Raw genomic sequence first — 108886 nt, 5'->3', positions numbered from 1 at the left:
TGCGCTCACCCGGCTATTTGTTACTGCTACGCCTGCCCAGCCTCTCACCTGGCTTACCTTCCAGTTCCCTGAACTACTCCAGCCAGCACCTCCCATTTGGTCGTAGATTTTAACCAGCGCTGTCGAGTCAGACGTTAGCTCATCCGACTTTAGTGTCTTCACTTCCAGCGTGTCCGAATAGTTCGTCTCAACAGTACCGGTGAATGCCTTTACTCTCAGAAAGTAGCTCGTGGCATGGTAAAGCCCCGTTATCACCACCGTCGTGTCTGTCGTTTCCAGTGGATTATATCCAGTTAATGGTATGGCAAACAAGCCATCTGTTGCTACTTCCAATCGGTAAGCGTCTACCCCAGCCAAGGAAGACCAGTTGGCCGTAAAGCTGTACGTGGTCACATTGCTGGCTGGAAGCACTGCTGGCCTTGGGTTTAAGGTCTGAACTACAATGCTACCTGCCAGGGGGCTCACCACATTGTAGTTGATTGTAGCGCCGGTTCCGTTGTAAGAAAACACGTCATAAAATAGCTCTTCCCCTATAGCCACACTCACTGTATCGCTAAAACTAAGTCCTCCGCCAGACTGAACCACAAACTGCTGGCTGTATACTTCGTTATAGGCATAGGCAGTCCCATCCAACGGCGCCGTGCCGGCTACGCCTGTTAACCGCCTCAATACAAGGTAGCCTGAGGCATCTGCGGACACTGTAAATGCACCGCTTATTACATTGGCGCTACTTTGTGTCAGTACCAGCCCTGTGGCCTGCTCTACAGGAGTGGTTGCGTAGGTTAGAATACTCGATGTGACAGGATTGACACTATACACCGTTTCGGCTCCGCTTCCATTATAAGCGTATACTTCGTAGGTATAGTCAGTCTCCGTTAACAACCCGGTATCAGTGAAGCTTGTGCCAGCTCCTGCCAGAACCACTATATTGTCAGCAGACGGGGCTGACCCCTGGATTAACGGTGTTCCCGCAACAGGTGTATAAGAACCTGCGCTGCTTAGCTTTCTGAGCACTACATACCCAGCCGCTCCTGACCCTGCAAAAGATCCTGTCACTGCATTGGCCTTATCTTTCGACACAACAAGCCCGCTCACCGCCGACGGCACATTGGGATAGGTTAGAATACTTGACGTTGCAGAGGTAAGGCTGTAAATTGTGTTGACACCACTTCCATTGTAGGCGTACACCTCGTACGTGTAATCAGTTGCGGTGGCCAGGCCCGTATCTGTGAAGGAAAACAGAGCGCTTACCTGCACAATAAAGTTGCCTGCGGCAGGAATTGTTCCCTGTGTCAAGGCAATTCCATTCTGAGGCAAATAGGCAGCAGAAGATGTCAATCTTCGAATAACGACATAGCCTTCAGCTCCTGACGTTGGAAAATTACCGGTGACATCATTTGTCGAATTTTTTGCCAATGTGAGACCGGTTGGTGCTGTTGGTGTAACCACAGTTGTCACTACCAGTGGATCACTTATCACGCTGATGCCTGTAACCAGGCCGAACGCCACGGAGAGACTCGCATCGTCCATCGAAAATGTCAGCGGAGTACCAGTTCCGGTAGCATCAGCTCTCGAATCGGCTATAAAAAAGAAGTATTTTCCTGCTGCGTACAGGGGCTCATTGGTGAGATCAAACGAAGCATTGCCGGCTGTCACTTGAGCTGGCGAAATATTCACATTATCTCCGGTAGTAGTGAGGCTGTTGTCGGTTGAAATAACCAGTTTAAAGTTTTCCAGATTCGCCTGTGGGTCTTCCGAAAAATTGTAGGTAATCGCAGTCAGCTCTGCATACTGATTGGCCGCAATAAGCGCTTCCAGCAATACAATATCAAGGGAGCCAATTCCTACAGTAACATTCGATCCGGTATTGTTCTGGATAGTTGCGCTGAAGATGGGGCCAGCTTTAAACGTTATCGTAGGGCCACTGTAGGTAAACGGATCTAATGTTCCTGTTGAAAAATCAAGCCCGAGTTCGGACGAGCCGAAGCTAATACCCGGTTGGGTAGGGTTAGCTTCTATCTTTGTATCTGCTACCAGGAAAAGGTAATGATCGGCGACGATTAGTACCTGGCCAAACGACTGAAACTCAATATCTGTAATCGACAAAAATGGACTACTGCTCAACAACACATTGTCGCCCGATGTGGAGAAAAACTCATCCACAGAGTGATACAACCTGTAGTTTTGAAAGCTTTTACTTAGATCTACATTGGAAGTAAAAGCTGCTCTTGTCAACGTGGTTCCAGTTGTGATATTAACTGCCAAACCGCCCAGGACGACATCAGAAGTACCATTGTTCACCGCCGCCAGGGGTATTTCGCCATTATTGGCAGTTACTACAAAAGGGCCTGGTCCCACCTGAATTTCATAGGCACCAGCGTCGACCTGAGCATTTGAAATACGGGGATTGCCCGCCAAATCCAAAGGCAACACTTCAACAGTATTCGCATCGTTGTCGACGTCAAGGTCGTCAAGCGGAAGGAAAGAGATATCGCCGAAATCCTGTGCTGAAGACCCACTTTGGATGGAGAGGTCTCCCGTGCCCGGCGAGGTGAAAAGGGGATCCGCCACCGATATATTGGCAGCGTTAATTGTTCCTGCAAAGCCCGAATAATCTCCTATGTTCCAAGAATCCACAACCGAGTTGGAAATGTCAAGATTGGAGCCGTCGTCAATAATATTGATCTGACTACCTGCATTAGCCCAAAGAATACTGTTGCTAATGACAGCGCTGGAAACAAAGCCGCCGGAAGAAACAACTGCTACTCCATCGCTACTGGATGAAGTGGTAAATGTTGTTTGAGTTAAGATCACACTGTGATCAGATGAAGCCGATTTAAAATAAATCCCAGCACCCGGATTCCCAGAGTTATTGTAGAATCTCCCATTTGTGAGGGAAATGTCTGAATCGAGGGATCCAATGGCTCCCCCATTCAGGCCAAACGCACTATTCGTATCGAAATCGACACTGACAGCCAGTAGAGAAGATCCGTTCGAAAGATAAATACCGCCGGCTTCCCACGCTGTGTTGTTGTTAAAATAGCTATTCGAAATCTTAATGATAGCATTGTCGGCATAAATAGCCCCTCCTGTTCCAAAATTGGTCACCGAGTTAGAAAGAAATGCCGAATTTTCAATAGTGACCGAGCTATTAGCTGCATACAAGCCGGCACCGAAATCGTTCTGATTCAGTTGAATGATGAGGTTGGCCAAAATTGGATCGGCCCCTCCTTCGATCTTAATGCCTCCGCCATAGTTATCGGTTCCAAACTCCCCACTACCGCCTCTAACAGTAAAACCGTCAAGCCATGCATTGTTGCCAGAGCCTCCAATATAAACGACAAGGTAACTGTTCAGAAAATTAGGGGAGTCTCCATCAAGAATGGTAATATTAGCTTCCGGGTCTCTTTGTGAAAGACTCGACTCTGTTCCATTGAAACCACCATAAACAGACGTCCCCGAAGGTATCACGAATGAAACTGAGGGGTCGTCGCCACTAGGATAATAAGTGCCTGCGGCTACCCAAATCTGAGAGCCATCAACAGCAGCAGCCAGTGCGCTTTGCAAATCGGTGAAGGCGTCTGCCCAGGTGCTTCCATCGTTATTTCCCACCGCATTCACATCTACATAGGAGAACAACAAGGGATCGGGGTTGCCCTGGTGTTCAAAAGCACCCAAATCTACTGTAAAGTTGTAGTATCTGGGGCTCTTTCCTAAATCGTATGGTGCATACTCCAAAAAGTCTGCATTCTGGTCCTCATCAAATATGTCGATATAGAAAGGTTGTTCAAGAACAAAATTATCGCCGGCATCGATAGCTGGTGATGCCAGCAAAAGGTGATAGTCCTGATTGGCCGAATTGATAAACAGGGGATCGGTGAGGTAAATGTTGCTTTCAGTCTCAGCGGCATAAGCCGTATTATCCCAATCCTCCACTATGGAGTTTTGGATCGTAAACGCTCCGCCGTCATTAAAGTTTTTCAAACTACCTGCCTGTGCTACCGAAGTATTCCCCCAAAAAATTGAGTTGTCAACTTGGACAGTTGCTCCTACGAAGAAGTTCAGAGCGCCTGACCCGTCATTCGAAGCATTGTCAGCAATGGTAGAATTGACCACGATAGAGGTAGACAGGGCATCGACGACAATTGCCCCACCGTAGTCATAGGCAAAGTTACCCGCAAATAGATTCTGAAAAGCTTCAAAATAGCTTTCCTGAAGATATATACCCCCGCCAGTTGTAGCTGTTGTTCCATTGTTGAGGAACTTATTATAGTAGCTTACAGAGTTGTCAACGAGGTTCGATCCATTCATATAGAGCCCACCACCTGAAACAGCCTCATTGTATTGAAAAACGCTGCGGTAGATGAACGGCTCCGAGTTGAGCAAATAAGCACCTCCTCCAGTGGTGGCCTGGTTGTTCTGGAAATGACTATTAAGTACTGTTACACTAGTGCCCGTGATATAAGCACCACCGCCACTTGTTCCGGCATAATTATACTCAACAAACACATTATTAATACTAAATTCAGCCGTTGATGAGTAGATTCCGCCACCATCGCCGGCCGCATTACCCCCGCTTATTGTCAGACCATCTAGGTAAACCCCAGTCACGTTGCTGACGATAACGACGTTATTTGAGTTGTCAGAAATAAAAGAAAAGTTGAAGTCATCGTCGCCGTTGAGGTCACCACTTAAAACCGTCTGCGACGGATCTGCGTACCTCTCACCAAGGCTGCCTTCAGTGCCATCAAAACCACCAAAAATACTCAGATCGTTTTGAGTGATCACGAACGAAAGAGAGGTGTTGCCCGCATTGATCCCATCAGGCCTGTATACACCGTTGGCCACCCATATCTGGTCACCGTCTACAGCAACTGAGAGAGCGTCCTGCAAGTCTGTGTAAGCGTCGATCCAGGAAGTTCCGTTATTCAATCCGGATGCATTGTTGTTTACATAAATGGTTTTGGGGGGACAAAGCTGTCCTGCATCCGAAATAGACCATCCGTAGCCGGAAGTAAGGGTCATGTAGGCAGAGGTTGCCTCGCAGTAAGTTAAACCATTCGCTCCCAGAGTTACGAATGACATTGGAGTCTGCGCCGCCCAACCAGTCAATGTCGCATCGAAATTAGCTGTAGAAATCGCTGTGTTATCCAGCATATTGGCCATACTAGCCACACTTGAAATGTTCCAGTTACCAATATCTCCATTGAAAGAAGTAGCTCCACTGAACATATTGTCCAAACTTGTAACATTCGTCAAATCGGGAGCGTCAGTTGCGTTGTAGGTGAGGTTGGTACAATTAAGAAAAGCGGACTCCATGCTAGTCCACACAATATCTCCCCACTGCTCAATCGTCGTGATTTTATCCTTTTCGGCCCCTGAATTAAAATAAATTCTAGGGAAATCTCCCGTAATCTCAATCTGATAGGTATCCCCATTGGTCAACCCTGTTATCTGGTAATCGCCTGTTTGCCCTGTTATCAAACCATCACCCTGAAATGCCGTAGTAAGGTTGGCCCAAGTGATGTCATAGTTGTAGCCCGAGCCGGTCGTGGGTACAGTAATGGTACCATCACTGGTTACCCATGTAGTTACAAATGGCTTTTGGCCTGCATAAGAGGTCACCCATTCCGTGCCTGCCATATTATTCAGGTCGCCATTCAAGCCATTGCCCGACAAATCTGGCAACACTAGCCCCGTGGTTTCATCAAAACGGTAGTAAACCAGCAGGCCCGTCTCAGCTCCGGTCAACTTTGCGTAGCAGAAGTCGTTGATCTCCGTTAGTGTGCGTTCATCGTCCCAAATTCTCACTTCGTCGATGCTTCCTTCGATATTGAATGTGCCGCCAAATCTGCGGTCACCGATGTTTAAACGACCAAATGCGTAAGCTGGTATGCCTAAGGTATTAGACCCCGTGTCAGTATCGTCGATGCCATCCACATAGATGGTGCCATCGTTGCTGCCACGATAGACAACTGCCACCTGGTGCCACCTACCATCGTTGTAGGATCCATTGGTTTTCATAGTGCCACCATTAACAATGAGTCCAATTTGGTTGGTGGTTACTAATTGTTGGATGGAATATTGTAACTCAGAAGTTCCCCTTTCAATAAAGACCCTATTCCCGGTGGCATTTGTTTTGAACCAGAATTCAATTGTGAAGTCCCCTGCCGGTGCCGATATAAGGTTGTCGAAGGTTTCGACATATTGGGTCCCGGTAAAAGTCAAGGCATTTCCCTGCTTTACCATAAACCCATTGGAAACATAGTAAGTGCTCTCAGTCCCTCCTCCAAAATCTGTCTTTGCCCGATAAAAATATTGCGTGCCTGGTGTGAGCGTGACGGCGATATCAACCCCGCCTAATATACCTACACTGATATCCTGTCCAGAAGGCAAAAATGAGCCAAATGCCGGATCTGTGGATACGTCAACAAGGAGATCTACTGCGCCTGGCGGTGCGACTAAGTTAGGCGTAAATCCCGCAGCAGTGACGTTTGTGGCGTTGTAGATAGCTGGTGGAGCTATTGTGTTCATATACAAGGCAATCCTTCCTCCATTGAAGTCATCCGTTCCCGTCATCAAAAGGTCGAGGTCACCGTCGTTGTCATAATCACCCCAATCAGCAGTACTATAAAGATAGTTATCAACTTTTATCCCGGAATTCACATAAGTTCCAGAATTGTTGATGTAGATAGTTGTTGTTGGGTCATTGGTTTCGCCAGATCCATTGATAACAAGGTCAAGATCTCCGTCGCCATCATAATCACCCCAGGCAAATTCTCCTTCTGCATTCTCCAGCAGCCCTGCATTACTGTCCACAAAAGAACCAGCATCATTTCTATAGATAATTGGGGCGTTGTCGACGCCGGATCCAGAAACAATCAGGTCGAGGTCTCCATCATTATCATAATCACCCCAGGCCACTTTACCAAAGGACTTTCCTTCAAGTCCTGCCACGATATCTGTGAATACGCCACCATCATTTCGATAAATTGTGGTAATTGAAGGCCCGCTATCTGGATTACCACTACTTACAAGGTCAAGATCTCCATCGTTATCATAATCTCCCCAAGCCACGCCACCCTGGTCTACAGCCGTTAAACCTGCGTTATGATTAACGAAAGTTCCCGCATCGTTTCTGTACAAATTCGTGGAGTTAACTCCTCCATTCGAATTTAGTCCTTGGACAATAAGATCCAAATCGCCATCATTGTCAAAGTCACCCCAATCGGCTTCGGAGTTGTATACACCTTGAAACGGGCCACTTACCACTTCAAATGTTCCGGAATTGTTATTATAAAGAATGGCAATAGGAACTCCTTCTGTATCGCCATAGCCGGTTAGAAATAAATCCAAGTCACCATCATTGTCATAATCTCCCCAATCGACACTACCCTCATAAGCCGCGCTAAGTGATGCCCCTATATCTTCAAAATTGCTTCCGGAGTTACTAAAAATCTTTGTGATTACTGCACCATATTCAAAATCCCAACCACTCACCACCACATCAAAATCACCATCTCCATCATAGTCCGCCCAACTTGCCGATCCGTCTACAACACCTTCTAAGTTCGTTGATTGTTTGATGAATGCTCCTTCGAAGGGGCCCGTCTCAATTGTGAAAGACAGTGTATATGGAACTGCCGCTTGGGTAGAAAGGGCAAGTACACCATCTGTTATGGTCACCGTTACTTTCTCTCCAGCAAAAAAATCAACGTCAGGATTTATCGTAAGACTTGTTGTGCCTCCGCCAGAGTACACCGCAGAATGAAGACCGGACCTGCTTCCCATGACCCGGATATTGGTAGCGTTTAGTGTTGTACCATCTAGAGTTGCATCAAAAATCAGAATGATATCATCACTCGCTACAATATTTGTTTCGTTAACAAATGGCGTTGTGGTTGAAACTGACATCTGCGAAAAAGCCTGCGAAAAAGGCAGTAAAATGACACACGCTACCAACAGTATCCTGGTAGCAGGAAAAAGGCGCTTCTGAATAGGCATAATAAACCCAGTAGAAATAGTGAAAAACTAAAAAGAATGAAGTTGGCCCGACGCTCGATTTAAGCATCTTCGAAAAAAGAATTGCATATTATAGCTGGAGGGTATCATAATATAATTGCTTCAAGGACAATTATCTCTGAAGCTTTCAAGTTTAAACTTAACTTCAAAAGTTGACATAAACTATTCCGGTCATTGGGTTTCATAGTAAATATTTTTTGCGATTAGCATCATTCTACTGCCAAATTGTCCCGTTTTTGCACGTCTCCAAATCCGCTAAACGACAAATGTCTCTCTGTGCCTGTTTTTCAGGCTTGTCGAATTAGAGAAATCCTATTTTTTTTTGAGATTTTTATATTTCTATGTTGTAACTTGTTCGGTTAAAGCAATCAACCTAAATCTGACGGTTCATGAAGACCCACATTTTGATTTTTAAAGGCTTTCTGATTTTTTTTATGGCGTTGGCATTTCTGCCTGCATCAGCCCAGTATAAGTTTGACAGTAAGCCATTCAAAAAAACTTTCGAAAAGGCGAAAAAAGCGTACGATGATTATGACTACCCTACTATTCTTGATCTCGAAGCCGATCTTCTGAAGTTCTCCGAGCCTAAAAAAGACACCCTTACGGCCCTGGTTTACTCGTTTTTGGGTGAGTCCTACGATGTGGAGGGCGACCCCATGAAGGCCTATGATTACTACAAAAAGGAATATGCCCTACGACAATCCATTCAGGATAAGTCAGAATACAATTATGGCGGTTTGTTGTTCAACCTGGCTTTCTATGCCATGGGGCTTGGCGACTATCAGGAGTCTGAAAGGCTGTTTTTGGAGCTGGCAGAGGAAGACAAAAAGACCTACGGCAATAAAAGCGAGGAATACGCAAGGACTGTGAAAAACCTCGCTGACCTCTACAAGAGCATGGGGCGCTTCAAAGACAGCGAAACCACGCTTAGAAAACTAATGAGAGAAATTGATCGTGACAATCCCAATTATCCTTCAGTAGTCACCAATCTCGCCATTTTATACACCGCCACCGGAGAATATTCAAAATCGGAGAGGACTTTCGAGCAAGCGCTGGAGTTGCTGGAAAATAGTGTTGGAAGCGCCTCGCTTGATTATGTTGTTGCATTAAGTAGCTTAAGTTATCTCTATCAGTCAGCAGGCCGCTATTCAGAAGCTGAAGAAACGCTTACAACGGCCAACTCAATTCTAAACAGGCTCCAGGGAGAAAACGAGCAGGTAAAGAGCCTGATTTATAATTACACGGGAACCGTTAAATTCAGAATGGGCCTTTACGATGAAGCCGTTAACTACTTCACACAAGCGCTAAAAATAGATTCAACACTGTATGGGACGGAGTCTCCTTTGTATGCCTATTCTCTTGATGCCCTTGGGTCTGTCTACAATTATATGGGGAATCACGGCCAGTCCATCGAAGCATATGAAAAGGCAATGCAAATTATAGGCGATGTTATGGGTGCTGAAAGCTTCGACTACTCCTACACTCAGGCCAACCTGGCACTTGCGTATATCAACGATGGCCAGTTGGAAAAGGCTCTCAGCACAATGACTGAAGTACTGGCCACTGATAAAGCCGTATTAGGAGAAGGTCACCCAGACTACGCCAATAGTGTACACAACATGGGTAATCTTCAGTTCAAACGAGAAAACTATAGCGAGGCCGATAAGTATTACAGCGAATCTTTAAGAATAAGGAAGAGAGCTTTGGGTGCCACTCACCCAAAATACGCAGAAACGACGAATAAGCTAGCCATCCTCAAGTGGGCTCAAAAAGACTCAAAAGGTGCTGAAGCCTTCTACAAAGAGACATTTGATAACTTCTTCACCCAGATCAACGCTTATTTCCCCATCCTTAGCGAAGACGAAAAAGCTACGTTCTACTATACCAAGTTAAGAACTGCCTTTGAAGAGTTTAATTCTTTTGCCATTGACAGGTTCAAAGACAATCCCGCTCTTATTGGCGATATGTACAATATTCAGCTGGCTACGAAAGGCTTGATTTTATACGCCACCAACAAAGTGCGTGAAAGCATCCTTAACAGCGGTGACACGGTGATCATCAACAAATACCAGGATTGGATAAGCCAAAAGGAAAAGATTGCCAAATTATACTCTTCCAATGATGAGGAGCTAGACATCAGAAATCGAAAAATTGACTCCCTGTCCAGCATTGCTAACGCCCTGGAAAGGGAATTAAGTACAGCTTCGGCTGCCTTCTCCAATACCTTTGTGAAAAAAGACTACACCTGGCAAAATGTACGAGACAAGCTTAAACCTGGAGAAGCGGCCGTAGAAATTATCCGTTTTAGAGAATTCAAGCCCGATTCAAGTGGCGTTTTTACTGACAATATATACTATGCGGCGTTAGTTGTTCGCAACGACACAAAGGACAACCCTGATTTGGTAATCATAAGAAACGGCAACCAAATGGAAGACCGCTACCTGGCCAACTATAGAAACGCCATTCGCTACAAAATTGAAGAAGACTTTTCATACGGGCTATTCTGGAAGCCCATCGCTAACAAACTAGAAGGTGTCAAAAAGGTGTATTTGTCTCCTGATGGAGCCTTTAATCAAATCAGCATCTACACCTTGCGAAACCCTGACACTGGCAATTACACTCTCGACGAAATAGAGATTCAGGTAGTAACCAATACCAAAGACCTGGTGGAGGAAAGAAAAGTCTCAGCCTTTCAAACTAAGGACGGCAAAGCGGTGCTCATAGGGTACCCCAACTACAACAAAGGTGCCTTCGAAGACATCAAAGCTGAAGAAGCCATTGCTTCCAGCGTCGTTGCGGATGCCGCTGAAGGCGGTGCAGATAGTAGGGGTGTGCGGGGAACCAGAGGTACTCGTGGAACACGGGGGTCGAGAGGCACAGATGGCGAAGAAGCTGTTAGCCGTGGTCTAACAAGAGGAGCCTCCAGAGGCCTGCCACGAGGAATCCGGGGTAATCTCAATCGCTACATAAACAGTGACGACCTGCTTGCGCTTCTCCCGGGAACAAAAGTGGAGGTGGAAAAAATCAACGCCCTTTACACGTCGAGCAAAACTTCTTCGGAAATTGTTCTGGGAGACAATGCTATCGAGACATCACTTAAGAATGTTAGATATCCCCGTACTTTGCATGTAGCCACGCACGGGTTTTTTCTTGAGGATCCCAAGCCTGAAGAAGCTATTGATACTAAGTATATTGAGAACCCACTTCTTAAGTCAGGTCTCGTGTTTGCGGGCGCCAACAGTTTTCTGGCGACCGGCGAAATGACTGACGACGACGGAATTTTAACCGCCTACGAAGCGATGAACCTCAACCTTGATGGTACTGAGTTGGTGGTGCTGTCTGCGTGCGAAACGGGGTTGGGCGAGGTGCAAAATGGAGAAGGCGTCTACGGCCTCCAGAGGGCTTTTAGAGTGGCGGGTGCCAAAAGTATGATCATGTCGATGTGGACGGTGGATGACGACGCCACGCAAGAGCTCATGACTCACTTTTATGAAAATTGGCTAAAGACAGGAGATAAACATGCCTCCTTTATTAATGCGCAAAAGTCGCTGAAGGAAAAATATCCAGAGCCTTATTTCTGGGGTGCCTTTATAATGGTGGGCGAATAAAACAGTTCTAAAAGAGCTTAAGCACCCTTCGGCCTCATACCGAAGGGTTTTTTATTTGAACACAGACGGATGCTGAAGGTGAAAATCCGTCAACCCCTGAATTTCTGACCCAAAGGCAACCAGCTTGTCCTCTTCAAATAAATGACCAACCAGGGTAAGGCTTGTCGGTCTCTTCTTGTCATCGAAGCCAGTTGGAAAAGCCAACGCCGGGTGCCCGGTAAGATTTGTTATCAGCAACTGGCGGCTGAACGTGGGTGCGATGAGTATGTCAACGTCAGCGAGAACCTCGTCCATCTTGTCCATCAACACCTGCCTGTGCCTATTCGCCTGAAGGTATTCCACGGCTGGTATAAACCTTGATTGTCTCAGTGAGTTAGCTCTGGAGCCGCCCGCCTGTTCCACCATCTTATCAACATCATGGCTTCTCACCAGCTCGTCAAAAAAAGCGCCAGCCTCCGCCCTAAGAATCACGTCAAAAGAGCTGTAGGGAATTGAATCCTCAGCAGGCAATTCAATCTCCTGCATTTCATAACCTGCCTCCATTAGTCTATTGAGTATGGCAATCGCATTTTTTCCCAGCTCTGTGCTGTCGTTCTCCATCATGCCCTTCAAATAACCCACTCGCAGCGATTTGGCCGAGAGCACCGCCGGATGCTGCAGCCGGACATCCTCGACAGTAAGATCGAGGTTGTCAGGTCCCATAATGGCCTCTAACACAATGGCGCAATCCATGGCTGTTTTGGCAATTGGCCCCGGCTTGTCCATACTCCAGCTCAGGCTCATGCAGCCGAATCGGCTCACCCTTCCAAAAGTGGGGCGCAACCCGGTCACACCACAACGGGACGATGGGCTAACAATGGAACCGAGCGTTTCCGTACCAATACCAAATGCCACCAGCCCCGCAGCCACGGCCGATCCCACTCCGGCCGAGGAGCCACTGGCTCCCTGCGTGGTATCCCAGGGGTTTTTCGTTTGCCCGCCAAACCAAACGTCGCCACGGGCAAGAGCGCCTGATGTGAGCTTTGCCACCAGCACAGCCCCAGCCTCGTCAAGCTTTGCTACGACGGTAGCATTGTAATCCAGCTCCTGATGCTCGTACGGTTTTGAACCCCAGGTGGTGGGGTAGCCCTGCACAGCAAACAAATCCTTGATGCCGTAGGGTATGCCATGCAATGGGCCCCGGTATTTACCTTCGGCAAGCTCTTCATCCATTTTTCGAGCCTGAGCCAAAGCAAGCTCCTCGGTTACGGTTATCACTGCCAGCAGTGTCGGGTCGTATTGCTTAATCCTATCGAGAAACAACTGAGTCAGCTCAACTGAAGAAACCTTTTTTGCTTTGATTAGCGCAGCCAGTTGCTCGACACTTAAAAAAGCCAGCTCTTCATTAGAAACTGCGTTTGGGTTGGTTTCTACAGACCAATCTATTTTTTTGTGCTGTTCTTTCGAGTCCACCCGATAATTGGTGGTAAAAAGCAGGGGCGGCACAACTGTCTCGGGCAACCGAAGATTTCTCATCAATTCATAACCTGTCAGGTTCCTTTCCAGATAGCTGAACATAGTGTCCACATCGCCCTTGCCAAATTGCAAACCGATAAGCTTTTGTGCGGAGCCTATGTCCTTCCTGGAAAAAGGGTGCTTCGAAGCGACAAAAAATCCGCTTCCAAAACTTAAAACCAGCAGCAGCAGCAAAACGACTCTTCTCTTCATGCAATATTTTTTGAGAAGCTATAGAAGTATCTCAACGGCACCAACAAATTTTTTAGGAATGGAATCCCACACACCATTTTCTTCGGGTTCTATTTATATAGTTATATTTGTTTCGCTGTCAACTCAGTAGCTGTTAATGATTTCAAAGAAAACCAAGTATGCACTTAATGCGCTGGTTCACCTGGCCAAAAAATTCGAGCAGGGCCCGGTACTAATTAGTCATATCTCCGAGCAGGAAAACATACCTCAAAAGTTTCTTGAGGCTATTCTTCTTGACCTGAAAAATGCCGGTATATTGGCTAGCAAGAAAGGCAAGGGCGGCGGATACTACCTGATTAAACCCCCTGAAGAAGTGAACGTAGCTGATGTTATGCGTTTGCTTGATGGTCCTATTGCGTTACTTCCATGCGTTACTTACAAATATTATGAACGCTGCGAGGAGTGTAAAGACGAGGAAACTTGTGGTATCCGGGATGTATTTATGGCTGTTAGAAATGAGACCGTTCACATCCTGAAGCAAAACACCCTGGCTTCCATTATCGAAAAGGAGTCGGTTCAAAAGTGATTTTTTTCTTTGTCCTAAAGTCTACTAATTTGGTATAGTTTATAGATTTTATAATATTTGCCCGCTTATTCGGAAAATATGGGGCTAGATGCATGGTTGGTATTGGGCGTGATAGTAGTGGCAGTGCTGCTATTCGTCACTGAGTTCTTCTCAATCGACGTTGTTGCGCTACTCATATTGTCTTCACTGGTTCTTCTGGGTATTATCAGCCCTGAAGAAGGGGTGGCTGGCTTTGCCAACCCTGCCACCATTACCGTGGCTTTCATGTTTGTTCTCAGTGCCGCTCTGCTCAAGACAGGTGCGCTTCAGCTAATGACACCCAAGCTTGCCGGCCTGTTCAAATCAAATTACCTTTTTGGGATGATCAGCCTCGTGCTCTTTGTCGGGTTCACTTCGGCTTTTGTAAACAATACGCCAGTTGTGGCAGTATTTATCCCCGTTGCCGTGCAGATCGCCCACACCAGCAACATAAGTCCCTCCAAGCTGCTCATTCCAATCTCCTTCGCTTCCATCTTTGGGGGTGTTTGCTCTCTAATAGGTACGTCTACCAATATTGTCGTATCAGGTGTGGCGATGAAAAACGGACTGCCCGAGTTTGGTATGTTCGAAATGTCTCCCCTTGGTCTGATCTTTCTCGTGATTGGCACATTGTATATCGCCTTCATTGGAATAAAACTTCTTCCCGACCGATCGGTGGCCGAAGGATTCAAAAGCAGTGTTTCTTTCCGGGACTTCCTTACTGAAATAGAGTTAAAAGAAGATGGGGCTTTCACTGGCCAGCGTATCATGGATAGTCCAATAGTAAAAGAGCTTGAAATGGACATCCTTGAGGTGCGGCGCAATGGGCAAAAATATGGGCTGCCCCCCGGCGATATGGTTTTGCTGTCGGGCGATGTGCTAAAGGTGCGGTGCAATGTTGAGAAGATCAAAGGGCTGAAAGACCTGGTAAAGATTCAATCGCAATCTGCCGTAAGTATTGGTGAAGAAGCGCTCAACAACCAGGGTATGACGCTGGTGGAGTTGGTCATCACTTCTCAATCCAGTTTTGAGGGAAAAACTCTCAGAGAGATCGACTTTCGCAGGAGCTACCGGGCGGTTCCCCTGGCCATTCGCCACCGTGAAGAGGTGCTCCACGAACACCTGCATGAGGTAGCATTAAAAGCTGGAGACGTTATCCTTGCGGAAATAAAAACCCACCACCTGACTGAGCTCAAAAAGCAGGAAACTCACCACGAAAGCCCTTTCCTTATCCTTTCAGAAGAGGGTGTGATGGACTTTAAAAAGAAACGATTCCTTTTTGTGCTGACAATTATTGGCGCCATTGTGTTTCTGGCAGCTTTTAATCTCGTTAATATAATGATTGGAGCTATTGCAGGTACGGCGATACTTGTGGTGTCTAAATCAATCACGATGAAGGAGGTATACCAGGCCATTGAATGGAAAGTGGTCTTTCTGCTGGCTGGTGCCCTCAGCCTCGGTGTGGCGATGCAAAAAAGCGGCCTCGCTGCCGTCATTGCAGGGTCGCTGATTGATTCGCTGGGGGAATTTGGGCCAATTGCCATCGTGTCGGGTCTTTATCTGGTTACCGCTCTATTGACCGAAATGATGTCCAACAATGCCACAGCAGCTCTTTTGGCCCCAATTGCCATCGTAACAGCGCAATCGCTAGGGTTAAGTCCTACACCTTTTTTGATGGCTGTCACGTTTGCTGCATCGGCCAGCTTCATGACTCCGGTGGGCTACCAAACCAATACCATGGTGTACAGTGCAGGTGGCTACAAGTTTACCGACTACTTTAAGGTAGGCTGGCCACTATCTCTGGTGTTCTGGATAGTAGCCAGCATCCTGATCCCCATTATTTTTCCCTTCTGAAAAGCTACTTTTTCAGATTTTTCTCGAATAGCTCGTAAATTCTCCGATACTCGTCGGCCCAGCTAGAAGCCTCCACAAAGCCGTGATTCTCCACCGGATACAACGCCATTTCCCAATCCCTTTTACCCAACTCAATCAATCTTTGCGACAGTCGAACGACATCCTGAAAGTGAACGTTGGTGTCGACCATGCCATGGGCAATGAGCAAAGGCTTTTTCAGGTTTTCCGCATAATAAATCGGTGAGGATTTGCGATAAGCGATGCTATCCAGCACGGGGGTGTTCAGGATATTAGAAGTGTAACCGTGGTTATAATGAGCCCAGTCGGTAACAGAACGCAGACCGGCACCAGCAGCAAAAACATCGGGCTCGGTAAACAGCGCCATCAGCGTAATAAAGCCACCATAAGAGCCGCCATAAACGCCGATCTTGTCTTTGCTCACGTTGTGCTTCTCCACCAGGAACTTGGCTCCATCCACATTGTCGGACAAGTCCCAACCCCCCATAAACCGATAGATAGCAGTTCGCCAATCACGGCCGTAGCCTGCACTGGCCCTGTAGTCAATGTCGAGCACTGTGTATCCATTGTCTACCAGAAAGTTGTGGAACATATACTCACGGTAATAGCTGCTCCACCATTTGTGCGCATTCTGTAGGTAGCCTGCTCCATGCACAAAAACTACCGCCGGGCCATTGGCTGTTGGGTTAGCTGGCTTATAAAGCCTCGCCGGCACTTCAGTGCCATCCCTGGCTGTGAAAGTAGTGAACTCGGGAGTTCTCCAGTTATATGCGTCGAATTCAGGCGTAGTTGACGAGGTAATTTTCTTCATCGCTGCCCCAGGTTTGTTCGGCATCAAGTACAACTCCCAGGGCTTATTGGCTGTTGAAAACAACATGGCCAGGTTCTTCTCGTCTGGTGACAGTGTGACATCGTTGCTTCCCACCTGTGATGTAATTTTCACGGCCTTACCTCCCTCCAACGGCAATTTGTAAAAGTGCCTTTGTCCGAAGTCTCCCTCATTGCTGCTGAAATACCACGACTTCTTGTCTTTGGATAAGCTTACATCGTACACCTCATATTCTCCAGCCGTTAAAGCCTTTTTGCTTTTGCTATCTACATCCAATACGTACAAATGTGAGAACCCAGTTTCTTCCGACTGAAACCAAATCCTTTTGTTGTCAGGCAACCAGCCAATGTCACCAGGAGAATACATTGACCAACCCACGCCGGGGCCGCCTACCCAGGCCTCATCCCTTTGCCTATCCAGTAATGTATTCGATCCGTCTTCAGGGTTCAGCAAAGTGATCCACCTGTCTTTGTTGTCGACCGACCGATACACCATCATTGCCTTCGACCCGTCGTCAGACCAGAAAGGGCCAAAGCCGAACACTTCTCTTTCGAAAGCCTTCATCGTGTCAAGCTTTGGATAGTCGGCGTAAAAATCGGGCTTGTCTTTGATCCCCGGTAAATCATTGGTTTTCACCTGCATCACCTTTCCTGTGGCAGGCATAAACATCCAAACTTCCCTTTTCGATAACTCGGAGCCCACTTTTGTTCTCGTATTGATTGGTTCCGTGTAGCCTGATTCAGCTACAAACTCAGGCACCATGGTATTGTGGGTATTGTCCGCCGATTTAAAAAGAACATAAGAAATGACTTTGCCATCGGGACTCATTTGAATACCTGACACACTTTTGCCCTCAAGGTAAATTTCCTTTGGTCTGCCTGCTTGATCTGCCTTTCGGATTTCCTTTTCCAGTTCATCTTCCTCATGGCGCTGCTTCACAATCTGCGAAAGCCCCAGCTGATCATTTTTTAGCCATTCATCTTGTTCCGATAGTTTTTTGGGCTTCTTTGCAGAGCCCTCTTTAAAGTTGGTAAGTTGGGTGATAACGCCCGTTGAAATGTCCCAGGAGAGCAGGTTGTTATCGAAGGTAAAATGGATGGTCTTTTCATCCGGGCCAAAATAAGCATCCGACTCCCTACCTGCTGTATTAGTCACCTGAGTAGTTGCTCCACTCTTCAGATCCAGAACAAATATGTCCCCACCTTTTTCGTACAGCTTTTTGGTCATTGCCTTATTGTACGTGCCTCGTCTGGACGGAAGAGCCCGTCTCTCCTTCGGAGTTACCTTCACGGGTCCATTGGAGCCTACGACGTACTTATATAGTGAATCGCTCGGGTTCTTATCAGGATTCCAGTCGAAGTAAATTGTCTTACCGTCTTCTGACCACCATAGGCTGGACGGCCAGTAGCCCGTGAAATCTTGGCCCTGCATGATCTGCGGAATGGAAAGGGAAGACTGGGCGGTGGCTGCTGACGACAGAGCCAGCAAAAGGACAACAGTGTAGATTGGTCTCATTGGGTCAATATTATTTTGAACAATTTTCACCTTATTCAAAACTTTTGAAAGCAGCCTTACACAAAAGGCGCAGCCAGGGTAAAATAAAACAAAGTCGGCTGCCATGCAGTCGACTTTGTGATCTTCAGAATAAATTTAATGTAAATGCTGAATCGGTTGGTTTGAGTTAACCAACAATCCTCATGTGTTAGATGCCACCTACGAACGTTCCACTTCGTCCGTCAGAATCGGTCCATGAGCCAGCGATATCCCCACCTTCGATGGTGCCGGTGACAGTCACCACATCCCCGTCGCCCTGGTTGATGCCCAGATAAATGTCGCCATCCTCGTTGGCAAAGCCATTAATCGCCGATGAATCATCGCTGCCATTATAAATGCCCATCGCTTTGCCGCCCGCAATATTCAAAGTCCAGGTACCAATAACGACACCGCCGCCTTGTGCCGTTCCTTCATAGTCATTGTCAAAAGCTCCAGTGGCAATAGCACCAAGGGCTGTACCCGTTTCTTGTGTTGTATCGAACCAAATTACCGTGACGTTGCCATCCGCAATACTGCCCTGCGCAGTCAGCACAGTTCCTGTGGCAAAGGCAGAGCCGATTGATAATTTTCCCTCGCTATCAACATATCCAGATATCAGGCCATTGCCGTCTCCTCCGCTGTAAGCACCTGTCGCCTTTCCCTTGCTGATTGTCAGCGACCAGGAAGCGGAATACATATCGTCAGAAAAAGCAATCCCGTTGTAGCTGCCGTCAAAGCTTGTCACCTCTATTGCTCCGGAAAGTTCCCCAAACTCCACATCGGAGTTTGCCCAGGTTCCCGATACTGCACCGTCCTCTTTAATAGTGATGACCGTCTCTGTGGTAGATCCGTCGTCGTAAGTGATGTTTACTTCAAGCTTGCCCCCTTCGTAAACAGTGCCTGTGTAAGTTGTACTTCCCGTGATATAATCGAAAGAGCCGCTGGCCTGCCCCTTGTTGACCAGCATAGTCCAGGTGCCAATTTGAACCCCTTGCATGGAAAAAATCCCATTATAGCTTCCATCAAACTCCAGGGACGCTAATGGGGCATCGTCCTTATCGCCACAACTGATAATGGCAAGAATAAACGCCAGGGAAAGCGCAAGTTGGGCAGTTGCAATAAGTTTTCTCATAATCGCTCAGGTTAGAAATAATGTTACTAAAACTCATAGGTGATAACCGAAGTCTTCAAAAAAACCAGCGTTGCACTTTCGATTTCATCCAGCATCTAAGATACTCCTAAATTTTCAATAAAATAAAAAGGCCCGCTGCTAAGCAACGGGCCTTTCTTCATGTGTTTTTGTAAGTGCTACATGGGGACACTCATTCCTTTGTATTTAAACGACCCGCCATGGCGCTCCACATCTCCCGAAAAGGCAAGACTTCTTCCCCAGGGCCCATAAAATCGGGCCACGGCGTTTTCCTTGCCCCGAATAGATATAAATATGGTGCCGTTACCATAGCCAACTGAGCTTGTTTGAATGGTGACGAATAAGTTGTTGCCATTTTTACTCTCGTTGACCTTATAGTCTAGTATTCGACCAACAACCGTAACGCCACCAATGCCGTTGTAGCCTATGCCGTAGGGAGAGGCAGTTTGCATAATAACTCGGTCTCCCTCAATGGAAACAAAATTATTGGCCGTGGCCATATACTGTCGGCTTTGTCTGTCAAGGAGGAAATCGGCGTCTATGAGGAACGACCGCTCATTCACTACTTCTTTGAGCTCAGTCATTTCCTGATCCCTCTCTAACTGTTTAAGTTCTTTTCTATCAGCCTTGGAAAGTTTCTCATTGTCATCAGCCGTTTGGCTATAAGCCGGTACTACTAAGATCAACAATCCAAGCACCGCTAAATTCTTCAACTTCTTCATAGCTTCTAATTGTTTAGTACAACCTTATAACAATCAAAAGCGATGCCACTCGTACCTTTTTAGCAATTTTTAACATTTGTGGGAGGAATCACATCCACCTCCAGTTCTTTGCAGTTCGCCACAAAGGCGAACCACAAAGATTGATGGTGATCAAAAAACGAGGATCAGTCTCAGCGGAGGTAATAGCTAACAACAGAAGCATTACGCCCAGCTGACGGTTTAGACTCAAATGAGGTTAAAAAGCAAACCATCCCTACAACCAGTCCCAATAAAATCAAAAAATATCTTCGTTTTCTCATAACACCATCAATGACACAATTGGAAATAAAAGGTTGGTGCCGTCTTAAAAAAAATTTTAGGCGGAGCTAAGCTGCATACTTTCTCGAATGGAAACTCCATTTTTTCTACCTTTACCATTATGAGCAAACCCGAGAAAAAACTTTTCCTGCTTGACGCAATGGCCCTTATCTACAGGGCCCATTTTGCCTTTAGCAAAAACCCAAGAATAAACTCAAAAGGCATGAGCACAGGAGCCATTCTTGGCTTCACTAATTCGCTGCTCGAAATCTTAACTAAGGAAAAGCCTTCTCATATTGCCATCTGCTTCGATACTGCTGCCCCAACCTTCAGGCATGTGCAGTACGAGCCATACAAAGCTCACCGGGAAGCTCAGCCGGAAGACATTTCTATAGCCATTCCATGGGTAAAACGAATGGCCGAGGCCTATCGGATTCCTGTTTTGGAGCTGGATGGCTTCGAGGCCGACGATATTGTTGGAACATTTGCCAAAAAAGCCGGGCATATGGGATTTGAAGTCTTCATGATGACGCCCGATAAGGATTACGCTCAGCTTGTGCAGGAGCATGTTTACTTATACAAGCCAGCTTTCCTGGGTAATTCAGTGGAAATTCTGGGTATCCCTGAAGTGCTGGCCAAATTCGACATTGACAATGTGGATCAGGTGCGTGATTTGCTCGGCTTACAAGGCGACTCCGTTGACAATATACCCGGCATACCTGGTGTGGGCGCCAAAACAGCCTCCAAGCTTTTAAAAGAATTCGGCACTGTAGAAAACCTCATCGCCAATACTGATAAACTTAAAGGCAAGCTTCAGGAAAATGTGATCCAGTTTGCTCAACAAGGTGTTTTGAGCAAAGAATTGGCTACCATCCACTGTGAAGTGCCTATCGAGTTTGATGAGGAGCTGTTGCGTTTTAAAGGGCCTGATGAGGAAAAACTGAAGGGAATATTCAATGAGTTGGAATTCCGAACCCTCACCAAACGTATCTTCGGCGAGCCTAAAAAGCAGGAAACGGGATCGCAAATGGATCTTTTCGGTGCTCCGGCCCCGGTAATCAGCAACGAGAGTTTCGAAGACGAGGAGCCTGCTGAAAAGAAAACGGCTTTTACGGAAGTGCACGACTATCACCTCATAGACACTCCCGAGTTAAGGAAAAGTCTCCTCAAATATCTGCTTTTGCAAAAAGAGGTCTGCTTCGACACCGAAACCACCAATATTGACTCATTTGAGGCGGAGCTAGTGGGCATCTCCTTTGCCTATGTAGTTGGCGAAGCCTACTACATCCCCGTGCCGGAAAAGTTTGAGGACGCCAAGAAAATAGCCGAGGAGTTCAGGGAGGTTTTTGAAAGCGAAACCATTACCAAGATTGGCCAGAACATCAAATACGATATGACGGTGCTCAAGAAGTATGGCGTTGAAGTGGCGGGGCCATTGTTTGATACCATGCTGGCTCACTACCTGGTCGATCCCGACACCCGTCACAACATGGATGTGCTCGCCGAAAACTACCTGAACTACAGCCCAATTTCTATCGAAACCCTTATTGGGAAAAAAGGCGTGAAGCAGGGCACCATGAGGGATGCAGATTTGGCAGCCATCAAGGAATATGCCGCTGAAGATGCCGACATCACCTTGCAACTAAAGGAAAAGCTTGAGCCTGAGGTAGAAAAATACGGCATGAAAAAACTGCTGGACGAAGTAGAAGGTCCGTTGGTGAAAGTGCTGTCATACATGGAGTACGAAGGCGTCAAAATTGATACCGATGCTTTAAGCCAAATGTCGGGTGAGCTGGAGAAGGCCAGTAAAATAGTAGAAAAAGAAATCTATGAAATTGCTGGAGAAACATTCAACATTGCTTCTCCCAAGCAGCTGGGTGAGATACTTTTTGACAAACTCAAGCTGATCGACAGTCCCAAAAAGACAAAGACCGGCCAATATGCTACTGGGGAAGATATCCTTTCAAAGCTGGCGAACGAACACCCCATCGCCAACAAGATCCTGGAATTCCGGGAGTATCAAAAGCTGAAGTCTACCTATGTAGATGCCTTGCCGCTGATGATCAGCAAAATAGACGGAAGGGTACATACCGACTACCGCCAGGCGGTGGCGGCCACAGGGCGACTGAGCTCAAACAATCCAAACCTGCAAAACATCCCGATAAGAACCGAAAAGGGTCGGGAGATAAGGAAGGCCTTTATTCCACGAGAAGCAGGCTACAAAATATTTTCTGCGGATTATTCCCAAATCGAGCTGCGCATTATTGCCGCTTTTGCCAAAGACGAAAGTATGATTGAGGCCTTTAAAAACGGCAGGGATATTCACTCAACCACTGCTGCCAAAATCTTCAAAAAGCCATTGGAAGAAGTGGACTCCGACATGAGGCGCATTGCCAAGTCGGCTAACTTTGGTATCATCTACGGAATTTCGGCTTTTGGTCTGGCGGAAAACCTAAGTATTTCCCGTACCGAGTCGAAAGAGATTATTGATGCATATTTCACTGAGTTTCCAGCAGTAAAACGCTACATGGATCATATTGTGAACGTGGCACGTGAACAGGAATACGTAACAACCATACTGGGGAGACGTCGCTACCTGAGAGACATCAACTCCCGAAACATCACCATTCGTGGTTTTGCCGAACGAAACGCCATCAATGCACCTATCCAGGGGAGTGCCGCCGATATTATAAAAATCGCCATGATACGCATACATGACTGGCTTATCAAGGAAAAAATGAAGACTAAGATGATCATGCAAGTGCATGATGAATTGGTTTTCGATGTGCATGAAAGTGAGCTGGATGTAGTCAAAGAAAAAGTGGTGCATTTTATGGAAAATGCCATTTCCCTTGAAGTACCTTTGGAGGTCGGCACCGGCGTAGGCAACAACTGGCTGGAGGCACATTAAGACCTTGCGAGGTCGTCCGTGACCGGTTAGTTGAATGCTGGATATCGATCACCTTTTACAAAAAAATAACAACCTAGAAATACCATAAAACATGGAATTGACCATTCCCTCTATGAGCGATATCAAGCGGGCCCACACCCGAATCGCTCGCCACATCCTGCAAACTCCTGTACTCACTTCGCATAGCATTGACGAAATGGTTGGTGCCAGTGTTTATTTCAAATGCGAAAACTTCCAGAAGGTTGGGGCTTTCAAAATGAGAGGGGCCGTAAATGCCATCTTTTCCATCGTTCCTGAACACCGGACCAAGGGGTTTGCCACACACTCATCAGGAAACCACGCACAAGCTGTTGCGCTTGCTTCTAAAATGGCTGGCGTAAAAGCCTATATCGTTATGCCCAGCAATTCGGCCGAGGTGAAGAAAAACGCTGCTATCGGCTACGGTGCTGAAGTCATTTTTTGCGAGCCCACTCTGAAGTCAAGAGAGGACACATTAAAGAAAGTAATAGCTGAAACAGGAGCAACATTCATCCCTCCTTACGACGACCAGGCTATCATCGCCGGCCAGGCTACTGCCGCCAAAGAGCTGATGGAAGAGGTCGTGGATTTGAATGTAGTAATGGCCCCTGTAGGTGGCGGTGGCTTGCTAAGCGGCACCGCCCTCGCTTGCCATTACCTCTCGCCGAAAACTGCGGTTATTGGGGCCGAACCTGAGTTAGCAGACGATGCCTATCAGTCGGTGAAGAAAGGCATGCTGATGCCTGCTAAGCCGCCCGTGACAATTGCCGATGGCCTGCGAACAAGCCTGAGCCCGCTTACCTTTGAGATCATCAGAAATCACGTTAAGGAAATCGTCACCGTTTCGGAAACTGAAATTGTCGACGCCATGCGCATCATTTGGGAGCGTATGAAAATCATCATCGAACCTTCATGCGCCGTACCCTTTGCCGCTTTGTTGAAAAGAAAAGAGGAATTCAAGGGGCAAAAAATAGGCATTATACTCACCGGTGGCAATGTTGATTTGGAAGATTTGCCGTTCGGTAAGTCGTTCGCCAAATAATTTCGTCACTACCTGATCTGTTCGTGTTTGGTTTTGTTGAATACCCAGAAAATAATTGGGAATACGAGCAGTGTTAGAACGGTCGCTGTAATCAGGCCGCCAATAATCACCACAGCCAGTGGTTTTTGCGATTCAGAGCCGATTCCAGTTGACGTTGCAGCCGGGATCAGGCCTATTGACGCCATAAGCGCAGTCATCACTACTGGCCTTGTTCTGACTTTCACACCTTCTATGATCGACTCATTGAGTGACAGTTTTGCCTTAATGTTTTTGTGAAATTCGGAGATAAGAATTACCCCATTTTGGATACAAATGCCAAATAGGGCAATAAAGCCGACGCCGGCAGAAATTCCGAAATTGATGCCTGTCATGTGAAGGGCCAAAATACCTCCGATGAGGGCAAAAGGCACATTGGCTAGCACAAGGAGCGAATCCTTTACATTGCCAAACATGATAAACAAAAGCACAAAAATACCGATGATGCTGATGGGCACCACCTCTCCCAGTCTTTTCGTCGCTCTCACCTGATTTTCAAACTCGCCGGTCCACCCTACGCTATATCCAACCGGCAAATTGATATTGGCTGATACCTTTTTCTGCGCCTCCTCAATAGTACTGCCGAGGTCTCTTTCACGCACCGAAAACTTCACGCCAATAAAGCGTTTGGTATTGTCCCGATAAATAAAGGCTGGGCCTGAAATGGTTTCAATCGAGCAAATTTCCTTCAGTGCGATTTTGGCCCCGTGAATGGTGGGTACCTTCAGGTTAGCAATGTCCCTCTCGTCTTTCCTGTAATCTTTATCATACCTGATGCGCACATCAAATTTCTTTTCTCCCTCATATTTCTGAGTCACTGTTTTGCCACCAAAAGCCATTTCCAGTACAGCTTGTGCATCGGCGATGGTCACTCCATAGGCAGCCATCCTCTCCCTGTCAAGAACTACACTGATTTCCGGTTGCCCAAGGTTCCTCAATATGCCCACGTCCTTAATGCCAGGCACGTCCTTTATTTGTTCAATAACCTGGCCAGCTATTTCATCAAGGTCGTCGAGGTCATCGCCGTAAATTTTTATCGCATTGGATGCGTTGATGCCCGCCACGGACTCGGCAACGTTGTCAATAATTGGCTGAGAGTAGTTGTAAACGATGCCCTGATAGTTCCTGAGCTTTTCATCCATTTCCTCTACCAATTCGTCCAGTGAGATTTTTCGCTTCCACTCCTCCTTTGGCTTCAGGTTCACTTGCATCTGCACATAATAAAACCCACTTGGGTCAGTACCGTCGTTGCTTCTTCCGGTTTGGGAAAGGACGCCGTTTACCTCCTCAAAACTCTGAAGCTCTTTTCTAAGCGTGGCTACAGTCTTCACAGTTTCGTTCAGGCTGGAGCTCATCGGCAGCTTGGCCTCCACCCAAAGTGCCCCCTCATTCAACTGAGGTAAAAACTCGGTACCCAAAAACTTTGATGAAAAGAGCGTAACCGCCAGCAAAATAAGTGCTGTAATCAATGATATTTTCTTGTTCCTGAATGTCCACAAAAACCCCTTCTCAACCATTCGATTCCAGATGTTTACAAACGGATTGTAGGTCTCCTTTACGTTCTTGTTAAGCAGCAGGTGTGAAAGAACAGGCACCAATGTAAGCGTGAAGATCAAAGCGCCAATCAGCGCAAAGCCCAGTGTGTAGGCGAGGGGGGAAAACATCTTACCTTCCACCTTCTGAAAGGCAAAAATTGGCAGCAGGGCGGTAATGATAATCAGCTTGGAAAAGAATATGGCCTTGCCGAGTTCTGTACCTGTTTTCTTGATCATTCCAGCCTTCGCCAGCTTGTTAAAGTTGACCTTTCCTCTGTGCCGGGCCATGTGGTCGAGCGATACGAAGAGTCCTTCCACCATCACCACTGCGCCGTCAATAATAATCCCAAAGTCGACAGCTCCCAGCGAAAGCAAATTAGCACTCATGCCCTTCATCCGAAGGCAGAGGAAAGCGAAGAGTAGCGAAAGAGGAATGATGATAGAAACGATCAGCGTGGTTCGCCAATCGGCCATGAAAAGGAATACAATAACAGTCACAAACACAATTCCTTCAAAAAGATTGTGCATAACGGTATTGGTGGTGTAAGTCATCAGGTTGTCCCTGTCGTAGAAGGTTTCCATTTTCACATCTGACGGTAGCACCCGGGTATTGAGCTCTTCTATTTTGGCTTTCACTCTCTCCAGTACCTCCTTAGGGTTCTCACCCTTCCTCATCACAACAATGCCTTCGACTACATCGTCGTTGTCGTTCAGACCTACCTGGCCCACCCGTGGCATTGAGCTTTCTATTACCTCGGCCAGGTTCTTCACAAGCACCGGGTTACCGTTTGCATCATCGACGATAATATTCTCAATGTCCTCCGGGCTTTGCAGCAATCCAATACCCCTGACAACATAGGCCTGACCATTCTTTTCTATCACATCTCCGCCAACATTGAGGTTACTCTTTGCCACGGCTTCATACACCTCAAGGGGTGTGACGTCGAATTGTGCCAACCTGTTGGGGTCAATACTTATCTCATAAACTTTCTCCTGACCACCAAACGCCACCAGGTCGGCCACGCCAGGGATAGAGCGCAGTTGTCTGTCGATCACCCAGTTTTGAATGGTAAGCAACTCCCTGGTGTCTCTGTTTTTACTTTTCAGCGTATACCGGAAAACCTCTCCAGTCGGGCCGTAGGGTGGTTGCACATCAGGCTCCACGCTTTCGGGCAGCGACACGTTTCTGAGCTGATTATTGACCTGTTGGCGGGCAAAGAAGTCTTCCACATCATCGTCAAATATGATTTTAATCACGGAAAGACCAAACATGGTAATGCTGCGAACGCTGGTCTTCTTCTGGACAGAGTTCATAGCGATTTCTATAGGCGTAGTAACGAATCGCTCAATTTCTTCTGCGCTTCGGCCGTTCCACTCGGTTACGATGATGATTTGGGTATTGGTAACGTCTGGAAATGCCTCGATGGGCATGTTTTTGAAACTGATAAAGCCAGCAATCACGAGCATACCGACCCAAAAGAACGTGAAGGCCCGGTTCTTGAGCGAAAAGGCAATAATGCTTCTAATGAACTTATTCATGAACTTTAGTCAGTTAGGGCGTCGTAAATGAGCAGCTGATTGTGGGTAACTACCCTGTCTCCTTCTTTCAATCCGGCGGCGATATAGGTGATGTCACCCAGCTGCCTGAAAGTCTCAACTTGTCTCACTTCCAGGTCAAAACGATCGTTGAAAACGACCACAAAGTTTTTACTCTTGTCAAAGATTACGGCGTTGGAAGGAACAGCCAGCATTTGCATGTCTTCAGTGTAGCTGACACGAATCGAGGCTCTCATTTCCGGTTTCAGCATATAATCATTGTTGGCCAGTTTAATACGAACTTTCATTGCTTTTGTGGCGGGGTCAATGATGTTGAATATCTTGTCCACCTTGCCATGAAATACTTTGTCCTTATAGCTGAGTGTTGTTACAAAAGCATCAACCCCAAGCTTCACTTCATTGATATCGCTCTCGTTAACGTTGGCAATCGCCCACACATCATCTATCTGGGCGATGTCGAAAATGTTGTCCGTCCGGTCGCTCCTGAGTTGCATGTCCTGATTGATGTTTTTCTCAATCACAAAGCCACTAATAGGCGACACCACCTCGTAGATTGAGCCCGACTTCATGTTGTAAATCCTATAGGTTTCCTCGATTCGATTGAGTTGCGACTGAGCCTTTTCTTGCTGGCTTTTGGCCTCTATCACGTCTCTTTCAGCCACCAATTTTCCCTCATAGAGTTCTTGCGCTACTTTCACATTATTCAGCGCCACCAACAAATCATTCTTGGCATCTTGCATTTCCTTCTCAAAGCCGGCAACCTCCGTACTTCTTATGGTAGCAAGTAGCTGACCCTTGTTGACATAATCGCCCAGCTCCACATATACCTTTACCACGTTGCCTCCCACCACAGGAAATACTTCTATCAACTTGTTGTTATCGGTGGTGATTTTGCCATAGAACCTTAGTTCGTTCCGAAGCGGCTCCAGAGAGGTTTTGGCCGTCGTAGTAGACTTAAACATGGCATCGCTGAGCACAAATGTTTGCTCTCTTTCACTCGTGTCGGTATCCGGTTGGTGGCATGCCCAAAGGGTCGCCAACACTGTCACGAGAATGATTGGTAGTAGCTTTCTCATCGTTTATTTATTCAGAAAACTGGCGTAGAAGTCGTGTAATTAATTCGCTCGCAGGCACCTGCGTAGTCTTTTCTAATGTTGTTGGACTGAATAATACTTTGCTGATAGCTTTCCATAAAATCGGTAAATTCTATCAGCGAAATATTCCGTTTCTGGAAGTTAGCCAGCACCCCTGCATACACTCTGTCAAAATTGTTGAAATCGGAGTCGGGTGAGTTGATATACTGATAGTTGGCAAAGGCCTCTTCATACTTTTGCAAAGCTGTAATGATCTCGTTCTGCAATTTTGATGACTGCATCTCATATAGCTTTTGCGATTGCGCTAACTCTGCTTCGGCTAGTTTGATATGCCCCTGATTTCGGTTCCAAAGCGGCAGAGGAAGGCCCAGCGTAAGATTTACCTGATTTTGAAAGGCACCTCCCCGTTGATCGTAAGACGCTCCGAGAGTAAGGTCAGGAATAGCCAAGGACTTCTGCCACTTCACGTTCCATTGATTCGACTCCACGTGCTGGGATGCGTACAAGAAGTCGGGCCTGTTAGCCGAAGCAGCCTCCGCCAGCACGTCTGCCCCTAGAACGGGGCGCTGTTCATATATTTGCAGCTCGGCGGCTGTAGGGTTGGGAACAACATCTGTCCCGGAGTCCAAAAGCAGCCTGAGTATCGATTGCTGTTCTATGATATCGTAAGCCAGCATGGTGCGGTCATTCTTAAGTCCGAGATAAAGCGACCGGAGCCGCACCATGTCTTTGAGGGCAATGTTTCCTTTCTTCACCTGCACTTCGTATGCCGCCAGAAGCGAGTCTACATTGCTTAATTGGTTGTCGAGTGCCGCCACCGACACCAAGTCGTAATAAATGGAGAAGTAGCTAAATCGCAATTGGTACTTCAAGTTCCGAAGAAGATCATTGAACTGAAGCTCGGCCAGCTTCACGTTGGACCTCGCCAGGTTCACCTCATTCTTTTTCTGCCCACCAAGGTGAATAAGTTGCTCAATTGCAAAGCCTTTCTGTCCCGCCTTTCCAACATCCAACATCCTATTGTCCTGCGGATTCAAAGCATTCAATTCTGCCGAAAAGTAGGGGTTGTCCCAAAGCCTTGCCTGGATCGCCCGTGCTCCTGCTGCCTCCACATTGTATTGTTCAGCTAGCATAAGAAGGTTGTCGTTCAAAAACTTCGACTCAGCCTCGGCTAGTGTATAGCCTCCCTGCCCAAATGCCCCAAAAACTGTGACCAAAAACAAAAAGCCTGTAATATGATAGCGCATCCTTTGCTTACCGTCTTAAATAACCTGGTAGCAAATAGACGGCGGCGAGCTTATAGAAAGCTTAAAGACTACCTTAAATAAACCTTAAATTTTAAAAGTGACCGCCACTTCATTTTTACGAGCCTCCGGAATCCTATAGGTGATGGATGCGTTGTGGTATTGAAGAATTCGTTGAACTATACCCAGCCCAAGCCCGCTTCCCGGCTTATTGGCGGTATTGGATCCTCGCTTGAACGCCTGAAAAAGCCTGGTAAGCTCACTTTCAGAGGGTGTTTCTCCACTGTTAACAAGCACTAGTTCGATTGTATCGGTATTGATGCGCAATGTGCAAAGCACCTGCTGATTGTCAGAGTACAGGTAGGCATTTTTCAAAAGGTTAGTAATGGCGATGCCCAACAGAACTTCGTCCCCCTCTATTTCCAGACTTATCTCCTGGCTGGTGTTGTTCTCTATTTCAAAGTGAAGCTTGTAGTCGGGGTAAATCCTGGAAAGTTTTTGCGAGCAGGCAAAGATCGACTCGTCAAGCCTCACCTTCTGAAAGGAGCCCAGCCCCTTCTTTTCATCTATTCTTGATAAAATGAGGAGAGAAGTGACAACGTCGGATAGCTGGTAAGTATCTCCAGAAATGCTTCGCAAGGTCTGCCTTGCCTCCGGCGAAAGGCTCTTCTCATGCGCCACGTTTTCAAGCTGAGTAACTATCCGGGTAATGGGGGTTCGAAGCTCATGTGATGCGTTGGACGCAAATTCTCTCTGCCTTTTATAAGAACCCTCTATCCGGTCAAGCATCTGGTTAAACGAACCCGAAAGCATGTCGATTTCATCTTTTTTTCCGGAGGCCGGAAGCCTGATATTAAGGTTGTTGTCTGTAATCTGCTGAATCTTCTCCCGCACAATGTCCAGAGGGAGCAGGCTTTTCTTACTAAGGTAAAATGACAAGATCCAAACCGTGGTTGCACCCACAAAAAAGGCCCCCAACAAAAGATACTTCAAGTAATCGAGCTTTCTGTTTCCGTATTTGTCTTCGGCAGTAACCAGTGCAAAGTAATCCTTCTCATTGGAGTCGTAGTACATGCCATAAACATCATACTCGTTACTCCTTTTAAAAAAAGTCTTATTGTCCCTCAGGTACTTTAAATCGTCCTGGTTCCAGCTAATGACAGCATCATCGATACTGCTGTAAATCAGGTCTAAACTATCGTTGAAGATTAAGATTTTCTCATTATACAGCTTGTGGATGGTGTTCCTGTCGATGATTTTAAGCAGCTGATAATCTACCTCTTTTACTTCTACAAGAAGCTTGATGGAGGTGATCGCCTTTTCTTGAAGGCGCTCCTCAAAATCCTCTTTTCTGAATTGAGAAAACAGCGAAAATATCATCAGAAGCACAACCCCCAGAAGTGCCGAAAACAGCAAGCTAAAAATGATAGAAAATCGCTGCTTCAGGTTCATGTTACTCTTCCTCCTTCAGATAATATCCAAAGCCTGGTCTGGTATGGATAAGTTTCGAGTCAAAGCCCTTGTCTACTTTGTTTCTCAAAAAGTTGATATACACCTCAATAGTGTTGGTGCCTGTTTCAAAGTTGATGTCCCACACCTGTTCAGCTATGGCTTGCTTTGAAACAACTCGACCCCGGGCATTGGCCAGCAACTCCAGAAGTCGATACTCTTTAGGTGTTAGCACGATTTCCTTTTTTGCCCTCCACACCTTCATCTCATCAACCGAAATCTCCAAATCAGCGACCTTCAGCAAACTGTCGGGCGTCTTTTGCGGTGACACACTTCTGCGCAGCAATGCCTTGATGCGGGCCAACAACTCCTCAATCTGAAATGGTTTTACCAGGTAATCGTCCGCTCCATATTCAAGCGCTTCCACTTTGTCCTCCACAGCACTGTAGGCGGTTAACATCAGGATGGGAGTAGCACTGTCGGTCTGTCTTATTTTTTTGCAAACCTCTATCCCACTCATGGAAGGCACATTAATATCGAGCACATACAATTGGTAGCTACTGGCTTGTAGCTGCTTAAAAAAAACCACTCCGTCATATACCACGTCGCAAGTCATGCCATGGCTCGCAAAAAGCCGCTTCAGCTCATTGGCCATCGTAAAATCATCTTCCAGCAGCAGTACGTTGGTCATGGTTTAAAAAGTGAGTGGCAACAGTTCACAATTATACGAGTAATAAGGATTCATAAGACCTCTTTTTCAGAAAGGATCACTCCACTCCAACATACAGCCCATCCTCCCTCCACTCCAACGGGCAACAGTCCAGATCGCTGCCTCTTTGCTCTGCCTCCTCCCCAGTTTCCATGTTGAAACGATAGCTGTGTAATGCACATACTATTTCACCGAAGGGATTGACCCTCCCCTGGTGCAGCGGAAACCTCATATGTGGACAGGCGTCGTGAAAAGCAAAAACTCCTTTCGGCGTCATCACAAGGCAAAGCGTTTTCCCGCCAGCCGTCAGTTTTACCGGCTTGTTCATCGTCAGACTGTTTTGCATGGCCTGTTTGCCGGAAAATACCTTATACCATTGCATGTATTGTTACTATTACAATTATTTTTACCCCGATAGCTAAAATTAGAACAACGATGCTCGATTGCCAAAGAGATAAATTTTTTCTGCCTGAAGGTGTGCCCTACCTCAACTGCGCCTACATGTCGCCTATGATGATCAAGGTTGAAGAAAAAGGCATCGAGGGTATGCAAAAAAAGCGGTTTCCTTATCAGGTCTCGCCACAAGATTTTTTTTCGGATACCGACGAGTTAAGGACCCTGTTTGCAGAGATAATTGATACACCTGAGCCCAATCGAATAGTTGTGATCCCTTCTGTGTCTTATGGCATGGCCACAGTTACCAGGAACCTGAAGCTGAGCAAAGGCGATGAAGTCATTGTTGCGGGAGAGCAGTTTCCAAGCAATGTTTATCCGTGGATAAACGCTTGCCGGGATCAGGGAGCAGAGCTCAAAATAATTGCTCCACCAGAGCTGGCAGGAGGACGTGGAAAGAAATGGAATGAGAACATTCTGGAAGCGATCAGCCGTAAGACTAAACTTGTGGCGATCAGCCATTGTCATTGGGCCGACGGAACAGTTTTTGAATTGAAGAAAATTCGGCAGCGCACCAGGGAGGTTGGTGCTTTGCTGGTCATTGATGGCACGCAGTCGGTGGGAGCTTTCCCATTCAGTGTAAAAGAAATTGAGCCCGATGCCCTGGTTTGTGCCGGGTACAAATGGCTGATGGGCCCTTACTCCATCGGGCTTGGCTACTACGGCCCATACTTTGACAATGGCTCGCCGGTAGAAGAAAACTGGATCAACCGATTTGAAAGTGAGAATTTTGCTAACCTCATCAACTATCAGGAGAATTATCAACCCGGAGCCCTCCGCTATGAGGTGGGCGAGCACAGCAATTTTATTCTTGTGCCCATGCTAAAGGCTGCTCTCAAACAAATCATCAAATGGCAGGTGCCTGAAATAAGCGGGTATTGCACTCAACTCACCCGGGAGGCTATTACCATTTTGCGCAACAAAGGCTATCTGATCGAAGATGACGCCTATCGCTCTCCTCACCTCTTTGGGGTTAGGTTCAAAGAAAAGACCTCTTTTGAGAAAACCCAGGCCCTCCTTCAACAGCACAAAGTCAGTGTTTCCGTCAGAGGCACCTCTATCCGCATTTCACCCAATGTTTACAACAATTTCGACGACATTTCTGTCTTACTTAAATGCTTCGAATGATTAAGGTTAACCAAATGGTAGGTTGTTTTCAGCCTATGCAAAAGCCAACCGCTCTAACCTTACTTCTGCTGTGTTTTTTTCATTCCATTTTTGCGCAGGTTCCGGTGATGGAAAACAACCCCGCCACATTAAAATGGAATGAAATAATAACCGACAACTTCAATGTGCTCTTTCCCGAAGGCTTTGAAAAAGAAGGTCAGCGAATGGCCAACACCCTGGAGCACCTCCATGGCCCTGTCTCCAAGTCGCTGGGCAAGAAGCCGAGACCTATTCCAATTCTGCTACAAAACCAGGGAGTTATCTCCAACGGGTTTGTAACACTGGGGCCTAGGAGATCTGAATTTTATACCTCTCCCCCGCAAGACTATAAGTTTCTCGGCAACAACGATTGGCTCAACACGCTGGCTACCCACGAATTCCGGCATGTGGTGCAATTCGACAAGTCCATCACGGGAATCTCAAAGCTGGGCTATTGGTTTTTTGGAGAGGACGTACTGGCGGGCCTGGCATTTATCTCAACGCCACTTTGGCTTTGGGAGGGCGACGCCGTGGGGATCGAAACAGCCATGTCCGGTTCGGGCAGGGGTCGTATTCCCTATTTCCAGGCACTTCACCGTGCCAATGTGCTCGACAGAGGGGGTTTTAAGTATCAGAAGCAGTATTTGCGATCCTACAAAGACCAGATTCCCAACCACTACCTCACCGGTTACCTGATGACTACCTTCCTCCGCAGAACTTACGGTGATGACATTCTGGACAGAGTAACCGAACGTTCCTTTAGCTGGCCAATTCTCCCCTTCACGTTCTCCAGGGCACTGAAAAAAGAAACTGGACTCAACGTCACCAGAAACTACAACCTCATGAGCGAGGAAATGGAAGGGCTATATGAAAAACAGGTGGCCGAGCTTCAACTAACAAGCTTTGATACCATTACCAAAAACAGAGGAAAGGCGTACACTGAATATGCTTACCCACAGTTAACGTCAGACAAAGAGTTACTGGCCATTAGATATGGTATCGGAGATATATCGCAGCTGGTACGGCATCAAGAAAATGGTGACTGGAAAGTGCTGCACACACTAGGAGTTTGGGAAGACAACGGTTACCTGTCGTCGGGCGGTGACAAGGTAGTTTGGAACGAGATTCTTTTTCACCCCCGCTGGGACAAAACCACCTATTCCTCAATCAAAGTTTTTGATTTGAAAACAGGAAAAGCAGCTACCCTGGGCAAACGCAAGCGCTACAAAGGAGCAGGCATTTCGCCAGATGGCACAATAGTGGTTACCATAGAATCAAGCATCGACAATCAGTTCAACATTGTGCTGCTCGACGCAAAAAGCGGTAATGTCCTCAACAGATTCGAAAACCCCGGCAATCACTTCTATTCAATGCCGCAGTTTTCAAGCAACGGGCTATCGATAGTAGCACTGAAGCATGCTGCTCCAAAGAAAAGCATCGTTAGCATTGATATCGAATCAGGTCAGGAAACTGAATGGATCAGCTCAACAACTGAAAACATAGGGCATCCTGTGCTGACGGATGACTGGTTGCTTTATGCCTCCGATGCATCCGGGCTCGACAATTTATATGCCCTCAACCTTTCCTCCAAAGCACGCTATCAGGTGACCTCGTCACGAATTGGGGCCTACAACCCAAGCGTTACAAGCGATGGAAGTTGGATTTACTACAACGAGATGACCAAAGATGGTTGGGACGTTGTTCGGATTCCGTTCGAGGCTGCGAACTGGACTAAAATCCAGGAAATGGTGGTCAATCCAGTCAACTATTTTGAGCCTTTGGTAGCGCAGGAAAACCAGGCTGATATACTTAACACTGTGCCGGAAGTAACCTTTGACATCAAAAAGTATCATCAGTTCAAACACCTTTTCCGGCCCTACGGTTGGGGCTGGATAAACACACTCAGCGACAGACAAATCGAGCTCGGGTTTTATTCGCAAAACATTCTGAGCACCATGTATATGGATGCCGGGTACACCATTAACCTCACGGAAGGTACCGGGTACTGGTCGGCCAATCTCTCCTATCAGGGCTTACCTGTTATTCTAGATGTGGGGGTGCTGTCTGGCACCAGGTCCGTTTTTGAAAATGTCAACAACGACAACAGACTGTATACCTGGACTGAAAAGGGACTCAACGGCGGCCTTCGTATTCCTTTTCACCTCACGCACTCAAAGTATCAGGAAGATGCTTCAGTGGCAGCTGTGTTTTCCTCGACTCTGGTTGAAGACTATGCCAATCCGGTGCTGGACATTGACCAACAGAGAAATGGCTCCCTTTATTCTGCGCAATACAGCCTAAGCTACTCCCGGCTTCTCAAACAAAGCAAGCGTGATATCTATCCAAAATGGGGGCAATCGGTTAGCCTCAGCTATTTTGACACGCCATTTAAAGGAAGCGATTACTTGTCGACTCTGTGGTCGGGAGAGGCATACCTGTATCTGCCTGGTGTGCTGAAGCACCATTCCGTCAGACTGCGTGGAGCCTACCAAAAAGAGGATATCAATAACTATAGGTTTCGCAGCCAGGTTCAGTATGTCAGAGGCTATGGCTACACATCGTTCAAGGACCTGACCACGTTTTCCGCTAACTATGCGTTACCGCTAGTTTATCCTGATCTCGCCCTGGGCCCATTGCTCTATGTCCAGCGAGTTCGGGCGAATGCATTCTACGATTATGGAATAGGAACCACACCCTCTTCCGACGTTACATTCAGTTCAGTAGGCCTCGACCTCTTCTTGGATTACAATATCATGAGATACCTGCCTGTTTTTTCCACTGGTGTCAGGATGGTATACATACCAGAGCAAGACACCTATGTTTTCAACGTGCTGCTCGGCTCGATTGGCTTCTAGCTACTTCTCCACCTTCACACCTTTCCAAAAAGCCACATAACCCTCTATGTTTCTGGCTAGCTCGCTGGCTTCAGGGTAATACCAGGCGGCGTCTTTGTTTTGCTCTCCAGCCACTTCCAAAGTGTAGTAAGAAGCAGTCCCTTTCCAGGGGCAGACTGTATGAGTGTTGCTTTCTTTAAAAAACTCGCTCTTGATGGTGTTGGCCGGAAAGTAGTGATTGTTTTCAATAACAACAGTGTCATTGCTTTCTGCTATTACCTGGCCGTTCCAAATCGCTTTCATAGGTGCTTGCTTTTGATATACCTTTTTAACATCAAAATGGGTTATTGGTTCTGCCACCCAGTAATATTTGGGCCAACTATCTTCCAGCTGACAAAAATCAGCTCTTTTTATTTGGACTGATTTTAAATAAGCCCTAATTTGCATTGATTTTAATAGTTTATGCTACCAGAAGACGCTCAGGAGCTTTTCAAAAATGGAGTAGGTGCTTTGTACCAAAGCACTTCCAACAAGCGGTTCTACCTTGTTTTTCAGGGTGTGGTGCAGCCTTTCAATGCCATTCAGTTCAGTCGGCTGAAATCAAAAATGGAGGGAGTTAATCCTGAAAGTCTCCTGCTTAGTCACTCCCTTTGCGACACCGAGGTTGTGTATATCCCGTCAATAGATGTATTGCTCGTTATGAGGGTGCAGGAAATGATCGGTTTGAAAGACCTCTTCGCCGGGGCAGCCACCATGCTTGAGCTGACCTCAATTCTTTATAAGCGGGTTTACAACGTACTTATTTAGTTTAATTACAAATCAGCCGGCAGCTACACTTTTTGGCTTCGATTCCTGTTATCTTAGCCTATTGAAACCAGATTTTGTTATGAAGGATATTGTAAGAATGAAAACCTCACTTTCTGAAGAAATTGAGAAACTTTTGAACGAGCAAGTGCGCAGAGAAGCCATCAGCTCCTTCAACTATTTAGCCATCTCCTCCTGGTGCGAGCGCAACGGTTACGTGCATAGCGCCAGGTTCTTTGAGCTTCAGTCCGACGAGGAGCGTGCTCACATGAAAAAGATATTCAACTATATCTCGAGCGTGGGCGGGACCGCCATTGTGCCTGAAATCACCAATATTGTGCAGGAGTTCGACTCTTTCAAGTCCGTTTTCGAAATTGCTCTGGAGCAGGAAATTGCCATTACTCATTCTATCAACAACATCGTTGATAAGTGCTACAAAGCAAAGGATTACACCACTGCTTCTTTTCTCGACTGGTTTATCAACGAACAGGTAGAAGAAGAGGCTACTGCAAGAAGGTGTCTTGAAATATTTGAGCTAGTCGGTGAAGAAGGCGTTGGCAAGATTCTTATCGACAGAGAAATCGGGAAGACCAGAGGCACGGCAGAATAGCTGTAAAAATACTTATGTTTGAAGGGCTCCCAAAAGGAGCCTTTTTCATTTCAGTACCCTTATTGCCCAGTTTATCGTATTAGTTCAACAAGTCAGGAGAGGTGAATCTATTTTGATCTTTCGGGAGCCTACTTTTAATTTTTGGTTATTTTTTAACTTCAACTAATGAAACGGATTTTCTGCCTGGTCTGTGTTTTAACTATGGCTTGCTTGTGCCATCTACATGCCCAAAACAGGGCGAGAGACGAAGAGCCAAAAGTGTTGTTCGGAGGCGAAAAAATCAACATTTCCGGGTTTGGAGGAATCATCCTGGAATTCTCATCCATTGAGGGTCATGCTGCCATTATGAATGGCGGCGGTGGAGCGGTACTCTTCAATAGGTCGCTCTTTCTTGGTGGTTACGGGCTCAGCCTCGCCAATAGTATTCATAAAGAAGCTGCCGGTATCAGGCGGGAAACCAGTTTTACCCACGGTGGTTTTTATGCAGGCTACGTCTTCTTTCCGCACAAGCTCGTTCACTTTGGGGTGAGCAACAGGCTGGGCTGGGGAGTGATTAGGTTGACACCAGAGGATGCCTTTTTATCGAGCACCGCTCCCATATCTGACAACGTATTCGTGTGGGTGCCTCAGCTAGAGGCTGAAATGAACTTCTCCCATTGGATGAAAGTCAATGCGGGTGTAGGCTACCGTACGGTATCAGCCGTTAGCAATTCCTTTTACGACAATAAGGATTTTAGCAGTCCATCATTCACCTTATCATTTCTATTCGGTTGGTTTAAATAAGACATCATGGAACAATCACAAAGACGTTTGGTCTTAGGTCTATTTCTCATCATCATTGGCGTGCTTTTTCTCCTGAGAAACCTCGATATCATCGATTTGCCCTGGTATTTCCACACCTGGCAAATGCTGCTCATCGGGCTTGGTGCCTTCAATTTCCTCACCGGAAACCGTTCAGCCGGTTTTATACTTGCAGGTATTGGCGCTGTTTTTTTGCTTCCAGACATTATGACTTTCAATTTCCGTGATCTCTGGCCAATTGTTTTGATCATTATCGGCGCAAGTTTCTTTTTTCGAAACCGAAACAGCGCTGACGAAGACGCCTCGGGCTAAAAGACTGCATAGTCGACAAAATTAAGTTTTTTGGTAGAGCCAACCGTCATTTCACCAGTCATTGGTCGTAAGAGGGACAGCTGTAGGATCAATCTGTATTCCTGGGTATTGAATGTTTGGTGTGTGGTTGAGCAAAAAAAAGGCTGCCCTATTCGAGACAGCCTTTTACCATTAGCTGGGTTGTAAAACAATAAACTATTCCTACTTACTTCTTCCTTAGCTGTGTTGAAAAACAAATTCCTTTTTTGAGCTTCCTGGCTTTGCCTAACCCGCTTCATTTCTGCACGGGTTGCTCTGTTACTTACAATACAAATGTAGGGCTGATGTAAGAATCATTTTTCCCCTACTTGGTATAGCCATTACCCGTGTACTTTTTTTCAACAAAACGATGATTTCCACAGGCCGAGCATATTCAGAAACGTTGAAATGAGCACATTGGTCACTCTTTTTTAACGTGAAGCCGTTTATTTACCCCACGGCTGTTTTTTCGGCTGGCCAAACTGATTATATTCGCAACGTAAAAAACAAAAGCAATATGTTTAATCCTGCTGTTACTTCTGGTGTTGATCTTTTCGTTTACATCGCTATTGGACTTATCTCTCTTGTCAATGCGCTTCTTTTCGTTAACGCAAGAAAAACGAAAGCTAAGGCTGAAAAGAACCACAAATAAGGCACTGCTTTCAGAGAAATGAGTGCATCCGGCTCATTTGTTTCTGTAGAAAATGAGCAAAAAGTATACGCCATTGGCGATATACACGGCTGCATCAATACGCTAAAAGCTTTATTGGATCAAATTGACTACAAGGGGCAATCGCCTCTTTTTTTATTGGGTGACTATGTAAACAAGGGTCCCTCTTCTGTTGCCACCCTCAATTTTATCATTGATTTAAAAAGCCGGTTTCCCAAAGTCCTTCCACTGGCAGGCAATCACGATCAGTACCTCCTCTCCTTTCTCACGAGAGACGACGACGATTGGCTGGATTCCTCGGAATATGCCAACATGAAACGTTATGAAGAGTATCAGATCATTTCTGCCGACGAAAAGCGGCTATTTGTAGATTTTCTTCTTTCGCTTCCCCTGTACTACGAAACTGAAACCACCTTTTTTGTACATGCCGGGTTCAACTTCGAAAGGAAAAGCATTTTTGACGATACCAGTGCCATGGTCAACACGAGGGCTTTTCACTATGACGCCCGCAAGGCCAGCAACAAGCGCCTCGTTCATGGACACCTTCCTGTAGAATTGGCAATTATGAAAAAAAGAATAGAGAGAGAATTTCCAGTGATTCCACTGGACAATGGTTGTGTGTATTCGGGCGAAAGAAAGGATATGGGATCGCTCTGCTGCCTTGAACTAAACAAAATGAAGCTTTTCACTCAGCCCAGGATCGACTAAATCAAAAATCCAGGGAACTGCCGGGATGCAATTGCTGGCGCCAGCCTGCTCGTTATACTTCCAGGTCTTTGTTGTGGCTGCTCACTTTGCTGTTGGGCAAAATAATGGGGCAAATAATTGCCAACACAAACAAAACGCCAATAATAACTACCATTGCCATAGTTCTGAAATTTTAATGAGAGCCCAAATATAGATCAATATTGTATTGACGCCAACAAATAGTTTAACTGGCTGATAATCTCATTAAATTTATCGCCAGCCCTTACCTGTTCTATACAACTCCCTGCTGTAGCATGGCGTCCGCTACCTTTCTGAACCCTGCGATATTGGCACCCTTCACGTAGTCAACAATCTTGCTGCCAGCACCGTGGTTAACACAGTTTTCATGAATACTTTTCATAATAATTTTAAGCCTGTAGTCCACTTCGTCCCTCGTCCATGACAGCCGTTGGGAGTTTTGTGCCATCTCCAGTCCGGATGTTCCCACACCGCCAGCATTAGATGCCTTACCAGGCGAAAACAGCACATCCTTGTTCCTCAGAAAGTGCATGGCTTCGGGGGTAGTGGGCATATTGGCTCCTTCAAAAACGCCAATCACTCCATTCTTCACCAATGTTTTGGCGTCATCTTCGTCAAGCTCATTTTGAGTGGCACAAGGGTATGCTATATCGCACTTTATTCCCCATGGCGTCTTGCCCTCGTGAAACTCCGCCTTGAACTTGTCAGCATATTCTTTTATCCTGCCCCTTCTTACATTTTTCAGGTCCTTAATAAAATCGAGTTTCTCTGCGTCAATGCCAGCTTTATCGTAAACAAAACCAGAAGAGTCTGACACCGTCACAACTTTTGCGCCAAGCTCAATAAGTTTTTCGGTGGTAAACTGAGCTACATTTCCCGAGCCAGAAACGACAGCCGTTTTGCCTGCTATCTCATGACCGTGGTGCCGCAGCGCTTCGTCGCTGAAGTAGACGCAGCCGTAGCCAGTCGCTTCAGGCCTGATCAGGCTGCCGCCATAGTTCAGCGACTTGCCTGTGAGCACGCCCGTAAACTCATTGGTTATTTTCTTGTATTGCCCAAAAAGGAAGCCTATTTCCCTGGCACCTACGCCGATATCGCCTGCCGGCACATCCGTGAACTGGCCGATATGCCTGCAAAGCTCAGTCATGAAGCTTTGGCAAAACTTCATCACCTCATTGTCGCTTTTTCCCTTGGGGTCGAAGTCGGAGCCACCCTTACCCCCGCCCAGCGGAAGGGTTGTAAGACTGTTTTTAAATACCTGCTCGAACGCCAGAAATTTAAGTATGCTCAGGTTGACCGAGGGGTGAAACCTCAAACCACCTTTGTATGGCCCAATAGCAGAATTCATTTGTATCCTGAACCCTCGGTTCACTTGAATCTCCCCTTTGTCGTCCAACCAGGGCACCCTGAAAATCACCACTCGCTCTGGCTCCACCATCCTCTCCAAAATTTTGGCCTTTTTGTACACAGAATGCTCCTCCACAAAAGGAACTATCACCTCGGCAAATTCCAATACAGCTTGCAGGAATTCCTTCTCTCCGGGGTTTTTTGCTGCAGTTCTTTCCATAAATGCGGATACTAAAGCAGTGTGGTTCATGTCTCTTTTTTTTAGGTGTTGATTGATCTCAAAAAATTAATATAAAAGTTTTCAGTGACAAACGTAAACTCAGCAGAAAAAACCGCCTTCACAGAACCCCATTCAGTTTGTCGTTGCCTGTCACAGTGGTCATTTGAAAGTAAATGGTTATTTTTGTGTGAAACGTAAAAAATGTCGCTTCACCACCCCATTGAACTAACCAAAGCCCAGGAGTCGAGGGCTGCTATTGAAAGAGTTTATATCGAAATGCGCCACCTGTTCAACAGTGGCATCTACAAGCCTTCGGGGGCGTCTGGTCAGCAGCTTACCGACTCACTGCTCACCCTCCGACCGGAAATTTATGGCTCAATGAATGACCCCTCAAAAGTTGAGCTGGACGGCCTGGTATATGTGATCGAACGACTTCCAAAGGGGATAGAGGAGTGTCGTTTTATCCGGCTGATCTCAGAAGAAGGTTATCACAAATCTGGCTTTGAAGTACTCATTCCTCATGCGAGAAAGAGGAACTGCTATCGGATTGACGACGAGCAAATGTTCATTGAGGTAACCAGAGGCAGAAGTGAGATTTACGACATTCTCACTCACCTTACCTTTATGTACCATGAAGCGGAGAAAATTAAAGAGCATGCCTATGACGGGGGTGGTAAGCTAAGAAAAGAATGGCTCGCACTGGAAAGGTTGGTCACCAGTGAGCAGGATTTGAAAGGAAAAAGCAAGGAGCTTGCCTTCACTTACCTGTCGACATTACTGGGTAGAACCTACGAGGAAACAAAGGCGGCTGTTATGCGCCTACAGTCGTCCAAGTCGAATAACAATGGGCTGTTTCACATTGTCTACTGGCTGGGAACCCTGATCATTCGTGAAAAACAGGAAAGCAAAACCATCGAAATTTCGTTTTCTCCCACCCTCCGCCAGCGCATTGGACACCACATGTACGGTGAGCGCTGGTCGCAGCAAATCAACAAATACCTGATAAAGGCAAAGCTGCTCGACCGACCCATCCACGTCATCAGCGCCAACCTTCATAGTTTCCTCAACACTCTTTACAGCTTTGCTGCCTTAAAAGAATCGGAACGCAAGAAGCAAAGCCTGGAAGATGTAGCACTTATGCTAAGCGACCCGAAAAACAAAGAGCTCAATGACCGGGTGGAAGCGTTTGCTTCCAAAAATGGCCTCCACCTTATCAAAGACAGCAACGGAACCAACATCTCTGCTCAGGTAATCGATACCGCTAAAATCAACTTTGATCTCCTTCCCACAGAGATTAAAGCAGACCTGACAAAGGCCAAGAGCAAGAAACCAGTGCTGATTGTTTTCGATTACGCCTTTGGCGAGCAGGCCTACGAGATCATGGATGAGCTGTTGAAACCGCTGGAGGAAAACGATCAAATTTCGATCAGGGTGGCTTCAATCAATATCATGGGCAAGGCGGGCATATTGCAGGGAGGCAAAGGAGACATTATGATTCCCACAGCCCATGTGTTCGAAGGCACTGCGGACAATTACCCCATTGTCAATGATTTCAAGGCCAGCGACTTCCACGCAAAGGGGTTATATGTTTGTGAAGGGCCTATGATCACCGTGCTTGGCACCTCTCTTCAAAACAAGGAAGTGCTGGAATACTTCGAAAGCTCCTCGTGGAATGCCATTGGACTGGAAATGGAGGGTGCGCACTATCAGAAAGCTATTCAGTCACACGCAATTATCCGCAACAGTATTAGCAGAGATGTGGTACTAAGGTACGCCTACTACGCATCTGACAATCCTTTGGTAACGGGCAACACACTGGCTTCGGGAAGTCTGGGCCTCGTGGGAGTGAAACCTACCTACCTGATCACCACTGCCATTATCAACAAAATCTTTCAACAGGAAGATTAGGGATCAATCTGTATTTCTGGGGGGATTGATTTTTGGCATTGGTATTTTGTGCTAGCATAAAAAAGCAAAAGGTCCAAGCGAGATGCATTGAACCAGTTTTGCTTTTTTATTGCCTCCTATTTGCTGAATCGAATAACGTTCCTTTTGAGTTTTATCCCTCAGGTTTTCTGCTTGATCCAAGATTAGCTACACACTCAGAATCAGAGCTTTTCTGATACGGAAAGCAGTCTCTCTTTTCAGCGATTATGGCAGAAATATTACATCTGTAATGATAGGGTAATAGAATAGTAATGAACAAGTTACGCTGTGTTACGTTATTTACAGTAGCTAATTATACCAAATCATGCAACTGAGTAATCTACAATCGGAAATTCTTCACTCGGTGGAGAACCTAAAGACAGATCAGCAAAAAGATGTGCTTGAGTACATCTCAGAACTGCAACTAAATGATCAGCGAGTCAAAGCAAGGCTAAAGAGCCAGGCGCTAAAAGAAATCAGGCTGGCCCTGAAGAATGAGGCGTTTGCTTAGCTAGTCTTCTGACAGCACGATTATCTTGTCCTTACTGGAAAAGGTAATCAGATCAGATTTCTTTGGGTTAACCACTACCCCGTAGCCCTGGGTGGCATTTCTGGCATCGGAAATTTTCCGGTAGCCAATAGCTACTTCATTCTTTCTGGCGGCCGACTCCAGAATCGTGTAGAAGTTCACCGGCTTATCTACATTGATATAATCTGTAACCGGTTTTATGTAAATCTCAGAACCGTCTGCGTCAAAAAGATCCTCAAAAACCCTCATCAGGTACTTGTTCTCAGCTACCTGAGTCATCAATAAACTCAGCAGTTTATCACTAACTATAAAATCGTCGGCACTGGTAATATCTGCCAGCTGCCTGTTTCTCATGTCGAGCATTTCCGACACAATGTTCATTTTTCGTGGAGAACTGGAAGAAATATTACGCAGGTGAAGCAGGGTAATTAGTGTTTGGGCATCCGCTTCCTGAATGGGGTAGTACTCCTGATAGCACAGCAGCATAATGTAGTCGAATGTCTGACATTTCTGTGTCTCCAAAACTGCTCTGTCCGTAGTGTCAACCATTTCAAACTCAAGAGTGAGGTTGCTCACTGTCTTCTTTAGCTTCTCTATTGGCGCTACCGCATCGTCAAACTTCGAGATTATTTTAATGGAAGATCCAGGCTGCACATAGTTGTCCAACTCCTGAATAATTGTTTTGGCCCTATTATTCCAGCCAATCAGCAAAATTGTCTCGGCGTGGGTAACATCCACTTCGGTCGTTCTTATTGAGCCCTCTTCCAAATTGAAATTTGTGCGATTAGACACAATCATTGTGTCATCGTCTTCGGTTACTCCAATCATTAAGTCGCCAGGCTGAATGACGGTACTCATTGGTGGATTTACCTCCACGTGGTTATCGGAAGCGAACTGTATGCCGATGATGGCTGAGTCTTCGTAACTGAAAATAGCCTCCCTGAAAGTCTTGCCGACCAGCTTCGGCTCCTCCACAAAATAGATTTCATCGCCGCCAAAATCCATTAGCTCGATATAAACAACCGACAGCCCCGACTGCCGACTTGTTTGCACCATGATTTTAGACACAAAGTCGTCGGAAAGGATCAGCTCTACCTCGTCCTTGCCTACCATTTTTGCTACCTCAAAGTTCCTTTTGTTTTCTATTTCAGCAGTGATATGATACGGGGCCTGCCTTCTGTGTGGACTGGAAATGATAGCCAGGATGGTTTTGATAATTTGACTGTCCGAATTCTCGTTCTCTTTATCCAGAATAATGATAGACTTTGAGTTCACAGGGTTGCCTATCTCAAGGTCATGCAAGTCGATCGGGTTACCAGTTCTGCAAATGATCTTGGTGTTCTTGGTGTTGCCAATTTTGTCCTTTATCTCGTCTTCCATCAACACCTTGTCCTTGTCAGCCAGGATCACAATCTTAGGGTTCTTCTGGTTTTCGTTAGCGATGATAAGCTCTGGAATGATGGTGAATATTTTTGAAGACCAGCCCAGAATGAGCACATGATCCTGCTCCATTACGAACGAACGACCCTTTCTTAGCTGATCCAGTTTGTCCATAATTCCATTGGAAATCAAACCAATCAGGATACTGAGGATGACAATACCAAGCAGCGTAACCAGGAACATGAAAATCCGGAAGTCCCAGTGGCCATCATGCTCGCCAATCGTACCGGGATCCAGCACGTGCATCAGGCTGGTCCAGAAGGTATCGAGAAAGTTGAGCCTGGTTACCTCATCGGGGTGAATATTGGCCAAATACAGAATAGTGGCGAACATCAAAACCAGAAGCAATGCCACCAAGCCCAGGTACGAAATAAGCTTGGTAGAGCCTGCGGACATGAAATTATCAAATGCGTATTTCAGCCGGGCCTTGGTTGATTCGTTATTCATTAATAGGGTTTAAACAACTCAAAAAAAAATTTCCATTTCGTCGATGGAAACAAAATTATCTAATTTACCAGTATAGTAAAGCATAAACCTTTCAATTACCGGATATATTTGGGATAAAACACCTTTGCCCATAAAGTGATCACAACGAATTTACTGATTGAGTATGAAAGTAATTGACGAATAAAAGCCTTCCAACTGCTGAAGGTGAGCTCAAAACCACCCCGTAAGCCTGAGATAATCATACAGCGTTACCCTAAACGCTTCTCTTTTTTCGTCAGACACAAAAAGCGGCGTTTCCTCTCCATCCTGTCGCAGCACAAATCTACCCCCATCTATCGTAGCGTTATAAAGGTTGGCTGAAAAGCTTAGTTGGTCCCGCATATTACCTTCTGCATAGGTGATGCGGTAATCAGGCAAAGAATCACTGCTGACCGTAATATCGATTTCATTTAGGGCACTCCACTCCTCTGACCAATTAAGCATCAAATAGGCCCTGTCCTGTCGCCAATTGAACACGATAGTTGGGATCAGCGGGGATAACGAGTCCCTATCCCATGTCTTGTGAGTATAGAGGTAAACGCCGGCTTCCTGCTCTTCCATTGTGGTGTAGGCAGACTGCCGCATGTTCTTGAAAAAGAGTTCGGAACGATCGGTCGTTTTAAAGTCGAGTTTCTCCACATCAACTTTTTTGCCCTTGTCAACGTTACATGCTAGTAGAAAAAATACACCCCCTACTAAGGTCAATACATTTTTCATTTGGTAAGAATAGTGCTTCCTTTGAACACAAATGTCTCTCTGATTAGTTTTCCGCCTTATAATTATTAAACAATGAAGAAAATACTTATTGCTGTTGTATTGCTGGTTGTAATTGTTGGTTTGGCTTCATCCTGTGGCTATAACAAGATGGTCAGCCTTGAAGAAGGTGTTAGTGGCCAATGGTCGCAGGTGGAAAATGTTTATCAAAGAAGGGCCGATCTTATTCCCAACCTGGTGAATACGGTAAAGGGCTATGCTGATTTCGAAAAAGAAACCCTTACGCAGGTAGTAGAGGCCCGGGCAAAGGCAACTTCTACAACTATTAGTGCCGACAATTTGTCTCCTGAAGGGATGCAGCAGTTTCAGCAAGCACAGGACGGGCTTGGTTCAGCGCTTAGCCGACTGATGGTAGTGGTCGAGCGTTATCCTGACTTGAAAGCCAATCAAAACTTTCTCGAGTTACAAGCTCAACTTGAGGGCACCGAAAACAGGATTGCTGTTGAAAGAAAAAAATTCAATGAAGTAGTTCAGGCTTACAATACAACCATACGGAGGTTTCCAGGCAACATTACAGCCGGTTTGTTTGGGTTCGATAAAAAAGGCTATTTTGAAGCTTCTGAGGGTGCAGAAAAAGCGCCTGAGGTAAAATTCTAGACTATGGCGAAAGAATATTTTAGCGAAGAAGAACGCCGCAATATCGTGCAAGCGATCAAGGAGGCCGAGCTGGCCACCTCCGGCGAAATTAGGGTACACATCGAAAGACATTGTCAGAAAGATGTGCTGGACAGAGCTGCGGAGGTCTTTTCTACATTGAACATGCAGAAGACCAAGCAACGAAACGGCGTTCTTTTTTACCTGGCTGTAGAAGATCACCAGTTTGCGATAATTGGTGATGCCGGTATCAACCAGGTGGTGCCTGACCATTACTGGGGCGATATCAAAGACCACATGAAAGATCGCTTCGTGTCGGGACAGCTCACCCTTGGCCTGAGTGATGGCATCCGCATGGCTGGCGCCCAACTAAAAGAGCATTTCCCTTACCAAAAAGACGACGTAAACGAACTCCCTGATGACATTTCCTTTGGCCAAAATTAAGTTTCTCTATTTTTTCACTGGTTTACTGTTCATGGCCAGCTTAGCGGCTTCGGCACAGAGTTTTCCAAAGCCAATGTCGCCGCCAAGGATCGTGAACGACTATGCCAATTTGCTAACCTCTCAGGAATCTAATATGCTGGAGAGTAAGCTAAGGCAATACAGAGACAGCACCTCCACTGAAATGGCTATAGTTATTGTAGAAACAGTAGGTCAGAATGATATTGATGTATACGCCGTTGAGCTTGCCGAGGAGTGGGGTATTGGCGGCAAAAAATATGACAATGGCATAATTATTCTTGTCGCTCAAAACGACAGAAAGGTTAGTATCAAAACCGGGTATGGAATGGAAGGGCCTATTCCCGATGCATATGTAAAAAGAGTAATCGACAGATATATCATACCTAACTTCAAGCAAGAAAAATATTTCGAGGGGCTTGATCAAGCTACGAGCCTTATGATGAGTATGGCCTCAGGTGAGTTCAAGGCAGACCCACGAACGGCAAGAAAAACGCCAGGAATTTTGTCTCTTATTATCGTTTTCTTCTTTGTCATCGTTCCTATTATTTCGGTTTTCCGGGGAAGAAGAGGGCATTTTTCTTCACGCAAACCTGGCTTCTGGACAATGCTCTTCCTCATGTCGAGCATGAACCGGGGCCGTGGCAATACTTTCAATGATTTCAACAGTGGCAGAGGAAGCTTTGGCGGCGGGAGCGACTTTGGTGGTTTTGGGGGTGGAAGCTTTGGTGGCGGTGGCGCCAGCGGTTCCTGGTAGTTAGTCTTTTCTAAACACCAGCGTTGTCATGCATCTAACGTCATCTACTACCGTAGTCTTCACAGGTTCTATAAGCTGCCACGAAAAGTTGTCAACGATTTCCTCTATCAAACTTCTGTTGAGTAAAAACCTTATGGATCCATCAGGAATCAGGTAACGACCGTTTCCCTGGTCTTCGGTAGTCTCGGGCAGACCAATATCACTGGTCATGCGAATAAAAAGAATGCCCTCGGGGGCTAATACCCGGAACAATTCGGCCACCTGTTTGTGAAAAGCATCCACGCTTTCGGCAAAGTGTAGCACAGCACTGCTGATGACAATGTCAAAGTAGCCAGCTGGCAAAGGCAAACTCTCAGCATTTCCCTCTATCAGTTTTCTTTCATCAAAGCCCGGTCTGATTCCCTTCAGCAGGTAACGAAGCATTTGCAGGGCAGCAGGGTTTTGATCGAAACCATACACATCAAAGCCTTCTCTGGCAAAATAGACGAGGTTTCGTCCCTCGCCACAGCCTACGTCCAACACCTTGCTTTTTCCTTCAAAGCGGCCCTTGAGTACTTGATCCAAAAGGTATATGTCGATATTGCCCAGTTGGGTATTGAGTTCTCTGAAGTTCATTGCTCCGGTTCTGATAAAAGGTTGGATGCCTTCAAGGCCTCGTCAAATGCCTGCCTTCCGGCTTCTATTATTTCCTTGGCCCTGTAGAACTCAAATGTGGAACAAGCCTGCCTTGACACCTCAACACTTAACTCCGGCTTGTATTGCTTCAAAAGCTCGGACGTAAGCCGATCCTGTAGAAGGTCGAGGGAGTCGTTGAGCAAATCAAAGAACCCTAGTTTCTTCTTTGCTGAGCTGGAGCCAGGAATCACCTTGCTTATCTGACTCATCATCTCCTCCAGCCGCTTTGTGTATTGATTAGATTCTTTTTTCTCGGGTTTCTTCAAAGGGCTAACGTACGGCTTGAACGCATTTACATTGGAAACAACGAGGATGTCGCCTTTTGTTCTTTTCACTCTATCAGCAGGCACGGGGTTGGTCACACCGCCGTCTACATACAAACCGTCTCCCGACTTAAGGGGCGTGAGCACTGTGGGTATGGCTACGGACGCTCTGATAGCATGGTACATACTCCCGGAGTCGAACACCTTCTCTTTTTGCGTATTAAGGTCAGTTGAAACGGCAATGAAAGGGATTTGCATTTCTTCAATAGGCCGATCAGGAATAAATTTTTCCAGGTTCTTGAAAACCTTTTCCCCCCTGATGAACCCTTGCGAACTGAAAGTAAAGTCGATGAGCTTAAAAACCTCAATCCTATCAAGATTGCCAATCCACTCCTTGAATTCCGACAACTTGCCACAAGCATGAAACGCACCGACAACCGATCCCATAGAGGAACCAGCAATCGAGGTGATCTCGAAGCCGTGGTCTATAAGCCCTTCGATTACGCCAATATGAGCGACTCCCCTAGCCCCACCACTTGAAAGCACCAACGCAACTTTTTTACCCATGTGTAAAAATAGTTTTTAACAGCCACTTAAATATGTAAATTTTCGACCTAAATCTAAACTTTAACACGATGACACCATTCCATCTTGCCTTTCCAGTTAGTGATATCGAAGCTACCCGGAAGTTCTTCACCGAAGTGATTGGCTGCAAAGTCGGGCGCTCAGCTGAGAAATGGATCGACTTTGACTTTTTTGGGCACCAGATCAGCGCCCATTTGAAGCCGGACGAATTGGCACAGGCAAAAACGAATGAGGTGGATGGCGACAAGGTCCCCGTCAGACATTTTGGGGCTATACTTAAGTGGAAAGAATGGCATGAGCTGGCCGACAGGTTAACCAAACAAGGAATCGAATTCATTATTGAGCCCCATGTGAGGTTTAAAGGAGAAGTAGGCGAGCAGGCCACCATGTTTTTTCTCGACCCGAGTGGCAATGCGTTGGAGTTCAAGTCATTTCAGGACATGTCACAGGTGTTTGCCCATTAACATATGAGCTGGGTCGAAATCGTAGTAAGTCAGTTGAAGGATGTTTATTCAGGTTCGCCCTGGTATGGCAAGCCAGTGAGAGTAATTCTGCATGAAATTATGCCGGAAAGAGTTGGCTTGAGCCCCGATGCTTCCTCACATTCTGTGTTCCAGCTGGCGCAACACATGCTTACCTGGCGCACATTTGTGGTTGAGCAACTAAAAGGCAATGAGGCGTATAAAGTATCTCTCAATTCTGAAAAAGACTGGAGCCCGTCTGATCAAATAAATACAGAGAGTTGGAGCGCTTTGCTCCAGGCCTTTGACGACAACCAGAAAATACTTCTTGACCTTATTCAAAGAACCTCTACGGATACATTCGAGAAGCAAGTGCCAGGAAAGTCTTACAACTTTAAACACCTGATTGAAGGCATCGTCCATCACGACATTTACCATGCTGGGCAGATTGTCACCACAGCGAAGATTGTTGGCGCCTACCTGCCTTCCAGCTAGTGCACGTAGCTGCCGGCGTTGATATCAATGGTGCTACCTGTAGCATGGTCGGCCAGGCCGCTGCATAAGAACGTCACCATGGGGGCAATGTCCTTTGGCTCAGTGAGTCGCTCAAGTGCCAAATCGCCAAGCACCACCTGCTCGCCATATCGCTCCACAAATTCTTTGGCCATATCGGTTCGCACAAAGCCAGGCGCAATATTGAACGCTTTGATACCCTGCTTGCCGTAGGCCCTCGCTATCGACCGGGTGAGCGATACCACCCCACCTTTGGACGCCGCATAGGCCAGGTACTCGGCGGTGTCTCCTCTAAAGGCAGCTCTTGATGAGATATTGATGATCCTTCCAGTCGCCTTTCTTTTAAGCCAATGGTCGATGGCCTTTTTACAAAGAATGGCTGTTGCATTAAGATTGACCATCATGGTTTTGTTCCATTCTTCAAGCCACTGTTTATCGGCGGAACCCATGTCAGAAGCTATGGCCAGACCGGCATTATTGACCAGAAGTTCGAGAGACCCAAATTCACTCACCACCTTATCGAATAGCTGCACTACCTGATCAGGCTGAGCCAAATCTGCCTGAAAAGCTTTGCTCTCATTGCCCAGCACGTGGGCCAGGTTTTCAGCCTCTCTGCCACTCTTGTGGTAATGCACTGCCACGGTGGCACCGGCCTCGGCCAGCTTAGCCGCAATGGCCTTGCCTATTCCCCTGCTGGCTCCTGTTACGAGCACATTCAGACCAGATAAATTAATGTACATAGTGAAGGATCATTCGATATGCCGAAAAATAAGTGATTAGCGCTGAAACTAAAAGACAATCGGCAATCCTCTCTTAGAATGATTTTCCAATTTACCAATAGGCAAGTCGCCCAGGAGAACGGGGCGACTAAGAAAATTACTCAATCTAGTTTAAGAATGTCGATAACTAAATTAAGTTAACCATCTTATCTATAGGGCGTTATGGTTTTTGCGTGTGATTATCCACAATTTTTGCAAAGTTATCCACAATTCATCTAACGTGCTGATTTGATGATCTTTCCAATTGTGACTTGTCCTTCGCCAGAAAATGCCTGGTAGAGATAAACGGCGGGCGGCAATTCTTCCCCGGTTGAATTTCTGCCATCCCAGGCAAGGTTGCCGACTAATTTTCCCGGGTTATTAATGGTTCTCACCAGCTGACCAGAGAATGAAAATATTTTTATCGACTCAACGCCAGAGGGGGTTCCATTTTGGAAGTATATTAAATCAACAAAAGGATTGGGAAACGTCACCAGATCAACTTCTCCGTTGCTTAGCCCCGTTACATCCACTGGCCCCTCAAAATTTTCTATCTGCTGATCCAGCCAAGTGGTGCGCTGATTGATCCAGTTCCTAAGATAGTCCACTTCCGCTGTGTAAGTTGCTCCGACAAAATTGTTAGGCCATGTGTACTGGCCAATTACCGGCCATCTTTGAAAATTCCTATTTTTGGCGCCAGATAAGACATCGGTATATCCATCAATCATCGTGTCAATTGATTCATTGGACCAGGCACCACTCCGCAGGGTAAGCCAACGCAATTTCACCTGCTGTCTGAAAACTGGGTCAGTCATCAGCTTGTCCCACCAAAAAGGAACCAGCCAAAAGTCGTTCGGGCACACATCGTTGAACTTATAGGCCCAGCCTTGGGTGTTTCCTCCCTGGCAGTAGTCGGCGTTGCCAAACGCAAGGTTAAAGTCCCATATTGGCCCAAGAGTCAGGAGCCCACCCTTGTCATCTTTGTCCTTGTACATAAAGGTGCTGAGCCTGTAGCCATCAACATTCCGGCTTAGCTCATTGATCAGGAAAAAGTCAACAAAGCTCGACAGCTCTATATACTTGCGATAGCCTGACACCGGATCCCTGAAGGTACTCGACTTCAGAGCACCCTCGAAGCTCTTCATAAAGCTTTGTATATATGCCTTTTGAGCGCTGGTGATTTCGTCATCTGCTGGCTCATCGTATTGAAAGAAGGCCACCTGATCACTGTTTTTATAATTGTTTGGTCGGTACTCTGACGCAAATCCCCCACCACCGCTGCCGTCGAACTTATCGAGCTTCAAAATGTAACCGCCAGTAAGCTCTTCGCCTTCATTGTCCTCCGGTTTTAGGTTGGCTATGTCCACCCGGTTGTCGTCCCTCTTCACCTTTTCCATAAAAAGGTAGACTCCATGGTATTGCCCATTTAGCACCACCTCAACATATTTTGTTCTTGAGCTATAGCGCTCGGTGAATGAGAAAAGATCGAAGGTTAGTTTGTTCCGCATGAGCGTTTTGTCGGAGTAAGGCCCGTGTAAAACCCAATCCTCCTCCGATGGAAACCCCAAAATCGCCGTGTCGAGATCCTGGCCCTGCTCGTCCCAGGTTTCAATCCCGAAAGACTTCTTTGGAAAAAGGGCTTGCGAAGAGGAGCCTCTGAACTCAATGCCTATAAAGCCGTCGTAGTCGGTAAAAGGATCGGAGGTGTGGTTAGTGGCTCCTTCCGGGTTGTTGATTATGCCCATTCTTGCTTTCACCTTGGGTTCGTTTACTATAGTACGCCCTTCGGTGTTGATGATAATAATGGGGAGGTTGGAAGACTGGAAATCAACAACCTGAGAGTAAGCGGACTGCGTACAAAAAATAGCTCCCGCAAGAAGAGCTCTTAGCAATGTAGTTTTCATAAAAGTAGGTTTACTTACCAAATGTCTTCAAAATAGCTCAAGGCTGTTGGCTCAGCCAGCAGGCCTTTTAGCTTAAGGTAGTCCAGGTAGGCAGATAGCAGCAAAAACTGATCCTTTATTACTCTTCCCCTTAGCTTTTCCTTGGCCTTTAGCCACTTCAACAGGCTCTGCCTGGCATCGCCAGGACCTATGACCGACAATTTCTGCCGATAGGCATCTAATTGAACATCCAATTCTTTCAGGGCTTTGACCTGATCTGCCATCCGTAACGTTTTCTCGTAGGCCGCTCCAAGTTTAACATCCCACTCCGTCCTTGTCTTTACCTCCGCCCATTTATCATTGATCAGAGATAATTGCCTGTTTTGGGTTTGCATGCGATTGGTGTTGAAAATTGGAATGCCAATGCCTACCCGTAAGCCGAACCTCTCTTCGCCCTCCATGTCCCACTCAGGCTGCACAAAGCCAACGTCCCAATCTCGCTTTTCCAGCAGCACCTTGCTTTCCGTGAGTTGCACATTCAACTGCTCTTTCTCCAACGCAAGCGGCACCTCTGATGGAGCCTCCTCCAGGCCCTCCAACCGACTCAGTAGTTTTTCCAGCGATACATCTGGAAACGAACTTTGGGACAGTGACTGGGCTAGTGATTCCAGGTCAGCTCGACTTGACCCTTCCATAAAATTGGCCAACTCACCCTCAAGTTCTTCTGTCAAGTTCATTCCACTTACCCGGAGGTCAATCCTTTCAAGCTCCACATCAAGCAATTCCTCAGCATCAAACCCGCCTTCGGAAATGTATTGGCCCATGTTTTCCAGCCACTTCTGCCGCCAGGCCGCCGATGCTTCCACTTCCTGCAATTGCAGTGTCGCATACCTGATCTTCAGCCAAGCCGCAATTTTTCCAAAAAAGGCCGCTTGCATAGCCGCCTTTAACTCAAGCCTGGCATCGGCCTCCAAAAGCTTGCCCATGTTTTTTCCTGCCGCAAAGTAGAACGGATTAGTCGGACGAAGACGGAAGGCGTATTCAGTTTTGTCGTTGGTAATGCCACCCACTCTAAAATCGATCTCATCAAAATAAGCAACGCCGTACCTGTTTTGTTGAAACCATTCCAGCTGTTGCTTTGCCGCTTTTATTTCTGGCTGACTCTCTATACCAACACCGATTTGATCAAACAGCGGCAAGGGCTGCTGCCTGGCTTTTGCCATAATGGGAAGAAAGAAAAGACACGCAACGATGAGTTTGCTCCCTCTCATGGTACCAGAATCATTACTTTTTCACCCTGAAGCCAGCCTTTTGTGTTGTCGAGTTTGAAGAAGATCTCTTTGCCTGATTGCTGAACCGGCAGCTGTTGCATCATAGTGGGCAGCACTTCGACACCACCTGACCCGATATAGGTTGCCGTCGTCTTCTTGTCTGTTTCCAGTGCCGACTGCACCACCACCCGGGAGAGGTCGCCAACAATATTGGTCTGATCTGTGATATATGCCCTCACAAACTTGTTTTCGTCAGGCAACAGCGACAGCAGATCAGAAAAGCCATCGGCAGTTTGGCCCTCCATAAAATAGACATTGTCGACAATGCCACTGGCGGGAGCCAAAAGCACAAGTGATGCCTTTTCTGCCTCCATTCTATGCTTTTCATGTAGCAGCTCCTCCCTGCTGGCTTCAATGGCCTTTACTTGTAGCTGTCTCTTTTTTAGCAACAACGACTGTTTGAGTTTATTCTCGGAAACACCTGCCTCAAAATTCTGCTCAATAATCGCCAGCTTCCAGGCTGCTGCGCTTGTGGTGTCTTTTGGTTCGGTAGTAGTGAAATTCTTTAGCCAGGAGGCATCCCGGTTCTCTGACATCTTGATCTCAGAGATAGCCTGCTCTCGTTTAGTGCGCTCCTGCTGTAGCTCCAGAGCGAGCTCATTTTTTTCAATTTCAAACTCAAAAAGCTCCTTTTCGCTAGTTGCTTCAAGCTTGCTTTCCTGATAGGCCAGGTCTTGGAGGTCGTCGAGGATGGCTTGCGACTCAAGCCTCATCAGCACAGCCCCTTTCTCAACTTTTTGACCAGGGGTAACATTCACCTCAAGGATCACAGCTTTACGTGGGTGGTTGAGTCTCACCTTGGGGCTTTCCACAACGCCATACAAATTGGCTTTGCGCACAGGATAGTCGAGGCTGAAATAGAGGAGAGCCCCAGCCAAAAGCACAATTGTTATATAGAATGCGTAATAGTTTTGTTTTGGGATGCTCATTTATACTCTTACCAAATTTCCTGATTTTGACCATTTCACCTGAAGAACTCCTTCAATCTCACTCATTTGCTGCAAAAAAGATGTTGCCGCCTCTCCGGCTACCCGAACTACCTGCCACTCGAGCTGCCAGGTGGCTTCCTTCCCTTTTTGCTGACTCACCAACCTAATTTTCAGGCTTAGCGGCTTTATAATTTGCTCAATTTGTGCGGCCAGCTCCATTGTTTCCATTGTCACTACCAGCGCAAACCGCTCTTTCTGGTTTTTTCTCTCAACAAAAAAATGGAGTAGCCAGGCCACCAGGCAAAACATGAAGGTGCTGGATATAGCAATGCTAAAACCGTAGACACCCAGTGCTATCCCCAAGGCCAGTGTGGAAAAAAGAAAAAGCAGATTTTTGGGCTCCTCTATTCTGGTTCTGAACCGGATAATGGCCAGCGCTCCAAAAATGCCCAAGCCACGTGCCAGGCTGTCGCCAATCGACATCATTACGGCGGTGGATGCCAGCGTGGCTAGGATCATCGAAATAAAAAATTGGTCAGGATAAACGAAACCCGTGTAGGTCTTTTTATGCGTGATAGCGATGAGCGAAGCCAAAACAAGGCCCCACATCAAGGTGTAAATGGCTGTGATAAAAGTGGGAAACCCCGACTGAAGCTCCACCGGAAAAAATTCAAGCATACATTCTTATGTTCGTATTTACTCTAGCGTAACACCTAAGTAATGTATCCTTAACGTAAAAAAAAAGCGACCTGGTAAGGCCGCTCGCTATTAATTTCCACACTTTCTGTCAATAAAGTGCCATATCGAACCTTCGCCGGTACTTTTTTGTCAGCTCATTTTGTGCGCCAACGAGTTGAAAGAACGCTACGGCAGCCCGTCTGGGAAGCTCCTCCATAAAAGCTTTGTCGATCATAACCGCCTCTATGAGCAGACTGATGCCGCTTTCGGGGTCATCGTTTCTAAAAGCCTCCTGCGCCGCTCCGAGTTTTTTCCCGACGGCACTGTCAACAGAAATGTCCGCTTCCAGAAAATTGGCCATTTCCTCTATTCTCTGAATGTCCTCGAAGAACTTATTCCGGTTTACCACCTTTAACAGCAGTTCTCTGGCCGTCGAAGCATCTTGCAAAACAATGCTCCTCGCCATAAGCATCCTCCCCTCATCACTCGACGGATAGTCGATAATAAAGCTCTCCAGTTCGCCCAAAGCATTCTGATCTCCTGTGATTAGCTTTTGCTCTATTTGATCCAAAAGCTCCTTCTCTTCGCTCGGCAAATATTGATCGAGCCATTTTTGAATTTCGTGTTTAGGAAGTGCTCCAGTAAACTCAGCAACTACCTCACCCCTATGAAACATTTTCACTGCCGGAATGCCCTTGATGCCATACTCCGCCGACAGGTGCTGGTTTTCATCTGAGTTCACTTTTACTAATTCCCAGGTGCCTTTGGCCTCACCAGCCAGTTCCTCTATGATCGGCCCTAAAAACTGACAGGGCCCGCACCAGGGTGCCCAAAAGTCAACGACCACAGGCACGTCTTTACTTTTCGCTATTACTTCTTTGTCAAAATCCATGCTTCAATTATTTCCGGCTATTTAACAAAAATGCGGCCATTGCCAGTTCCTGAAAACAGCACTTTTGAAGGCTGTTCTATATATTTCCCCAGGCGTTTAGCACCAGCTGCCGACTTCCACCATAGTTCCGGTGTTCGCAAAGATATATCCCCTGCCAGGTGCCCGTGTTGAGTCTGCCATTGGTGACCGGAAGCTGCACTGAGGCTCCCAGCAACGATGCTTTGATGTGTGCCGGCATGTCGTCGGGGCCTTCCATGGTATGCCGATAGTAGGGTGCGTTTTCAGGCACCATTTTGTTGAAGTGACTTTCGAAGTCTACCCTAACGGTCGGGTCTGCATTTTCATTGATCGTGAGGCTAGCCGATGTGTGCTGAATAAACACCTGTAGCACACCTTGTTTGATTTTTTGCAGCTCTGGAAACTGCTCCAACACCTCTCTGGTAATAAGATGAAACCCCCTTGGGTAGGGCTTCAGTGTTATCTCTTTTTGAAAAAATTCCATGATTAATAGTAACGATTGGGTGCCTGATTTGCAACCTGCGTGGTCAGCAAATCACTCTTTTAGCATGGCGAGGTGAACACCACGCTGCCAAATTATCCCTCCTCGTTTTCTTTTTGCCCAGGTACCCATTCGTACGCCCCAATGTCAGGGAGACTGTCTCTTTGGTGCCCGAGGTTGTCGAGATCGATATTGAGGTATTTTGCCTTGTTAATAAGAGGCGATAAACTATCGGGGCGGTAGTCGTAAAGAAATTCGTTGAAGAACTTTGGCGGCGTGTTGATCAGGTTGTTGTTGGCATTGAGCAGCGAGTTGGTCGTCTTCAGTAAACTGTTGCCCACCTGGTAAATGAAGCTGGCCCCTCCCTCGGTATTAAATTCGATCTCCTCCTTCTGTGTCCCCCAAATCACGCTGTTGAACACCCGTGCTTGCAATGGCGACGTAAGCAACTCTTCATTTGCCAGCAATATATTGTCTGAAAAGATGACGGAAGGGTCTTCACGAAAGAAGTCGGAGGGGTAATTGGAAAAAGTGCAGTGCTCGTAGCGGTAGTTGCCGCCCGCCACGTTCGCTACCAGGTAACGAGCCGCATTGTACACGACAGTATTGTAGGCGTATACATCACTCGTCAGGGCTAAAATGCCATCGGAAGACATGTTGCCAATGGTACAATTCGCAATCACCACGTCGGGAATATCATCATCGTCGGGCGTACCGACTCTCAAGCCTACCTCCCCATTTTTGATGACGGTGTGATTGAGGAAGCTGTCTTTACTCCCTTCCAGGAAATAAATGCCTACCCATTGGCCAGGAGCTTCCCGGTAAGCTCTGTCGTTACGTATATTTCTAAAGATCACTTTTTTGCCTGGCGTTCCCTCTGTGATAAGCTTGCCCAGTACAAACAATTGGGCTCCCGGTTGCATAAGCACTTCAACACCCGCCTTAATAGTTAAAGTTACACCAGGGGCAACAGCTAACGAGTCTGCAACAACATAGGGCATGCCAGCTTCCCAGGTTTCATCCTCTTCAATAACACTCAATCCCTTGTAGTACGAAGCGTCCTGGGCCCAGGCATCCAGCACCACATTGGTACGAGTAGTGCCTGCCACTTCCAGGTAGTCCAGCACTCTCTTCGCCTCGACCTCACCCGTAACGGGCAGCCTGCCATTGACCAACACCAACAGGCTGTCCTTGCCTAAAATTTTAATGTTGTTGAATGCTTTTCCCGAGAGGCCATTGATGGTCAACTCAAATGGAGAACCTTCCAGTTGCTTCAATCTGATGCCTGGCACTATAACGCCGTTCTTGTTGGGATTGTAAAGCAGCAGCCTGTACGACGGGCTCAACTGGGTGGTCAGCAGTGTGTCGAAGTACAACGTGTCGGTGGAAAAGTAGAGAGACTCATCGGAAAGCTCAGAAAAAACCTCCTCATCGGGCGTGCATGCCCACCAAAGGGGAAGAATGAGCAGCCATACGATTCGACGAGTCAACATAAGTGCATTTTGAACGATGGAAGGTCGCAATTATTCTCCATCCTTCAGCTTCTCCGAGTGTTCGGCTATCCTCAACTGTTCAATAAACTCCCCCACATCGCCGTCCATAACTGACGGTAGGTTATAAACCGTAAGCCCTATCCTGTGGTCAGTTACCCGGCTTTGGGGGTAGTTGTAGGTGCGGATTTTATCAGAACGGTCGCCACTACCCACCATCGACTTGCGTTGGGCTCCGACTTCGTCGTTATGCTTTTTCAGCTCCACTTCGTAAATGCGTGAACGCAATACCTTCAGGGCTTTTTCGAAGTTTTTGATCTGCGACTTTTCATCCTGGCAGCTTACCACAATGCCTGTGGGGATGTGGGTAAGGCGGATCGCTGAGTAGGTGGTGTTCACCGACTGGCCACCGGGGCCTGAGGAACAGAAGGTGTCCTTCCGAACTTCGTTCATGTCTATGTTCACCTCCACTTCCTCCATTTCGGGCAACACCGCCACAGTAGCAGCAGAGGTGTGCACCCGGCCCTGCGTTTCGGTGGCTGGTACCCGCTGCACCCTGTGCACGCCCGACTCGAACTTGAGCATGCCGTAAACGTCTTCACCAGAAACGGTGGCGATAATCTCTTTATAGCCGCCCGATGTGCCTTCGGTGAGATCGAGCACGTTCATTTTCCAGCCTTTTTCCTCAGCAAAGCGCTGGTACATGCGGAAAAGGTCTCCTGCAAAAATAGCAGCCTCGTCGCCGCCGGTTCCGCCTCTAATTTCTAAAATGACGTTCTTGCTGTCGTTAGGGTCTCTGGGAATCAGCAGTTGCTTGAGTTCTTCCTCCAGCTCCTCCTCTTTTGGCTCAAGCTCTTCAATCTCCATCTTGGCCATTTCACGGAGCTCTGGATCTTTCTCTTTGTTGAGCAGTTCTTTGGCTCCCTTCAGGTCGTTCTTTACCTTCTTATATTCCTCCAGCTTGCCAACAATACGGCTAAGCTCCTTGTATTCCTTGTGCAGTTTGGTGTATTGTGCCATGTCAGCCATGGCATCGGGCTGAACAATAAGATCGCTTACTTCCTCAAAGCGCTTTTTGATGGCCTCTAGTTTATCGAGCATTCCTGAAAAATTAAGCTGCAAAATTAATAAACCCCTGATCTTTTTTCGATTAAGTGTGGTTATTTTAACAGATCGTTAGAGAACCCGTCTATGAGAACGCCAATAATCCTCTGCTTTTCCATTTGTCTGATGGCCGCTGCCTGTGGCCCCATGGACAAAGGGAATAGTGAAGAAGTAAAAAAAGAAATGGAAGATCGGAAGGTGAAGCACGTGCTTCCGTCGCAAATTACTGACAAAGCCAAAGAAAGGGGACTGGCCATTACCGATGCAGCACAAAAGGTTTTGCTTCAAACCCTGATGAAAAAAATTGAGTCGGAGGGCATACTGGGAGCGGTAGAATACTGCAATGTCAATGCTTTTCCGCTGGTAGACTCGCTGTCCAAAGCCAAACTTGCTACCATCAGACGAGTGAGCAACAAATGGCGCAACCCAAAAGACGCACCTGAAGCCGATGAAATAGCCATTATGGAAGCTTACGCCTACAGTGTGGAGCAGGGACAAGCACCGAGGGAGGAAGTGTTTATGGAAGACAATTCCACACAGGTAGTTTACACCCGACCCATTATGATGGGAGCCACCCTGTGCCTCCAATGCCACGGCACTCCGGGGAAAGAGCTTACCCGGGAAGTAGCAGATAAAATCAAAGGCCTTTACCCGGAAGACAAAGCCACCGGCTATGAGCTGGGCGAATGGCGGGGGATTTGGAAAGTGGTGTTTGAGAAGAAGGAGTTGGTGTTGGAGTTGTAGATTATTTGACAGTCTTTCTAAAGAAAAAAAGCAGGAAATAAGCCAATACAATACCAGTTTATTGGTTAATTTCGGTTGAATACAGTTTGTGAAAAAGATTTGCCAGTAATAGTATATTTGTCCAATCATGAGAATAGACTTAAACAAAGGTGTCAATATTAGGATTTCGGGTGAGCTGGGAAAGTTTAACTCAATTCCTGTTGATGCCCTGGTCAAAATCTCACAAAATTTTCAAGACCTAATATTAAGTATTGCGAAAAACGACATCCAAGATAGTGAAGCTGTCGACTTAAATAATTTCAAGGTTGAGTTGTCAGGGTTCAAAACAGGTAGTGCGGTCCCACAGTTTATCTTCACCCAACGTGTCAACTCAACTATAAGTGATGTAGGATTACAAAGAAAATTCGTTAACGAGAAATTTGAAAAACTAATTGGGATAGCAAACGAAGGAAGCTATGGAAAATTAAAAGATATTTATCCTGATTCAAATAGGCGAAACAACATGGTAAATAGCATGTATAGTTTCGTCAACAGCTTTGGGTCTGCTCCAGTGTCATTCGTGGAGGTCAGTGACTCAGATGAAATTACCGAGGTGTATAAAATCAAAAAATTCAAGTCTGAAACTAAGAAAAGCTTAATAGCAGATATAAAAGAAGCGACGGAAATTAAGGAAGAAAATTATGCAGTTGGTAAAATAAAGCTAACTACCTCCGGAAAAACCATCAAGAAGAAGATTGAGGAGATTTATACCAAATCGAACACAACTCTCTCGTATTCCCCTGACGTAATTGTTCACAATGACACCTCATACATTTTAAATTTCCCGTTGAGATGCTCTCTTGAAAAAGAAGATGATTACTACCTAATACAATCTGAATTATTAGACATAGTTGGTACAGGAGAAACAGAAGATGATGCAGAGTTGAATTTTGCGGAAGAATTCAGCTTTATTTACAAGCGATATAATGAATTGGAAGACTCCAAACTCTCGGGCAGAATAACGCAGATAAAGAGTATTTTGAACTATTTAGTTAAGGAGGTAGAATAATTATCTATGGCTGTAATTGATTCAAAAAAAACGTACAAGAATCTAAAAAAGAAAGGATTCATAGACTCGGTCGGCCACAGCGTTGACCATAAGTATCTTGAATTGTACCATGGAGGTAAACTTATTCTGTATACAAAAGTCAGTCACGGAAACAAAAAAGACCTGGGTGATTTCTTGATTAAACAGATGTCTGTTCAATGTAAGCTTGATAAAAATGAGTTGATGGATTTAGCAAATTGTCCTTTGTCTCAAAAAGAGTATTTCAAAATCCTGGCAGACAAAGGACTCATTAAACTCAACGAGCAGGGGGATTCTAATATTCCTCAATAAAGCAGTTGTTCCTGGCCTGTAAGAAATGTCTACTCTGAGGAGGCTAGACAAGTGCCCAATTGGGGCCAGACTTTAGCTTTCTACTACCTTTGGAGATAGGTTGAAGCTTAATATTTAAAGGCTAACACAGTTAATGTTACTACCCCAATCTCGATTTGACGCCATAACAACTGTTTCACAAGCCTTCTCAAATGCTTATCCTTTGATGCTATCAAATGATACATCATCACACTTCCCTATACCTAAAGCAATCCACCACGTGATCGTTCACCAGGCCACAGGCTTGCATGTGGGCATAAATGACGGTGCTGCCGACGAATTTGTAGCCTCGCTTTTTCAGGTCTTTGCTCAAAGCGTCCGACTCTTTGGTTGTCGGTGGAGCTGTTTTGTAGTCTTTCCATTGGTTCACAATTGGCTTGTTGTCCACAAACTGCCAGATGTACTTGTCGAAGCTGCCGAATTCCTGCTGCACTTTAAGAAACTGCTGTGCGTTGGTTACGGCACTTTGCACTTTCAGCCGGTTACGAATGATGCCGCGAAACAGCAACAACTCTTCTACAATCTGGGGAGTAAACTGCGCCACCTCTTCCGGGTCGAAATCGGCGAATGACTCACGGTAGCCGGCCCGCTTTTTCAGGATGGTGCTCCAGCTGAGCCCGGCCTGCGCTCCTTCGAGGATCAAAAATTCGAAATGCTTGCGGTCGTCGTGCACCGGCACTCCCCACTCCTCGTCGTGGTACTTCACATAGTCATCGAAGCCAAGACACCAGGCGCAGCGTTTCTTGTTGTCGTTCATTGGTAGAGGTATTCGCTTAAAAAGCCTGTGATGGTTTCGGCCGCATGATAGAAGAAGCTGAACGGTGTTGTTTCAAAGGTATCTGTTGGCTGATGGTAGTACTTATGGTCTTCTACCCCAAAATAAAGAAAGGGGATTTTCTGCTTGTGAAACGGCCCATGGTCGGACGACATCGTCCAGTCGTCGTGACCGGAGCCAGGCTGGTCGTGGCCCAGCTTGAGCTGAACTTTGGCATACCTGGAGCCGTCGGTATCTATCAGCGACTTGAGCTGTGGGTAATGATAAGTGCCGCAAACGTACAGCTCATTATTGAAGCCTTTGCTAACCATGTCCATATTCAAGTTCAGCTTTACCGGGATATTAGCTTTTTGCAGATACTCTACCAGGGCATAACCTCCCAGCAAGCCGGTTTCCTCCGCATCCAGCGCAGCAAAAATGATGGTGTATTTTGGCGTCGTTTTCTTTGCGGCAAAAAGCCAGGCGGCCTCCAGCAGCACGCTCACCCCCGATGCATTGTCGTCCGCACCGTAGTAAATCTCTCTGTTCTTGACGCCGAGATGATCATAGTGAGCGGTGACAACAACGGCCGAATCACTTTCCCCTTTTAAAAAACCAACTACATTCACTCCCTGCGAAGGGTAGTTCTTTGCCTTCATATCGAACGGAATGAACCAGTTGCTCTCGAGTTCGTGAAGTCCTGCATAGTTAAAATTGTTTTTGATAAATATGCGGGCTCTGCTAATGCCGTTGGTGCCGCTTAGGCGGCCTGCCATTTCCTGAGACGAAAGCGCTTTCAAAGCATTCATCAGTCTCGTGGAATCAACGCTGACCTGACCATTGCTCATGAGCCCACAGAAAAGCAGCAGGCATATTAAAGTATACGCTTTGCTGTGTGTTATGATTTTTGCTCTTACTTGCATTTCTTCCGAAAATATCTTGTTTTACAAAGCCGGAGGGAATCTGGAAGGGATCGCCGGGGCACCTTTTGATCTATTGTCCCTTTTTTCCGTAAATAGCTATTCCTCTTACAATAATAGAAACTTATCCCTGTTGAATATGATAGTAATCCTAAATATCCCCATGAGACACTTGCTGAAATTCACATTTGCCCTTTGCCTGATAGGTTTTACTGCACAGGCACAGGAAGAAGAAATAAATATAGCAGGTTTTCGGTTTCTGGACTATACCAACGATCTGCCTGCCGATCTTTTATCCGGTCGCTCTGCGGTATTTGTAAGCGTGCCACCCAAAAGCAGGGGGACTTCGGAAAGAGGCGACTGGAAAGGTTTTTCAACCGAAATGCACCAGGAGTTTCGGAAAATGGGTATTGATGCCGTTGCCTACCTGAATATCGACGATGTGATGGCTGGGACAGACGTAACGGAAGCCTTTTCGGACTTTCTCAACTCCCGCCAGATCAAGAACCTCATTCTTTTGAGCAAGGTAAATCTTAAAATTGCAGGCAAAGAAAGTGAAAGAGTAGTGGTAGTAATCACGCCCTACGACGGCACGAAAACCTATATGTCGAACGGGCAGCAAGCCTGGAAAGATCAGGACAAAGACCTCGAAAAGGTGGTCAAAAACCTTGGAAAAGCAGTTTACAAATCGAAACAGGAAAACAAGAACTTCCTTATTACAGAAAAGCCGGAGTTCTTTACCGATGTGGATATTGTCACAAAACGACGGTTTCCATCTTTCGCCGGTGACCTGAAAATTGACAAGCTGGCGGTGCCCATGTATACCAAAGTGGAAATCCCTGCAGACAAGCCTGGGGGAATTGTCAACAATAATGTAGAAAAGGAAATACAGAAGTACAACGCCAAAGTAGCCAGCTCCAACAATGTGCTAAAAGGCGCTATGCAGGACTACCCCTTCAAGTATGAATTGGTAGAATATGATGGAGACGATAAAAAACTATACAATGCGGGTTATCAGTATGTGCTGCTTAACCTCAACACTACCGGATACACCATTAGAGAAATGCTGAACTATGAGGTGGACAAGAATGAGACCGACTACATTACAATGAAAACGAGCAATGGCAAAACCATCCTGAGAACCATTCCGGTGCATGCTCCTGTGTACAAGTTTTATGTCAAGCACCTGGTGACCGGCGATGTGTACCTGGGCACGAAGTGGGATGCCGACGAAACAATGGACGAAGCACTGAAAAACTACATACAGAACTTTAAGGATGAGCTGAAGATCAGGTAGGTTTTTAGGATTGCAATGGGCGGCACCTGTTGCAGTTGGATATCGCCCTTTCAGGGCTGGGCTGGTAAAGAAAAAAGGCCCTGACGTCGAGCGTCAGGGCCTTTTTTAATGCGCCCACACTGGGGCTTCTTGTCGTGTCACCAGCTTGGCTATACGCCTTGGCTGTGGGCACGACTACTTCGAGCCGTCTTTGAATTTGTCAAACCTGCTCTTACTGTCTACCCTTGGGTACACGTTGTTGCTTTGCTGAATGTCAGGAATCTCGTTTTTAGGATCCAGCTTGATGCCTACTACCTGCTTGTCTTTAGCAAACACCTTGGTTACCTGCTGTTCGTTGAGTCTCCATATTTCTGCCGGAATCTTCTCGACTTCTTTGGTACCGTCGGCATATGTCCATTCGATGATAACCGGCATCATCAAGCCACCTTCGTTTTTGAAAGTCACTTCGTAGAAGTTCTTTTCGGCGTTTCTTTTCTGAATGGCTTTATCGTCGACGGCGTTTTTGAACTCACCGTATTCCGAGCTTTTGGTGTTGGCCATGGTGAATGGTTTTGGTGCGGCAAGGCCATTTTCTACTGAAGCATCACCTCCTCCAAGTGTGCCATCACCACTCACTTTTACCTGATTTTCGAAACCTTTGGCGTCAATATTCATTTTGTACCAGGTCACTTTGTCCACAGCGATGTCGCACGCATCTACGCTGTAGAACCAACCTTTCCAAAACCAATCGAGGTCAACAGCCGAAGCGTCTTCCATCGTTCTGAAGAAGTCGGCGGGTGAGGGGTGCTTAAACGCCCATCGCTGCGCATATTCTTTAAAGGCCGCATCGAAAAGCTCAGGGCCCATCACAGTTTCACGAAGCAGTACCAACCCGGCGGACGGCTTTCCATAGGCTTCGTAGCCCAGCGATCTTCCGTTTTCAGGATTGGTCATGATCGGGCGAAGGTCGTTTTTCTCGCCCTTCATATAGTTGACTACTCCTGCTGGTGTACCCCATGTGGTATTGAAGCCAGGGTAGTTTTCAACCACAGTCTGGTGCTCAAGAAAAGTGTTGATGCCTTCATCCATCCATGCCCATTGACGTTCGTCGTTGTTGATGATCATCGGGAAATAATTGTGGCCTACCTCATGCACAATCACTCCCACCATGCCTTCAAGCGTTCTCTGAGAGTAGGTGCCATCAGGATTCGGACGGCCAAAGTTGAAGCAAATCATCGGGTACTCCATACCAATCGAAGCGGTATGAATCGACTGTGCCACCGGATAAGGGTAGTCGATGGTGTATTTCGAATAGGTCTTTAATGTGTTTACGACTGCTTTGGTTGACTCTTTTTCCCAAAGAGGATTTCCTTCCTTTGGATAAAAGCTCATAGCCAAAGGCGTGTTGTTTTCAAACTTCACAGCCTGGGCGTCCCAGATAAACTTTCTTGAAGAAACAAAGGCAAAGTCACGCACGTTGTCGGCCTTATAAACCCAGGTTTTAGTACCCTTGGCTCGTGACTTCTCGTTTTGGATGGCCTCCTCTTGCGTAATGATGATTACCGGCTTGTCGAAACTTTTCTTTGCTCTCTCAAGGCGCTCAAGCTGCGTAGCTGTGAGCACCTCTGTTGGGTTCTGCAAAACGCCTGTTGAAGCCACCACATGATCGGCCGCCGTGGTAATGCGTACAGTGTAGTCGCCAAACGCCAGGGCAAACTCGCCAGATCCAAGGAACTGCTTGTTCTGCCAGCCATTCACGTCGTCGTACACCGCCATGCGTGGAAACCACTGGGCAATCGTGTACAAATAGTTGCCGTCCTTAGGAAAGTACTCGTAGCCAGAACGACCGCCAAGCTGCATGCGGTCGTTGATAGTGTATGACCAGGCCACTTTGAAAGAGACTTCACCGCCCGACTTCAGAGGCTGCGGAAGGTCTACCCGCATCATGGTTTTGTTGATGGTATAGGGAATGGCTTTGCCATCTACCGTCTTAACATAGGCGATTTTGAAACCTCCATCGAAGTCCTGATCTCTGGTGATCCGCTGCTGGAGCGACTTACCTGAAATCGTATCAGGCATACTACTGGAAGACACCAGCGGGGTGTTGGAGTCCTTGGCCCTCATATTCTGGTCGAGTTGCAACCAAAGATACTTGAGTTGATCAGGTGACTGGTTGTGATAGGTGATAGTTTCTTCACCGGTCACCGACTGGTTGTTGTCGTTAAGGGTTACCGAAATATCGTAGTCGGCTTTTTGCTGCCAGTATTCCCGCCCCGGAGCTCCTGAAGCTGTTCGGTAGGTATTTGGCGTGGGCAGCATGGTGCCCATTTGCTCAAACTTTTGGCCCCACTGTCCCTGGGCGTTTACATTTTCTGCAGTGATGATGCCCGCTGCAATGGCCAGGCAACTAAAAAGAATCCTTTTCATAAACATTGAGTATTTGATAATCAGTCTTTGGGTTTTTGTCGTTCATTTATCTACCAAATAAGCCCGGAAAGAACTTTTCCCGGGCTCACTTACAGTATGTTTTACTTTTCTCTTTTCCTTAGTTTTTCTTTTCCTTGAACTGATCAAAGCGGGTTTTTACGTCCTGGCGAGGGAACACATTATTGTCTAGCTCCACATCAGCTGTTTCTTTATCCGGATCAAGTTGAATATTCACTACTTCCTTGTTTTTGGCAAACACCTTGGTCACTTCGTGCTCATTGTGTCTCCAGATTTCGGCAGGGATATACTCCTTTTCTTTGGTGCCATCAACATAAGTCCATTCAATAATAACGGGTGTTACAAGGCCTCCCGCATTTTTCAGGGTCAACTCATAAAAATTGGTGTTGATATGCTTTTGCTTGATGGCCTCATCATCCACTTTGTTCATAAACTCTCTGTAAGAGTCGTCGGAAGTGCCACTGAACACGAAAGTCTCTGCTGCTTCCTGAAAATTGGTAGCTGATGCTTTCTTGCCATCGGCTCCCATCACCTCGCCCGAAGCTGTTACCTGATTTTCGAATCCTTTTTCATTGGTGGCCATTTTGTACCATTTTACATTGTCAACCGCCACGTCCACATGATCGGTTGTGTAGAACCATCCCCTCCAGAACCAATCGAGGTCCATGGCCGAAGCGTCTTCCATGCTGCGGAAGAAGTCAGCGGGCGAAGGATGCTTGAACGCCCATCTGTCTGCGTATTCTTTGAAAGCATAGTCGAAGAGCTCAGGCCCCATAATAGTTTCCCGTAAGACGCTGAGCGCTGCCGCTGGTTTTGCATAGGCATTATTACCAAACTGAAGGACCTGCTCAGAATTGGTCATGATCGGGCGAATGCCTTCTTTGTCTCCTTTCATGTAATCAACAATACAGGAAGCGCAACCACGGCGGATTGGCATGTCAGGATAGTGTTCTTTTTGGGTGAGCGACTGCACAAAGGTGTTCAAACCTTCGTCCATCCAGGTCCACTGGCGTTCGTCGGAGTTAATGATCATCGGGAAGAAGTTATGCCCTACTTCGTGCACAATCACGCCGATCATTCCCCACTTTTTCTGGTCGGTATACTTCCCGTCTGGGTCAGGACGGCCAAAGTTGAAACAGATCATTGGATATTCCATCCCTATAGAAGCCGCATGCACGGAAATCGCTTTTGGATACGGGTAATCGATAGTGTGCTTAGAATAGGTAATCAATGTGTTGGCTACAGCCCTTGTCGATTCTTTTTCCCACAGCGGATTGCCTTCTTTTGGATAATAGCTCATGGCGAGTGGCGTCTTGCCATTGATATCAACCGCCATAGCATCCCAAATAAATTTTCTGGAAGTGGCAAATGCTACATCACGAACATTTTCAGCCTTGAATGTCCAGGTTTTCTTTTGTGTCGATTTTGTCTTCTCGGCTTTCTCGGCCTCTTTTTGAGTGACAATAATCACTGGCTTGTCGAAAGTAGTTTTCGCCTTTTCAAAACGCTGAAGTTGTTCCGACGTTAGCACCTGAGAAGCATTTTGTAGCGTACCGGTTGCTCCCAGAATGTGATCCGCAGGCACCGTAACACTAAAAGTGAAGTCTCCGAAAGGCAGCGTGAACTCGCCTCTACCCAAAAATTGCTTGTTCTGCCAGCCATTCACATCATCGTATACCGCCATTCTGGGGTAGAATTGCGCAATGGTGTACACATAGTTTCCGTCCTTTGGAAAGTACTCATAGCCTGAACGGGGACCTTCGAGCATACGGTCATTGATATTGTAAGACCAGGCTATTTTGAATGAAACCTTTCCTCCTGGCTCCAATGCCTTGGGTAAATCCACCCTCATCATGGTTTGGTTGATGGTGTATTTGAGGCCCTTGTCCGACATGTCTTTTACATAGGCGATCTTAAAGCCGCCGTCGTAGTCAGCATCATTGATCATCGTTTGCAAGGATTTCCCTGAAACAGAATCTGACATTGCCGTGGTAGTCACCAGGGGCGTGTTGGACGACTTAGCCCTCATGTTCTGGTCGAGCTGTACCCAAAGGTAAGAAAGCCTGTCAGGTGACAGGTTGTGATAGGTGATGGTTTCGGTGCCAGTGATGCTCTGATTGGCATCGTTGAGCTCAACTGAAATATCATAGTCGGCTTTTTGCTGCCAATAGTCTCTTCCGGGTGCACCGGAAGCCGTACGGTAGCTATTGGGAGTGGGCAGCATTGTGCCAAGCTGCTCAAACTTCTGGCCCCATTCTCCCTGGGCTTTTGCTAAATAACTTGTGCAAAGGGTTAATGCTACAATGAGTAGTTTCTTCATATCAATTTCACTTTTTACCAAAATTTACTTTCTATAATCATTGTCAGTGATATGCCTGCCACAGCCGACGAAATCACTAAAATCCAGTCTCTTTTTTTTACACTTCCCAACGTCATAAAAAGAAATGCTGCCACCATCACCACCAAAACGATCACAATCTGGCCAACCTCAAGGCCCAAATTGAAAGCGAGAAGTTGTGTGACAATGGATTCGTCTTTGCCCAGCAAGCTCTTCAGGTAGTTAGAAAATCCCATGCCGTGAATCAGTCCGAAAAACGCCGCAAACCAATAGTTTAGTTTCACGCTTTTGCTGCCCACTTCAGCGTCTTTTTTGTAAATATTGGCCGCCGCCGTGATAAATATTGTAATCGGAATCAGGAACTCCACGAGCCCTGAGTTTACTTTAATTACGTCTAGCGTAGATAGTGCCAGTGTCAACGAATGACCCAAAGTGAAAGCAGTCACTAAAACAAGGACGTTTTTCCACTGTTGGGCCGAATAAATGGCGCACAGGGCAATAACAAACAGTATGTGGTCGTAACCATTGACATCAAGAATGTGTTCCAGTCCTAATCCAAAAAAGAGGCTAAACTCCGACATAGTTTTCTTAAGTTGCTGCCACAAAAAAGGTTGTAAGTATACATCTTAAATTTTGTACTTGCAGTAAATGTTGTTTCTATGGCAATGATTGTACATATCTCCTTCGTATTCGTTACGTGGCTGGCTCATCCTTTTCACGTGAGCGTATGCGATGTAGAGTTCAATGATAAAACGAAGTCCCTGGAGATTTCCCAACGCATTTTCCTTGACGACCTTGAAGAAGCGCTGAGAAAGAAAAGTGGCTGGACAACGCTGGACGTTGTCAACCCCTCAGATAAGAAGCGATTTGATGCGCTTATGAAAGAGTTTGTGATAGAAAATCTTTCAATAGAAATAAATAATAAGCCCGTAAAGCTGTCCTATCTCGGCCATGAGCTGGAATCGGATGCTATCTGGTGCTACCTCGAAGTGACCGGCGTGAACAATTTGACTACAATAGGGGTTGAAAATAGTGTGCTCATTGACACTTTTCCTGACCAGGTGAACCTGGTTCATGTCAAAAAAGAAGGCAAAATTCGATCTCTAAAGTTGTACAGGGATAACATAAAGGGTAGTATCGACTACTAGTTTTCCCAAATTTCTGAATAAACAATCACGTAAACTCTATTATGGACAAATTGGATCAATACCAGGAAGGACTCATTCAACTATTATTTGACTACGCTCCCAAACTAGTGGCTGCCATAGTCATTCTTATCATTGGCTTTTATCTCATTGGCTTCTTCACCAGATCCTTAAAAAAACTGATGAAGAAAAGGGACGTGGATCCAACTCTCATTCCTTTCCTCTCCAATATTTTCAATGTCATCCTCAAGGCCATGGTACTCATTTCGGTGGCTTCCATGGTGGGTATTCAAACGACCAGTTTTGTGGCGGTAATAGGTGCAGCGGGTTTGGCGATTGGGTTGGCCATGCAGGGCAGCCTTTCCAACTTTGCCGGTGGGGTTTTGATCATTATGTTTCGGCCTTACAGGGTAGGTGATTTTGTGGAAATGCAGGGGCAGGCGGGCACGGTGCACGCAATTCAAATCCTGTATACTGTGCTCAAATCACCAGACAACAAAACGATCGTTATTCCCAACAGCGCTGTGATGGGTGGGACCATTACCAATTACTCAGTGGAAGACAATAGAAGGCTCGATCTCGTTTTCGGCGTGAGCTATTCAGATGACATCAAAAAGGTAAAAGAATTGCTAACTCAAATGGCGATGGATGACGAAAGAGTAATCAAAGATCCTGCGCCGTTTATTGCCATTAAAGAAATGGCCGACAGCTCTGTAAACTTCCTTTTCAGAGTGTGGGTGAAGAAAGAGGACTACTGGCCAATGACGTTTGATATGCAGGAACGAGTGAAAAGCACGTTCGACAAAGAGGGTATTTCTATTCCGTTTCCTCAGAGGGACGTTCATCTCTTTCAGCAGAAGTAACGATGCCAAATGGTAGTTGCTGGAAGATATCCCAGCTACTCCCATTGTATTTGAGCAAACAAATATTGTCGACAAAAAATGAAGCCTTTAGCGGCTTGTTTTCAAATTCCTGCCAAGCCTCGTGAAAGCGAGGCTTTTTTAAATCCCTGAAAGCAAGCGTGATGTGCGGGTGAAAACCTCTGCCCTGATAGTCGGCATTGAACAAATTGAGCGACAAGCGCATAGCTCGGGCCACTGTTTTCTGTAAATCGTGTAATTGAGGCGATTCAACGGGCTCAGCGTAGATTACCCTCGGAGGAAAAGCTGCGAATCCCTTCAATGCCACTTCGAACGGAGTCAGCGGCAAACAGCTTTCTTCCAGCGCAGTAAGAAGTTTTTTCTCCTTGCTCTCCCTCCATTTAAAGGGCATGTGCAACGTAATGTGTGGTGGAGAATTGAGCGATTTGGAAGAATTATATTTATCCCTGAAGTACTCTTTCAGTTGGTGAAGCTCCCCCCTCAACGGCTCCGGCGGCACTACTGCCACAAAGTACAATTTCTCATCCCGAAGTAGGTTTTTTACCATTAAGCACTTAATAATTACTGAATTAGAGATTAAGCTATATTTTAGCAAATCTTTCGAAAACCATTCATTATGAGAAAAATTTACCTCTTTATTTTGGGCTTTGTACTGGCATCGTGCACAGCCTCCCAGGCCCCCGTGGCCACTACCCCTGCTTCAGGGGCGAACGCAGCCTCCGCCACCAAGGACATTGCTGGTTTTACATCAGGAATGGAAAAGTATGAAGGCTTTTTTCCTTTTTACTGGGACTCCAAAAAAGGCAAAGTATACCTTGAAGTAAACAAACTAAATTTTGAGTTTTTATACATCAGCTCCCTGCCTGCCGGAATTGGCTCCAACGACATAGGGCTCGACAGAGGGCAGCTTGGTGGTGAGAAAGTTGTGAAGTTTGTCAGGAGCGGACCAAAAATACTGATGATCCAGCCCAACTACGACTACCGTGCCATCAGCGACGACGCACTTGAAAGAAAGTCGGTGGAGCAAGCATTTGCACAGTCGGCTATCTGGGGTTTTGATGTGCTGGCCGAAGAAGACTGGTCGACGCTCGTAGACTTTACCGATTTTCTCCTCAGAGATTCGCATGGGGTAAGTCAGCGACTAAGCAGAGCCAAACAAGGCAATTATAGCCTGGACAAAAGCCGGTCGATGATTTACACCGAAATGACCAAAAACTTTCCTGAAAACAGCGAGTTTGAGGCCACCATCACCTTTACAGGAACTCCAGCCGGAGCCTGGATCAGGTCGGTGGTGCCTTCACCGGAAGCTGTGACCGTCAGGATGCATCATTCCATGGTACAACTACCCGACTCAAGGTTCAAAACAAGGGCATTTGACCCAAGGTCGGGCTACTACGGCACCACATATATGGACTACGCCACGCCGATTGATGAACCCATTACCAAAAGAACCATCAACCGTCACAGATTAGAAAAGGTTGATCCTAATGCCGCAGTGAGCGAGGCAGTTGAGCCTATTATCTACTACCTCGACCCAGGCACACCCGAGCCCATTCGCTCAGCACTGCTTGAAGGGGCTGCATGGTGGAACCAGGCGTTTGAAGCGGCCGGTTACAAAGATGCCTTCCAGGTAAAAATGCTGCCTGAAGACGTGGATCCGATGGATGTTCGTTACAACCTGATTCAATGGATTCACCGGTCAACCAGGGGATGGTCTTACGGGGCGTCTGTTGCTGACCCAAGAACGGGCGAAATTATCAAAGGACATGTGAGCCTCGGCTCACTCAGGGCCCGTCAGGATTTTCTGATAGCAGAAGGGCTTTTGTCTCCGTATGAAGACGGCAAACAGGTTTCCGATGAAATGATGAAAATGGTGCTGGCCCGTATTCGCCAGCTCTCAGCACATGAAGTGGGGCACACGCTAGGCATTGTTCACAGCTATGCATCCAGTGTCAACAACAGAGCGTCGGTGATGGATTATCCGCACCCTTATGTAAAAATGGATGCGAACGGGAACATCGATCTTTCAGAAGCCTATGCAGTTGGTATTGGTGAGTTGGACAAGCAAATAATTAAATATGGCTATTCTGACTTTCCCGACGGAACCGACGAAGCAGCGGAGCTTGATAAAATCATCAAAGAGACTTTCAGCAAAGGCCTTATGCATATTACCGACCAGGATTCAAGACCTGTTGGCGGTGCGCATCCTTATTCCCACCTGTGGGACAATGGCCCCGATGCCGCTGACGAGCTGAACAGAATGATGGTGGTGAGAAGAAAAATACTTGATAACTTTTCTGAAAAGACCATTCGTGCCAACGCTCCCATGGCGCTGATAGAAGAAGCATTGGCTCCAATGTACTTGTTCCATCGCTATCAGGTAGACGCCACATCGAAAGTGGTCGGCGGACTCAACTACAACTACGCCATGAAAGGGGACGGGCAATTCACTACCAGATATTTGGAGCCTGCCATGCAAATGAAAGCGTTCGATGCGCTGTTGGCCACGATGACTCCAGAAGCTTTGGCCTTGCCCGAAAAGCTCATTCAGCAAATTCCTCCCAGGCCTTACGGCTATCCGAGAACGAGAGAAACATTTGAGGCTAGAACAGGCGTAGAGTTCGATCCCTTGTCGGCTGTTGAAACGGCTGCTGATTTGACGTTATCTTACCTGATCCACCCGGAAAGAGCGACAAGGCTTGTTGAGCACCATGCCCGCAACGCTGCACAGCCTGACTTTAGCTCACTTCTCAGCAAATTGACAGCCAGCACATGGAAGAAAGCTCATCCTGCCGGCTATCATGGAGAAATCATGCGCACTGTCGACAAGCTGGTGATGTACCACCTGATGAACCTCAGTATCAATACCGACGCCAGCGATCAGGCAAGAGCTATTACCTACCTGCAGTTGAAAGACCTGAAAAGCTGGATCGATGCGAAGGTGAAGTCTGAAAATGATTCAGATCAGAAGGCGCATTTGACCTTGGCCTCTGCTCAGCTTGGTCTGTTTTTCGAGAAGCCAGAAGTTGTCAAAGAATACTACAAAGAAACGAAAGCGCCTGACGGCTCTCCCATTGGCATGGACGAGGGAATGGCGTGCGGATTTTGAGCAAAAAAGTGTTCCGGGGTGCTTGGCACCCCGGAACTTTTCTCAACCAATAGAACCGGTTTGTGGAGAACACCTTGCAGTTTTACCAGTGTTCTTGCTACCTCATATCTTCACGGAAGTAACCTGCAAGAGATTTAGGATTGACGAAAAGCTGGCCCAAATTACGGCATTCGCCTCTCACTTATACCAATGAATCCAGGCACCGTCAAACCCCCGATTCCTGATATTCTGCATAGCAATAACTGCCATTTCGAGCGTGTCATATCGCCTTGTTGCTATATAGTATTGTGATTTCTCCTTATCATGAATCAGCTTCGTTTCAAATGGCAGCGGTGTTAGCTCTTCTTTTATTTTTGTCAATTCCGTCGAATTATGAAAAGAGTAAATGACCAGGTAGTAACCAGGCTCTACTTCCTGTTTTGTAGCCTCATCCACCGTATTGTTTCGCTCCGCTTCTTCAAATTTATCAAGGAAATCCCTTTGCTGCACTCTGACCGTGTCTTGCTGGTTTGTTAGCAAGTCAAGCTTCCTCAAAATTTCGGACTGAACCTGGCGTGCAGAATCTTTGTCAGCATTGAGTCTATTTAAAATCCTTTGGTTAGTGTCTTCAATGGTGCTAAGCTTCTTGACATTATCAGCGCCCGTTCTTCGAAACAAAAACCTGACAGAAAAATTGTTGGACACCCCTGTTCCAGAAAACCCGCCGATCGGATTTGCAAATGCATATCCCAGTGCTATTGGCCCCGATTGAAATTCGACCCTCACTCCAACAGTGTTGTTGGTTCGATATCCCAAGCCCGCAGTGAGTGTGTTTTTCCACGATGCCATCACCATGCCCTCCACCTGCCGGTCGACAGGAGCGCCAAAATAGGTAACCGAGGGGGTCACTTTGAAGTCATTTAGAGGAATCACGTAGGAAGCACCACCGCTTATGAACGGATTGAATTCATTGTTGTCACTATGAGTTTCAGGAAGTGCAAAGTTGACGATGAGCTTGTCATAGCTGTAAGTAAGCCCTACTCCCAAACCGAATTTTGCCCTATTATAATTGCCGCCGTTAAGCACCGGGTCACTTAAATTGCCAACAATATTGTCAGTGTCGATGATATTATTTTTCAAATAGGTACTTAAGCCCGCCGACAGTGTTTGCTTTGGCGCAAGGTTCACCTTGTAACCCGTGCTAATTCCATAATGGTACATGTTCAATACTCCAGAGGCACTTCGGTTGACCAGGCCAGCAAACGACAACCGCTTTGATGAATGAAACACACCTCCCACCTGAAACTCTTCGGGGGGTGATGCCAGGCCTGCCCACTTTCTGCCATACTCCAGGAAGACCTGCTCCGGATCGTGAACTACCATTGCCGGATTTAATATGTAGTTGTGGTTTTTTTGAAAATAGCCGAAATGCAAATCCTGGGCAAAGGAGGTTTTACCCACGACTACAATAGTCAATATTATCACCAGCTTTTTCATGGTCAATAAATTAAAGTGATATAGCCTCTCAGCACCTTTTTAGTCGAAAGGTTTTTGATATTGTACCAATAGGTTCCAAGTGGCAGCCTATTTCCCTTGTAGGTACCATCCCAGGGGCTGCTGTAACCGGTCTGGTTAAATATCAGTTCACCTCCCTGACTTCTTATTTCGAACCGATAATCAGTATAGCGCTCTGGCTCCGCTATCTCCCAGGTGTCGTTGATGCCATCGCCATTGGGGGAAATAATGTTGTTGGCGACTATAACATCTTGTTCCCCAGCTATTTTGAGGGTGTAGATCCTTTCGTTGAATAAGCCCTCAGAAAAAACATGCAACTCCACGGGTTCGGCATAGCTCATTGAGGCTTCTCCCGAGGCCCATTGCTGCCCCTCTACTGCTAAAACTGCACCCTCTGACAACACGAATGAAACAGGCAGGTCTGTCAAGGGCGAAGACGCATCAATTATTGCACTAATTTCATCTGAGCCAATTTTTACATCCAGGGTATTCGGGCCCAGGTCAAATGAAAGTATTTCATTGCCCTCTTTCAACATCGGCTCGGCCACTACCATAGGTAGCTCCACATCGCCAATAATGGCGTCTACTTCAAATTGCAGGTCAGCAGTTGGAACTTCAACGACCCCACCATCTGCGTAAACCTCGAACCTGACCTGGCTTTGTATATCCCCCGAGTTTCCAAAAACGACCATAAAAAACAGGTATCTACCTGTAGCTTCATTAAGCATTGGTGAAGCCACGCCAACACACTTTTCGCCAATGAATGCACCCACTTTTGCCTCATCAGAACTAATTTCCTGCCCTCCCAGCCAGGCAGTGCCCACTATGGACATACTATGCTCAAACTCACTAGGGTTGACACTCCAGTCGGGCTGGGCCAAAGCGATTGAACGTAAAAGATTGAAGCAGGTCAACAATACAATTAACCTCAGGCTTCTGGTTGCTCTTTGATGATTGTTGCCTGGCATCCTTTAGTTTATTTAATAATTATCAATTTCGATTCAGCAGTTCCCTCATCGAAAATCACCCGCAAAGTATACACCCCGGGTGCCCTGGTCACTCTGATTTCGCCCTCGAATGCGCCTTCGACCGGCTGTTCTTTCATCCAAATGATGTTTCCTTGCATGTCGACAAGCTGGATAATTACTCCTACGTCGTCAACGGAGTTTATACTATAGTTGAAAGTTCCGTTGCTCGGGTTCGGATAAATGTGCAGATTTCTATGGTTGAGCTCAAACTCTCCCTCCTTCAAAACCATTGGATCATCGAGGCGCCCTTTCACATACGCTGTGCTATGCTCAGGTTCCTTGCTTAATTCAAGCGGCAGTGTCATACCATCCCGCTTCAGCGAATACACTACTCCCTCATGAGTATCATCAATGCTGATAAAATACCTCGTTCGGCCATCCTCAAGCATTGTCCAAAAGGCCTCACCAACTACTTTACCTCCCGACATGGCCAACAGTATGTCACCCTCCAGATAAAGTCCATCTTCCATGCCTACCACAACAGATATCGTACTTTCGGATTGAGAACTATGCAAAGCCTCCTGCTCCGTTGACCTTTCTCTGCTTGAGGAAGCATCAAAACTCCGGTATTTGAATGATCCGCCATTCTGACTCCTCATCATGTAACCTTTACCTGGCTTCAAATGAGTCAGGCTGCCTACCCAGCCTAATCGGTCATCATAGAGAGCGAAAGAAACCTGGTCTTTCAATACATCATTAGGGGTGGCGTCCAAAAGTCCCAAAGCCACATTTATCGGTGTTTTTTGCCGGCTAGGGTAGCTCAGCCAATTCCAGCCCGGTAATAAAGTGTACACAAGACTATCAATATTAAGTGGCTTTCCTTCAAGTTGCAGGATAGAGGGTGACGCCACCTTAATCTTATAGGCGCTCGCAGAACCTACGTCGGTGAGACTGCCCGACCAACCAAAGGCTGAGTTATACTGTGCAAATGAGGCAGCACTTTTTATATAATCGCCATCAGAAAGTGACACCCCTTCAAAAAGACCCTCAGTATCGAACCCCGGGGGTAGGCCGACTGAGAATGACACCCAGTTCCAGCCCGCTGCCAGTGTTATTTCCTGCTGAACAGATTCATTGGGTTGAATTTTAACAGGCCCGGAGAAGGAGCCAAGGATCTCGTTAGAAACAAAAGTGACTTCTGGCGTAACATCAGGATACAGCGTGCCTGCACTTGCGTCCCAAACTTTTAAGTCAACCTGTTCTCCCGCTGGCTGGTTACCATAAACTGTGAGGAAAACAAAATACAGATCGTACGCCTCGTTGTATTTAAGCTCGGTCACCCCTCGCACTTCGTCGCCCACAAAAGCCGCTACCATATCCAACTCATCCGAAGAGATGTTTCCTCCTATGTCCAAAATTCCGATGATGTTCATAGAAAACTCAAACTCCGTAGGATCGACTGCCCAGGTTGGCGGAGTATCAAGCACTCTTATATCCACAAGCATTTTCTCATCAAAGTTGAAATCTGTGTTGAGAAAAAGATCCAGTGTGTATTGACCCGTGCCAAGATCAGGGTCAATTTCAAACACCACGCTACTACTACTGTTGGGAGCCAGGGTTCCCGTGGTTTCTGTTGCTGTTAACCAGGAGGGAAGGTTTTCTATGCTGAATGGTTGCACTTTGCCGCCTTTGTTGAGCAAAGTCAATTCAAAACTCAGTGGATCGTCTGCCTGCTTTTGCAGTGCAATTTGTTGTGTGCCATCTTGGGCAAACCAGGAAACTTCATTCCTTCTAACGTAGGCACTCCATGTAACCGGAGAGCTTTGTCTGTTACCATGCACATCAAACATTCTGTCGATTGTAATATCAATAATCTGGCCTTCCAACACAGACCAATCGCTAACCAGTGGAGTAAGGATAATTTCATCGCCATTGATCACATGCGACACCTCAAAGTTGAGATACTCACGCTGCAACTTTATTTTTGGCGCATCGTCGCTATAAGCCACAGCGCTGCCAACAAGTGCTGCGTTACTTGGCAGCACGGTTTCATTAGCTGCCAAATGAAAATATTCCGGGCCACTACCTGTGGGCACCTCAGGTGCATTGAATCTTCCATATAGCATTAGGCCAATCTCATTGAAGGCGACTTCATTGAATCGATCACGGCTTACTTGTTCAAAAGACCTGGCCATGTTCCACAGGCGTATTTCATCAAGCTTTCCGGTGTAAATTTCATCTACTGTCTCCTCGTTGGATGTGCTGATAAAGCCTCTGGCACCAATCCATATTTTATTGCCCGATATGCCGCCTATGTCATTGACTGGGTTGGTGGTCTCAAGCTTTGCATCGACATATGTGTTGAGTGAGCCGGTTCGCCTCAGCACCATGGCCACATGATGCCAGTTGTTGTCGGCTATGTTGGAAGAAGATATTGTGTGGCGAATGCCTTCGCTATTGAAATATAAAAGCCCGTTCTCCATGGCAACTGCCCATTTGTTAGCTCTTCCATTCGACTGTGTCTGGTCATCACCATTTCCACGTCCATTGGAAAATAGTGTGGCTTTCTGCAAGTTATCCGTCTTCACCCAAAAAGACAGGGTCACGTCCATTTCATCGGTCAACTGTACAAAACCGACGTCGTTTAGCTCGAGATAGGAGCTTCCATCAAACGAGTAGGAAGACCCCTTAGGCTTAATGTCCCAATCGGCATTAATTCTTGCGTTTTTATATCGGGCCAGGTCGTTGGCAAATTCCCCATGACCTTCATTCATTGGCCAGTAACCTACCAGGTTTCTCTCCGTACCTATGAGCTCTTTCGATTTGTTTGCATTGGCATCGGCCAGGGAGAGCCATTTTGTCCAGAACCGAAGATCATGTAGGTTGCCGACAAATGTGTTGCCTCCAATGACAATAGAACTCTCATTTTGAATATTGATGTTTGTTACATTTTCCAGCGAGCCGAGGTTCAGGTCATCAAGATAGATGCTCATTTGCTCAAACTCATCGTTGTAGGTAAGCACGTAATGATGAAAAAGTTCATCAGTGCCGTAGTCAACAGAAAGCACTTTTCCACCGAGTGTCCATTGCAGCTTTCCTGAAACTATGGCCAGGGACATGCCACCTGCCTGCGAGAAGATGACAGCATTGCCCGGTGTTTGGTTGGCCATCCAAAATTCGATTGAAAAGCTTCCATTAACCAAACTGGGATTCTCCAGCACCGCTGTATTATCGGTGCCATCGAAATAAACCGACACACTGTGATTCACTTCCTGCTGATTGGTCTCACCTTTAATCTCAATTTTACTGATGGCTGAGCTATACAGAATCTCTTCGTTGAACTGAGCTCTTATGTCCTCACCAGCGCCCAAAATGCCATCGGAAGGCGTCGGCGTGCCAAACTGAACCGGAACATTAAGATCCACGGTGCCCCTTACCACGTCCGAAGTAAACACTGTGCCATTGCTACAGTTTGAGATGGCTCTCAACTCATACACGCCGTCCGATAGACCTAATGCGCCCACGTCCCACGGGTAGGAAGTAGTATTGTCGGTAATAAGTGTGCCCTGATCTTCTCCTTGAAGGATAGCTTCGTCCAGTAATTCCTGGGTATTATAGTAAGTTCTCAACCTGGTCCATGTTGAAGACGTTGCCTTTCGGTATTCCAGACGGTATTTTTCAAAGCTGCTAAAGGCCCGGTCGTACCCAAACATCGAAACATTTAAAGGGTTAGTCGTATTGTCACTATTGTAGGCGTCTCCGGCATTGAAAACCCAGTTTTCAAGGGGAGCCTCAAGTTCCACGGCAGTACAGGAGGGTCGGAAAATAGCTGAGACTGTTACCTTATCAAGCACGTCAGAGGCATCACACAACGAGGACAAAACGATGTCGATATCCTTGTATTCGTACACATCGGAAATAGACTTTTCAAGGGTGAGAGCATATTCAATTTTTTCGCCGTAAGGAACAAATACCACTGTGCCATTATCTGAGATGTTGACTACCGCATTGTTGGGGTTCGTGGTGTTATCGACCTGAAGTGTAAAGTACGCATCCGCCTCCGCAACACTATTGTTTTCTAAAATCAATTTAAACTCTGCTGGCCGGGTTTCCGGCACATCAACTACACTAGCCACCTCCACACTGATACCTGGCACCTCAACCTGTTGCGTGGCATAACTTATCTGATCACCCCCCGAATAAATGACGCCAGCGGTGTCTGTCTCATAGCTGTATTCACTGTTGTTGTAAAATGTGGTAAGGTCAACTCCTTCGTAAGGGCATGACGTGCGGCCGCCAATGGTGCTAAAAACTGGCCCATTTCCGTCAAAAGCATTCACCACGTCGACACTCAAAAAATTGTAGCTATCATTGTCTTTAAGAGTATAGCTAACCGTTGTTGATTCCGACTCCTCCTGCGTTAAGGCATTGTTCATGGAGGTGTTGAGTGTATTGCTGGTATGCAGGATCAAGCCAGTCTTATTGATGTGAAAACCGAAAGTAGTTTCAAGTGAGGCGTCTATGTTGAATTTTATTGCCTTGGATTTTGTCTGAGCAATACTAATATTGCTTGAGTTGGTATAGGATCCCACGCCCGCATCAAACGAAACATTCTTTACGAATTCCGATTCCAGAAAGTCTACTTTTTTTTGAAGCAGCCCCTTTTTTGTGTTGATAAAATCAACCGCAGCAGCAAGCGACTGAATACCTACCGGCACTACATTAAGCGCCCCAGCATATATCCCACCAACCGTAAGCACTTCACCAATTGTTTGAATAGCCAGCAAATAGTCATCCAGCGCTTTTATTTCCTTTTCAAGATTGGACTTAATCCTGTCCTTATAGTTTTCACGGTCCGACAACGCCAAATACTTGGTGCGCTCATTATCCTGTATCACTTTCTTCCATAAGCGTATCTGCTCTTCATACTGAGACTTCAATAGTACGCCCGGTGTGTTTTCGTCAATGGTACCTAGCTCTATTCCCTCGATGATACCCTCCAATTCCGGGATCAGCGTTTGCAGGATATGTCTTTGTGAATAAATGAAAAAAGTTTCTGACGGCTCTTCTGAAAAATAAAATGCTTTTTGTTTGCTCACATATATCGACTCTCCGCTGGCATTGGTGAGCACCAATGATGGATCGCTTCCTAACTGAACTGAGCTAACCCTCACATTATCGTAAGAGCCGTAGAAGTAGTTTTTAGTGTTGCCTATGTAAAGGTCAGCGTCACTTCCAACAAATGATGGATCATCGCTGGTGGATATTGTTTCGTTAAAAGTGTATGTTTTTGTAATAGTTTTTCCGTTCGTTGACTCAACGGCCAAGCCTATGCCTCCCGTGATGCTATTGACAGCTTCTGCCTCAATCACCGGCCCTGCCAATCCTCCTCCTGCGGCAAACTTCGTCCCCAGTTTCATTTCTACTTTCGTCTCCGCAGTTTGTCCTATTACGAAGCTTGCGTCCTCAGAAAAGGAGATGCTTTTACCGCTCTCAATTGATGCAAAACTGTTTGATCCCGGAGGATCCCGCAGGATAATGTCAGGAACTTCGGGCGCCTCGGTTACGAAGGCCTGACTGCCGTCTGACTGTCCTCCGAGAATAATCCCTTCTGTCTCATAGTTTCTGGCGTCGTAGTCCTTTCCGTCGACCCGATATTTGATGTCTATTGAGCGTGTGAAGGGAGCAGAAATTGATGGAAGGCCAGCCGTGAAGTAGTAGGTAGAAATGCTCTGAATATCTTCATCAACTTCAACCCTCTCTGACTTAGCCAGCGCCAGGTTGTTGGTAATATTAAATTCTCCGTCAACAATTGGCACCCTGTCAAACACCTCATTTCCGGCTCCTGCATCCTGATTTACATACTCTTCAAATGTCTCAAAAACAATAGCATAGTCGACACCCTGTGTGTACACCGGGTATTGAAAGTCGTCCGTACTGATGGGTACTTGTGATGACGTTCCATCTGCGTTATCGACAACCACCAGCACTTCAGTGTCTGAAGACTGCGAAACTACATTAAGCACCGGTGTGGAACGGTAGGTGAAGCTTTTTACGAAATGGTAGAGTTCAGAATTAACAGTTGCTCCATCGGGATCAATATATTCGCTTGAAATGGGGTCTTTGGCCTGCGAAAGGTTGACCGTTTCGTTGGCGTCGAGCAGTTGAATGCCTGCATTATTAATTATCCGAAGGCCGCCCGACTGATTGATTGTATAACTGACAGGGAGAAGCTCGGCCCGGTACTCTCCCGTTTCTTCATTGGTATAAACGATATGTTCTAATTCACCAATTCCTGGTGTGCCTCCAAAAGGAAGATAGTTCAGCGTAATCTCCGCCTGGCCAATATTATTGATGGAGCTAATGTCGACGGTCTCCTCCTCTGGGTCACCTTCATTGTACGTTTCTTTGAGCGGCCCTTCTGCGCCAAAGCCAATGGACTTTGCAGACTCTATTGTGCCACCAACTACCCTGCCCACCAAAGACACTCTCGTAGTATCAAGAAAAGTTACAGCCGATTCCTGATGTTCAAAGAATTCGAAGAGATCGTTTCCGTCGTCCCTGGCGGCGGGAAACCGGCCGGAATAAGTAAAATAGTGCTTGTCCTTTTTTACCTCAATATAATGATTGCCAATTGGAACACTGATTTCAAAGGCTCCATTCTGCCCACTCAGTACTGGCCGTTTGTCTTTGTCGAGAACAATTTCTCCATCTATATAAATGTTAGCTCCCTCAACAAACACTTTGGGGGTTTCAAATAAGACCTCCAATGCGTCATCGAAGTAATTCTCTCCCTTGCTAAGGTTTTGAAGATTGCTATTTACGATTGCCCTGTACTCATTGTAAGTGCCCTCACTCACACTTCCGGGCGTCACGTTCTCCACCTCGGCAATGGGATCAAACACTCCTTTGGTGAGAAACATTACTTTCCCTTTGAAAATAAAAGACGAAATATCCCTAAAATCAATCTTGTTGATGATCTCTGAGCCTGCCCCTATAAAAACAAGCTGTTGAGACGGCTCAAATTCATGCACGCCATATAGCGGGGTAATATTATAAGACTCTCCTGAGCCCGTATACGGAATAGCAGAAATGATATAATTACCATTTTCGTCGGTCACGCCCAAAATGCCTAGCTGTGAAGAAGTAGGTTTTAAGTCGGACCACCGTGAGTCGCTGCTAATTATTTCACCATGGTTCTTGTTGAATTCGAAGCCCACCTTTGAGATGTCATAGGCATACTTGCCAGCTTGTTCGTCGCAGCGCACATAGCTAACAAGGTGCATCTCACCCCCTCCCAAATACCGCTTGAAATCGGTTCGGATTCTAACATCATCAAGTGCTGTTTTCCAAACCCTGATTTCATCAACATTGCCAGTCAGGTCTTTGGCAATAACAACATCGTTAATTAAAAATGGAGAGAACAATAGGTCGCCTGATTCAGTAATCACTGGCTTTTCTTCATCGGGGGTTTCAGGGTGCAATGATTGCAAGTAGTCGCCATCTATTCTTCTTCCGTTAAGAAAGAAAATAGGTGATTCCCCACTTTTGAATACAATGCTCAAATGAAAAAACTCTGGTGCCAGATCCCCGATAGGCTCTAACACATCAAAGCCACGCCCATCCACATTGCCTGTTGGGAAATACTTTTCCAGCTTAAAACTTCTATCCTGGCCATTTGCAGAGGCCATTACTTCAAGATAGGTGTCTTCTCGGGTAACAACTACCTGCAGGTCTTCGAGTACCGTTGGCACGTCATTGATTTCCGATAGGTTGAACAAAGTGAAAGGAGTGGAATTGTTGACCTTAAGCCAGGCTTGGAGGGTGACATCTGTCCCTCCAAGCTCTTCCTTTGGCATAGGCACATGTAGGTTTTGAGAACCATCAAACAGCAGGCTGGCTCCGAAAACCGTGGTTCCACCTTGCGGGTCAGCCCTTACTACAACGTCCTTTACCGGACTTCCTCCATCAAAGCTGACATTTCCGGTAACTACGCCGGTGGGGTTGCGGTAGCCAACACCTGTAATGTAGGTTAGATACTTCGAAGAAATAACAGATACACCAACAGCCTCAACCTTGTATTCATATAGCTTACCCCCCTGCACATTCGAGTCTTCAAACTGATAAGCATCACGTTGAAGGGTGGCTATTTGAGTAAAACCAGATATGTCGTCGGTGTTTGAATCATTAAATAACCGACGATAAATTTTTATCTGTGTAACAGCCTCCTCATTCTGCCCGATCGTCCAGCTGATTAAAATTTTATCGCTAAAGTACCCTTTCGACACCTCAAACAATGCCTCATCGAAAGTGCTCTTTATGTAAAGAACACCGTACGGGAAATGCAGACTGACCTTGTTATTGTCAGCAGTTTCTGTGTATCCATAGTGAATGGGGCTGCCAACATGAAGATCAATAGTTGCCGCATTGCCTGAAGTAGGTTTGCCAATTACAGATGTGGAGGTTGAAATAGTCTGTGGGTCAGACTCCGTTTGCGCCCAAACGCAATTGATTAATAATAGCAGATGGGCTGCAATGATTAATTTTTTCATCATGATTGCGGTTCATTTCTGCTATAACTTAATGATGTAGTTGATACCATAACTTACAGGCCTGGTCTCGGCGAGGCCGCCTGTTAAAGCGGTAGACCCTGTGATCGAATGGTCGTGGCCACCCCCAGCATTGGTGGTTTTATTAGTTGATCCGTCACTATACCCGCTTCCATAACGCAAATCAGTTCCGTCGTCTCCGTCGCTATAAGCATAATCTTGCCCAAAGTTCGTCGAGTGTGTATGATCACCCGAATTATTCGGTACATCAAGAGTGCCAACACCATGAAGGTGGTTTTCGAAACCATCGGCCTGTGTGCCTTTGAGCGATGGCCCAGACTGTCCATTTACCGGGCTGTTACCTGTTCCTCGCAAAAACATTCCTCTTAAATCCGGTGCGTTGTTGTTGCCAAGCAATGCGATTAAGGGTGCAGCCCCTGCCACGCTTGTCAACGATTGTCCATTACATAAAACCCAACCTGCGGGAGCAGTGGTGCCAATAAATGGCAGAATTGACCCTGTTGGAACACCATTGTCGGCGGCTTTGGCATAAGGGCTATATTGAAAGGGAGAATTGGAGATTTCCGTCGTTACACCATCAATTTCTACACTTATCACCAGCGACAGTTTTTCGTGGTGAAACATGATTTCGTCAAACGGGTCAGTGGTGGCATTCCCCGTTCCAATGATATGGGAAAAAACACCAAAGGCATCCGTCATAATGGTGGCAGTTTCGTTGTAAATCGTCGTACCGCCTGGGTTTTTGAGCGTAAAAGTGAAAGTCAGGTTTTTGCTCACAAGCGCTGTTTTCCCGCTGTTCCTGGCGATGCCCTGAACAGCGATGCCGTTGTTTTGAGCATTCGCAAATTGATATAATAAACAGCAAAGCAAAGCAATTACAAATGGTTTCATGAAGATTGGTTTTTGTGGAAAGTTGACGGAGAAAATTCGACAAACTAACCAGTGAAGTTCTGTTTCAAATAGCCTATATATGCCAATTGCCGATAAAAGGGCACTCCACATACTCGATTCGAAAAACTGTGTGAAATTTCTTTCATCAAATACGATGATATTCCATGGTAGAAATAGCTTTGTTCGATCCGAGCTGATTTATATTATACCAAGTTGCTAGATGATCACTTGTTTCGCAATAGGGGATAACCCTCATTTTTCGAAACCAATGGCTGCTAAATCTCTCCTATTTTAGATTTGTGGGCATATACCCATCGGATAAGGCTGTTCTTTACTGCTGAAAGCTTTAGCTTTTTACAAATATGATAACGGTGATTTTCTACTGTTTTAGGCGACAAAAATAGGAGCTCGGCAATTTCAACCGAGGTTTTGTTTTTGGCAATAAGCCTGATAATCTTCCGCTCTGCCGGTGTGAGTTTGTTGAGAAGGCCAGATGGCAAGCCTAAATGCTCCTGGGAATCAATGTTTTGAAGTGCTACTTTCACAGCTACCTTTACTTGGTCTCTACTGAAGGGCTTTATTATATAGTTCATTGGCTGAGTGTTCAGCGCTTTTTTTATAGTTGAAGGGTTGCCGTGAGCGGTAATATAAATGATCTCAGTATGCAAAATATTCCGAATAGCTCTGGCAATAGCAACACCATCTTTTTCTTCTTTCAGGTTTATATCCAGCAAAACGAGCTCCGGCCTGAATTGTCGGGCGATTTCCAGTGCCTCGAGGGAAGAATTGGCTATTCGAAGATCCGTTGCTTCAACTTCCTTTAAGCACCGCTCAATGTCTCTGGCGATGATCATCTCATCCTCGATAATAAGTATTCGCCTATTTGTCATTGTTAGAAAAGGGCATAGTAATGCTAAATTTTGATCCTTCATCATGCTCGTAGGTAATTTCACCTTTGAGCTGGTGCACCAAGTCATAAACAAGCCGAAGGCCTAGCGAATTGAATATAGGATTTGTTTGGCGAAAACCAGCTATTCCCGGGCCTGAGTCGTGAACAACAAGCGCTATCTTGTGTGATCCTAACCTTTTGGCCTTTATTAGTAACCGCTTGGACAGCTGATTGTGAAAGGCGTGTTTGTATGCATTCGTGATAAGCTCATTCAGAATAAGGCCGACAGGAATAGCTGTATCTGTATTAATCATGATTGAATCGCAAGCCATTTCTATGTGAGGGCCTTCGTTCTCATGGTCTAATGAGGTAGTCACATTTTTGAGAAGCTCACTGATGTAATTTGCTATGTCAACTTTTTGTAAGTCGTCCGTCTTATATAAATTTTGATGAACAAGGATCATACTCATGATCCTGGATTGGCTGTTTTCGAGCGCTGCTCTTGCATTCACCTCAGCAGTGTGCTCTTTCTGTAGGCTGAGCAGGCTATAGATCACCTGTAAGTTATTTTTTACCCGGTGATGGATTTCTTTCAAAAGCAGTTCCTTTTCTTCTAAATTTCTTTGGATCGCCAAGTTTTCGGCCGCCTTAATCCCAAGCTCACCTTTCCGTTGTTCCGCCTGAAATTTGAATAAATTAATACGCTCGGCCATGCCAACCGAAAACCACAAAGCCTCTATCAACACGCCAAACATGCCGACATGCAGTGTGAAAGTGTTGACGGGTAATATTGCTAGCTGGGACAGGATCGTAATAAATGCACCAACCAGGTAAAAGGAAAAAGCTATTTTAAAATAGTGCCCCAGGCTAAATCCAGCTTTTTCGCTGACTCTCATTGCCCGCACTACCCAAATGAGAAGAAATACCGGAAGGTAATAGTTTGCATAGATCAAAAACGATAAATCGATCCAAGACAAAGCAAAAAAAGGCAAATAACTCAGCATCCAAATGCGGCCATAGCGCACAAGGTGAGGGGCAACCTTATTAAGCGTCAGAAACCGAATAATGAATTCTGCCGTAAGCCAGCCTGTTATTGGCATTATTACCCAAATAGAGGCCTCGTTCCAGCGATACGATTCGGGCCACAACCACACAGCAAAATATCCGTAAGCCGTAAGCCATAAAACAAGGAATACAACCTCCCTGACCACATAAAGCAGGTAAATTACTTCCGGAACCGAAAAATAAAGTAGTAAGTTATAAACAATAAGGGCGAGCAGCACACCTGAGACAAGTGCCATCAAGATGTCAGTATAATACATGCTCTTGTGAATACTTGCTGAAGAAAAAAGCTGCGGCACCAACGAGGTTAGCTTGTTGTCTTGTCTTTTACTCCCAAAAACCAAGTCAATCCTAGACTTCCCCTTTGGGACATGCAGCTCCAATAAGGGGCTTTGCGGAATGCCCAATAGGTGTCGGCCCTTTACGGAAGGAAAAATCCAGCCCCCTCGATTTTCGTCAATCAATTTCCCGTTGGCATCATAGATTACAACTTGCAAAGTGTCATACTCCCCGGTCGCCAACACCCAGTCTTCTATACCACTTGTGTTTTCCAGCCAAAAGGACTGCCTGCCATGGCCTTCAGAAAACAACACAACACTGGTCTCGTCAACAAGGCCAGATGTTTGGTGAGCCCCCCGAGCTGAAAGCGTTATTGCAGATAGTATAAGGCATAGTGTCAACTGCACAGAATGAATAAAGACAAAAAAGGGGAGAAAACTGTGCTGTTTGTTAAAAAGCTTGGCCGCTATCTGCCAAAAATTAGCTGAACATTTTTTCTTTTTAACCCTCTTTTCTCGGCGACCTACTACCGATGCTGATCCTTCAGCAGATCAGTTACTTTCTTCACAGGGTTAAATGTTGAAACAGGCACTTCAACAAACACGGTGTTCCAATTACTCATCGAACCATTCCAAAGGCCGGGGAGCTCCTGTGCTTTCAACGCCTTGCCATCCTTCGATTTTTCGGTAATAAATCCCGTTTTAGGATCAGTGAACTTCATCAGGTCGAACTTCTTGCCCTTATAGTCTTTGGTACCACAAACCAGATCCACCGGATTAAAGTGTGTGCTCTCCTCGAATATTTTCTTTTGTCCAGCATCCTTCAAATCAACCTGCGCACTTTCCACGATCTGTAGCGACACTGTGCCGTCAGGGTTTTTGCACCAAAAAGGCCCCCCTCCAGGCTCTCCTTCGTTTTTCACCATGCCACAAATGCGGATGGGTCGGTTGAATTTGCTTCTGAGATAAGCCGACCTTTCCTCAGCGGATGCTGTTCTGGCCGTCGTGTGATTACTGGTGCAAAGCTCTTTTTCCAAAAAGTCGTACATGGTGTCAAGGTCGGCCGCACTTGCACTGCCAGCTTCAAGTTTTTCAAGGAACCCAAAAATCTTACTTTGGTACTCCAACAGCAGGCTGGCAATTACCTTCTTATAGATAAATGTATCTTCCTTCAATCGGTCGGGCACCACGTTGTCGATGTTCTTCACGAAAATCACGTCTCCGTTGAGATCGTTCAGGTTCGCTAGCAGTGCTCCATGACCCGCCGGGCGAAAAAGTAGCCCGCCGTCGTTTTCCCTGAAGGGTTGATTACTCATGTCCACGGCTATGGTATCAGTAGATGCCTTCTGCTCTGAAAAGCTTACTTCGAATTTTACGCCATACTGTTTTTCATAACCATCCTGCACAGCATCCACATGCTCTTTGAATTTGGTTCGGTGTTCTGGACTTACTGTAAAATGCAACTTTACGCTGCCGTCCGACGATTTAGCATAGTTGGCTCCTTCCACAAAGTGCTCCTCGGCAGGAGTTCTGGCAACATTGTTCTTTTTATGAAATTTCAAAAGCCCCTTCGGCAACTGCCCGTAACCGAGTCCATTGTCGAGTAATAAGTACTCAAGAATTGAAACGTATTTTCTTTTCAGGTGAGCTTCCTCCAGCGACGTGCCTGACTTTGCATAAGCATTTTTCAAGTCATCGTAAAAAGCGAAATCCTCCAGCCGCTTGAAAAAATCAAACATGGAGCCACTTTTCTGATTGGCTGTGAGCTTTTGATAGTCAGCCTCCGAACCGGTGTACTCCTCCATAAAGCTGAAGAGATCCTTGAACATACGGCTGGCGGCACCCGAGGCTGGCACAAACTTTACGATGGCTTTTGAGGCAGTCGCACTCTCATAGGCTTTTAGGCGGCCTTCAATGTCTTTGTCCGACATCTTACTAAGGCCGTCGCCAATGGTGGCAGCCTTTTCCAGCCTCAAAGGAGGGAAGTCGTCTTTGAAGTTTTGAATTTGAGCTTCCACCACGTCAGTTGAGGAGCCTCGCTTTTTAATGAAATCAATATCGCTGCTGGAAAACATTTCGTATGTCGTTTAAGTCGGCAATTAGCTTCACCTAATTAAGGTGAAGGGGTCGATAAATCCAAGGTTAAAATGGATAAGAATTCTTACTATAAGCTCCTTTGAGTTATTCGACGTAGGGTGTTACACTTTAAAAAATGTTAATTCGTAAAAATCAAAAGTCTTCGTAATTTGTCTACCTAAAGCATATGTCTCCATCATGAACGAATTTTTGACAATATCACCTACCTTCTACGGTATGAGCATCGTGCCGAAGAAATACTGGAAGGACTATGGCTTTGCGCTGCTCACTATTGCCGGAGCTGATGGGGATGTATCGGACCCCGAAATGGACTGGCTTACCGAAGACCTTGGGCAGTCTTTGAAGGTAGGCACCGACCTCATTGCTGCCTGGGAAGAGTTCGACTGGGAAAATGCTGACCTTGGCGAGATTTTCCAACGACTCAACCCTAATCAAATAGCCAACTATAGCAAACTGATGCTCTACGACGCCATCAGGATGTCTTATGCTGATGGGGATTTTTCTGACAAAGAGCGAGAAAGCGTAGATGAGTGTGCCCGAATTCTAAAGGTAAATAAAGAGACAGTAATGGCTATGGAGGCCCTTGTTGAAATGGAACGGGCTGCCGACAAACTCCGACAAACAATTCTTTAACCTCAACATCCAGCTAACCTATGGAAGCTCTATCTATCAGAATCATCAACATTCATTGCTACTTTTATGAAGAAAACGATGGTGACGAGGTCTTTCTGGTGATCAACAAAAAGAAAGTATGGCCTGTAGATGAAAAGTGGTACCGCATGAAGGCCGAATCACTGGAAGTTGATCATGTAATCGACGGGTTCAAAGTGAACGAAAAGGTTGATTTGGAGGTATGGGACTACGATTACCTTAGCCCCAACGATTACATGGGAAAAATCAGCATGCTTATTGACAAGCCAGGCGGGCCCTACACAACCGACATGCAGCTAGCCGACCCCAAGCAAATCGCCCGGTATTCTATCACCTGGGAAATCGTTAAGCCCTGAGCTTACGGAATTAATTCTTTGTGCATCACTTTGGCTTCGCCTTCAATAACGGCTTTTCCAGAGGATTTGTGCGTCAGCATAGTGGCAATGGTGGCTGAGTTTCTCCCGTCGAGACTTACAACTTCTACTTTTGCCTGGTAGTCTTCACCCGGATACACCGGCCTTTTGAATTGCAGTGTTTGACCGAGATAGATGGTGCCATCGCCAGGAAAAATGGTGCCCAATATCCTGGAGAAAATGGCTGCACTGAAAATACCGTGGACAATGGGTTTCTTAAAAGAGGTGTTGGCAGCAAACGCCGCATCGATGTGCACGGGGTTTTTGTCGCCACTTAGCTCGGCAAAGGCATTTACCTGCTCCTGGGTAAGTGAAAAGGGCATTTCGTAGGTATCTCCGACTTTTAGCATGGTGATATTGTTTGGCTTAAATATAAGGGCTTTTTCGCAACTGCCTCCGCACAACAAGTTTTCACCACCAACGGATTATTCCTTGAATCAAAAACCATTTATGTTGTTCTTCCCGCATTAACCCGAAAACCAATCAGTCATGCAAAAAAGACTCAACTACCTGTTGCTGCTGGCCTCTGTCCTGCTCATCCATTGGGCAGAAGCGCAAAGCGGAAAAAAACCTATCGTCACTTCTGACCTTATGAAAATTGTGACCTCCTCACAATTAGAAGTGTCTCCCGACGCTAAAAAAGCGGTGATGGTGGTGACCAAAAGAGATCAAAAAGGAGAAGACTATTTCTACAGCCACAACCTTTACGTGCTCGATGTTGAAAAAGGTGGAGAACCCATTCAGCTTACGTTCGGAAAAAAGAGCGACTCACAGCCTACCTGGGCTCCAGATGGTGAAAAAATTGCCTTTGTTCGATCCGACGACGGAAAGTCGCAAATATGGATTCTGCCGTTAACCGGCGGCGAAGCTTATCCTCTGACTTCCGCCAAACATGGTGCTTCTGCTCCTCGCTGGGCTCCCGACGGAAAATCTATTCTCTTTTCGTCGTCCATCCCCGACTGGGACACCGAAGGCACTCCAACCTGGGCTTATGAAAGACCAGGAAGGGCATTCAAAGACGAACCCAACTGGAAGGCGCTAAAAGACGAAGAGAAAAAGGACATCAAGTCTACACCGGACGGCGACCTTGAAGAACTTCGGGCATGGCTGGCCAAAAATGCCGTCGACAAAAACCCACGGGTATTTGTGAATCAGGATTTCCAGGCGGAACAGGGACTGAACCCAGAAATGAAGTACCGGCATTTGTTTATTCAATCGCTTGACACCGAAAAAGCCCGTCAACTCACCAAAGGTTTCCAGGATTTTGGCGGTGGCGACTGGTCACCCGATGGAAAAACCATTGTTTGCACTTCGGTGTCTTACAAAGTGGAGCCCGACAAACAAAGCTACTCTGACCTTTGGAAAATCGACGCTGCTTCAGGTGCGGCCACCTCCTTCCTTCATATGGAGGGTTTTTCCTTAGGCAATCCTCAGTTCTCTCCCGACGGAAAGTCCGTAATGTTTTACATGCGAGATGATGTAAACAGGCATGCTACTCAAAATGACCTGGGGCTTGTCAACACCGACGGCAGCGGTGCAAAAATGATTACAGCAGAGTTTGACAGAGACGCTGGTGGGCCGGTCTTTTCTCCGGATAACAAAAAAATCTATTTTACTGCCTCGTCCGAAGGCGACATTCCTTTGTACAGCTACGACCTGAAGAAAGGCGAAATCGTTACCCTTTTGGAAGGAGACAAAGGCATCAATGACTTTGCGCTTGCAGGCAAAAAAATCATCATGACCATTACCGACTTCAATAACCCTCTGGAAGTATATAGCATGGACATGAAGAGCGGTGCTTTAACAGCGTTAACACATTTCAACTCGGATTGGCTGAAGGACAAAATCGTCACTCCCGTTTCCGAATACTGGGTCACCCGACCCGACGGCGTAAAAGTACAGTATTGGGTGATGCAACCCGTTGGCTTCAAACAAGGAACCAAATATCCGACGGTACTGGAAATCCATGGTGGGCCTTCTGCCATGTGGGGGCCGTCGGGACTCAGTATGTGGCATGAATTTCAGCTACTGGCCAGCTGGGGCTATGGCGTGGTTTTCAGTAACCCACGGGGTAGTGGCGGCTACGGCGATGCGTTTAAAAAAGGCAACTACAGAGACTGGGGCCACGGGCCTGCCAACGACATTCTGGCAGCATTGGATGACGCTACTTCCAAAAACAGCTGGATGGATACCGACCAGCTATTTGTAACAGGAGGCAGCTATGCTGGTTACATGGTGGCCTGGCTGGTAACACAAGACAAACGTTTCAAAGCAGCGAATGCCCAAAGAGGTGTATACGATCTCACTACCTTTATGGGAGAAGGCAATGCCTGGCGGCTGGTGCCTACACATTTCGGCTACCCATGGGAAGACGGCGTGCAGGAAATCCTTGATGCCAACTCACCTATTACCTTCATCGACCAAATCACGACACCTCTGCTTATCATGCACTCGGATCAGGATCTGAGAACGGGTACTATCCAGTCGGAAATGATGTACAAAAGCCTCAAAGCGCTGGATCGGCCGGTAGAGTATGTACGCTATCCGGGTGAAGGGCATGAGCTCAGCAGAAGCGGCAATCCGCTGCGGATGATGGATAGGCTCGGCCGGTTTATTGAATTTTTTGAAAGGTATGTGAAACACCCCGAGGCTCCTGCGGCTACTGTAGGAGAATAACTTATAGGGCATCCAGGGGCTATTGTCAGATAAGTTTGACCAGTATGGTGTACTGATGGCAGGGCTCCTTGTGGGTTTTCACACTATCAATTGAAAATGTTCCAAAAAATGACTAAGATTGTTTTGACAAAAAATGTCAAAGCGACATCGCCGTGAACAGTTTTGGTTCCATTATTAAAAAAAGTCGGGAAGAGGCTAATATCCCGCTGCGTAAGGTGGCGGCCTTCCTCGACATTGATCAGGCCGTTCTCAGTAAAATAGAGCGGGGCCAACGGAAGCCCAAAAGGGAACTGGTGGAAAAGCTGGCTGAGTTTTTTAACACAAACAAGGAGAAGCTGCTCATTGCCTGGCTGTCAGATAAAGTGCTTTACGAGGTGCAAGATGATGACCTGGCACTTAAGGCGCTACACGCAGCAGAAGACCAGGTGCTTTATCGAGCAGCAGAAAAATCCGAACGAAGCCAAACCATCAGTAAGCTAAAATCGGTCATGAGGGCTTTTTCACAAATAGACAGGGCCTGGATATTTGGTTCATTTGCCAGAGCGGATGATGGCCCTCAAAGCGATATCGATGTGTTGATTGATGTGCCGCAAGAAATAAAATTCACGCTGTTTGATATCGCTGAGATTCGGGAACAGCTGGAAAAGGCGGTGGGAAAAAAAGTGGACGTGGTAATGCTCAACGGTATAAGGCCTGCCTTGAAAAAAAGTATAGAGAATGAAATGCAATTGATTTATGAAGCCGTGTAAACCAACTAGCAAAGAGCGACTGGAGCATGTGATCCAAGCCATAGACCGCATTCAACTGTACTGTCAAAAGCATTCTGTCGACAGCTTTTTGGCCGACGCAAAGACAATCGACGCTTGCCTTTAATCAGTACACAATCATAGGTGAGGCAACGGCAAGTATTGATTCAAGTGTTTTAGAAAAATATGATTACCCGTGGTACAAGGTAAAGTCGTTCAGAAACTTTATACTTCACGAATACCACGCCGTGGAAATGAGGGTGATCTGGGATACCACCACGGAGATATTGCCCGGCTTGAAAGAAATGATGGAAGAAATACTTACTAAGGAGTTTTAATAACCTCATCGCCCAAGCTAACCGTTCACAAATACTGGCATCCTTCCTGCGACCATCTTAGTTTATTCTTATACATTACATTGTTATCCTTGCCAAACCTTCTTAAATTTTGATTTTACATAACCCTACTTGAACATGTATACCAGGCTCATCACCGGGCTTCTGTCCATTGCCTTTGCGGGATTAATTATTTCCATGCCTGGATGCAGCGACTCGACATCTTCAGGAGGCCTGCCCGAAACCGTCAGCTACAATTTTCATATACGGCCGTTGATGAGCGATAGGTGCTTCGCCTGCCACGGCCCCGACAAAAACAAAGTGAAAGCAGGCCTGAGGCTCGATATTCCGGAACTTGCCTTTGCTGAGCTGAAAGAGAGCAAAGGAAAATTTGCCATCGTGCCGGGGAAACCTGAAGAATCTGAATTGGTAAAACGTATTTCATCGGCCGACCCCGCCTACCAAATGCCATCACCGGAGTCACATCTTCCCTTGCTAACAGAGAACGAAATTGAGCTGGTGAAGAAATGGATCAAGCAGGGTGCCAAGTTTGAGAAGCTATGGTCGTTTATCCCCCCCAAAAAAGCGCCTCTTCCCAAAGTAAAAAACGATGAGTGGCCAAAAAACGACCTTGACCTTTTCGTCGTCAAAAAAATGGAAGAGAAAGGTTTGAAACCCACCGAAGGAGCCGACAAAGAAAGACTACTTAAAAGGGTTTCATTAGATCTCACAGGCCTGCCTCCTTCGCTTGATCTCATGGACCGCTTTATGGCTGACGAAAGTGAAAATGCCTATGAAAAAGTGGTGGAAGAGCTCATCAACACGCCCGCTTTCGGCGAAAGAATGGCTGTTCACTGGTTGGACGTTGGCCGCTACTCAGATTCCTACGGCTATCAGGACGACAATATCCGCACCCAATGGCCCTGGCGTGACTGGGTGATCCACGCCTTCAACAATAACCTACCCTACGATAAGTTTCTTACCTGGCAGTTGGCTGGAGACATGCTTCCCGATGCCGATAAAGAGAAAATCCTTGCTACCGGTTTTCTAAGAAATCACAAATACACAGAGGAGGGTGGTGTAATCGACGAAGAGTATCGGGTCGAATACATCCTTGACAAAACAAAGACTTTCAGCAAAGGCATACTTGGCCTCACCGTGGAATGCGCCCAGTGTCACGACCACAAATACGACCCCATTTCGCAGAAGGACTATTTTAGAATGTTTGCCTTCTTCAACAACACACCTGAAGTGGGCTACGAGGGCGACATATCTGTTTCGAAACCAGCCAAGGCACCGAGGCTTGAAATAACAACAGCCGATCTTGATGGAGTACTTTCATTTATCAGACAGCTGGAAAAGGACACCATGATGGTGTCGGTGATGGACGAGCTTGACACCCTGCGCAAAACCTACGTGCTCAACCGTGGGCAATACGATTCACCTACCGATGAGGTGAAGGCGCAGCCTTTATCAGAAGTCATGGGTTTTGACACTACCGCCTACCCAAGAAACCGCCTTGGTCTGGCCAAGTGGACGGTTGATAAAAGCAATCCTTTGACCGCCAGGGTATTTGTGAACCAGGTTTGGCAAATGATCTTCGGCCAGGGGATTGTGAAAACCGCCGGCGACTTTGGTATGCAGGGTGATTTACCGTCACACCCAGAACTGCTCGACTGGCTGGCGGTCGACTTCATGGAAAACAACTGGGACATTAAGTACCTTGTCAAACAAATTGTGACGTCCGCTACCTATATGCAATCGAGCAGTGTATCGAAAGAAAAGCTGGCCATCGATCCCGACAATATCTACCTCAGCCACGGGCCTCGCTTCCGGTTGCCCGCTGAGTTTGTAAAAGACCTGATCCTGGCTAGCAGTGGGCTTTTGGTGAATAAAATAGGTGGCCCAAGTGTAAAGGCCTATCAGCCCGATGGCCTTTGGGAAGCTGCTACTTCCGGCAGGGGTGTGCTGGCTACTTACCAGCAAGACCATGGCGAGGACTTGTATCGCCGGGGTATGTACACATTTATCAAACTTACACTGCCTCCTCCCGCATTGATGATATTTGACGGTAGCAACAGAGACCAGTGCGAGGTGAAAAGGCCTCAAACCAACACACCTTTGCAGGCACTGGTGATGATGAATGACCCCACAATGCTGGAGGCATCTAGGGTATTGGCCGAAAAGCTGGTCGAAGAGCAGTCGGGTAGCGAAGATAAAATCACAAAAGCTTTTAGGATGATTGTGTGCCGGGTGCCGAAGGAGTCTGAGAAGGATTTGTTGAATAGTTATTTTTCAGAACAACTTGGCATTTACAAAAGCCAGGCGATCGACCCTTCGGAGGTGCTGGATGTGGGTGAATACCCTCATTTGGAAGTGGAAAAAAGTGAGGCAGCGGCATTGGCCAACGTGATTCAACTGATTTACAACATGGAGGAATCCATTACAAAGACATAAGCCATGGAAAAAGAACAACTGGAAAACGGCTTAAATCAAAACAGGCGAAAATTTCTTTCGAAGCTAAGTCTCGGTATTGGTAGTGCTGCACTGGGCTCACTGCTGATTCCTGATTTATTCAAAGGAGGAGCTAGTCCGGAAGAAGAAATATTCGCCCAACTCCCGCATTTTGCCCCAAAGGCGAAGCGGATTATTTACCTCTTCCAAAATGGAGCTCCCTCGCAGCTTGACTTGTTCGACTATAAGCCCATGCTGCAAAAAATGCACGGGGAAGACTTGCCAGAGTCGATTCGTCAGGGTCAGCGATTGACAGGCATGACGTCCGGGCAGTCCAAATTTCCCCTGGCAGGAACAATTTTCGACTTTAAACAATACGGCCAGTCTCGTGCCTGGATCAGCGACTTGCTGCCCCACACCGCCAGCATAGCCGACGAGCTCTGCTTCGTAAAAAGCATTTATACCGAGGCCATCAACCACGACCCGGCACTCACCTTTTTCCAGACCGGCGCTCAGGTCGGCAACCGCCCAAGCATGGGAGCATGGCTGAGTTACGGGTTAGGAAGTGAAAACAAAAACCTCCCCGCTTTCTGCGTTTTGCTTTCCAAAGGAAAAGGGAACGGGCAGGGAGTCTACTCAAAGCTTTGGACCAACGGCTTCCTCGACTCCGTCCATCAAGGCGTACAATTCTCAAGTGGTGACGATCCGGTTTTGTACCTCAACAACCCTGAGGGAATGGATCGGGCAGAGCGAAGAAAAATGCTCGACCACCTGGCAGCGTTGAATCAGGAAAACTACGAAGAGTTTGGCGATCCGGAGATTGCTGCTAAAATCCAACAATACGAGTTGGCCTACCGCATGCAGACTTCCGTGCCGGAGCTTACCGACCTAAAAAATGAGCCAGAGTCCATCGTGAAAATGTACGGCCCCGAATGCATGGTGCCTGGTACCTATGCGGCCAACTGCTTGTTAGCCCGCAAGCTCAGCGAAGGCGGCGTTCGGTTTGTGCAGCTCTACCACCAGGGATGGGATGCCCACGATAACCTGCCAGGCCAAATTGTTGGCCAGTGCAAAGATGTGGACCAATCGTCTGCCGCACTGGTGATGGATCTGAGGCAAAGAGGCCTGCTCGACGAAACACTTGTGATTTGGGGTGGGGAATTTGGCCGAACCAATTACTGCCAGGGTAAGTTGACCGGCGACAACTACGGCCGTGACCACCACCCCCGCTGCTTCACTATCTGGATGGCAGGCGGCGGCATAAAACCAGGGATGGTCTACGGAGAAACCGACGAGTTTGGTTATAATATCACCGAAAACCCCGTTCATGTCAACGATTTTCATGCCACCGTGCTTAACCAAATGGGGCTCGATCACGAGAAGCTGATATACAAGCACCTGGGAAGAAGGTATCGGTTGACAGATGTGGCCGGGAAGGTCGTTAAAGAAATTATTGCTTAGCAGAACACCCAAAAGATGAAAAGAAGAACTTTTGTAAGAAACAGTGCACTGGCAGCTTCAGCAGTAATGGCTGGGCCATCTCTGTTCGCCCGTAATTCGAAACAAGACATTATCCTCGGCCATGGTAAAAAGCGCTACAAGCTCGACACCAGATGGAGCCAGGCCGACATCACCAAATACCCGGTGAAAGACTGCCATGAAATGGTGCAGGACAGCAAAGGCCGTATCCTGCTGCTCACCAACGAAACCAAAAACAACGTCATTATCTACGACAAAAAAGGGAAGCTGCTTTCAACGTGGGGATCGGAATATCCGGGAGCTCATGGGTTGACTTTGTTTGACGAAAATGGCACCGAGGTGCTCTTCATTTGCGACAACACCCGTCATCAGGTAATCAAAACGGACATGAACGGTCGTGTACTTTTGACGCTCGACTATCCAAAAGAAACAGGCGAATACACAAAGGCAGACGAGTACGTTCCTACCGAAACCGCCATTGCTCCCAATGGAGATATCTTTGTGGCCGATGGCTACGGTAAAGACTTCATTATGCAATACGACAGCAAAGGCAACTACATCCGTCACTTTGGTGGCCGGGGTGATACAGACGCCCACCTCCTCAACGCCCACGGCGTTTGCATGGATTTCCGTGATCCGGCTAATCCGTCGCTGGTTGTCAGCTCCCGCCAGCAAATGGCTTTCAAGCGGTATACACCGGATGGAAAATACCTGTCTACGATTTCCCTTCCTGGGGCCTGGGTTTGTCGCCCCGTTATCAAAGGCGACTACTTATATGCAGCCGTGCTTATGAGCGCCAGCCAGCCATGGAAGCAATCTGGGTTTGTAACGATTCTCGACAAGAATGACAAAGTGGTTTCCAACATTGCTGCGAATGCCCCGGAATATGAGGCTGGTCAGCTGAAGGAGTTATTCCAGACCGATGCAGTTTTTGCCTACCCTCATGATGTGTGCATCGATGATGAGGAAAATCTTTATGTAGCCCAGTGGAATTCTGGCCAGGTATACCCATACAAACTAACGCCTGTTTCATGAACAAGCTCAGGGGCCTGCTCGCCAACGGTAGCTTTTTCATTTGCTGCTTGCTGGCTTTTCTTCTCGTGTTCGAAAATAGTTTTACAACGCCCGCCTGGCTTCAGGTGCTGGGACGAATGCACCCTTTGCTGCTTCATTTCCCCATAGCGCTGTTGGTTGTTTATGCCCTGCTGGTATTTGTAAGCAAAACGCCCGCTGAGTCACCAGCTGATGAATCACTTCGTGCCGACGACCTGCTTCTTCTGGGAAGTTTTACGGCTGCTCTTTCAGCACTCATGGGATTATTGCTCTCAAAAGAAGGCGGCTATGCTGAAGGAAGCCTGACCTGGCACAAATGGGGTGGAGCGCTGATTGCTTTTTCATCTTACGGATGGTACACGTTCCGAAAGACATGGAATCACCAGCCTCTGCTTTCGAAAGTTATTCCTGTGGGCATATTAGTGTTAATCACCCTTGCCGGGCACCAGGGTGCCAATATCACACACGGCGAAAATTTTGTGCTGGCGCCTGTGATGCCCGACGAAAGTTTCGAAAATGTTCCCTTTGCAGAGGCCGTGATTTTCGACCACATGGTGCAGCCCATTCTCAGGGAAAAATGTATGAGTTGCCACAACAGCCTCAAAGCAAAGGGCGAGCTTGTGATGGAAACCCGGGAGGCTATTTTGGCTGGTGGAAAGAATGGGCCGCTTTGGGACTCTGTCAATTACGAAACAAGTTTACTTCTAAAAAGAATTCACCTGCCGGAATCGGTCGAGGAGCATATGCCGCCGGAAGGTAAAACGCAACTTACCGACGAAGAAAAGGAAGTGCTTGAAGCCTGGATTGCCAGCGGGGCTTCTTTTCAAGCTCTGGCAGCCGAAACTGCGCCGGATCAACCACTCTACCAAATAGCTCAGGCGAAATTCAATGTGAACAAAGCCTATGACTTTAAAGCCGCCGACCCTGAGTTGGTAGAGTCACTCAACTCCAACTATCGGATCATAAGCCCGGTTGCGCTGAATTCGCCGGCACTCACCGTTACCTTTTTCTCCAGCGAAGCTTTTGGTGCAAATCAACTAAAAGAGCTTGAAAAAATCCGCACCCAAATAGTTGAGTTGAGCCTGAACAAGATTCCTGTCAAAGACGAGGATCTCTTATTTCTGGAGCCTTTCGAAAACCTCGAAAAACTACACCTCAACTTTACTGGTGTGACAGACAAAGGGCTCGCTTCACTGGCAAAGCTTTCCAATTTGCAAGAGCTGTCACTTTCTGGAACAGCCGTAACAGCTTCGGGCATCTCCGGGCTGAAGTCACTTTCGGAACTTCGCAAAGTTTTTATCTGGAATACGGCTATTGAAGCAAACGAAGTCAGCCAATTATTGGAGGTTTTTCCTGCTGTTTCTTTTGAGTCGGGTTTCGACGACAAAGGCACTGTCATTCAGCTTTCAGCCCCGGTGATTGTTGGCAACGATGCCTTCTTTACCGACCCTATTTCAGTGAAAGTGAAACATTATCTCAACGGAGTTACGCTTCGTTATACGCTGGATGGCTCAGCACCCGATAGCGTCAATTCCTCAATCTACGAAGACGAGATTCCTTTGGATGGTAATACAATAGTTACCGTCAAAGCGTTCAAAGATGGCTGGTACAGCAGCGACGTAGTTTCGAAATCTTTTCTTAGAAGTTCGATTTCGCCCACCAGCGTTAGCTTGCTGACTCCCCCGAACCCAAAATACAAAGGCAAGCTGGAGCAGGCGCTTTTTGACCACATCAAAGGCACCAATATTCATACCGACGGCAACTGGTTGGGCTACCAGGGTGAAGCCATGGATGTTCAAATCAACCTTGGCGACGATGTGCCCCAAAAGTCGATCACAATTAGCAGCCTCAACAACACCGGCGGCTGGATCATGCCTCCGGCCAGCATCGACATTTGGTATGGTGAAGACGAAAAAAATCTGAAGCTCTGGAAAAAAAATAAAGTAGCACAACCATCCGAAAACCTGCCGGTTGGCCCTGCCTTCTACACTTTCGATCTGCCTCAGGAAAAATACGCCGTGCTCAAGCTTCACATTGTGCCTGTAGCAAAACTTCCAGCCTGGCACGACGCCAAAGGAAACCCAGGGTGGGTGTTTATCGACGAGATTCTTTTGAACTAGAGCCCAACAAATAAGCACCAGTGTCAGGTGCTTTGTTTTATATAACTATGGTAAACCAACCTATCATGAAAAAGAGCATTGTTCTCTTGCTATTCACCACCCTGCTAAGCACTTCTGTTTCTTTTAGTCAAAAGGCGCAAAAAATCTCTAGCAACAAAAAAACCGCCCTTGAGTCGGTGGATAAACACTCCTCCGAACTTATTGATCTCAGCGACAAAATCTGGGAGGCAGCAGAAATCGCCTTGAAAGAAAATGTTTCCGCCAAAGCCCTGGCCGACTACGCCGAAGCTCAGGGCTTTATCGTCGAACGGGGCGTTGCCGAAATGCCAACGGCTTTTATTGCCAGCTATGGCAGCGGCAAGCCCATCATTGGAATTATGGGTGAATTTGACGCTTTGCCAGGCTTGTCACAAAAGGCAGTGCCAGGCAAAGATCCTTTGGTAGAGGGTGCTCCGGGCCATGGATGTGGGCATAATCTATTTGGCCCCGGCAGTCTTGGAGCGGCATTGGCCATCAAAGAGTTGATACAAGCCGGAAAGCTAAAGGGAACGGTTCGGTTTTACGGAACCCCTGCCGAAGAAGCAGTTGGAGGAAAAATCTACATGGCCCGGGCCGGTTTGTTCAACGACCTGGATGCCTGCCTCGACTGGCACCCCGATGCAGAAAACAAAGCGAGCACCCAAAGCAGTCAGGCCATGATTGAGGTAACAGTTGAATTTACCGGACAAGCTGCTCATGCTGCGTTCGATCCCTGGAATGGCCGGAGTGCCCTTGATGCGGTAGAGGCATTTGTTAACGGCCTCAACATGCTCCGGGAGCACATTAAGCCATCCGTTCGCATCCATTACATCATCGAAAAGGGTGGTGAAGCTCCCAACATTGTGCCCGACTACGCCCGGGTGGGTTTGTACGTACGGGATGCCACCAGAGATGGCATGATGGACGTATATAAAAGGGTGCAGGAAATTGGAGAAGGGGCGGCCCTGATTGCAGGAGTTACGCCAAAGCTAACGATCACATCTGGCTATCACGAGCAGTTGCCCAATATCGCCGGTGCCAATGTGCTTTACAAAAACATGCTGTTAGTTGGGCCTATCAGTTACACACCGGAAGAGCTTGAGTTTGCAAAAGGCATTCAGCGATCAGTTAAGATGGAAGAAAAAGGCCTGGATGGAACCATTGGAGGCATTGACCCAACGGCCGAATTTCCCACAGGCGGCTCAACCGATGTGGCTGATATCAGCTGGATCACACCGGAAATTTCGCTTGTCGCTACTACTGCTCCCATTGGCACACCGTGGCACTCCTGGGCCGTGGTTGCCTGCGGCGGCATGTCGATCGGGCACAAAGGAATGGTTTTCGCCGCTAAAAGCTTAGCACTAACAATGGTTGACCTTTTTGAAAACGAGTCCATCAGAAAAGCGATGCGGGATGAGTTTCTGAAAAAAAGAGGCGATTATGTGTACAAAGCCATTTTACCTGAAGGGCCTCCGCCCGTGAGGTGATTTTTCTTGAAAAAAGCTTCAACATTCAGAATATCTAAAGGCATTTATCCATGAAGATGTTTTCGGCTCTGATCTTAAGCGGTATTATTCTGTGGGCAATCAACTGCTCATCTCCGAAAGTGAACCACGAATTCAAAGTCATCTCCTTCTTCACTGCCAAAAATGACCAGGCCCATATCAGTTTTGTGGGAGAAGCACACCCATGGTTCAAAGAACAGGCAGCTAAGCACCGTTTCACTTACGACTCGACCAGCAACTGGAGCAATCTTAACGACGACTTCCTGGCCAACCACGCCGTCGTGATTTTCCTCGATACCCGGCCGGAAGCGCCTGAGCAAAGGGCAGCGCTAGAAAAGTACATGAAAAACGGTGGAGCATGGATGGGCTTCCACTTTGCTGGGTTTGCACTTACCCCTTCCGATTTTAATCAGGACTGGTACTGGTACCATAATGTGTTCCTTGGCGCCGGTCAGTATAAAAGCAAATTCTGGCGACCAACCTCAGCCATTCTTCGGAACGAAGCACCCAACCATCCTGCATTAAAAGACCTACCCGACACTTTCAAAACGTCACCAAGCGAATGGTACCGGTGGGAAAATGACCTCGCCCAAAATCCCGACATCAACATTTTGCTATCGGTTGACTCATCAAGTTTTCCCCTGGGAACGGGACCCAAGCAGCATGAAATTTGGCACAGCGGCTACTACCCCATTGTTTGGACTAATACGAAGTATCGAATGATCTATTTCAATTTTGGTCACAACGACATCGATTACGAAGGTGGCACCAACAAAACGTTGTCATACACTTTTCGCAATCCGCCCCAGAACCAGCTCGTGGTCAACGCCTTGCTTTGGCTGGGCAACAGCAAGTAAGCCACCTGCGTAATTCCGAACTTGCCATTCCTATCTTTCTCTTATCTTGGGCTTCAATTGAAAACCCAAACTCTGTATTACATTGATATGAGAAAATTGCTACTACTTCTACTTTGTCTGGCATTCACACAGGCCAGGGCACAAGTACAAAGCCCGAAAGAATTTCTTGGCTACGAACTCGGCGAAAGATTCACCCGCCATCACCGGGTGATGGAATATTACCAGCACGTGGCGGCCAATTCTTCAAAAGTTGTCCTCAAAGAATACGGACGCACCTTCGAAGATCGTCCGCTGGTTTATGCCATCGTTACCAGCGAGGCCAACCACCAAAATATTGAAACTATAAGAACCGACAACCTGAAGCGGGCCGGTTTGCATAGTGGCAGCCCATCTACCAACATTCCAATTATCTGGCTCAGCTATAATGTGCATGGCAACGAGTCGGTTTCCATGGAAGCCAGCATGGCCACCATTTACGAGCTGGTCACCAACAAAACTGCCTGGCTCGAAGAGGGTGTCGTGATCATGGATCCATGCATCAACCCGGATGGCCGTGATCGCTATGCCAATTACTATAATCAGTACGGCAACAAGGACTACAATCCCGACCCTCAAAGCAAAGAGCACAATGAAGTGTGGCCCGGCGGCAGAGCTAACCACTACCTGTTTGACCTTAACCGGGACTGGGCATGGCAGACTCAGATCGAGTCGCAGAAGCGGATCGCAGTCTACAACCAGTGGATGCCACAAATTCATGTCGATTTTCATGAGCAGGGTGTCAACAGCCCCTACTACATGGCGCCGGCAGCCAGGCCCTACCACGAGCTGATCACCAAATGGCAATATGACTTCCAGGTAACTATTGGTAAGAACAACGCCAAATACTTTGACCAAAATGGCTGGCTATACTTTACCAAGGAGCGCTTTGATTTGCTTTATCCTTCTTATGGCGACACCTACCCTGTGTACAACGGGGCCATTGGCATGACGTACGAGCAAGGTGGCGGCGGACGTGGTGGATTAGGCGTACTTACAGCCGAAGGCGATACTTTAACATTAAAAGACAGAATTGCCCACCACCACAGCAACGGTGTTTCAACAGTGGAAGTTACCGTTGCCAACAAGAGCCAGGTACTTCAGGAGTACCAGAAGTTCTTCAGTAACAACGTCAACAGCTTTCCTGGCAAATACAAAGGGTTCGTGATCAAGGGAGATAACAACCCGGACAAGCTAACTGCTCTTGCTAATTGGCTCGACGCTATGGGCATTGCCTATGGAACAGGTGCAGCAAGCAAACCGCTAAAAGGATTTAACTATCAAACGCAGGCCACAGAGTCTTTCAATCTAACTTCCAGCGACCTGGTTGTAAGCAGCTATCAGCCGAGAGGCGTTTTGGCCAGCATTCTATTTGAGCCAAGCACTTATGTGGAAGATTCCAACACCTATGATATCACAGCCTGGGGCGTACCATACGCCAAAGGCCTGAAAGCGTATGCTGTAAGCGAAAAAATAGCGCCTGGAACTGGTAAGTACAGTGCCCCTTCAGCTGAGGTAACTTCAACCGACAAAGCCTACGCCTACATTGCCCGCTGGCAAACGCTGGAAGATGCCAAATTTTTGGCCCAACTGCTGAAAAACAAAGTGAAAGTTCGCTATGCTGAAACACCATTCTCCATCGGCGGAAAAAGCTACGAAAGAGGTACGCTTATCATTACCCGTCGGGGAAATGAACAACATGCTTCCCGTTTCGACGGATTGGTGAAAGGACTGGCCAAGGAATACGGTCGTTCGCTGGATGCTACCACTACTGGGTTTGTCGATTCAGGCAAAGATTTCGGCAGCGGCGACGTTCACTACATCGATGCTCCTAAAGTGGCTGTGCTGGCTGGCAACGGTGTTTCCTCTTTGGCTTTTGGCGAAACCTGGCATTTCTTCGAGCGCCAGCTCGACTACCCAATCAGTGTACTCGACACAGATGATTTCAGCCGCTTCGACCTGTCGGGCTATGATGTGATCATCATACAAAACGGCAGATACAACGGGCTGGGCGACGGCTCAATGAAAATGATTGATGATTGGGTGCGAAACGGTGGAAGATTAATTCTGGTGCAGGGAGCACTCAACAGCTTTGCTGATCGTGACGGCTATTCGCTGAAGCGCTATGCTGATAACGACGAAAAAGAAGCACTGAAAAAATTGAATGAAAAATGGGACGAAGCCGATGCTAATGTAAAATATGCTGATCGTGAGAGAAACGACATTCAGGGGATTATCCCCGGCGCTATTTACAAAGTAAGCCTCGACAATACTCATCCACTGGCTTATGGCTACGGCAACTCCTATTTCAGTTTGAAAACAGCCGAAAGCAGGTTCGGCAAATTGTCCGGCGCCTGGAATGTAGCCTATATCCCGACAG

Annotated in this window: 79 protein-coding genes (1 of these 79 cut by a window edge); 39 read left to right on the top strand and 40 right to left on the bottom strand. The window is 46.7% G+C overall.

What is annotated here, in order from left to right; all coding sequences use genetic code 11:
• The coding region (locus RIF36_RS28415) for an FG-GAP-like repeat-containing protein (protein ID WP_350121809.1) at nucleotides 1-8004 on the bottom strand (8004 nt) is incomplete at its 3' end.
• A 407-nt stretch (nucleotides 8005-8411) separates the two neighbouring features.
• Here RIF36_RS28415 and RIF36_RS28410 point away from each other — a divergent pair.
• The gene (locus RIF36_RS28410) at nucleotides 8412-11630 is read left to right on the top strand and encodes a CHAT domain-containing protein (protein WP_350121811.1); all 3219 of its coding nucleotides are present in this window, start codon (nucleotides 8412-8414) and stop codon (nucleotides 11628-11630) included.
• A 51-nt stretch (nucleotides 11631-11681) separates the two neighbouring features.
• On the opposite strand, the gene RIF36_RS28405 is transcribed toward RIF36_RS28410, so the two are convergent.
• The gene (locus tag RIF36_RS28405; RefSeq protein WP_350121813.1) at nucleotides 11682-13337 is read right to left on the bottom strand and encodes an amidase; all 1656 of its coding nucleotides are present in this window, start codon (nucleotides 13335-13337) and stop codon (nucleotides 11682-11684) included.
• A gap of 136 nt (nucleotides 13338-13473) precedes the next feature.
• Here RIF36_RS28405 and RIF36_RS28400 point away from each other — a divergent pair, with 136 nt between their 5' ends.
• Nucleotides 13474-13902: an RrF2 family transcriptional regulator gene (locus tag RIF36_RS28400; protein ID WP_339791050.1), complete on the top strand. Its 429-nt coding sequence runs from the start codon at nucleotides 13474-13476 to the stop codon at nucleotides 13900-13902.
• Nucleotides 13903-13980: 78 nt separating this feature from the next.
• Nucleotides 13981-15774, top strand: a complete 1794-nt coding sequence (locus RIF36_RS28395; RefSeq protein ID WP_350121815.1) for an SLC13 family permease — start codon at nucleotides 13981-13983, stop codon at nucleotides 15772-15774.
• Nucleotides 15775-15778: 4 nt separating this feature from the next.
• Here the strand turns inward: RIF36_RS28395 and RIF36_RS28390 are convergent, their stop codons facing one another.
• The 3 genes from RIF36_RS28390 to RIF36_RS28380 form a co-directional block, all read right to left on the bottom strand.
• Complete coding sequence (locus tag RIF36_RS28390) at nucleotides 15779-18136, bottom strand: prolyl oligopeptidase family serine peptidase (protein ID WP_350121817.1); 2358 nt, start codon at nucleotides 18134-18136, stop codon at nucleotides 15779-15781.
• Between the two features lie 187 nt (nucleotides 18137-18323).
• On the bottom strand, nucleotides 18324-19286 hold the full coding sequence (locus RIF36_RS28385) for a hypothetical protein (RefSeq protein WP_350121819.1): 963 nt from the start codon (nucleotides 19284-19286) through the stop codon (nucleotides 18324-18326).
• A 176-nt stretch (nucleotides 19287-19462) separates the two neighbouring features.
• Nucleotides 19463-20026 (bottom strand): DUF4251 domain-containing protein, encoded by a 564-nt coding sequence (locus tag RIF36_RS28380; protein ID WP_350121821.1) that lies wholly within the window; start codon nucleotides 20024-20026, stop codon nucleotides 19463-19465.
• Between the two features lie 418 nt (nucleotides 20027-20444).
• Here RIF36_RS28380 and polA point away from each other — a divergent pair, with 418 nt between their 5' ends.
• The gene (gene polA / locus RIF36_RS28375) at nucleotides 20445-23234 is read left to right on the top strand and encodes a DNA polymerase I (protein WP_350121823.1); all 2790 of its coding nucleotides are present in this window, start codon (nucleotides 20445-20447) and stop codon (nucleotides 23232-23234) included.
• A gap of 91 nt (nucleotides 23235-23325) precedes the next feature.
• Nucleotides 23326-24294, top strand: a complete 969-nt coding sequence (locus tag RIF36_RS28370) for a threonine ammonia-lyase (protein ID WP_350121825.1) — start codon at nucleotides 23326-23328, stop codon at nucleotides 24292-24294.
• Between the two features lie 8 nt (nucleotides 24295-24302).
• Here the strand turns inward: RIF36_RS28370 and RIF36_RS28365 are convergent, their stop codons facing one another.
• From RIF36_RS28365 to RIF36_RS28340, 6 genes are all read right to left on the bottom strand, one after another.
• On the bottom strand, nucleotides 24303-27404 hold the full coding sequence (locus RIF36_RS28365; RefSeq protein ID WP_350121827.1) for an efflux RND transporter permease subunit: 3102 nt from the start codon (nucleotides 27402-27404) through the stop codon (nucleotides 24303-24305).
• Nucleotides 27405-27409: 5 nt separating this feature from the next.
• Entirely contained in the window at nucleotides 27410-28498 is a 1089-nt protein-coding gene (locus tag RIF36_RS28360) for an efflux RND transporter periplasmic adaptor subunit (RefSeq protein ID WP_350121829.1), read from the bottom strand.
• An 11-nt stretch (nucleotides 28499-28509) separates the two neighbouring features.
• The gene (locus tag RIF36_RS28355) at nucleotides 28510-29763 is read right to left on the bottom strand and encodes a TolC family protein (protein ID WP_350121831.1); all 1254 of its coding nucleotides are present in this window, start codon (nucleotides 29761-29763) and stop codon (nucleotides 28510-28512) included.
• An 84-nt stretch (nucleotides 29764-29847) separates the two neighbouring features.
• A complete protein-coding gene (locus RIF36_RS28350; RefSeq protein ID WP_350072415.1) occupies nucleotides 29848-31212 on the bottom strand; it encodes a HAMP domain-containing sensor histidine kinase in 1365 nt (454 codons plus the stop codon).
• Nucleotide 31213: 1 nt separating this feature from the next.
• The gene (locus RIF36_RS28345; RefSeq protein WP_350072416.1) at nucleotides 31214-31900 is read right to left on the bottom strand and encodes a response regulator transcription factor; all 687 of its coding nucleotides are present in this window, start codon (nucleotides 31898-31900) and stop codon (nucleotides 31214-31216) included.
• Between the two features lie 76 nt (nucleotides 31901-31976).
• Nucleotides 31977-32300, bottom strand: a complete 324-nt coding sequence (locus tag RIF36_RS28340) for a Rieske (2Fe-2S) protein (protein ID WP_350121833.1) — start codon at nucleotides 32298-32300, stop codon at nucleotides 31977-31979.
• A 53-nt stretch (nucleotides 32301-32353) separates the two neighbouring features.
• Here RIF36_RS28340 and RIF36_RS28335 point away from each other — a divergent pair, with 53 nt between their 5' ends.
• Entirely contained in the window at nucleotides 32354-33499 is a 1146-nt protein-coding gene (locus RIF36_RS28335) for an aminotransferase class V-fold PLP-dependent enzyme (RefSeq protein WP_350121834.1), read from the top strand.
• Nucleotides 33496-36372, top strand: a complete 2877-nt coding sequence (locus RIF36_RS28330) for a TolB family protein (RefSeq protein ID WP_350121835.1) — start codon at nucleotides 33496-33498, stop codon at nucleotides 36370-36372. Before RIF36_RS28335 ends, RIF36_RS28330 begins: the two co-directional genes overlap by 4 nt.
• On the opposite strand, the gene RIF36_RS28325 is transcribed toward RIF36_RS28330, so the two are convergent.
• Nucleotides 36373-36798, bottom strand: a complete 426-nt coding sequence (locus tag RIF36_RS28325; RefSeq protein ID WP_502880039.1) for a DUF427 domain-containing protein — start codon at nucleotides 36796-36798, stop codon at nucleotides 36373-36375.
• Between the two features lie 15 nt (nucleotides 36799-36813).
• On the opposite strand from RIF36_RS28325, the gene RIF36_RS28320 reads away from it, so the two are divergent.
• From RIF36_RS28320 to RIF36_RS28295, 6 genes are all read left to right on the top strand, one after another.
• On the top strand, nucleotides 36814-37158 hold the full coding sequence (locus RIF36_RS28320; protein ID WP_350121837.1) for a hypothetical protein: 345 nt from the start codon (nucleotides 36814-36816) through the stop codon (nucleotides 37156-37158).
• 79 nt (nucleotides 37159-37237) lie between these two features.
• Nucleotides 37238-37765: a ferritin gene (locus tag RIF36_RS28315; protein ID WP_152001489.1), complete on the top strand. Its 528-nt coding sequence runs from the start codon at nucleotides 37238-37240 to the stop codon at nucleotides 37763-37765.
• A 201-nt stretch (nucleotides 37766-37966) separates the two neighbouring features.
• On the top strand, nucleotides 37967-38548 hold the full coding sequence (locus RIF36_RS28310) for a hypothetical protein (RefSeq protein WP_350121839.1): 582 nt from the start codon (nucleotides 37967-37969) through the stop codon (nucleotides 38546-38548).
• A 6-nt stretch (nucleotides 38549-38554) separates the two neighbouring features.
• The gene (locus tag RIF36_RS28305) at nucleotides 38555-38878 is read left to right on the top strand and encodes a LiaF transmembrane domain-containing protein (protein ID WP_350121841.1); all 324 of its coding nucleotides are present in this window, start codon (nucleotides 38555-38557) and stop codon (nucleotides 38876-38878) included.
• Between the two features lie 535 nt (nucleotides 38879-39413).
• The gene (locus RIF36_RS28300) at nucleotides 39414-39548 is read left to right on the top strand and encodes a hypothetical protein (protein ID WP_350121843.1); all 135 of its coding nucleotides are present in this window, start codon (nucleotides 39414-39416) and stop codon (nucleotides 39546-39548) included.
• An 18-nt stretch (nucleotides 39549-39566) separates the two neighbouring features.
• Nucleotides 39567-40274, top strand: coding sequence for a metallophosphoesterase family protein (locus tag RIF36_RS28295; RefSeq protein WP_350121845.1), 708 nt, complete (start codon nucleotides 39567-39569; stop codon nucleotides 40272-40274).
• A gap of 271 nt (nucleotides 40275-40545) precedes the next feature.
• On the opposite strand, the gene gdhA is transcribed toward RIF36_RS28295, so the two are convergent.
• Nucleotides 40546-41889 (bottom strand): NADP-specific glutamate dehydrogenase, encoded by a 1344-nt coding sequence (gene gdhA / locus RIF36_RS28290; RefSeq protein WP_350121847.1) that lies wholly within the window; start codon nucleotides 41887-41889, stop codon nucleotides 40546-40548.
• A 171-nt stretch (nucleotides 41890-42060) separates the two neighbouring features.
• Here gdhA and RIF36_RS28285 point away from each other — a divergent pair, with 171 nt between their 5' ends.
• Complete coding sequence (locus RIF36_RS28285) at nucleotides 42061-43767, top strand: DUF6909 family protein (protein WP_350121849.1); 1707 nt, start codon at nucleotides 42061-42063, stop codon at nucleotides 43765-43767.
• Nucleotides 43768-44110: 343 nt separating this feature from the next.
• On the top strand, nucleotides 44111-44296 hold the full coding sequence (locus tag RIF36_RS28280; RefSeq protein WP_152001483.1) for a hypothetical protein: 186 nt from the start codon (nucleotides 44111-44113) through the stop codon (nucleotides 44294-44296).
• Here the strand turns inward: RIF36_RS28280 and RIF36_RS28275 are convergent, their stop codons facing one another.
• Nucleotides 44297-46201, bottom strand: a complete 1905-nt coding sequence (locus RIF36_RS28275; RefSeq protein ID WP_350072427.1) for a CASTOR/POLLUX-related putative ion channel — start codon at nucleotides 46199-46201, stop codon at nucleotides 44297-44299.
• 210 nt (nucleotides 46202-46411) lie between these two features.
• Nucleotides 46412-46957, bottom strand: a complete 546-nt coding sequence (locus RIF36_RS28270; RefSeq protein WP_350121851.1) for a hypothetical protein — start codon at nucleotides 46955-46957, stop codon at nucleotides 46412-46414.
• Between the two features lie 72 nt (nucleotides 46958-47029).
• On the opposite strand from RIF36_RS28270, the gene RIF36_RS28265 reads away from it, so the two are divergent.
• The 3 genes from RIF36_RS28265 to RIF36_RS28255 are packed head-to-tail and all read left to right on the top strand — an operon-like array spanning nucleotide 47030 to nucleotide 48824.
• The gene (locus RIF36_RS28265; protein ID WP_350072429.1) at nucleotides 47030-47611 is read left to right on the top strand and encodes a LemA family protein; all 582 of its coding nucleotides are present in this window, start codon (nucleotides 47030-47032) and stop codon (nucleotides 47609-47611) included.
• A 3-nt stretch (nucleotides 47612-47614) separates the two neighbouring features.
• Nucleotides 47615-48052, top strand: a complete 438-nt coding sequence (locus tag RIF36_RS28260) for a TPM domain-containing protein (protein WP_152001479.1) — start codon at nucleotides 47615-47617, stop codon at nucleotides 48050-48052.
• Entirely contained in the window at nucleotides 48027-48824 is a 798-nt protein-coding gene (locus RIF36_RS28255) for a TPM domain-containing protein (RefSeq protein ID WP_350121853.1), read from the top strand. The genes RIF36_RS28260 and RIF36_RS28255 overlap by 26 nt, the downstream gene beginning before the upstream one ends.
• Here RIF36_RS28255 and RIF36_RS28250 read toward each other — a convergent pair whose 3' ends face one another.
• Together RIF36_RS28250 and RIF36_RS28245 are read right to left on the bottom strand one after the other, a co-directional pair.
• Nucleotides 48825-49439 carry a class I SAM-dependent methyltransferase gene (locus RIF36_RS28250; RefSeq protein WP_350072431.1) on the bottom strand — a complete coding sequence of 205 codons (615 nt, stop codon included), beginning with the start codon at nucleotides 49437-49439 and terminating at the stop codon, nucleotides 48825-48827. It abuts the gene before it with no gap.
• Complete coding sequence (locus RIF36_RS28245; RefSeq protein WP_350072432.1) at nucleotides 49436-50329, bottom strand: patatin-like phospholipase family protein; 894 nt, start codon at nucleotides 50327-50329, stop codon at nucleotides 49436-49438. The genes RIF36_RS28250 and RIF36_RS28245 overlap by 4 nt, the downstream gene beginning before the upstream one ends.
• A gap of 68 nt (nucleotides 50330-50397) precedes the next feature.
• On the opposite strand from RIF36_RS28245, the gene RIF36_RS28240 reads away from it, so the two are divergent.
• Nucleotides 50398-50811 (top strand): VOC family protein, encoded by a 414-nt coding sequence (locus tag RIF36_RS28240; protein WP_350072433.1) that lies wholly within the window; start codon nucleotides 50398-50400, stop codon nucleotides 50809-50811.
• Nucleotides 50812-50814: 3 nt separating this feature from the next.
• Nucleotides 50815-51303, top strand: coding sequence for a DinB family protein (locus RIF36_RS28235; protein ID WP_350121855.1), 489 nt, complete (start codon nucleotides 50815-50817; stop codon nucleotides 51301-51303).
• On the opposite strand, the gene RIF36_RS28230 is transcribed toward RIF36_RS28235, so the two are convergent.
• From RIF36_RS28230 to prfA, 9 genes are all read right to left on the bottom strand, one after another.
• Nucleotides 51300-52061: an SDR family NAD(P)-dependent oxidoreductase gene (locus tag RIF36_RS28230; RefSeq protein ID WP_152001473.1), complete on the bottom strand. Its 762-nt coding sequence runs from the start codon at nucleotides 52059-52061 to the stop codon at nucleotides 51300-51302. The two genes, RIF36_RS28235 and RIF36_RS28230, sit on opposite strands and share 4 nt — an antisense overlap.
• 254 nt (nucleotides 52062-52315) lie before the next feature.
• A complete protein-coding gene (locus tag RIF36_RS28225) occupies nucleotides 52316-53983 on the bottom strand; it encodes a CotH kinase family protein (RefSeq protein ID WP_350121857.1) in 1668 nt (555 codons plus the stop codon).
• 14 nt (nucleotides 53984-53997) lie between these two features.
• The gene (locus tag RIF36_RS28220; RefSeq protein WP_350121859.1) at nucleotides 53998-55233 is read right to left on the bottom strand and encodes a hypothetical protein; all 1236 of its coding nucleotides are present in this window, start codon (nucleotides 55231-55233) and stop codon (nucleotides 53998-54000) included.
• Nucleotides 55230-56222, bottom strand: coding sequence for an HlyD family secretion protein (locus RIF36_RS28215; RefSeq protein WP_350121861.1), 993 nt, complete (start codon nucleotides 56220-56222; stop codon nucleotides 55230-55232). Before RIF36_RS28215 ends, RIF36_RS28220 begins: the two co-directional genes overlap by 4 nt.
• Nucleotides 56223-56900 (bottom strand): DUF4956 domain-containing protein, encoded by a 678-nt coding sequence (locus RIF36_RS28210; RefSeq protein WP_350121863.1) that lies wholly within the window; start codon nucleotides 56898-56900, stop codon nucleotides 56223-56225.
• Between the two features lie 109 nt (nucleotides 56901-57009).
• Nucleotides 57010-57792, bottom strand: a complete 783-nt coding sequence (gene trxA / locus RIF36_RS28205) for a thioredoxin (protein WP_350072440.1) — start codon at nucleotides 57790-57792, stop codon at nucleotides 57010-57012.
• Nucleotides 57793-57868: 76 nt separating this feature from the next.
• Nucleotides 57869-58294: a secondary thiamine-phosphate synthase enzyme YjbQ gene (locus tag RIF36_RS28200; RefSeq protein ID WP_350072441.1), complete on the bottom strand. Its 426-nt coding sequence runs from the start codon at nucleotides 58292-58294 to the stop codon at nucleotides 57869-57871.
• Nucleotides 58295-58386: 92 nt separating this feature from the next.
• The gene (locus tag RIF36_RS28195; RefSeq protein WP_350121865.1) at nucleotides 58387-59784 is read right to left on the bottom strand and encodes a right-handed parallel beta-helix repeat-containing protein; all 1398 of its coding nucleotides are present in this window, start codon (nucleotides 59782-59784) and stop codon (nucleotides 58387-58389) included.
• 30 nt (nucleotides 59785-59814) lie between these two features.
• Nucleotides 59815-60882, bottom strand: coding sequence for a peptide chain release factor 1 (gene prfA / locus RIF36_RS28190; RefSeq protein WP_350121867.1), 1068 nt, complete (start codon nucleotides 60880-60882; stop codon nucleotides 59815-59817).
• Nucleotides 60883-60972: 90 nt separating this feature from the next.
• Here prfA and RIF36_RS28185 point away from each other — a divergent pair, with 90 nt between their 5' ends.
• The 3 genes from RIF36_RS28185 (at nucleotide 60973) to RIF36_RS28175 (ending at nucleotide 63007) form a co-directional block, all read left to right on the top strand.
• Complete coding sequence (locus RIF36_RS28185) at nucleotides 60973-61629, top strand: Tll0287-like domain-containing protein (RefSeq protein ID WP_350121869.1); 657 nt, start codon at nucleotides 60973-60975, stop codon at nucleotides 61627-61629.
• Between the two features lie 127 nt (nucleotides 61630-61756).
• Nucleotides 61757-62677, top strand: coding sequence for a hypothetical protein (locus tag RIF36_RS28180; RefSeq protein WP_350121871.1), 921 nt, complete (start codon nucleotides 61757-61759; stop codon nucleotides 62675-62677).
• Nucleotides 62678-62683: 6 nt separating this feature from the next.
• Nucleotides 62684-63007, top strand: coding sequence for a hypothetical protein (locus tag RIF36_RS28175; protein WP_350121873.1), 324 nt, complete (start codon nucleotides 62684-62686; stop codon nucleotides 63005-63007).
• 226 nt (nucleotides 63008-63233) lie between these two features.
• Here the strand turns inward: RIF36_RS28175 and RIF36_RS28170 are convergent, their stop codons facing one another.
• Together RIF36_RS28170 and RIF36_RS28165 are read right to left on the bottom strand one after the other, a co-directional pair.
• Nucleotides 63234-63803, bottom strand: a complete 570-nt coding sequence (locus RIF36_RS28170) for a DNA-3-methyladenine glycosylase I (RefSeq protein WP_350121875.1) — start codon at nucleotides 63801-63803, stop codon at nucleotides 63234-63236.
• Entirely contained in the window at nucleotides 63800-64723 is a 924-nt protein-coding gene (locus RIF36_RS28165) for a M28 family peptidase (protein ID WP_350121877.1), read from the bottom strand. The genes RIF36_RS28170 and RIF36_RS28165 overlap by 4 nt, the downstream gene beginning before the upstream one ends.
• A 136-nt stretch (nucleotides 64724-64859) precedes the next feature.
• Between RIF36_RS28165 and RIF36_RS28160 the strand changes: the two genes are divergently transcribed.
• Nucleotides 64860-66017 carry a hypothetical protein gene (locus RIF36_RS28160; protein WP_350121879.1) on the top strand — a complete coding sequence of 386 codons (1158 nt, stop codon included), beginning with the start codon at nucleotides 64860-64862 and terminating at the stop codon, nucleotides 66015-66017.
• Nucleotides 66018-66191: 174 nt separating this feature from the next.
• Here the strand turns inward: RIF36_RS28160 and RIF36_RS28155 are convergent, their stop codons facing one another.
• The 3 genes from RIF36_RS28155 to RIF36_RS28145 form a co-directional block, all read right to left on the bottom strand.
• The gene (locus RIF36_RS28155; protein WP_350121881.1) at nucleotides 66192-68423 is read right to left on the bottom strand and encodes a M1 family metallopeptidase; all 2232 of its coding nucleotides are present in this window, start codon (nucleotides 68421-68423) and stop codon (nucleotides 66192-66194) included.
• 118 nt (nucleotides 68424-68541) lie between these two features.
• Nucleotides 68542-70761, bottom strand: a complete 2220-nt coding sequence (locus tag RIF36_RS28150) for a M1 family metallopeptidase (protein ID WP_350121883.1) — start codon at nucleotides 70759-70761, stop codon at nucleotides 68542-68544.
• A 14-nt stretch (nucleotides 70762-70775) separates the two neighbouring features.
• The gene (locus tag RIF36_RS28145; RefSeq protein ID WP_350121885.1) at nucleotides 70776-71360 is read right to left on the bottom strand and encodes a HupE/UreJ family protein; all 585 of its coding nucleotides are present in this window, start codon (nucleotides 71358-71360) and stop codon (nucleotides 70776-70778) included.
• Nucleotides 71361-71438: 78 nt separating this feature from the next.
• Between RIF36_RS28145 and RIF36_RS28140 the strand changes: the two genes are divergently transcribed.
• Together RIF36_RS28140 and RIF36_RS28135 are read left to right on the top strand one after the other, a co-directional pair.
• The gene (locus RIF36_RS28140; protein WP_350121887.1) at nucleotides 71439-71927 is read left to right on the top strand and encodes a DUF6702 family protein; all 489 of its coding nucleotides are present in this window, start codon (nucleotides 71439-71441) and stop codon (nucleotides 71925-71927) included.
• A 41-nt stretch (nucleotides 71928-71968) separates the two neighbouring features.
• Nucleotides 71969-72787, top strand: coding sequence for a mechanosensitive ion channel family protein (locus tag RIF36_RS28135; protein ID WP_350121889.1), 819 nt, complete (start codon nucleotides 71969-71971; stop codon nucleotides 72785-72787).
• On the opposite strand, the gene RIF36_RS28130 is transcribed toward RIF36_RS28135, so the two are convergent.
• Nucleotides 72741-73352, bottom strand: a complete 612-nt coding sequence (locus RIF36_RS28130; RefSeq protein ID WP_350121891.1) for a 2'-5' RNA ligase family protein — start codon at nucleotides 73350-73352, stop codon at nucleotides 72741-72743. The two genes, RIF36_RS28135 and RIF36_RS28130, sit on opposite strands and share 47 nt — an antisense overlap.
• 69 nt (nucleotides 73353-73421) lie before the next feature.
• Here RIF36_RS28130 and RIF36_RS28125 point away from each other — a divergent pair, with 69 nt between their 5' ends.
• Nucleotides 73422-75914, top strand: a complete 2493-nt coding sequence (locus RIF36_RS28125) for a zinc-dependent metalloprotease (protein WP_350121893.1) — start codon at nucleotides 73422-73424, stop codon at nucleotides 75912-75914.
• Between the two features lie 177 nt (nucleotides 75915-76091).
• Here the strand turns inward: RIF36_RS28125 and RIF36_RS28120 are convergent, their stop codons facing one another.
• The 7 genes from RIF36_RS28120 to RIF36_RS28090 all read right to left on the bottom strand — a co-directional run bounded on the left by RIF36_RS28120 (nucleotide 76092) and on the right by RIF36_RS28090 (nucleotide 92141).
• Complete coding sequence (locus RIF36_RS28120) at nucleotides 76092-77390, bottom strand: type IX secretion system membrane protein PorP/SprF (RefSeq protein ID WP_350121895.1); 1299 nt, start codon at nucleotides 77388-77390, stop codon at nucleotides 76092-76094.
• A 2-nt stretch (nucleotides 77391-77392) separates the two neighbouring features.
• Nucleotides 77393-78376, bottom strand: a complete 984-nt coding sequence (locus tag RIF36_RS28115) for a T9SS type B sorting domain-containing protein (RefSeq protein WP_350121897.1) — start codon at nucleotides 78374-78376, stop codon at nucleotides 77393-77395.
• Nucleotides 78377-78384: 8 nt separating this feature from the next.
• Nucleotides 78385-86931: a LamG-like jellyroll fold domain-containing protein gene (locus tag RIF36_RS28110; protein WP_350121899.1), complete on the bottom strand. Its 8547-nt coding sequence runs from the start codon at nucleotides 86929-86931 to the stop codon at nucleotides 78385-78387.
• Between the two features lie 18 nt (nucleotides 86932-86949).
• The gene (locus tag RIF36_RS28105; protein ID WP_350121901.1) at nucleotides 86950-87837 is read right to left on the bottom strand and encodes a tail fiber protein; all 888 of its coding nucleotides are present in this window, start codon (nucleotides 87835-87837) and stop codon (nucleotides 86950-86952) included.
• A gap of 275 nt (nucleotides 87838-88112) precedes the next feature.
• Nucleotides 88113-88727, bottom strand: a complete 615-nt coding sequence (locus tag RIF36_RS28100; protein WP_350121903.1) for a response regulator transcription factor — start codon at nucleotides 88725-88727, stop codon at nucleotides 88113-88115.
• A complete protein-coding gene (locus tag RIF36_RS28095; protein WP_350121905.1) occupies nucleotides 88717-90381 on the bottom strand; it encodes a sensor histidine kinase in 1665 nt (554 codons plus the stop codon). Before RIF36_RS28095 ends, RIF36_RS28100 begins: the two co-directional genes overlap by 11 nt.
• A gap of 212 nt (nucleotides 90382-90593) precedes the next feature.
• Nucleotides 90594-92141, bottom strand: a complete 1548-nt coding sequence (locus RIF36_RS28090; protein WP_350121907.1) for a DUF4301 family protein — start codon at nucleotides 92139-92141, stop codon at nucleotides 90594-90596.
• 199 nt (nucleotides 92142-92340) lie between these two features.
• Here RIF36_RS28090 and RIF36_RS28085 point away from each other — a divergent pair, with 199 nt between their 5' ends.
• Nucleotides 92341-92796: a TerB family tellurite resistance protein gene (locus RIF36_RS28085; protein WP_152001444.1), complete on the top strand. Its 456-nt coding sequence runs from the start codon at nucleotides 92341-92343 to the stop codon at nucleotides 92794-92796.
• A gap of 20 nt (nucleotides 92797-92816) precedes the next feature.
• Nucleotides 92817-93170: a hypothetical protein gene (locus tag RIF36_RS28080; protein WP_350072458.1), complete on the top strand. Its 354-nt coding sequence runs from the start codon at nucleotides 92817-92819 to the stop codon at nucleotides 93168-93170.
• Nucleotides 93171-93172: 2 nt separating this feature from the next.
• Here RIF36_RS28080 and RIF36_RS28075 read toward each other — a convergent pair whose 3' ends face one another.
• On the bottom strand, nucleotides 93173-93577 hold the full coding sequence (locus RIF36_RS28075) for a MaoC family dehydratase (protein WP_350121909.1): 405 nt from the start codon (nucleotides 93575-93577) through the stop codon (nucleotides 93173-93175).
• 139 nt (nucleotides 93578-93716) lie between these two features.
• Here RIF36_RS28075 and RIF36_RS28070 point away from each other — a divergent pair, with 139 nt between their 5' ends.
• The 10 genes from RIF36_RS28070 to RIF36_RS28025 all read left to right on the top strand — a co-directional run.
• Nucleotides 93717-95903 carry a S9 family peptidase gene (locus tag RIF36_RS28070; RefSeq protein WP_350121911.1) on the top strand — a complete coding sequence of 729 codons (2187 nt, stop codon included), beginning with the start codon at nucleotides 93717-93719 and terminating at the stop codon, nucleotides 95901-95903.
• 152 nt (nucleotides 95904-96055) lie between these two features.
• Nucleotides 96056-96652 (top strand): nucleotidyltransferase domain-containing protein, encoded by a 597-nt coding sequence (locus RIF36_RS28065; protein ID WP_350121913.1) that lies wholly within the window; start codon nucleotides 96056-96058, stop codon nucleotides 96650-96652.
• Between the two features lie 71 nt (nucleotides 96653-96723).
• Nucleotides 96724-96987 (top strand): HepT-like ribonuclease domain-containing protein, encoded by a 264-nt coding sequence (locus RIF36_RS28060; protein ID WP_350149721.1) that lies wholly within the window; start codon nucleotides 96724-96726, stop codon nucleotides 96985-96987.
• Between the two features lie 135 nt (nucleotides 96988-97122).
• Nucleotides 97123-99441 (top strand): PSD1 and planctomycete cytochrome C domain-containing protein, encoded by a 2319-nt coding sequence (locus RIF36_RS28055; protein WP_502880867.1) that lies wholly within the window; start codon nucleotides 97123-97125, stop codon nucleotides 99439-99441.
• Nucleotides 99442-99444: 3 nt separating this feature from the next.
• Nucleotides 99445-100899, top strand: coding sequence for a DUF1501 domain-containing protein (locus RIF36_RS28050; RefSeq protein ID WP_350121915.1), 1455 nt, complete (start codon nucleotides 99445-99447; stop codon nucleotides 100897-100899).
• Nucleotides 100900-100914: 15 nt separating this feature from the next.
• Complete coding sequence (locus RIF36_RS28045) at nucleotides 100915-101952, top strand: NHL repeat-containing protein (protein ID WP_350121917.1); 1038 nt, start codon at nucleotides 100915-100917, stop codon at nucleotides 101950-101952.
• Nucleotides 101949-104090 carry a c-type cytochrome domain-containing protein gene (locus RIF36_RS28040; protein ID WP_350121919.1) on the top strand — a complete coding sequence of 714 codons (2142 nt, stop codon included), beginning with the start codon at nucleotides 101949-101951 and terminating at the stop codon, nucleotides 104088-104090. Before RIF36_RS28045 ends, RIF36_RS28040 begins: the two co-directional genes overlap by 4 nt.
• Nucleotides 104091-104155: 65 nt before the next feature.
• Nucleotides 104156-105595: an amidohydrolase gene (locus RIF36_RS28035; protein WP_350121921.1), complete on the top strand. Its 1440-nt coding sequence runs from the start codon at nucleotides 104156-104158 to the stop codon at nucleotides 105593-105595.
• A gap of 50 nt (nucleotides 105596-105645) precedes the next feature.
• Complete coding sequence (locus RIF36_RS28030) at nucleotides 105646-106470, top strand: ThuA domain-containing protein (RefSeq protein ID WP_502880866.1); 825 nt, start codon at nucleotides 105646-105648, stop codon at nucleotides 106468-106470.
• A gap of 87 nt (nucleotides 106471-106557) precedes the next feature.
• A protein-coding gene (locus RIF36_RS28025; protein WP_350121923.1) for a M14 family zinc carboxypeptidase crosses the window boundary here: on the top strand, nucleotides 106558-108886 show its 5' portion. Its footprint extends 188 nt past the window's final position; the window shows 2329 of its 2517 coding nt (coding positions 1-2329); it begins with the start codon at nucleotides 106558-106560; its stop codon lies off the right edge, out of view.

The organism is Imperialibacter sp., assembly GCF_040222815.1.
Lineage (GTDB): Bacteria > Bacteroidota > Bacteroidia > Cytophagales > Cyclobacteriaceae > Imperialibacter.
The sequence above is the reverse complement of the archived record's forward strand: the minus strand, read 5'-3'. Positions and strand labels throughout refer to the sequence as shown.

Coding starts and splice junctions, on each gene's coding strand:
- RIF36_RS28410 (WP_350121811.1), top strand. CDS start 8,412: ATGAAGACCCACATTTTGATTTTTAAAGGCTTTCTGATTTTTTTTATG.
- RIF36_RS28405 (WP_350121813.1), bottom strand. CDS start 13,337: ATGAAGAGAAGAGTCGTTTTGCTGCTGCTGCTGGTTTTAAGTTTTGGA.
- RIF36_RS28400 (WP_339791050.1), top strand. CDS start 13,474: ATGATTTCAAAGAAAACCAAGTATGCACTTAATGCGCTGGTTCACCTG.
- RIF36_RS28395 (WP_350121815.1), top strand. CDS start 13,981: ATGGGGCTAGATGCATGGTTGGTATTGGGCGTGATAGTAGTGGCAGTG.
- RIF36_RS28390 (WP_350121817.1), bottom strand. CDS start 18,136: ATGAGACCAATCTACACTGTTGTCCTTTTGCTGGCTCTGTCGTCAGCA.
- RIF36_RS28385 (WP_350121819.1), bottom strand. CDS start 19,286: ATGAGAAAACTTATTGCAACTGCCCAACTTGCGCTTTCCCTGGCGTTT.
- RIF36_RS28380 (WP_350121821.1), bottom strand. CDS start 20,026: ATGAAGAAGTTGAAGAATTTAGCGGTGCTTGGATTGTTGATCTTAGTA.
- polA (WP_350121823.1), top strand. CDS start 20,445: ATGAGCAAACCCGAGAAAAAACTTTTCCTGCTTGACGCAATGGCCCTT.
- RIF36_RS28370 (WP_350121825.1), top strand. CDS start 23,326: ATGGAATTGACCATTCCCTCTATGAGCGATATCAAGCGGGCCCACACC.
- RIF36_RS28365 (WP_350121827.1), bottom strand. CDS start 27,404: ATGAATAAGTTCATTAGAAGCATTATTGCCTTTTCGCTCAAGAACCGG.
- RIF36_RS28360 (WP_350121829.1), bottom strand. CDS start 28,498: ATGAGAAAGCTACTACCAATCATTCTCGTGACAGTGTTGGCGACCCTT.
- RIF36_RS28355 (WP_350121831.1), bottom strand. CDS start 29,763: ATGCGCTATCATATTACAGGCTTTTTGTTTTTGGTCACAGTTTTTGGG.
- RIF36_RS28350 (WP_350072415.1), bottom strand. CDS start 31,212: ATGAACCTGAAGCAGCGATTTTCTATCATTTTTAGCTTGCTGTTTTCG.
- RIF36_RS28345 (WP_350072416.1), bottom strand. CDS start 31,900: ATGACCAACGTACTGCTGCTGGAAGATGATTTTACGATGGCCAATGAG.
- RIF36_RS28340 (WP_350121833.1), bottom strand. CDS start 32,300: ATGCAATGGTATAAGGTATTTTCCGGCAAACAGGCCATGCAAAACAGT.
- RIF36_RS28335 (WP_350121834.1), top strand. CDS start 32,354: ATGCTCGATTGCCAAAGAGATAAATTTTTTCTGCCTGAAGGTGTGCCC.
- RIF36_RS28330 (WP_350121835.1), top strand. CDS start 33,496: ATGATTAAGGTTAACCAAATGGTAGGTTGTTTTCAGCCTATGCAAAAG.
- RIF36_RS28325 (WP_502880039.1), bottom strand. CDS start 36,798: ATGCAAATTAGGGCTTATTTAAAATCAGTCCAAATAAAAAGAGCTGAT.
- RIF36_RS28320 (WP_350121837.1), top strand. CDS start 36,814: ATGCTACCAGAAGACGCTCAGGAGCTTTTCAAAAATGGAGTAGGTGCT.
- RIF36_RS28315 (WP_152001489.1), top strand. CDS start 37,238: ATGAAGGATATTGTAAGAATGAAAACCTCACTTTCTGAAGAAATTGAG.
- RIF36_RS28310 (WP_350121839.1), top strand. CDS start 37,967: ATGGCTTGCTTGTGCCATCTACATGCCCAAAACAGGGCGAGAGACGAA.
- RIF36_RS28305 (WP_350121841.1), top strand. CDS start 38,555: ATGGAACAATCACAAAGACGTTTGGTCTTAGGTCTATTTCTCATCATC.
- RIF36_RS28300 (WP_350121843.1), top strand. CDS start 39,414: ATGTTTAATCCTGCTGTTACTTCTGGTGTTGATCTTTTCGTTTACATC.
- RIF36_RS28295 (WP_350121845.1), top strand. CDS start 39,567: ATGAGTGCATCCGGCTCATTTGTTTCTGTAGAAAATGAGCAAAAAGTA.
- gdhA (WP_350121847.1), bottom strand. CDS start 41,889: ATGAACCACACTGCTTTAGTATCCGCATTTATGGAAAGAACTGCAGCA.
- RIF36_RS28285 (WP_350121849.1), top strand. CDS start 42,061: ATGTCGCTTCACCACCCCATTGAACTAACCAAAGCCCAGGAGTCGAGG.
- RIF36_RS28280 (WP_152001483.1), top strand. CDS start 44,111: ATGCAACTGAGTAATCTACAATCGGAAATTCTTCACTCGGTGGAGAAC.
- RIF36_RS28275 (WP_350072427.1), bottom strand. CDS start 46,201: ATGAATAACGAATCAACCAAGGCCCGGCTGAAATACGCATTTGATAAT.
- RIF36_RS28270 (WP_350121851.1), bottom strand. CDS start 46,957: ATGAAAAATGTATTGACCTTAGTAGGGGGTGTATTTTTTCTACTAGCA.
- RIF36_RS28265 (WP_350072429.1), top strand. CDS start 47,030: ATGAAGAAAATACTTATTGCTGTTGTATTGCTGGTTGTAATTGTTGGT.
- RIF36_RS28260 (WP_152001479.1), top strand. CDS start 47,615: ATGGCGAAAGAATATTTTAGCGAAGAAGAACGCCGCAATATCGTGCAA.
- RIF36_RS28255 (WP_350121853.1), top strand. CDS start 48,027: ATGACATTTCCTTTGGCCAAAATTAAGTTTCTCTATTTTTTCACTGGT.
- RIF36_RS28250 (WP_350072431.1), bottom strand. CDS start 49,439: ATGAACTTCAGAGAACTCAATACCCAACTGGGCAATATCGACATATAC.
- RIF36_RS28245 (WP_350072432.1), bottom strand. CDS start 50,329: ATGGGTAAAAAAGTTGCGTTGGTGCTTTCAAGTGGTGGGGCTAGGGGA.
- RIF36_RS28240 (WP_350072433.1), top strand. CDS start 50,398: ATGACACCATTCCATCTTGCCTTTCCAGTTAGTGATATCGAAGCTACC.
- RIF36_RS28235 (WP_350121855.1), top strand. CDS start 50,815: ATGAGCTGGGTCGAAATCGTAGTAAGTCAGTTGAAGGATGTTTATTCA.
- RIF36_RS28230 (WP_152001473.1), bottom strand. CDS start 52,061: ATGTACATTAATTTATCTGGTCTGAATGTGCTCGTAACAGGAGCCAGC.
- RIF36_RS28225 (WP_350121857.1), bottom strand. CDS start 53,983: ATGAAAACTACATTGCTAAGAGCTCTTCTTGCGGGAGCTATTTTTTGT.
- RIF36_RS28220 (WP_350121859.1), bottom strand. CDS start 55,233: ATGAGAGGGAGCAAACTCATCGTTGCGTGTCTTTTCTTTCTTCCCATT.
- RIF36_RS28215 (WP_350121861.1), bottom strand. CDS start 56,222: ATGAGCATCCCAAAACAAAACTATTACGCATTCTATATAACAATTGTG.
- RIF36_RS28210 (WP_350121863.1), bottom strand. CDS start 56,900: ATGCTTGAATTTTTTCCGGTGGAGCTTCAGTCGGGGTTTCCCACTTTT.
- trxA (WP_350072440.1), bottom strand. CDS start 57,792: ATGGATTTTGACAAAGAAGTAATAGCGAAAAGTAAAGACGTGCCTGTG.
- RIF36_RS28200 (WP_350072441.1), bottom strand. CDS start 58,294: ATGGAATTTTTTCAAAAAGAGATAACACTGAAGCCCTACCCAAGGGGG.
- RIF36_RS28195 (WP_350121865.1), bottom strand. CDS start 59,784: ATGTTGACTCGTCGAATCGTATGGCTGCTCATTCTTCCCCTTTGGTGG.
- prfA (WP_350121867.1), bottom strand. CDS start 60,882: ATGCTCGATAAACTAGAGGCCATCAAAAAGCGCTTTGAGGAAGTAAGC.
- RIF36_RS28185 (WP_350121869.1), top strand. CDS start 60,973: ATGAGAACGCCAATAATCCTCTGCTTTTCCATTTGTCTGATGGCCGCT.
- RIF36_RS28180 (WP_350121871.1), top strand. CDS start 61,757: ATGAGAATAGACTTAAACAAAGGTGTCAATATTAGGATTTCGGGTGAG.
- RIF36_RS28175 (WP_350121873.1), top strand. CDS start 62,684: ATGGCTGTAATTGATTCAAAAAAAACGTACAAGAATCTAAAAAAGAAA.
- RIF36_RS28170 (WP_350121875.1), bottom strand. CDS start 63,803: ATGAACGACAACAAGAAACGCTGCGCCTGGTGTCTTGGCTTCGATGAC.
- RIF36_RS28165 (WP_350121877.1), bottom strand. CDS start 64,723: ATGCAAGTAAGAGCAAAAATCATAACACACAGCAAAGCGTATACTTTA.
- RIF36_RS28160 (WP_350121879.1), top strand. CDS start 64,860: ATGATAGTAATCCTAAATATCCCCATGAGACACTTGCTGAAATTCACA.
- RIF36_RS28155 (WP_350121881.1), bottom strand. CDS start 68,423: ATGAAAAGGATTCTTTTTAGTTGCCTGGCCATTGCAGCGGGCATCATC.
- RIF36_RS28150 (WP_350121883.1), bottom strand. CDS start 70,761: ATGAAGAAACTACTCATTGTAGCATTAACCCTTTGCACAAGTTATTTA.
- RIF36_RS28145 (WP_350121885.1), bottom strand. CDS start 71,360: ATGTCGGAGTTTAGCCTCTTTTTTGGATTAGGACTGGAACACATTCTT.
- RIF36_RS28140 (WP_350121887.1), top strand. CDS start 71,439: ATGGCAATGATTGTACATATCTCCTTCGTATTCGTTACGTGGCTGGCT.
- RIF36_RS28135 (WP_350121889.1), top strand. CDS start 71,969: ATGGACAAATTGGATCAATACCAGGAAGGACTCATTCAACTATTATTT.
- RIF36_RS28130 (WP_350121891.1), bottom strand. CDS start 73,352: ATGGTAAAAAACCTACTTCGGGATGAGAAATTGTACTTTGTGGCAGTA.
- RIF36_RS28125 (WP_350121893.1), top strand. CDS start 73,422: ATGAGAAAAATTTACCTCTTTATTTTGGGCTTTGTACTGGCATCGTGC.
- RIF36_RS28120 (WP_350121895.1), bottom strand. CDS start 77,390: ATGAAAAAGCTGGTGATAATATTGACTATTGTAGTCGTGGGTAAAACC.
- RIF36_RS28115 (WP_350121897.1), bottom strand. CDS start 78,376: ATGCCAGGCAACAATCATCAAAGAGCAACCAGAAGCCTGAGGTTAATT.
- RIF36_RS28110 (WP_350121899.1), bottom strand. CDS start 86,931: ATGATGAAAAAATTAATCATTGCAGCCCATCTGCTATTATTAATCAAT.
- RIF36_RS28105 (WP_350121901.1), bottom strand. CDS start 87,837: ATGAAACCATTTGTAATTGCTTTGCTTTGCTGTTTATTATATCAATTT.
- RIF36_RS28100 (WP_350121903.1), bottom strand. CDS start 88,727: ATGACAAATAGGCGAATACTTATTATCGAGGATGAGATGATCATCGCC.
- RIF36_RS28090 (WP_350121907.1), bottom strand. CDS start 92,141: ATGTTTTCCAGCAGCGATATTGATTTCATTAAAAAGCGAGGCTCCTCA.
- RIF36_RS28085 (WP_152001444.1), top strand. CDS start 92,341: ATGAACGAATTTTTGACAATATCACCTACCTTCTACGGTATGAGCATC.
- RIF36_RS28080 (WP_350072458.1), top strand. CDS start 92,817: ATGGAAGCTCTATCTATCAGAATCATCAACATTCATTGCTACTTTTAT.
- RIF36_RS28075 (WP_350121909.1), bottom strand. CDS start 93,577: ATGCTAAAAGTCGGAGATACCTACGAAATGCCCTTTTCACTTACCCAG.
- RIF36_RS28070 (WP_350121911.1), top strand. CDS start 93,717: ATGCAAAAAAGACTCAACTACCTGTTGCTGCTGGCCTCTGTCCTGCTC.
- RIF36_RS28055 (WP_502880867.1), top strand. CDS start 97,123: ATGTATACCAGGCTCATCACCGGGCTTCTGTCCATTGCCTTTGCGGGA.
- RIF36_RS28050 (WP_350121915.1), top strand. CDS start 99,445: ATGGAAAAAGAACAACTGGAAAACGGCTTAAATCAAAACAGGCGAAAA.
- RIF36_RS28045 (WP_350121917.1), top strand. CDS start 100,915: ATGAAAAGAAGAACTTTTGTAAGAAACAGTGCACTGGCAGCTTCAGCA.
- RIF36_RS28040 (WP_350121919.1), top strand. CDS start 101,949: ATGAACAAGCTCAGGGGCCTGCTCGCCAACGGTAGCTTTTTCATTTGC.
- RIF36_RS28035 (WP_350121921.1), top strand. CDS start 104,156: ATGAAAAAGAGCATTGTTCTCTTGCTATTCACCACCCTGCTAAGCACT.
- RIF36_RS28030 (WP_502880866.1), top strand. CDS start 105,646: ATGAAGATGTTTTCGGCTCTGATCTTAAGCGGTATTATTCTGTGGGCA.